Here is a 93126-nt window from a genome sequence, read left to right on the forward strand (position 1 = left end):
ACTTAAAAGAAAAAAGATAAATATTAGTATGACTGAAGAAAATCATTGTTACGAAAACGCAATGGCAGAGCGTGTAAACGGTATCTTAAAAGATGAATTTTATCTCGATCAAACCTTTGATAATGTAGCACACGCAAAGAGAGCTGCAAAAAATGCAATTAATTTGTACAATGAAGTAAGATTACATTTATCTTTAGATTATAAAACACCAAATATGGTATATAAATTATCAGCTTAATTCAATTTTAACCTGTAGCCATATTTCAGGACAAGACATTAACAATGAAATAGTGTTTTAGATTTGCGTAAAGTAGGGCACGTTCTTTAATCTCTGCAGTACGTGTAATATCGTTATTGCTTCCGCTAATCACACACACTACGTTTTTGTCTTTTATCTCTTCGGAAAACTGATCTAAAGCAGAAAGACTCAAGGCTCCTGCGGGTTCAACAACGATGGCGTCTTTATTATACAGGTCTAAAATAGTTTGACAAATTTTGCCTTCATCAACTTCAACTACACGATGCAGAGTTTCTTTACAAATGGCAAAGTTCAAATCGCCAACGCGTTTAACAGCAGCACCATCTACAAAGTTATCTATTGTTTTTAACTCTGTGTTTTTATTATTTCTAATGGACGTTAACATAGAAGCTGCGCCTTTTGGTTCGACACTAATAACTCTAGTTTGTGGTGATAAAATTTTAAAAACAGATGATAATCCTGCAGCAAGTCCGCCACCACCCACCGCTACAAATACATAGTCAATTGGATGGGTTTTAGCTTGTTCTATGATTTCTAAACCCACCGTTGCTTGACCTTCAATCACTTTTTTATCATTAAACGGATGAATAAAGGTTTTGTTTAATCTTTCAGATTGTGTCATTGCGGCGTGGTACGCATCATCAAACGTATCCCCAATTAAAATAACATCTATGTAGTCTTCGCCAAACATTTTTACCTGCTCAATTTTTTGATTAGGTGTTGGTGAAGGCATAAAAATAGTGCCTTTAATTTTTAATAACTTACAAGAGAGGGCAAAGCCTTGCGCGTGATTACCGGCACTTGCACAAACAATTTCATTCTCTATTTGAGACGTATTTAAAGATGATATTTTATTATAAGCACCACGTATTTTATAAGAACGAACTTCTTGTAAATCCTCTCTTTTGAAATATATGTTGGCTCCAAACTGCTTAGAGTAGCGTGCATTTTTTATTAAAGGTGTCACAGATGCGATACCTTTTAATTTTTTAGCAGCAGCTTCAATTGCTTCTAGAGTTGGTCTGTAGGTTGTTTTTGTTTCTTCCATAATTCCTGCGAAAGCAGGAATCTCTTTTTCCTGTCATCTTTTTTAATACCTGTCAGGTTTGAAAAACCTGACAGAATAAATATATTTCTATCTTAGCCCGTCGTCCCGATAATTATCGGGTGCGCTCAGTGTGATAGTATAACTTCATTTATGTTCTAAGCTAAAATTGAATCTTTAACTGTTGTCGTTTCAATCCCTTTCATTGCGGTCATAGCCGTTCTTAAACGTTGGCCAACTGCTTCAATCGGGTGACTTCTAATGGCATCATTTACTGCAATTAACTCACTATTATCTACTGAATTTGATGTCGAAAAGGATTGACCAATAATATCCGTTTTTACGGTTTTCATAAAATCGGCTAATAAGGGCTTACATGCATGGTCAAATAAGTAACAGCCATATTCTGCAGTATCAGAAATCACGCGATTCATCTCAAATAATTTTTTTCTAGCAATTGTATTTGCAATTAATGGTAATTCATGTAAGGATTCGTAATAGGCAGATTCTTCAACTATACCAGTACTTACCATCGTTTCGAATGCTAATTCTACACCAGATTTTACAAAGGCTACTAATAAAACGCCATGATCAAAATAGGCTTGTTCACTAATATGATTGGATGTTAGCTTTGTTTTTTCAAATGCAGTCTCGCCAGTTGCAGCTCTCCATTTTAATAGATTTAAATCAGCGTTAGCCCAATCTTCCATCATTGTTTTTGAAAAATGACCTGAGATAATATCATCCATATGCTTTTGAAAAAGCGGACGCATAATATCTTTTAATTCTTCGGAAAGTTGATGTGCCTTAATTTTTGACGGGTTAGATAACCGATCCATCATATTAGTTATTCCGCCATGTTTTAAAGCTTCAGTAATAGTTTCCCAACCGTATTGAATTAGTTTTGCAGCATAGCCAGCCTCTATTCCTTTTTCAATCATTTTGTCAAAGGATAAAATGGCTCCTGTTTGTAACAAACCACATAAAATAGTTTGTTCGCCCATTAAATCAGATTTTACTTCGGCAATAAAGGAGGATTCTAAAACACCCGCTTTATGGCCGCCAGTTGCGACAGCATATGCTTTTGCCTGAGCCCAACCTTTTCCTTCAGGATCGTTTTCTGGATGTACAGCAATTAAGGTTGGTACTCCAAAACCACGCTTGTATTCTTCACGAACTTCAGTTCCTGGGCATTTCGGTGCGACCATGATCACGGTTAAATCTTCACGTACTTGTGTGCCTTCTTCAACAATATTAAAACCATGAGAGTAGCTCAATGTTGCTCCTTTTTTCATTAGGGGCATCACCGTTTTTACAACATTAGAATGTTGCTTATCTGGTGTTAAATTTAATACCAAATCGGCACTAGGAATAAGCTCTTCATAGGTGCCAACAGTAAAATCATTTGATCTTGCATTTTTAAAGGAATCTCGTTTTTGGTCAATAGCTACTTGGCGTAAGGCATAAGAAATATCTAAGCCAGAGTCACGCATATTTAAACCTTGATTTAAACCTTGTGCACCGCAACCTATGATTACGATTTTCTTTCCTTTTAAAATGTTGACACTCTCTTCAAATTCTGAAGCGTCCATAAAGCGGCACTTTCCTAATTGTTCTAATTGATTTCTTAATGATAATGTGTTGAAATAATTTGACATTTTTTCGGTTGTTTTTAATGTTGCAAGGCCTTGAGCATTGTAGATATTTTCATTTCGTCTTTAGTCACTGCAATACGTCCAGAGCGGGTGAATTGCATGATTCCAAAAACGCTTAGTTCTCTGTGTAACAAGTCTATTTCTTCTTTTCTGCCAGATTTTTCAATCACAAAAAATTCTTTATTGACAGTGACGATTCTCGCGTAACTATCTTTTATTATGTTCTGAATTTGACGTTCATTGAACAATAAGTCAGATTTAATTTTAAATAAACATGTTTCTTGGTAAATCGTCTCTTCTTCGGTATGATAATACGCTTTAATGACTTCGACTTGCTTTTCAATTTGACCTATGATTTTTTTCATTTGGTCTTCAGAAAGTTTAACGACCATAATCCATTTAGTGACATTTTCAATTTCCGAAACTGAAGAATTAATACTTTCTATATTAATATGTCGTCTTTGAAAAATTGCCGAAATACGGTTTAACAATCCAATATTGTTTTCAGTGTAAATCGATACGGTATACAATTGATGTTCGTCCATTCTGCTTTTATGTTTAGCGCTCTAATATTCTGTCCATATGCTCTTTTTGTAGTTTACTCCAATCTCATCTCTGAAACACTCGCTCCTGTAGGAATCATAGGGAATACATTGCCCTCTTTTTCTACTCTTACTTCTAGAAAATAAGGGCCATCGCTAGCAATCATTTCTTTAATGGCATCTTTTAAGTCTGATCTGGTTGTTACTTTTCTAGCATCAATAAAATACCCCTTGGCAATCGCTACAAAATCGGGATTTAACATTTCCGTAGAAGCATAACGTTTATCGAAAAAGAGTTGTTGCCACTGACGAACCATACCGAGGAATTCATTATTTAACACCACAATTTTAACCGGTACTTTTTGCTGAAAAATGGTCCCTAACTCTTGAATGGTCATTTGGTAACCACCATCACCAATAATGGCAACTACTTCACGCTCTGGTGCAGCCATTTTTGCTCCAATTGCTGCTGGTAAGGCAAAGCCCATAGTGCCTAATCCACCAGAAGTAATGTTGCTTTTAGTGGTGTTAAATTGAGCATAGCGACAGGCAATCATTTGGTGCTGGCCAACATCACTCACAATAGCCGCGTGACCTTTGGTTTGTATATTAATTTCTTTGATGACTTCACCCATCGTTAAGCCTTCTTTGGTGGGATATAAATCGCCTTTAATGACTTTCTCGTATTCTATTTTATATAAATCCTTAAACTCCTGGTGCCACGCTTTGTGTGAATTCTCATTCAATAATGGTAATAACGCGTTTAAACTTGCTTTGGCATCTCCTAAAACAGCAACGTCTGTCTTTATAATTTTATCAATTTCTGCAGGGTCTATTTCAAAATGAATCACTTTTGCTTGCTTCGCATAGGTTGCTGTATTTCCTGTAACACGATCATCAAATCGCATTCCAATTGCAATTAAAACATCACATTGGTTGGTTAATACATTTGGAGCATAATTGCCATGCATCCCTAACATGCCAACGTTTAAATTGTGAGATGTCGGTAATGCTGAAGCTCCTAAAATAGTCCAAGCTGATGGAATTCCTGCTTTTTCAACTACGGCTTTAAATTCCGCTTCCGCTTCACTTAAAATCACACCTTGTCCCCAAACTATTAAAGGTTTTTTTGCGGTGTTTATTAATTTGGCAGCAGCTATTAATGAATTTTTATCTGTTTCAGGTATTGGAACATAACTGCGTATTCTTGTGCATTTTTCGTATTTAAAATCGAATTCTTCAAATTGTGCATCTTTCGTAATGTCAACTAAAACAGGTCCTGGTCTTCCGCTTTTAGCGATATAAAATGCTTTCGCCATCACTTCAGGAATCTGAGAGGCTTTAGTAATTTGACAATTCCATTTGGTCACAGGCGTAGAAATACCAATAATATCGGTTTCTTGAAAGGCGTCAGTTCCTAATAAATGTGAGCCTACTTGACCAGTGATGCACACCATTGCTGTTGAGTCTATTTGCGCGTCTGCAATTCCCGTGATTAAATTGGTAGCTCCCGGACCAGAAGTGGCTATAGCGACACCAACTTTACCAGAGATTCTTGCATAACCTTGAGCAGAATGTGTAGCGCCTTGTTCGTGTCGTGTTAATACGTGATGAATTTTATCCTGATACTTGTATAGTTCGTCATAAACTGGCATAATTGCACCTCCAGGATACCCATAAAGGATCTCTACACCTTCCGCTAACAAACACTTTATGATGGCTTCGCTACCAGAGATTCGCTCAGTAGTTTGGTTGTTTTTTGTTTGGGCATTTATAGTTTGTGTATTCATGTTTTTTATCCCTAAACCCTCCTAAAGAGGGAGCTGTTGTTTGATTACTCGTATTCTTGTGTTCTTACTGTTGTGCTTTACTTTTTTAACTTTTAGTTTTCTCTGGTCACTTTCCTGCCTGCTCAGGACGGTGTTAGAACTCGTCAGTAACGCAGCCCTTAGATGCTGATGATACTGTTTTTGCATATTTATAAAGGACACCACGCTCAAATTTCAGCGCTGGTGCTTTCCATGATTGTCTTCTTTTTTGTAATTCTTCTTCGGAAACTTCAACTGAAATAGAATTGGTTTCTGCATCTATAGTAATGATATCGCCATCTTTAACTAATGCTATTGTCCCTCCTTCTTGAGCTTCAGGAGTTATATGTCCAACGACGAAACCGTGCGTTCCTCCAGAAAACCGTCCATCGGTAATGAGTGCAACATCTTTACCTAAGCCTGCACCCATAATTGCGGCTGTTGGTTTTAGCATTTCTGGCATTCCTGGTCCACCTTTTGGTCCTTCGTATCGAATGACAATAACATCTCCTTTTTCTACTTTTCCATCTCTAATGCCATCATTCGCTGCGTATTCACCTTCGAATACTTTCGCTTTTCCTTTAAAACTTAAACCTTCTTTTCCTGTGATTTTAGCGACACTTCCTTCAGTTGCTAAATTTCCATAGAGCATACGTAAGTGACCAGAAACCTTGATTGGATCTTCAATGGGTTTGATAACGTCTTGTCCTTCTTTTAGGTCGTCAACATCTAATAAGTTCTCTGCAATCGTTTTTCCCGTGACGGTTAAACAATCCCCATGAAGCATACCTTTTGTTAGTAAATATTTCATCACTGCAGGAATTCCTCCAATAGCATGAACATCTTCCATTAGATATTTCCCACTTGGTTTTAAATCAGCTAAAAAGGGTGTATTATCACTTATATCTTGAAAATCTTTAAGCGTGAACTCTATTTGAGCTGCTCTTGCTATTGCTAGAAAGTGTAATACTGCATTTGTTGAGCCTCCTAAAATGGTCACTAATCGAACCGCATTTTCTAGCGATTTCTTAGTAATAATATCACTTGGTTTTATATCTTTCTCTAAAAGCAATCTTAAGGCCTCACCAGCTTTAACAGACTCTTCTTTTTTAGCATCGCTTAATGCTGGGTTAGAAGAATTGAAAGGTAGTGCCATGCCTAAAGCCTCAATTGCAGACGCCATTGTGTTAGCAGTGTACATGCCGCCACAAGCTCCTGCACCAGGACATGCTTTTTCAACGATACTCTGGTATTCGTTTTCATCCATTGTGCCCGCGACTTTAGAGCCCCAGGCTTCGAATGCAGAAACGATATCTAATTTTTGTCCGTTATGGCAACCAGAATCAATGGTTCCGCCATAGACTAGTATTGATGGGCGATCTAAGCGTATCATTGCCATTAATGCTCCCGGCATATTTTTATCACAACCCACAACAGTTATCAAACCGTCGTAACTCATGGCTTGAACTACAGTTTCCATAGAATCTGCAATGATATCTCGAGATGGTAATGAGTAACGCATTCCTGGTGTTCCCATAGAAATTCCGTCGCTTACACCAATGGTATTAAAAATTAATCCGATGATGTCTTCATTTTTCGTACCTTCCTTTACCAATTTTGCTAAATCATTGAGGTGCATATTACATGGGTTGCCTTCGTAACCTGTGCTTGCAATCCCAACAATAGGTTTAAAAAAATCTTCTTTAGTTAATCCAATGGCATGCAACATTGCTTGCGCTGCAGGTTGTGTAGGGTCTTGTGTTACGGCTCTACTGTATTTGTTTAATTGACTCATATTTCTATTTACTCAAACTAAAGTACTTGTTTGGTTTATGTTACCTTCTATTGTTATTCTGTAGAGGTTAAACTCAATAGTTTAAAATTGTAGTTAATTAATTGATTACCAATTTTTTAAATTTAAACTTCTATGATGTTCAATAGGATGTTTTTTTTGCACAAAAAAATCTCTAGAAAAAAGAAGATTAAAAATTAGTTTATTGTTCAGGTCATCATAGGACCACTTATCTAAATGAAACATTACTAATAGAAATGATTTAGCTGTAGGTTTTCAATTAGGTATTATTAATTATTTTTTGGTTGTTGTTAGAAGTAGAGTAGAATTTTGAACGAAATGCAGGAATAGCAGCTAACGTTTGTTATATGGAAGTCTACGTGCTTATAGCATCTAATTTACCAAACACAAACGGAATAGAGTCTTGATAGCTAGAGGGATCGAGGGTTTTCGAGAGTAGGCTGGAACGGGTGATTAATTAGATACTGTGATGTGCTTAGTTATTTATTCTCTTTTCAAATTTTATTTTTCTAATTCCGTGGTCGGTATCCCATTGTTTAACTTCTATAAAACCAAAGTTCTTGTATAATATACTTGCTGGGCCATTAGCAAGTCCAGTTTCAACTGCAAACAGATTCGAATTAAATGTGTTGAAAATAAATTCTATTAATTGTCTTGCTATACCTTGTCTAAAAAAAAAGAGGATTTACTACTAAACTTCTGATCAGTGTATGGTGACTATTATAATCAATTTCAATAACTCCAGCTAGTTCTCTGTTTTTTGAATATCCATAAAAGGATGTATTGCTTTTTATATAATCTTCAAGAGGTCTTTTTAAGGTAGGGAAATTAGTTGCATTTAATAATTTAGCTTCTATTTTATAGGATACTTGAAAAACTGAACGTATTTTTTTAGATATTTCTAACTCGCTATTTTCTAACCTTTCAATCATTTTCTAGTATTTTCTTTTAACTTATCAAGATGTGTGTATGGTTATTTGCACGTTTTAAGTATCTAAATTAGTAAATTCAAATTGAATATAATCCTGATAGCTACTAGGAGTAAGTGTTCTTGCAAGTAGTCGAGAACTAGCAATAAATTAAATGCGGTGTTGTGCACAGGTTTTTCTCGGTTTATCTTTTAACGAATAATATAATTCCGAAAATCAGATATTTTAAAATCGGAATAAAAGCGATATATCCTTGTAATTCGTAATTTTCTTTTCGAGCATTATGATATAATTCAAATTCCTCGAAATATTGATCTATAAAATAACTTGTTCCGTAAAACGTGAAAAGATATTGTAGTAATATAATTCCAAAGAATATTACTATAGATATAATTAGAGTTTTCCGAGTATTTATTTCTACAAGTTTGTTGAACTTATTAATAATCCAGATAAGAATTATAATAAAGATGATGAGACTTACTATTTCAGGTAGCCATAGAATTAGTGTGGACTGCGTTTTCGATATAATCAGAATGTTTCTAAATACATATTGTATGAAACTGCAAAATTCAAGAACCGAAAGAAATGCAAAAGCACCAATTCCCGAATTTTTTATAAAGTCAGTTTGATTTCTTTTCAAATTTGAGTGAGTTTAAATTGTTGCTAAAAATATAATATAAACAATTATCGATATCTTCATTGTAAAGCTAAGATAGCTAAACTTTTATTTTCGTTGCTCATCTGTCTGCGGCAGTGATAAACTTGTAGTGTCGATAATTATGAAGATCTATACAAATTTAAATAGTTTTAATAATCTAGTAGTTTTCAGAAACACTATAATTAAGTCTGTATGTAATTCACTTAAGGCGTGAAGTATACTGAATTTTAAAAGTCGACTGGCTATTAGATGAGGTGTTTTGTTGGTTTTGGAGCAGGTAAGAATTGAATTCGCAAGACCCTTTTTTAGTGATTTAGGATAAATCCCGATAGTTCTGTTTTTCAATAAAATTAATAGTTTTAATAAACTTGTCAATGATGTTGTCCCTTCTAAAAACCAAAAAAGTCCTAAATCATTTATTTCTAAACGTTTAAGACTTTTTAGTGGTGGTGCCTCCAGGAATCGAACCAGGGACACATGGATTTTCAGTCCATTGCTCTACCAACTGAGCTAAGGCACCAATGGCATAAAAATGCGAGTGCAAATATAGGCTCATTTTTATCATTCACAAAACTAAAATTCAAAAAAATAATTAATAATTTCATATGAGGTTTAAATCATTGATTTTAACCGAAATAATGTTATAATTTGGTTAATTACTATTCTGATTTGGAGCTGTATTTCGTAAGTTTAGAGCTTTTAAGGGATATATGAATTTAATTATTGACGTAGGAAACACATCTATCAAGTTGGCTGTTTTTGATTTAGGTAAGCTTATAGGTAAAGTTGTTGGCGACATTGGCGATTTTGATATGATGGTAGCGCAGGTGCTAAAATCATATCCTAAAATTGATCAAGCGATTGTGTCTTCCGTAGGAAAATTGAAAACTTCACATATTGAATCTCTTAAAAATAAAATTACAGTTTTAGAGCTTTCCCATAAACTAAAATTGCCATTTATGAACTTGTATGCTACACCAAAAACATTGGGAGTAGACCGCATAGCCTTAGTAAGCGCTTCTGTAAAACAGTTTCCAGATAACAATGTATTAATTATTGATGCAGGTACATGTATAACGTATGATTTTATAAACAAAAAGAACGAATATTTAGGAGGTGCTATTTCTCCGGGTATTAGGTTGCGATATAGAACACTAAATAATTTAACTGCTAATTTACCGTTATTGAATACGCAATTGCCCGAAGATATTTTGGGTAACTCTACTCAGAGTTCAATCCATTCAGGAGTTGTGTTTGGAGTTTTAAAAGAAATTGATGGTGTGATTGATGAATATGTAAAAAAATATTCGCATTTAACAGTTATTTTAACAGGAGGAGATACCAAATTCTTGTCAAACCAATTAAAAAATAGCATATTTGCCCATTCAAATTTTCTTTTAGAAGGTTTGAATTTTATTTTAGAATATAATTCACAATAATGATAAAAAAACTTGTAATAGTTTTAGTTGCTTTTTTTGCCATACAATCGTACGGTCAGCAAGGTACAGCATCTCCATATTCATTTTACGGAATAGGAACATTGAAATTCAAAGGAACTGTTGAAAACAGAAGTATGGGAGGGTTGAGTATTTATACAGATAGTATTCATGTCAACTTGAGAAACCCTGCAGCTTATGCTAGTCCAAATCTTACAGTTTGGAACAAAGAAAATAGGCCTATTAAGTTTTCTGTTGGAGCTAGTAATAACAGTACTACTTTAAATGCTAATTCTGGGGAGGCCGAAGTAAGCTCCACAACTTTTGATTATTTAGCGTTGTCTATGCCCTTAGGGAAATTTGGATTTGGATTTGGATTAGTCCCTTACTCGGCTGTTGGATATAAGTTAGAAGACACCAATGAAGATGTAATTACGAATAGATATAGTGGTGAAGGCGGAGTTAACAGAGCATTTCTAGGTTTAGGCTATAGTATTTCAGACAAGCTAAGCGTTGGTGTTGATATGAATTATAACTTCGGAAATATTCAAAACACCGCAATTGAGTTTGTTTATGATGACGAAGGTAATTTGGTACAGTATCAATCTAGAGAGAGTAATCGATCAGATTTAAGTGGTCTTAATTTTAATATTGGTTTGACTTATAGAACCATGATCAATGAAAAGTTAGAACTTCAAGCAGGATTAACCTATTCTCCAAAAAGTGATTTATCCTCAATAAATGAAAGATCTTTTTCTACAATTGTTATCAATGCAACTAGTGGTCAAGAGTTCCTAGTCAACGAAGTTGATGGGAATTTAGAGGCTGAAGGTTTAGCAGAAACTAACTTAACATTACCATCTAGATTTTCATTTGGTGCTGGGATTGGAAAACCTAGAGCATGGTTTGTAGGTGGAGAATATACGCGGCAAAATACAAGTGAATTTGCAAACCCAATAGTTTCTATACAAAATTCTAATTTTGAAAATGCTTCAAATGTCTCTTTCGGAGGGTTTTTTATTCCAGATTATAATTCTTTTGGAAGCTACTGGAAACGAATAACTTATAGGGCTGGTTTCTACTTTGAGAATACTGGTTTAGTTATTAATGATGAAACTATAAATGAGTTTGGCATATCTTTTGGAGTAGGGTTACCAGTTGGGAATGTGTTTTCAAATGCCAACCTTGGTGTTGAGTTTGGAAAAAGAGGAACAACAAACCAAAACCTCATCGAAGAAAACTTTTTAAGTCTAAAAATTAGTTTATCACTAAACGATAGGTGGTTTGAAAAAAGAAAATATAACTAACATAAATTACAAGAAGATGAAAATGAGAATTACTTTAATCGTAGCGGTGCTTTTAATGGTGACAAACTTTAGTTTTGCTCAGCAAGATGAGGAGTGTATGCTTAATTTAACATTGATGAATGATTATGTTAAGAGTAAGAACTATGACGAAGCTTACGAGCCTTGGATGAAAGTTAGAAATAAATGCCCAAAGTTTAATATCGCAATATATAAGTACGGAGAAAAGATTTTAGATCATAAAATCGACAATTCTACAGGTGCAGAAAAAACAGCATTCATTTCAGATTATATGGCTTTATTAGATGCTGCGGGAGAGAATTTTGCTAGTAAGTATCCAAAAGGTGAAATCGAAGAGGAAAAAGCACTTAAAAAATATGAGAACCAAAAGGATTTAGGTCTAACAGATTACCAAATATTTGAAGCATTTGATTTGGAGTTTAAAAACTATAGATCAGATTTCACAAGTACTAAAGGCCTGTATGTGTATTTTACTAAAACTGTAGATTTATTTAAAGCTGGAAAATTTGAGATTCAAAAGGTATTTGATAAATACGATGATGTTAATGATCAATTAGATGATCTAAATGAAAAGTATGCGATATCATTAAATAAATTAATTGAAAAAGAAGCAGCTGGTACTGCCTTAACAAGAACTGAAGGAAAGTATAAAGACTTTTATCAAAGAAAATTAGAAGCTAACGGTAAAATTTCAGGAAGCTTAGATGCTTACATTGGAGATTTAGCTAACTGTGAGAATTTAATTCCATTATATAAAAAGGATTTTGAGAATTACAAAAATGATGCGGCTTGGTTAAAAAGAGCAGTAAGTAAAATGTATAATAAAGATTGTACAGATGATCCTTTATATATTGAATTAGTAAAAGCTTACGATCAAGTAGATCCATCTGCAGAAACAAAGTATTTTGTGTCTACAGTGTTGAGAAAACAAGGTAAAAATAGCGAAGCAGATAAATATGTTAGAGAGTCTTATGATTTACAAGACGATCCAATCAAGAAAGCGAGAATGGCAAAGAAGATTGCAAATGATTTTAAAAAGCAAGGAAGTTACGGTTCTGCAAGAACGTACTATAGAGAGGCATTAAATTTAAATCCTTCTGATGGTACTCCTCACTTATATATTGCATCAATGTATGCTAAAAGTGCTAACAATTGTGGTAGTGATAGCTTTAATAAAAGAGCTGTATTCTGGTATGCCGCAGATGAGGCAGAAAGAGCAGGTCAAGTTGATCCAGGTTTAAGAAGTAATGCAGCACAAACAGCAACCGCTTATAGAGCAAATGCGCCAACTAAAGGTGAGATATTTTCTGATAATATGGCAGGAAAAACAATCACAATTGGATGTTGGATTGGTGGTAGTGTAAAAGTGCCTAATCTATAAATGAAAAAACAGTTATATATAAAATTAAGCATAGTCACAACCATCGTTGTGACTATGCTTTTTTCATGTGAAAGCAATCTTAATGACGTTCAACAAATTGGGATACTTCAAAATCAACCTATTGGTGAAGCTAAAAACATTAATTTAAAGTATACCGAAGCAGAAGACTCTATAGGAAAAGTTATTGCGAACTTAGAAAGCCCTAAGATGTTAGATTATTCTAATCGAGGCTTTTCATTTTCTGAGTTTCCTGATGGTGTGCGTTTGTCCTTGTATGATGAGAATAATCAAAAAAACGTGGTGCTTGCAGATTATGCTATTGTGTACAATGCTACAGATTTAATTGATCTACAAGGCAATGTTATTTTAATTACGCCTCAAAAAGACAGCCTGTTTGCAGAGCAGCTCTATTACGATCAAAAGCGAGAATGGTTATTTTCAAATTTACCAGTACGTTTAAAATCTGCAACAGCCAATAATGGTAATGGCGATATTTTTGACTCAGATACTAAATTCAAAAACTATACAATTCTAGAGGGCAAGGGAGATATGATACTAAAAGATTAAATAATTGTAAAACATCTTTATCTTTGTACTCTAATAGTCAAATAGTTTTATGAAACGAGCATGTTAAAAACGTTGTCATTCAAGAGAATGATGAATAGCGAACAACAGGCGACCGTTTAAAAATAATACATATAAACACATGAAAATCCTTCAGTTCTTTCAATATATATATCTGTTTTTTGCAGTATTATTTATTTATGATGGTTTTGTAAGTTGGGGAGAAGACGGTAATAAATCAATGATATCTTTCGTATTTGCCGCCTTAGCAATTTTTATGTTCTTCTTTAGAAAAAAATTCAAAAATAAATTTGGTAATCGTAAAGGTTCATAGCTATGGATTTAAGCATAGTGATCATTATTGTAATGTTATTGTTCTCGGCTTTTTTCTCAGGAATGGAAATTGCTTACGTGTCTTCCAATAAGATTCATATAGAAATCGAGAAAAAACAAGGTGATTTTCTCGCTAATATTTTAACACGACTTACAGCAAAACCTTCAAAATTTATAGCAACTATGCTTATTGGAAACAATATAGCGTTAGTTATTTATGGTTTTTTAATGGGAGACGTTTTGATGCGTTGGTTTGGAACTATGTCATCAAAATATCAAGTGGTTAACTATTTATTAGCAGACTTAAGCCTTTTGTCACAAACTATAATCTCAACAATTATTATTTTGTTTACTGCGGAATTTCTCCCAAAAGTCTTCTTTCAAATCTATGCCAATTCATTCCTAAAGATTTTTGCTTTCCCAGCCTATATCTTTTATGTGCTGTTTTGGTTTATATCTTCTTTTATTATTTCCATATCAGATATTATCCTCAAACGTTTTTTTAAAACTGAAGGTGACGATGTTCAATTAGCCATGACCAAAGTAGAGCTAGGGAACTACATTAGTGAACAAATGGAATCTTTAGAAGAGCATGATGAAGTCGATAGTGAAATACAGATTTTTAAGAAGGCGTTGGAGTTTTCCGAAGTAAAAGCTCGTGAAGTCATGATACCGCGTACAGAGATTGTGGCGGTGGCGGTGAAAGATTCTATTGCCAATATAAGTGCATTGTTCATCGAGTCTGGAATGTCTAAAATTTTAGTTTATAAGGAGAGTATTGACGATATTTTAGGATATGTCCATTCTTTTGAATTATTTAAAAAGCCTGAAACTATAAAGTCTATTGTTAAACCAGTGGTTTACGTGCCAGCAACTATGTTGGTCAAAGACGTACTCAGTATTTTGACTAAAAAACGTAAGAGTATGGCAGTTGTAATAGATGAATATGGAGGAACTGCTGGGATAATGACCATAGAAGATATTGTAGAAGAGCTTGTTGGAGAAATAGAAGATGAACACGATATGGTGGCTTTGATAGAAGAAAAAATAGACACCAATAATTATAAGTTTTCTGCACGTTTAGAAGTAGATTACATTAATGAGACTTATAAGCTCAATCTTCCTGATGGTGAGAATTATGAAACTCTAGGAGGTCTTATCGTAGATGAAACTGAAGAAATTCCTCAAATACATGATCAAATCACTATTGGAAGCTTTAAATTCACCATTTTAGAGGTGTCTTCTACTAAAATTGATTTGGTTACACTTCAAATTATTGATCACTATTAAAATAGCGATTTGTTCTGCGCCATGATGGTTCAATTATAACTTTAAATTCAAGATTTGATCAACATTCGATGAAACCTACTATAAATCGGTAATAAAAACAGACATCTATTTTTATTATTTGATAGAAAATGGTATTTTCGCCCACTTATAATTCGATAAATTTTACAAAAAAATGGCAGTTTTAAATAAAATTAGACAACGTTCACTGTTTTTGATATTAATCATAGCACTAGCGTTATTTTCATTTGTACTTGCAGATCTATTTAAAAATAGTGATGCATTATTGGGTACAGCTCAGGATGTTGTAGCGAGTGTTAATGGTAAAAACATTGATAGAATAGACTTCATGTCTAAGGTTGAAAATATGCAGAGACAATTAGGTCCTAATGCTACGTCTACCCAAGCAATGAATAGAGTTTATGACCAAGAAGTACGTCGTGCGGTAATGAATACGCAGTTTGAGGATTTAGGCATGACTGTTGAACAGGATCAAATGAAAGATTTGATTAAGCAAAATTTTGGAACGTATACAGAGTTTCAAAATGAAGTAGGTCTTTTTGATGAGAATAAATTAACAGAATTTGTCGCTAACCTTAAAGCGATATATCCAGAGCGTTCTGTTCTTGGAACCTTTCAGTTAAATTATGACGATTGGGTCAATAGTGAAAATTCTATTGCTATTGGTGCTCAAGAAAGAGCTTACTTTAATATGGTTAAGGCCGGAGTTAATGCAACATTAAATGAAGCTGAGGTAGAGTATCTTTTAGAGAACTCTACTAGAGACATTAGATATGTTCAAATACCTTACTCAACAATTAACGATAGCTTAATAGATATTACTAAAAGTGACATCAATGCTTATATCAATAATAACAAAGCGCAATTTGAAGTTGATGCATCTCGCGACATCGTTTTTGTCGAGTTTAAAGAGGCAGCTAGTTTAGATGATGAAAATAATTTAAAAAATGATCTTGAAGTTTTCGTAACTGGTAAAGCTGTTTTTGAAAATGGTAAGAATGATACGATTGTAGCTTTTAGAAATGTAAAGGAGGCAAATTTAGAAAGTTATGTTAACTACGTAGCAGCTTCAGATGACAACTATAACGATGCATTTGTTAAAAAATCTGCATTACCAGCAGTGGTTGCAGATACATTATTCAAGTTAAATGTAGGAGATGTTTATGGTCCTTACAAAGATGGTGCGATGATGAAGTTAACTAAGATGGTCGCAACAAAGCAAATGCCAGATTCAGCTAAAGTTCGTCATATTTTAATTCCGCATGTTGGAGCATCAAGTGCTACACCAGATGTGCTACAAACAGTCGAACAAGCAAAAATAACTGCAGATAGCGTATTAGCTATTGTAAAAGCAAACCGTTCTAAATTTCCGGAGTTAGTTACTGCATTGTCATCAGATCAAGGAAGTGTTGATAAAGGTGGTGTTTATGATTTTCACCCCAGCACACAAATGGTGAAACCCTTTAGTGACTTTGAATTTCAAAATAATGTTGGTGATATAGATGTTGTACAAACCCAATTTGGTTTTCATATTATTGAAATATTAGATCAAAAAGGAGCCTCTAAGGCTGTCAAGGTCGCTACAATTGTAAGAAATATTGAGCCGTCAACAGAAACTATTGATAATGTATTTACTGAAGCTTCAAAATTTGAGCTTTCAGTTCAAGGTGCTGTTTTTCAAGATATAGCAACAGAACGTAAACTTGCTGTGAAACCTGTGAGTGGTATTAAGGTTTTAGATGAACAAATACCAGGACTAGGAAGTCAAAGAGGTATGGTAAAATGGGCGTTTGAAAACGGAACTAAGGTAGGTGATTTTAAGCGTTTTACAATTCCTGGAGGTGGTTACGCAGTTGCACAAGTTACCAAAATAAGCAAGAAAGGTTTAATGGATCCAGAAACAGCTTCTGCATCTGTACTTGGTGATATTAGAAAAGAAAAGAAAGCCAAATTGATTCGTGATAAAGTTATTGGAACTACTGTAGATGAGGTTTCTAAAAATCAATCTAGGCCAACAAGTAATTCTGCTGCTGTGAATATGAAAAACCCAACAATTACGGGTGCTGGTTTAGAGCCTAAAGTTGTAGGTACAGCTTTTGGATTAAAAGATGGGGAAACTTCAGGTTTAATAGATGGAGATAGAGGTGTTTATATGGTCTCTGTTTCTAATATTCAAGAAGCAGCCAAACTAGAAAACTATCAATCGATGGCCAGTCGCTTAAGTGCCACAAGGTCAAGTGCAGTTCAGACTAAAGTATATAATGCTTTAAAAGAAACGGCAGATATTGAAGACAATAGAGCTTCGTTCTACTAGTCTTTTTAAAAATATATAAAAAAAAGCTCCACATATTGTAGAGCTTTTTTTTTGATATCATTTGGATAATAATAGGATGTGAATTTTAATTCGTTTTTAAAACCATTTCAGAATACGATAAAATTGTCGTGTACCCTTTAGATTTAAAATAAGCAGTTGGATTGTCTTCTGTAGCGACCATAACAAAGTCTCCTCCCCAAGCGCCTAAGCTTTTTATACTGCCTTTGAAATCGTTAAACAGACGTGTTTTGATTGGTGTTTCTTTTATGATTTCTGAAATGAGCTGTTCATGTTCGCTCATTAAGTTTTGAAACTCACTAAGTGTCTCGCACGCAATCATACTTTGGCTTATCACATTGACTCCTACAATTGAAGAGGATACGTCTGAGTTGTGCGCTCTGTATTGTTTAATCCCATCACGACTGTTCTGCTTTTGATTAAGATGAACAAAGTAAATGTGATTTTTAAAGCTAGGATTGAAATCAACAGCGGTAATTAATTGTTCGTTGTCATTTGGAGTAGAGCGAGAAATATCAACTTTATTTAACTGAAAGATTAAACTTCCAGTGGCCTTAGCACATGCAATGTCATAACCACTTCCTCCAAATGTTAATTCTAATAGAGCATAAGCATCTACCTCTGCCCAGCTAGCAATATTAGAAATTAATGTGGATGACGTTCCAAGTCCCCAGTTTTTAGGAAACCCTAACTCTGTTGTGATTTGATATCCTTCAGCGTCATTTAAAAACTCTGGGTTAAGTTGTTTTGCCGCATTCAATATCTGCAATAACCGATCTGATATGTCATCGAGAGGAGTTAGCGATGAAGTAATATTTTTATGATGTAGTCTAAATTCAGTTTTAAACCAAATAGTCCCATGTTCATCTAAACTAGTCCATTTAAGTAGTCCGTCTTTCCCTTTTTCTATATTTAAGGATTGACCGTAAATACTCGGAACAGCCAATGCAATTGCACCATCAAGAACTACATATTCTCCTGTTAGTAATAATTTTCCGTGACTGTAGAAGCTTTTCATTTATTTCCTTAGATTATTTATAGCTTCCATCGCAGCACTATACGTCACAGTATGAGTTGTAAAATGTTTAATAAGGATTATTTTTTCTTCAGAAGTCGCTTCAAATTGATTTAAGATATTCATTAAGTGCATTTTCATATGACCTTCTTGAATTCCAGTAGTCGTTAGTGAACGAAGTGCCGCAAAATTTTGAGCTAATCCGGCAACAGCAACAATTTGCATTAATTCTTTTGCAGAGGGTTCGCCAAGAAGTTCTAGCGCCCATTTTACTAAAGGATGAAGTTTCGTTAATCCGCCAACGGTTCCCAAGGCCAAAGGTATTTCCATCCAAAAGGTAAAAACACCATCTTCAATTTTTGCATGAGTTAAGCTGGAGTATTGTCCATTTCGAGAAGCGTAAGCATGAACACCTGCTTCTACAGCTCTAAAATCATTTCCCGTAGCTAAAACCACTGCATCAATGCCATTCATGATGCCTTTATTGTGAGTGACAGCGCGATAAGGCTCAATTTCTGCAATATTGACTGCTTGCACAAATTTTTCAGCAAATTCTTGAGAAGACCTATTAGAGTTTTCAGTCAGTTCTTCAACTTTACAACTCACTTCTGCTCTAACTAGGCAATGAGGAACATAATTTGAAAGAATAGACATAATGACTTGGATGTTCTTCTCTTCCAAAGAAAATAATTCAAATTTTTGAGCCTCTTCTCTAAGTGTTTTGGCAAATTGTTCTAAACAAGAGTTAATGAAGTTTGCTCCCATGGCATCCATTGTTTCAAAGGTGGCATGTAGTTGGTAATAATTATCAATATCTTGACTTTTATCTCTGAGTTGTATATCTAAAATACCACCACCGCGTTTCTCCATGTTTTGGGTAAGTGATTTAGAAGCTTCAATAAGTTTTGGTTTATTCGCTTTGAAAAATTGCTTAAGTTTAGAGCTATCGCCTTTAAATATGAAATGGACTTGACCAATTTTTTCAGTTGAAATAACGTTGGTTTTAAATCCACCACGATCAAACCAGAATTTTGCAGCTTTACTAGCTGCAGCAACAACAGAGCTTTCTTCTATAGCCATTGGTATGGCATATATTTTATCATTAATTAGAAAATTAGGAGCAACGCCTAACGGTAAATAGTAATTGGTTATCGTGTTTTCTATAAACTCGTCGTGACGCTGTTGTATCTTTTTATCTTCATTCCAGTACTGTTTTAAAAGTGATTTTGCGGACTCTACATCTTTAAAATAAGTATTAACAAGCCAATCAATTTTTTCTAATTTTGATAATTTGGAAAATCCAGTAATGGTTTTGTTCATCTGCTATAAGTTAATGTTTGATAACATGAAGTTGCTGTGAGATCAAATAAGTTTTAAAATGAACCATAAATAATTTGAACATTATTGAGTTTACATGAATAATAAAATCAAAGCATAGCGTTAGCTACAGTTTTGTTTTCTAGTGAAGTATAAGTTCAGTAGAAACAAATAATATAGTTTATTTTAATGTTTATTTAGTATTTAATTCAAAATGCAAAGATACTATTCTTGGTTTTAATATTGTGGTATTACCATATTATTGCCATTTAACACATCATAGTTACTGTTTTTTGCATTATTTTTAGTAAACTTGACATTACTTTGTCAAAAAAACACCTCTATGAATATATTCAAATCCCTAGCATTTCTTGTATTTTTTGTAACCACTTTATCTTCAGCACAAAATAAGGACATCACGCTTGAAGAAATATGGGACGGAACATTTAAAGCAGTGGGATTGGATGCCTTGCATTCTATGAATAATGGACAGCAATATTCGGTTTTGAATCATGAAAATAAGGCATCCAAAATTGATGTCTATGATTACAAAACACTAAGTAAAGTTAATACCCTTGTGAACTCGAGAGATATTAGTGCTATTGATAGTTTATCAAACTATACATTTAGTGAGGATGAAACTAAAGTATTATTAGCGACAAAGGTGGAATCGATCTTTAGACGTTCAACATTAGGTCAGTTTTATGTGTACGACACAAAAACGACATCGACCACACTAATTTCCGAAGAAAAAATACAAGAGCCTACATTTTCACCAGATGGTAATAAGGTTGCTTACGGATTAAATAATAATCTTTTCATAAAGGATTTAACATCGGGTAAAACCCAACAAATCACTTTAGATGGTGAGAAGAATAAGATCATCAACGGAATTACAGATTGGGTTTATGAGGAAGAGTTTGGTTTCGTTAGAGCCTTTGAGTGGAATGCAGAGGGCAATAAAATAGCATTTATTAGATTTGACGAAACTAATGTTCCAGAATTTTCTATGGATGTTTATGGCCAGCAATTATACCAAACTCAAACCGTTTTTAAATATCCGAAGGCAGGTGAAACAAATTCTGAGGTGTCACTTCATATCTTCGATTTAGCTAAAAATAACACACAAGAAGTTAAGCTAAATAGAACATATAGTGATTTTTATATCCCTAGAATTAAGTGGTCTAACGATGCTAATGTTTTAAGTGCTCAATACATAAATAGACATCAAAACGAGCTTGATTTATGGGTGATCAATGCGGAAACATTAAGTGGCGATCTAGTTTTGGCTGAAACTGATAAAGCATATATAGATGTTACTTCTAATTTAACCTTCTTAAAAGATAATAGCTTTATTTGGACAAGTGAAAAGGATGGGTGGAACCACATCTACCATTATGATAAAACCGGAAAACTTATAAATCAAGTGACATCTGGGGATTGGGAAGTGACCAATTATTATGGCTATAATCAAAAAACAAAACGAATTTTTTATCAATCAACAGAAGACGGTTCAATCAACAGGAGCATTTATTCAATTGGCCTCAATGGAAAAAAGAAACAACGCTTAACAAAAAGTACAGGAACAAATTCGGCTTCCTTTAGTGCAGACTTCACATACTTCATTAATACTTTTTCAAGTGCGACTAATCCGCCAGAGTACACGTTGAATAATTCTAAGACTGGAAACCTAGTAAAAAGTATCAAAGACAACCACAAACTCTCACAGAAGTTATCCCAGTACAAAATATCTGACAAGGAATTTAGTACCATTAGTATTAATGGTAATGACTTAAATATGTGGACGATTAAGCCTGCAAATTTTGATGAGACTAAAACCTATCCATTATTTATGTATCAGTATTCTGGTCCTGGTTCACAGCAAGTCGCTAACCGATGGAATGGCGCTAATGATTATTGGTATCAACACTTGGCACAACAAGGGTACATTGTTGTTTGTATTGATGGTAGAGGGACTGGTTTTAAAGGTGCAGATTTTAAGAAAGTCACACAAAATGAATTAGGGAAATACGAAGTTGAGGACCAAATACAAGCAGCAAAGCAATTGGGAAAATTAGCCTATATTGATGAACATAATATTGGCATTTGGGGCTGGAGTTATGGAGGCTTTATGAGTAGTAATGCCTTATTTAAAGGGAATGATACGTTTTCTATGGCAATTGCTGTAGCACCTGTAACGAGTTGGAGATATTATGATTCAATCTATACAGAGCGTTACATGACAACACCTCAAGAGAATGCTTCAGGATATGACGAAAACTCACCAATTAATCATGTAGATAAATTAAAAGGCGATTTCTTATTAATTCATGGCACAGGTGATGATAACGTGCATGTTCAAAATACAATGCGCATGGTAGACGCCTTAATTCAAGCAGATAAGCAATTTGAATGGATGATCTATCCAGACAATAATCACAGTATTAAAGGAGGGAATACGAGATTACACTTATATAAGAAAATGACAAACTTCATTCATGATCATTTAGGTGCCGATAGGGATATGAAGAAAGTATCTAAGGAAGAAGACGTCAAAATCAAAGAATAAAATAACTAACTAATAAATAATTTTATGTCAGCAACAACTTTAAAACCGCATCAAAAAGAACTATTTGGTCATCCAGTAGGTCTATATGTGTTATTCTTCACAGAAATGTGGGAACGTTTTTCATATTATGGAATGCGTGCAATATTGGTTATTTATATGATCGCAGAAGCATCTCATGAAGATGGACCAGGTTTAGGTTGGACAAATCTTGAAGCATATCAATTATACGGTTGGTATGTCATGTTGGTATATGTGATCTCAATTCCAGGAGGTATATTGGCTGATAAGGTATTAGGACAGAGAAAAACAGTTATGCTTGGAGCTGTTATATTAGTTTTAGGGCATGGAACCCTTGCAATAGAATCTGATTGGGCTTTCTTCGTAGGTCTAACCTTGATTATTATTGGTGTTGGATGTTTAAAACCTAATATTTCTACAATGGTTGGAGGTCTTTATAAAAAAGGAGATATTAGGCGCGATAAAGGGTTTAGTATATTTTATATAGGAATTAATTTAGGCTCACTTTTGGCGACTTCTATAATTGGTGTTGTAGTTGCGGAATGGGGTTGGCATGCAGGTTTTGGATTGGCAGGTTTTGCAATGCTTTTTGGTTTAGCGGTATACATTTACGGTCAAAAGTATATTGAACATGTAGGTAATAAACCTACAGCAGAAGAAAACAGTAATGATGTTTCTATCGTTAAATTATTCTCTAAGATATTTAAATCTCCAATACAATTAGTTATATTTATTGTGCTACTAGCACTTTCAATTTATGCAGGATTTACATTTGAAGGTGTTGATCATTGGGGATATGGAGCGTTGTTTATTTTTCTTTCTTTTGTGGTTGGATTATTGATGATGATTTATAAAAGTTTAGAAAGTAACATAATGAAAGATCGCTTTTTAGTGTTACTGCTTTCTTTTTTATTAGTGATTGTTTTTTGGGGTGCATTTGAACAGGCAGGAGGATTAATGAGTGTGTATACCGAAACAAAAACAGATAGAATGTTGTTCGGTTATTTGATCCCTACACCAATGTTTCAAGGGCTTAATGCAGGATTCATTATATTATTAGCTGTTTGGGTAGCCAATATTTGGGCGAAGAGAAAACTTAAAAACAAAGAAGCGTCATCATTATTTAAAATGGCAACAGGAACAATAATTATGGGACTTGGTTTTGTGTTTATGATTTTTGCTGTTAGAGAGTATGATGCTAATGGAAGTTCTGGAATGCAATGGTTAGTTTTAGCGTATTTATTTCATACCATTGGTGAATTATCTTCATCTCCAGTATCTTTATCATTCGTTACTAAATTAGCACCGATTAAATATGCATCCTTAATGATGGGATTATATTTTGCAGCTACTGGTCTTGGAGGAAAAGTAGCCGGTATTTTAGGCGAGAAATCTGTAAGTTTTGGAGAATATACTATTTTTTCAGGTATCGTAATATTTACAGTAGTCTTTGGTTTACTAGTGATTTTACTTTTAAAACCATTGAAACGCCTTACTCATGGGGCAGAAGACAATGAACGTATCATGCATAATGATGAAACCGAAGGTTTCGAATTAGCAGATCCAGACATTAATAACTAATATTTAATATATAAACCCTAGCAAAATTAGTATTGCTAGGGTTTTTCTTTTCTAACTTAATTTACTTTCTATGAATACGGATATTGAAAATCTATTTAACGACAAAGTCATTGGTCATCCAGCTGGACTGTTCGTTATATTTTTTACAGAAATGTGGGAACGCTTTTCTTTCTACGGAATGCGAATTCTGCTTATATTATTCTTAACAGCGCCATTAATCGATAGTAATGCAGGATGGGGATGGACTAGTGAAAATGCCTTATCTCTCATTGGTACTTATGGTTCGTTGCTATACCTCACGCCAATTCTTGGTGGATGGATTGCAGATAATTATACTGGATATAGAGTCGCAGTTGTTATAGGTTGTTTACTTATGACACTTGGCCATGCGGCTATGGCATTAGAAACGACAACCACTTTTTATTTAGGTTTAGGATTGTTGATTATTGGAACAGGATTTTTTAAGCCAAATATGACGTCAATGATATCTGACATGTATAAAGGTAAAGAATCTAAAAAAGATGGAGCCTATACTATTTATTATATGGGTGTTAATGCAGGCGCTTTTTTTGGTATGATGCTTTGTGGTTACTTAGCAGAAAATTATGGTTGGAGTTACGGATTTGGATTAGCTGGAATATTCATGCTATTGGGTTTGATTCAATTTTGGTTAGCAAAAGATCTTTTTGGAAGCATCGGTGGAAAACCAACTGGAGTTCATGAAGTGGAGCTGCCTCAAAATATAAATGAGAGAAGTCCAAAGGAACATGACACTTCTAGGGCTACTGAAGAAAAATTGAATTCATTTACGCTGTTTGATAAGGTTTTAATCCTTTTATCTTCTGTTGGAGGTTTATTATACCTGTTTAATGACCCATTAGAAAAGATTGAGAACACCAATTTACTGCCTTTTACGGTAGGTAATATGAGTGGTTCAAATGTGGTCGTCCTTACAGCATTAATTTTATTTTTAATTTTATTGGTTACTAGAATTTCGCGTTATATGCCCATTGTAAGAGATCGCATTATTGCTGTCTCTATTTTTGGTGTGTTTACAGTGTTCTTCTTTGCTTTTTTCGAGCAAGCGCTGGGATCAATGACTTTGTTTGCAAGAGATTATACAGATAGAAGTTTAGTAGGTAACTCTGCAATGATCTTTAAAATTGTAGATTTATTATTGACAACCGTTCCTTTGGTTATTATTACTTGGGTGCTTATACTTTTATCTAAGAAAACATATAAAAAAATAGGGATGTCTAATATCGTTCTTGCTATTGCATTTATTGGTTTATGGGTTTTAGTAATTTTTAGATTAATAGATAAATTTTCACAAGACGGAAATGAAGTTGACGCTTCTTGGTTTGGAATTTTGAATTCTTTCTTTATTATAACATTAGCCCCATTGTTTTCAAAATGGTGGGAAAGCAAATACAATCCGAGCGCAGCCATGAAATATGGTATTGGTTTAGTCTTATTAGGTTTAGGTTTTGCCTTCTTATCATATGGAACTGGAGATGTCCCTCAAGGTGCAAAAACAGCTTCTGTAAGTATGATATTTTTAATAATGGCTTTCTTGTTTCATACTATGGGAGAATTGTGTATTTCTCCAGTGGGTTTATCTTATTTGAGTAAGTTAGTTCCTGGTCGTATGATTGGTTTTATGTTCGGGATTTGGTATTTGGCTATCGCTATCGGTCAAAAAGCTGCAGGAAAAATGGGAGGAATGATTGATTCAATAAGTGAGCAATATTCTATAAGTCATTTCTTTTTAATTTTCACTTTGATTCCTATTGCTGTAGGTATTATTTCTGTAATACTTAATCCATTACTCAAAAAACTAATGCATGGCGTACGATAATCGAGTAAATCTGTTAAAACAACTTAAAATGCTCCACTTTTGGAGCATTTTTTGTAAGTTCGGAACAACTTTTGCATCAGAAAAAATTATGAAGAAATTACTATTAATATTTGCAATCGCCTTGATGTCTTCAAGTGGTGCAGTAGCGCAATCCCTAGAAATTAACTGGATGTCTCTTGAAGAAGCTTTAGCACTTCAGAAGAAAAACCCTAAAAAAATTATGATGGATGTCTATACCAATTGGTGTGGTCCATGTAAAATGCTCGATAAAAACACCTTTCATAATAAGGATGTCGTTGCCTATGTGAATAAAAATTTCTATGCTGTGAAGTTTAACGCCGAAGGTAATTCTGTCGTGAATTATAAAGACGCAGAATTTAAAAACCCAGGATATAAAGAAGAACTTAAAAATCGAAGAAATAGCGTGCATGAATTGTCACGTCACTTAGGCGTTAGAGCGTATCCTACCATCGTGTATTTTGATGAAGAAGGATCTGTTATACAGCCAATTAGTGGCTATATGAAACCGCAACAAATAGAATTATATTTGAAGTTATTTGTATCAAACGATTATAAGGATATTACAACTCAAGATCAGTTTAATGCCTACTTTAAAGCGTTTAAAGCAGAATTTACAGACTAGTATTATTTAATGATAAAAGCTCCCTTTTTACTTGTATGGTGAAAAGGGAGTTTTCTTTTTATACAAGTTTGTTCCCAACGATTCACGTAAGACGTATAATTGCTTCCATCTGCAATGATGTATTTTGGTTGGATAGAATCTATCATACGATCTATATTTATTCTAGGCGAATTGCGAAGTAATACATAGTCAGGCTTAAAGCTTTTCACTGCATAGACACCCAAACTATCAATGATTAAAATAGTTTTATCTTGAAATATATAAACAGATTTTAAGGTGTCTAAAGTGTTTGTAGTTATAAAATTTCCGACGTTAAAATTAGTGATAACCCTATCTTTAGACCACGAGATACTATCAAGATTGTGAGCGGTATGGAGTGTTGATTTTATTTTTTTAGCTATTAAGGTTTTCCTGCTTTTATGAAAGATGATAAATTCATTATTTGAGTTTTGATAGTCAGTAAACAGCCAAGCGCTTTGTAGGCATAGTATGGATATTAATGCAAATGCAAGTCTTTTGAAATTTGGTTTTTTATACCAAAATGCAAGTGTTATAATTAAAAGATAACACGCAAAGACTTGAAGCTCATTAATGGATATATTCTTAAATAAGAAAGCTTCTTGTTGGGATACCCAAGTAACAACAGTATTCATTCCACTTATAATAGAGCCATAGAGGTCTGCAAAAAATTGCGGAAGTGCATTTAAAACTGCCAGTATAATAATCAAAATACCCAATCCTAGAATCATTCCTAGAAATGGAATAATCGCCAAGTTAGAAATAAAGAACAAACTAGGGAACTGATGAAAGTAATACAAACTTAGAGGTACAACACCAAACTGTGCAGCAACTGTAACCGTAAGAATTTGCCAGAAATAATCTATTAGTTTCCATTTAGGTTTCCATAATTTATAGAGTAATGGTTGTAAGGAAACAATGGCTAAGACAGCGACATAACTCAGCTGAAAACCAACATCAAATAAAAACATAGGTTTTACCAAAAGCAGGACAAACATCGAAATGGCTAGTGTATTGAAAATATTTGTCGGTCGTTTCATGTGCATCGCAATAGCGACAATACTAAACATAGTGACGGCTCTTGTTACAGATGCAGACAAGCCAGCAACAATGGCAAACAACCATAATAAAATTAAAATAAGGACCACCTTAATAGTCTTACCATTTTTAATTCGCTCAATAGGTCGCAAACCAATAGTGAGTAATAATAAGATAAGACCAACATGTAGCCCAGAAACTGCTAGAATATGAATCGCGCCAGCACCTGTATAGCTATCATAAATGTCTTTGCTCATGTCTTGTCTTTGACCGAGGATTAGAGCGTTTATGATAGCGAGTTCTTCCGGTTTAAAGTTATAGTTTTCTAGCTTTTCATTGATATGAGTTCTAATAGCATCTGCATAGCCAAATATTGAAGAACGCTCTGATTTCAATGTTAGGACAGAGGTGTTTTCTGTAAATAATTGATGGTATACATATTGCTTTCCAAGATACTTACCATAATCAAATTGATTAGGATTTGTCGGTTTATTGACGACTCTAAATATTGCGTTCATCAGTAATACATCATCAATTTTATGAAGGCGATTTGCAGAATCTTTTTTTATATTCAGTAACGATTTCCCGTTTACCTTTTCCCCGTTCACTTTAAGAATGTCTATAATGTATTTGTCATTATAATTTCCAGATTTTAGTCGCTCTCTAATTTTGAATACAACAGGCGTTTCGTTTAGTTTTTCTTCGGAAATGTGCCAACTATAATGATTCTTGAAGTTGCTTTGGTCATGGGTATTATATATTAAAACACCCAAGCTTGTCATCGTTAAAATGGTGATGAGTCCGAACCAAATTGTCTTATGTAAGTTATTTCTAGATATGAGAAATAGGACTGCTAATAAGCAAACTAAAATTAGGGACGTATATATTGAAATAAGAAGCGGAACCCTTAAATACTCAGCAATTAAAATACCCATGATAACACAACAGGTAAGTTTGATAATTGTAAAATTGAGTAACTTCATGTTTAGAAGTTACAATATTAATTGGTTATAATACTCTTCTTGCTTGAACATAAGCAAGATACCAGTAGCTTTCTGCAAGATTTGATATCATGACGCCTCTACTTGTGGACGCATGAATAAACTCCACATGACCAGGTCTGCTAGAAGTTACAATCCCAACGTGGTTGACACGTCGGTTATTTTTTTTGGTTGCAAAGAATAGCAAATCGCCCTCTTTGACTTCTTTAACATCAATCCAATCACCACGTTTAGATAAATCGCTAGTAGTTCTTGGCAATAAGATATCTTCTTTTTTAAAAGCGGTGACTACCAATCCAGAACAATCCATACCTTTTTTTGTAGTCCCTCCATATTTATAGCGCGTGCCTTCAAACGTTTTGGCGTGCTCAATAATGTTTACGACTGTCTTTGGTGTTGCCGCAGATGGTGAAGAGTTACGTTTCTTTGTAGTCTTTGAAGTTCTTGTTTTTTTCGAAACGACGCGTTTAGATGAGTTACAACTCGCGAAAAATGCACTTAAAATAAGAATGAGAATGATTTTTTTCATGTATGCCTATAGATAGGGGCTAAAAATATAGAATTAAGAGGGCTTGTAAGACAAATAACGTTTGGGTTTTCAACAATTTTGTTTACAACCTATGATTTTGAGGTCTTCAGGTAGAGGTTCTTTTTAAGTCTGTTATAAGAAATTGCAACTATTTTTTGTAAGTTTAGTTTTAAATAAAAATAAATATGAGTTTTTTTGCTGCAAATGTACTTCCGCATTGGACTTGGGGTAGATTTGAATATTATCTCTGTAATAGGCGTTTTTGCAATGCTGAGTGTTGTTGTATTCTTTTTATTAATTAACAAAATTTTCAATACGCAACCTTTGAAATTCCCAGTAAACGAAAATTTAGAACTCGAGCAATATGCTTTTGGGTTTGAAGAAACACAGGTTAATGTACAAAAGAGGTCGTTACTAATAAGAATTATAGTTTATCTAATGGCTGTGTTATTAGTTTTCACACCTTTGAATACGCTTTTAAATATTGGTATTTAGTGTCTTATTTTTATGGTTTGTCTTGTATGTTTTCATAAATCAACTTCGCCGTCTTCTCACTAGCACCTTTACCACCTAATTTTTTCTCTAACTCATAATAATCACTAAAAAGCTTTTTGCGAATATCTTTATCTAAGATTTTTGTCAATTCCTTTTTAAGTTGTTTGGTATTTAAATCGCCTTGGATTAATTCAGTGACAACCTCGCGATCCATAATAAGATTGACGAGTGAGATATACTTTAAAGTAATAATGCGTTTTGCGATTTGGTAAGAAATAGCATTGGCTTTATAACACACCACTTGTGGTACTTTAAAAAGTGCAGTTTCTAAAGTTGCAGTCCCAGATGTCACTAAAGCTGCTGTAGAAACGCTTAATAAGTCATATGTTTTATTAGATATAAACGCAACGTTGTCTTGTTTGATGAACGGTTTGTAAAACTCGAAATCCTGACTTGGAGCACCTGCAATTACAAATTGATACTCAGGAAAATCATCAACTAGACTGAGCATAACACCTAGCATTTTTGTGATTTCTTGCTTTCGGCTTCCTGGAAGTAGAGCGATTATCGGTTTTTCAGATAAATCATGCTTATCTCTAAATTGAAATGGGTTGACTTGTATTCTATCTGCTATAGCATCAATTAATGGATGGCCAACAAAGTTCACATCATAGTTATACTTGGCATAAAATTCTTTTTCAAACGGAAGAATCACATACATAGCATCCACGTCCTGTTTGATTTTTTCAACACGACTTGCTCTAGAGGCCCAAACTTGTGGTGCAATATAATAATGCGTTTTAAAATGTAGTTCTTTTGCCCATTTGGCAATGCGCAAATTAAACCCTGAATTATCAATGAAAATAATAACATCTGGTTGAAATTTTTCAATATCAGACTTACAAAATTTTATGAGTCCGAGAATTTTCCGAAGGTTGAAAATAACTTCAGCAAAACCCATAAACTGGCGTTCTTTGTAGTGCTTAACTAAATTGCCTCCAACGGCTTGCATCAAGTCGCCTCCCCAAAATCTAATATCGGCATTAACGTCTTGTTGATATAATGCTTTCATTAAATTGGATGCATGAAGATCTCCAGAGGCTTCGCCAGCTATGATGTAATATTTCATGTGTATTTAATATTGTTTTTTAATGGTCACACGGTGTTTGCTAATAATCGTTTTCTTGAGGTATTTTCTTATAACACGCTCGTTTCATCTAAAAAAATCTAATAATTAAAGTTGTTATGGCTACAAGCACAGTTGCAATAAGTACACCTTGTGCTCTATGGTCTTGATTCTTGTTTATAAATAAGAAAAACGCGCCTAAATTTAAGATGGCTCCCATACTCATCAATTTAGCAAAAACACCTTGATTAAGTGCAATTTGAAGCGAATCGTTTAAAGAGTTCCCTTTTCCGAAGAACAATAGAACCAAAATAAGTCCAACAATACTGCATATCAAGCCTGTGACAATACCAATGGTTGTGTTTTTATTTTTCATTAAAATCCCATGTATTTAATTCTTGAATACTATGATGTGCAGTCAAATCAAATTGAACTGGAACTACAGAGACATAGCCATTTGCTAAAGCCCATTCGTCTGTGTCTTCACCTTTATCTAAATTTACAAATTTGCCAGTAAGCCAGTAGTAATCTTTGCCATTAGGGCTTTTACGCTGATCAAACACTTCTTCCCAATTTGCTTTTGCCTGTCTGCAAACTTTAATCCCTTTTAGTTCTGTAGTATCTAGTTTTGGGAAATTGACATTTAAAACAGTACCACTATCAAGGCCATGTTTTAATACGTTCTCTGCAATGGTTTTGATATAAGCTTTGCAATGATCAAAGTTGGCATTCCAATTATAGTCGCATAATGAAAATCCAATGGCAGGAATACCTTCAATACCAGCTTCTATTGCAGCACTCATCGTACCCGAATAAATAACATTAATTGAGGAGTTTGATCCATGATTTATGCCAGATACACATAAATCTGGTCGTCTATCTAAAATTTGCTTAACGCCAAGTTTCACACAATCTGCTGGAGTACCAGAGCTGCTATATTCTAATTGATTACCATTGCCTATCGTCACTTTTTCAATATGAAGTGTGGAGTTAATGGTAATAGCATGTCCCATTCCACTTTGCGGACTATCGGGAGCTACCACAACAACGTCTCCAATGGTATTCATAACTTCTATTAAAGTTCTAATTCCTGGAGCTGTGATTCCGTCATCGTTGGTGACCAAAATAAGTGGCTTTTTAGGCATATGTATCGATTGTGTTTTCTAAATTATTTGCTACTGCTAAAATACATAAAGACCCTTGAAATTCCTATAAATATAGGTTTAACAAAAATTTATAAGCGTCTCGTTTTATTGGCATGGTTTTTTCTGTTACTTTAGTAGAAATTATGTAAATAACCTACATGTTCTATTAACTTAAAAGATTTTATGTTAATATAATTTACATTAAAAATATGATTCATATGATGAAGAGGAATTATAAACTGTCGCTACTAGTATTACTTTTAGCCTTTGCTTCGTGCAGTTTTACGACCAAAAAATTTCAAGACCCTAATAAAGATAAACTGTTAATTCAGTTAGTTACTTACGTTTTAGAGCAAGGTCACTTTAGTCCGCAAGATATTAATGACAGTTTTTCAGAACAAGTGTTCACTGACTATTTAGAGCAGTTAGATCCATTTAAGCGTTATTTTTATGCATCAGACATTGAAGAGTTTGAAGTTTATAAAAATCAGCTAGATGATCAAATTAAAGCTTACGATTTATCGTTTTTTAATTTGACGCATGAGCGTTTGTTGAAGCGTATTTCAGAATCTAAGGACGTTTACAAAGAAGTCCTGTCTAGGCCTTTTGATTTTTCGGTTGCTGAGGATTTTTCAACAGACTATGAGAAACTGGAGTATGTAAATTCAAAGAAGGAAATGAAAGAGCGTTGGAGACAGCAACTTAAATTTTCTACAATTGCTAATTATGATGATTTGATCTCTGATCAAGAAATGGCGAGTAAAACTAGTGTGGCTTTGGGTGATATGAGTGATGTTGAAAGAAGAAAGCTTCAAGAAGATAACACAATTAGAAAGAAGGAAAAGAAGTCCGTAAAAAAAATAGAAGTAGAAGCTAGAGAAGTAACAAAAAGTTCTTTAGATGAGCTTTATGATTTTATAGATGACAGACAACGTAAAGATTGGTTTTCGGTCTATATTAATGCTATTGTAGAGGAGTTTGATCCCCATACATACTATTTTGCACCAGAAGATAAAGATCGTTTTGATGTTGCCATGTCTGGTAATTTTGAAGGTATTGGGGCAAGACTTCAGAAAAAAATGGATGCAACTATTGTGAATGAAATCATTAGTGGTGGTCCAGCTTGGAGACAAAACCAATTAGAAGTCGGTGATCAAATAATGAAAGTGCGCCAAGGAGACGAAACAGAAAGTATTACTATCGTTGGTATGCGTTTAGAGGATGCTATCAAATTCATTAAAGGACCAAAAGGAACAGATGTTGTACTAACACTTAAAAAAGTAGACGGTACTATAGAGGACGTTACAATTACAAGAGATGTTGTGGAGCTAGAAGAAACCTATGCTAAGTCATCTACAGTAATTAAAGACGATAAGAAATTTGGAGTGATAAACCTACCTAAGTTTTATGTAGATTTTGAAGACTATAAGAAGCGTAATGCAGCATCAGATATTAAATTAGAAATAGAACGATTAAAAGAAGAAGGAGTAGAAGGTATCGTACTTGATTTAAGAAATAATGGAGGTGGATCTTTACAGACTGTGGTTGATATGGGTGGGCTTTTTATAGAGGAAGGCCCAATCGTACAAGTTAAAACAGCTGGAGAGCCAAAAGAAATTTTAAATGATAGAGATAAATCTATTGTTTGGGATGGACCGCTAGTGATATTGGTAAATGAATTATCAGCTTCGGCTTCAGAGATCTTAGCTGCAGCAATGCAAGATTATAAAAGGGCTATTGTTATTGGTAGTGAGCAAACGTACGGCAAAGGAACAGTACAAAACGTCTTAGACTTAAACCGTATGGTAAGACAAAATAGTGAAGGCGATATGGGAGCCTTAAAGTTTACAACTCAAAAATTTTATAGAATTAATGGCGGTTCAACACAACTAGAAGGTGTTAAGAGTGACGTGGTTGTTCCAGATCGTTATAGTTATATTGATATAGGAGAAAAAGATCAGGAAAACCCGTTAGCGTGGGACAAGATTGAGCCCGCAGAGTTTAAAGTTTGGAGTAGTTACTACGATTTTGATACGACCATCGCGAACAGTAAAGAGCGTATGGCAACTAACGAGCAGTTAAAATTAATTGATGCTAATGCGCAATGGGTAAAGAGAATTAGAGATAGAGAAATGTACTCTCTAAATTATGACGATTATAAAAAAACCTTAGAGGTTAATCAAGAAGAGTCTAAGAGTTTTGAAAAAATATCAGATTATACAACAAACTTAACATTTCAATCTTTACCGTATGAAATGAAATTAATGGATAAAGATTCTGTTTTATTAGAGAAACGTGACCGCTGGCACACAAGTTTAAGCAAGGATGTTTACATTGAAGAGGCGCTTAATGTATTAAATGATCTCAAAATGACTTATGATATTAAAAAAGTTGCGACGTCTGTAAAAAATTAGAATGCATAAAACTAGCGACTCATTATCACAATTAGCGCTCCGAAAGTTCAAAAAGAACTTTTGGGGCGTTTTGAGTTTTTGGTTAATTGTGACAATTGGCCTACTGTCACTGTTCGCTTATGTGATTGCTCCAGACGATTCTCCAAACGCAAATGAAATGCACCTGTCAATCCATTCACAACGACCAGGTTTTGAAGTGCAAATGCTTAATATCCCTTCGGAAATTGAAAACCGTCAATCTCTGGTCTCAAAATTATTATTTGGAACACAGAGCAGCGATTTGGACATTCCGATTTCTAGTTATGAGGTAGAGAATAATGTGCTGTATTATACTGAATACGCTATGGATGGATTAGTAGGAGCAGATAAGTCAGTTAATTTAAGGGTCTTTCCTAACAACGATTATAAATCCTATATTCAAAATAAAACCTTTGTATTCGGTACAGACAAATATGGACGAGATCTTCTTAGTCGTGTTTTAATAGGCTCTAGGATATCATTTTCTATTGGATTTATCGCTGTTTTTATATCGTTAATAATTGGTATTTTCTTCGGAAGTATAGCAGGGTATTATGGAGGAAAAATAGATGCCTTTATTATGTGGATCATTAATGTTACCTGGTCTATCCCTACACTTTTATTAGTAATAGCTATAACTTTGGCTTTGGGCAAAGGGTTTTGGCAAGTCTTTATTGCCGTAGGTTTAACAATGTGGGTAGAGGTGGCAAGAGTGGTGAGAGGTCAAATTATTAGTGCTAAAGAAATGCAATATGTCACAGCAGCTCGAGCACTAGGTTTTAATGATGTTAGAATCATTACCAAACACATTCTGCCCAATATAATGGCGCCAATTATTGTGATTTCTGCTGCTAATTTTGCAGCCGCAATTCTTATTGAAAGCGGATTAAGTTTTCTTGGTATTGGAGCACAACCACCAATGGCAAGTTGGGGAGCCATGATAAAAGATCATTATAATTATATTATTCTCGGGAAACCATTTTTAGCCATCATACCTGGTATTTGTATTATGGTATTAGTGATGGCATTTATGCTAATTGGTAATGCGTTGCGAGATGCGTTAGATGTGAAAACCTAGAGCTTTAACCACTTAGAAAGATTTCTATTTGTGAGTTTTTCAATAGCCCTAATATCATCAGCAACGCTATTAATAATATGTTTTTTTGTTGCTTGAGTTAGTTGAGGTTTTGAATCTATAAAGTCTCTATTGAAGTAGTTCTTAATAATTAATCCAACTTTTTTAAACTTCTCCCAAATAGTTTTAGGATTGTCGTATGTGTAATGTAAGACGCGTCTATTAAAACTTTTATTACTATTTATTGATGATATATCAATATCTAATTGGTCAATGTCAAGAAATCTATAAACGGTATTCAGAACTTCTTGAGGCTTAGTAATAAAGTCTTCAAAAAATAAAAGTAGCACTCTATCTCTGCCAAATTGCTCAATATAAGGAGTTATTTGTGTGGCGTATTGAGACGTATTAATATAATGCTCGTTTTGAGAGATAGCCTCGTTTATATCTTGCAGTTGCTCATAGCCTCTGTTGTACGTGTGTGTGTAATGTGAAACAATACGATCAATGGGATGGCGCATAATGTAAATGAGTTTCATCTCAGGATTATACTCAAATATATCTGTGTATATGTTCTTATTGAAAGAAGGGTGTTTGGTGTAATTTGTAGAGCCTTCGCCATATAATTTTGCTTTGCTTGTAAATAAAGCGTGGTACTCTGAAATATGGTGTCTCCAATCTATTTTGCTAAAAAATTGAGGTTCTTTAGGGTTACTAAAGCAAATATCGGGATGTAGGGCGAGCCCGTTACTCAAACTAGTAGTAGCTGATTTTGCAGAACCTATAATAAGAAAATTAACTTTCAAGTTTTAGAATTTAGCGCAGGGCTTCAATTTCTGTATTAGTATCCTGTATATATTGTAAGACCTCGTCTCTTCCAATAGTTTTTGATGATGAGGTGACAAAATGATTTGGTACGGCTTCCCAAGTTTCGAGCAGTTTTTTACAATAGGCTTCAACATTACGCTCAATAGCCAATGGTTTGAGTTTATCTGCTTTTGTGAAAATGATAGAAAATGGTACCTGACTAACACCTAAATATTCCATAAACTCTAAGTCAATCTTTTGAGGTTCGTGTCTAATATCTACGAGTACAAAGGCAGAAACTAATTGAATGCGCTTCTCAAAATAATTAGTGATAAATTTTTGGAACTTTCGTTTAGCAGTTTTAGAAACTTTAGCATATCCATAACCAGGTAAATCTACTAAAAACCACTCTTTATTAATCAAGAAATGATTGATAAGTTGAGTCTTTCCTGGTCTACCTGATATTTTAGCTAAGTTTTTATGATTGGTAATCATGTTGATTAGTGACGATTTTCCAACATTACTTCGGCCAATAAAGGCGTATTCAGGTATCTGATCTTTTGGACATTTGTCCACTTCAGAATTACTTACAATAAATTCAGCTGTTTTAATTTTCATCTTGAGTTCCCATGATATTGGGAATCTATTTTGGTTATAGCATCAATTTTCAATGCTTTTCAGTTTTAGTTTTGAATGGAGCCTTAAAGGCCCTTTTTTTCTAGCCAATCATTTAGAATGCGATTGAACTCTTGAGGATGCTCCATCATAGCAGCATGGCCACATTTGTCAATCCAAAATAATTCAGAATTCGGCAAAAGTTCATTGAATTCCGTTCCTACTTCTGGAGGAGTAACGGTATCATTTTTTCCCCAAACAATGCAAACTGGTAATTTCATATTTGGTAAATCCTTAGACATATTGTGACGTATTGCACTTTTTGCTATGGCAACGGTTTTTATGAGTTTATTTCTATCATTTACAGTTTCAAATACTTCGTCAACAATGGCTTTAGTTGCCACTTTAGGGTCATAAAACACGTCTTGTGCTTTTTTCTTTATGACCTCATAGTCACCACGTTTTGTGTAGCCTCCACCCATAGCACTTTCATATAAACCAGAACTTCCGGTTATGATGAGTGCCTTAACTTTTTTTGGATATAATTTTGTGTGATAGAGACCAATGTGTCCACCAAGCGAATTTCCAAGTAAAATAACCTCTTCAAGTTCTAAGAATTCTATAAAATCATGCAAGTAGTTTGCGAAGCTTTTAACATTGGTTTTTAGCAATGACATGCCGTAAATTGGTAACTCGGGAATAATAACCTTGTAGCCTTTCTCACTAAAATAGTCTGTAACAGCATCAAAGTTACTTAAGCCGCCCATCAGTCCATGTAAAATGATCATTGGTTTGCCTTCTCCTACTTCAATATAGCTGTAATCTTTTTCCTTTCTTAAACGGTGTGCCATTAATAGTTAGTCATTTTGCTTTAAAACAAATATAGGTATTTCAATTAGAACATGGCACATTATTTATCGCTCCAAAGTTTCTTACAACTTAAGATATGAACAATTAGAAAAGGGTTTTAATTTGAGGAATTAGGGCTTTGGTAATAAGTGTTTTATGTTTATTTATTTGGAAATAAGTAACATCTATTTTAATGCTAATTACATATTTATTAACAAATGTGGAGTAGAGTGGTAAATAGTGGTAAAATTTTCAATATATTTGAATCTTAATCGTTACTCTAAGTAAATCAGTCATTTTGAACTCTTTAATAGGAACATACGAGTGTAAAGTTGATGCCAAAGGAAGGCTCATGTTGCCTGCTGCGATAAAAAAGCAGTTGCTGCCTGTATTGCAAAATGGTTTCGTACTAAAGCGCGCTGTATTTCAACCATGTTTGGAGTTGTATCCCATGACCGAATGGGAGATATTGATGCAAAAAGTGAATAAGCTTAATCGCTTCAAAAAGAAAAATAACGATTTTATTCGTCGTTTTACAGCAGGTTTGAAGCAGGTTGAGATAGATTCTGCAGGGCGATTATTAATCCCTAAAGACCTCGTGGCTTTTTCGGGTATCACAAAAGATATTGTGGTGTCATCTGCCATCAACATTATAGAAATTTGGGATAAAGACAAATACGAAAAAGCAATTGATGATGCTACAGGTGATTTTGCTGATTTAGCTGAAGAGGTAATGGGACAAGACGATGACGATGGACTATCATAACCCAGTATTACTCAAAAAAACTGTTGAAGGTTTAAATATTAAGCCTGATGGAGTCTATGTGGATGTCACCTTTGGAGGTGGTGGTCACAGTAAAGAAATATTAGAACATTTAGGTCCTGACGGGAAGCTATTTGCTTTTGATCAAGATAAAGACGCTCTTTTAAATGTAATTGATGATGATCGTTTCACATTAATTAATGAAAATTTTAGATACGTAAAACGTTTTCTTCGATTTCATGGTGCAAAACAAGTAGATGGAGTTCTAGCAGACTTTGGTGTGTCATCACATCAATTTGATGTTGCAGAACGCGGGTTCTCAACGCGCTTCGAGGCTGACTTAGATATGCGAATGAATCAAGAGGATAGTTTGTCGGCCTATAATGTGATTAATAATTACGATGAGGAGCAAATCAAGCAAGTGCTATTTCAATATGGAGAATTAAGGCAAGCTCCGGCCATGGCTAAAACAATAGTAGAATCTCGACGTGATGAAGAAATAAAAACGAGCGAGCAACTAAAGACGGCACTTAAACAATTTCTTAATCACCAAAAAGAGAATAAAGTGTTAGCACAAATATATCAAGCGATTCGTATTGAAGTGAATCAAGAAATTGAAGCGCTAAAGGCATTTTTGAAACAAACACCAGAGATTTTAGTTAAAGGAGGACGGTTAAGTATGATTTCATACCATTCTTTAGAAGATAGACTGGTAAAGCGATTTATTAGAAATGGCTTATTTGAAGGAGAGCCTGAGCGTGATGTATTTGGGTATTTTGAAGTGCCACTTAAAAAAGTGGGAGGTTTGATTATTCCATCGAGAGAGGAAATTAAAGAAAATAACAGAGCGAGAAGTGCAAAGCTTCGTATTGCTGAAAAACTATAGTGTAATCAATAGATTAATTACGTCCCTTTTAGGGAGGATGTCTGCAGAACAGATGGGATATGAGAAAAAATATTTACAGCATATTAAGAGGTAAATTTTTAGTGAGTGACGATTCCTTTAAAAATTGGAGGATGATTATTTTTATTTCGGTCTTAGCTATTATAATGATTGCTAGTGCTCATAGTGCAGATCAAAAGGTATATGAAATTGCAAGATTAAAAAATGAAGCAAAAGAATTAAGATCGGCATTTGTTGATGGACGTTCACAATTGATGAGACTTAAAATGGAATCATCAATTATAAAAAAAGTAGTAGAAAAAGGAATTATAATATCAGAGATTCCGCCTCAAAAAATAAAAGTTAAAACACAGAATTGATAACGTGGCAACAACCGAAACTAACATATTAAACAGATTATATTTCGTGGCTGGCAGTATGTTTGTCTTCGCACTTGCTGTGGTATTTAAGTTGTGCGTAATTCAGTTTGTTCAAGGAGACGTGTATAGGGAATTGGCAGAAGAGCGCACCATTCAAAATATGGATATTCCAGCAAATAGAGGTAACGTCTATTCGGTAGATGGGAGTTTATTAGCCACCTCAATCCCTAAATATGACATTAGAATTGATGCTATCCAGCCAAAACAAGAGCTTTTTAATACACTTGTAAAGCCTTTGGCAGATTCACTCTCAAGATATTCAGGAAAACCGTTGAGCTATCATTTAAATAAAATTAAAAAAGCGAGACTCGATAAAAACAGATACTTTCTATTAGCCCGAGATATTAGTTATTCAGATTATATTAGAATTCGCAATTTCCCAATGCTAAACCTTGGTGCTATTCGAGGTGGTCTTATCGTCACTCAAGAAGAAAAGCGCGATCATCCAATGGGTGGTATCGCAGAGCGCACTATTGGTTATGAGAAAATTGATGAAGACGGAAATGTAACCAGACCAGGAATTGACGGCTACTTCGGTAAAACATATCTACGAGGCACCAATGGTAAAAGACTTATGCAGAAAATAGGAAACCGAAAATGGAAACCTATCGTTGATTATGATCAAGTAGAACCACAAGATGGTTATGACGTGTATACGACTATAGATGTTAATATTCAAGATATCGCACATCATTCTCTTTTAGGGCAATTGGAAAAGTACGAAGCAGATCATGGTTGTGCAGTAGTCATGGATGTGAAGACAGGAGAGATTAAAGCAATCTCAAACTTGGGTAGAAACCAAAGTGGTAGCTATTATGAGCGCCTTAATTATGCTGTAGGAGAAAGTCACGAACCTGGATCTACATTTAAGGTCATGGCATTTATGGCAGCTTTAGAGGATAAAGTTATTGATACGTCTACTATTGTAGATACAAAGAATGGTAGTAAACGTTTTTATGGAAGAACGATCAGTGATTCTCGTGGTCATGGAAAAATTTCTGCAGCAAGAGCTTTAGAGGTTTCCTCAAATATTGGTCTAGCAACTATTATTGATGACCACTATTCAAAACAACCAAAAAAGTTTGTCAATCGCCTTAAGAGTTGGAAGCTCCATAATAAGCTCGGTGTGTCTTTAATAGGTGAAGGTAAGCCAGTGATTCCAGAACCAGGAGATGCAATTTGGAGTAAAAATGCTTTGCCATCTATGGCTTATGGTTATAATTTGAGGATGACACCTTTACAAACACTTACATTTTATAATGCTATAGCAAATGATGGTGAAATGGTAAGGCCAAGATTTATTAATGCAGTTAAAGAGTTTGATAGAGAGGTAAAAAGTTTTGATAAAGAGGTTATTAATCAAAAAATATGTTCTGATAAAACACTAGGAGAAATTAGAGAGATTTTAAAGAATGTAGTTGTTAGAGGTACAGGGCAACGTATGTATTCTGAAAACTTTTCAATGGCTGGAAAAACAGGAACAGCAAGAACAGATTATTACGACTTTGAAGAATGGAAAAAAGACAGAAAGTATGTGTCCTCTTTTGCGGGATATTTTCCGGCAGATAATCCAAAGTACTCTTGCATAGTTGTAATCCATAAACCAAGCACAAAAGTTGGATTCTATGGTGCAGACGTTTCTGGACCAGTATTTAAAAGAATAGCTCAAAAAATATATACCGAAACACCTTTAATTGATGAGGTGGAGTCTTTGGAAGTTGTCGATGTAAAAATAGAAGGGCAATATGAGTCTTTTTATAAAACCTCACAACTTCATAAAACGATTATGCCAGACGTTGTTGGTCTTCCAGCAATGGATGCTTTAGCATTATTAGAAAATATGGGGCTCAAAGTAAATATGAGAGGCACTGGGACCGTGAAGACACAATCCATTAATAAAGGAGTTAAAGTAAAACTAAATCAAATTATTGTTTTAGGAACCTAATGACACAATTAAAAGACATATTATACAAGGTTACCATAAATACAGTCGTAGGAAGTACGAGTATAGCTGTTAATAGTTTGCATTTTGATTCGCGTCAAGTTTCAAAAGGCGATATTTTTATTGCTATCAAAGGAACCCATGTTGATGGTCATCAATTTATAGATGCGGTAATTGAGCACGGTGCTATTGCGATTGTTTGTGAGACACTTCCAGATAATTTAATACAGGGAGTCACCTATATAGGGGTAGAAAACACCCATGAAGCTCTAGCTTTTATGGCGTCTAATATCTTCGGAAATCCTTCGGAAAATTTGCGACTAGTTGGAGTTACTGGAACAAATGGAAAAACAACTATTGCTACCCTTTTATATCAATTATTCAAAAAGGCAGGCTATAAGGTTGGTTTATTGTCTACGGTGAAAATTATGGTTGATAATACCGAATACAAAGCCACTCATACTACTCCAGATTCTTTGACAATAAATAGGTATCTAAAATTGATGAATGATGCCGGTGTTGAGTTTTGCTTTATGGAAGTGAGTTCTCATGGCATTCATCAAAAACGTACTGCAGGTTTATATTTTGAAGGTGGGATTTTTACGAACCTATCACATGATCACTTAGACTATCACAACACGTTTGCAGAGTATAGAGACGTTAAGAAATCATTTTTTGACAATCTTTCTAAAAGCGCATTTGCTTTAGTAAATGTGGATGATAAAAATGGATTGGTAATGCTTCAAAACTCAAAAGCAAAAACATACACCTATGCGTTAAAAACGTATGCAGATTATAAAGCACAGGTTTTAGAAAATCAGTTTAGTGGCTTATTACTAAAACTTAATGACAGTGAATTATGGACAAGATTAATCGGTGATTTTAATGCTTACAACATTAGTGCTATTTATGGTACAGCAGAATTACTAGGTCTTGAGAAAGATGAGATTTTAAGGTTGATTAGCGAATTAGAAAGTGTAAGCGGTCGCTTTGAATATCTCATTTCCGAAGAAAAAATCACTGCCATTGTTGATTATGCGCACACACCAGATGCTCTAAAAAATGTATTAGAAACCATAAATAATATTCGTACAAAGAATGAGCAGCTTATTACAGTTGTTGGTTGTGGAGGAGATCGAGATACATCAAAACGTCCAAAAATGGGACATATCGCTTCTGCACTAAGTACTAAGGTGATTTTTACGAGTGATAATCCTAGAAGTGAAGTGCCAGAAACTATTATTGAGGATATTGAAAAAGGAGTAGAACCTCAAAATTTTAAAAAAACAATGTCTATTGTGGATAGAAAGCAAGCGATAAAAACAGCTTGTCAATTAGCAAACCCTTATGACATCATTTTAATTGCAGGAAAAGGGCATGAGACCTATCAAGAAATAAAAGGAGAGCGTTTTGATTTTGATGACTTTAAAACGGTAAAAGAATTTTTAAAACAATTACAGAAATAAGAAGCCAATGTTATACTACTTATTCGATTATTTAGAACAACAGTTTCAGTTTCCTGGAGCATCTCTTTTTGGTTTTTTAACTTTTAGAGCTGCTATTGCTATTATTTTATCCTTATTAATTTCTACGATTTTTGGGAAGCGTATTATTGGCTTTCTTCAAAAGCAACAAGTTGGAGAAACCATTCGGGATCTCGGACTTGAAGGCCAAGTTGAAAAAGCTGGAACACCTACAATGGGTGGAATCATCATCATTTTAGCAACTTTAATTCCGGTATTATTATTAGCGAAACTTGAAAATATTTATATCATCCTTCTAATTGTAACAACAATTTGGATGGGTACAATTGGATTTATTGATGATTATATCAAAAAATTCAAGAACAATAAAGAAGGATTAAAAGGACGTTTCAAGGTTCTAGGTCAAGTAGGTTTGGGGATTATTGTCGGTGCTACAATGTACTTTCATGAGGATGTCACTGTGAAAGAAAAACTACCTCAAGAACAGCAAAATGCGCTGTTGGCTGAGAACCCAAATATATCACCTTCAAAGTTATTTGAAGAAGAAGCTAAATCAACAAAGACAACGATTCCGTTTTTAAAAGGGAATGAGTTTGACTATGCAGATTTAATTACTTGGATGAGTCCAGGTTTATCAAAATATGCTTGGATCATTTTTATTCTAGCGTCCATATTTATTATTACGGCGGTTTCAAATGGTGCTAATCTCACTGATGGAATAGATGGGTTGGCAGCTGGGACTTCTGCCATTATTGTGTTCACTTTAGGGATTTTTGCTTGGGTTTCTGGTAACATCATTTTCTCTGATTACTTGGATATTATGTACATACCTAGAGTTGAAGAAATCACTATTTATATTGCTGCTTTCGTAGGAGCTTTGATTGGATTTTTGTGGTATAATGCTTATCCAGCTCAAGTTTTTATGGGAGATACAGGAAGTTTAACTATCGGAGGAATCATAGCGGTTATCGCTATTGCAGTTCGAAAAGAATGGCTTATTCCAGTACTGTGTGGCATATTTTTAGCTGAAAACTTATCCGTAGTGATGCAGGTGAGTTATTTCAAATACACAAGAAAAAAACATGGAGAAGGGAAACGCATTTTTAAAATGTCGCCTTTACACCATCATTATCAAAAGTCGGGATATCACGAAAGTAAAATAGTTACTCGATTTTGGATTGTTGGAATCTTACTAGCCATTATATCAATTGTGACATTGAAAATTAGATAGATGAAACGTTTGGTAGTTCTAGGAGGAGGAGAAAGTGGAGTCGGAACTGCACTTTTAGGGAAAGCAAAAGGATGCGATGTTTTTGTTTCAGATAAGGGAATTATAAAAGACAAGTACAAACAAGTTCTTATACATAATGAGATTGAATTTGAGGATGGAGTGCATTCTGAAGACCGTATTCTAAATGCAGATATTGTCATGAAAAGCCCAGGCATTCCCAATCAAGTTGATTTAATTCAACGGCTTATAAAAAAAGGAGTACCTGTGGTATCTGAAATTGAATTTGCAGCAAAATTCACTAATGCAACCCTTGTGGGAATCACAGGAAGTAATGGTAAAACAACAACTGCAACGCTAACTCATCACTTATTAAAACAAGAGTTGAATGTTGGATTAGCAGGAAATATTGGAGATAGTTTTGCTAAGCAAATTTTAGAACATGATTACAAAAACTATGTTTTAGAGATTAGTAGTTTTCAATTGGATGATATTATTGACTTTAAACCACATATAGCGGTTTTAACGAATATCACACCAGACCATTTAGATAGATATGAATATCAGTTTGAGAAATATATCGCCTCAAAATTTAGGATTGTAGAAAATCAAACAAAGGAGGATTACTTCATTTATGATGGTGATGATGAGGTCATTTTAGATTGGTTAGAAAAGCATCCTGTTCAAGCAATATTATTACCATTTTCATTGACAAAGACTTTTGGAAATGGCGCGTATTTAGATAACGAGAATATAAAAATAACAATAGATAACAACCAGATAATTATGCCAACAAAAAATTTAGCATTAGAAGGTAAACACAATATTAAAAATGCAATGGCTGCGTCAACAGTAGCACATTTATTAAAAATTAGAAAGCAAACCATACGTGAGAGTTTAGAAAACTTTCAAGGTGTTGAGCACCGTTTGGAAAATGTACTTAAAATTAATAAAGTACAGTATATCAATGACTCAAAAGCGACTAATGTTAACGCTACGTATTTTGCATTAGAGACAATGGATGCTCCTACGGTTTGGATTGTTGGAGGTGTTGATAAGGGCAATAATTACCAAGAGCTGTTTCAGTTTGTAAATGAAAAAGTTAAGGCGATTATTTGTTTAGGTACAGATAATAAAAAATTGATGGATAATTTTGGTGGTATGGTCGATATCATTATTGAAACCGAGTTTATGAGTGAAGCCGTTAAAATAGCTTATAAAGTGGCTGAAGCGGGAGATAGTGTATTGTTATCGCCGGCATGTGCTAGTTTTGATTTATTCGAAAACTATGAAGATAGAGGTCGTCAATTTAAAGATGCTGTTAGGAATTTATAAAATGTCATTGAGAACGAGTTCCGATAACTATCGGAACAACGGAAGACTCTAATTGAATTTTAAAAATATGAGATCCTTCGCTTCTCTATAAATAATAGAATAACGATTAAAACCAAGTGTGAAAACGTGCAAACACTATTCAATAACATAAAAGGAGATCGATTAATTTGGGCAATTGCTGCCTTGTTGGCGATTTTCTCATTCCTTCCTGTGTACAGTGCTGCCAGTAATTTGGCTTATGTTGGAGGTGTTGGGAGTACTTTTAGTTTTTTTGTAAAGCACTTAATGCATCTGGTGTTAGGGTTTGCGATTATATATGGCGTACATAAAATTCCATATCGATATTTTAGAGGGTTGTCAATGGTGATGATTCCAATAGTTATTGTCTTATTAGTTGTCACGATGCTTCAAGGAACCACAATTGATGGTGCAAATGCGAGTCGTTGGATTCAAATTCCGTTTGTTGGGATGTCGTTTCAAACATCCACGTTGGCAGCCGTTGTTTTGATGGTTTATGTAGCGCGATATTTATCAAAAATACAAGATAAGAAAGTCACGTTTGTTGAGACATTATTGCCATTATGGGCTCCTGTGTTTTTTGTGTTAATCTTAATTTTACCAGCTAATTTTTCTACGACAGCCATTGTGTTTTTTATGGTCATGATGTTGACCTTTATAGGTGGTTATCCTATTAAATATCTAGCTATTATTGTGGGTATTGGAATCTTGGCACTAGCTTTATTTATTCTTATAGCAAAGGCATTTCCAGATGCGATGGATAACCGTGTAGATACATGGACTAGTAGAATTGAAAATTTCGTAAATGGAGAAGATACCGAAGCAGACTATCAAATTGAAAACGCTAAAATAGCTATTGCTTCGGGAGAAATAACAGGCAAAGGACCAGGGAAAAGCACACAAAAAAATATATTACCACAATCATCATCAGATTTTATTTTTGCAATTATTATTGAAGAGTATGGTCTAATTGGAGGCTTGTTCTTGTTACTATTATATTCTTGGTTGTTATTTAGGATTGTGATTGTATCACAAAAAGCAGATACTGTTTTTGGGAAATTATTAGTGTTAGGTGTTGGTTTACCTATTATATTTCAAGCTTTAATAAATATGGCAGTTGCTGTGGAGTTGTTCCCTGTTACTGGTCAAACGTTACCACTTATAAGTAGCGGAGGAACATCTATTTGGATGACTTGTTTGGCTATTGGAATCATCTTAAGTGTGAGTGCAAAACGAGAGCAAATAAAAGGTCAAGAAATTAACGAGGATAATCCGTTAGAAATTTTAAGTGAAACTATCTAATGAGTAACTATAAAATCATATTATCAGGAGGAGGAACAGGAGGACATATTTATCCTGCGATTGCTATTGCAGACGAATTGAAATCGCGCTTTCCCGATGCGGAATTTTTATTTGTTGGTGCTTCAGATCGAATGGAAATGGAAAAAGTGCCTCAAGCAGGTTATGAAATTGAGGGCCTTTGGATTTCGGGAATTCAACGAAAGCTAACGTTGAGAAACTTAGCGTTTCCGTTTAAGTTGATGTCAAGTTTACTTAAATCCCGTAAAATTCTTAATACGTTTCAGCCAGATGTGGTTATTGGAACTGGTGGCTTTGCGAGCGGTCCATTATTGAAATCTGCGATATCGAAAGGAATTCCTAGTTTAATTCAAGAGCAAAATTCTTATCCAGGAATCACAAATAAGTTGTTATCTAGTCAAGTGGATAAAATTTGTGTTGCTTATGAAGGTTTAGAGGCTTTTTTTCCAAAGGAAAAAATCATTTTAACGGGTAATCCAATTCGTAAAGATTTATTAGATATGGCCCATAAACATATTGAAGGTAAGGATGCGTTTACCTTAATTCATAGTAAGCATACGCTTCTAGTTTTAGGCGGAAGTTTAGGAGCTAGACGTGTGAATCAATTGATAGAAGAAAAACTAGAGTATTTTGAGTCGCAAAATATACAAGTGATTTGGCAATGTGGAAAGCTTTATTATCAACAATATAAGCAGTACAATGCGCTAGAAAACATACAAGTTCACGCTTTTTTAAATAACATGGATATGGCTTATGCAGCAGCAGATATTATTATATCGAGAGCTGGAGCGAGTTCGGTTTCAGAACTATGTGTGGTTGGAAAGCCGGTGGTGTTTATTCCGTCACCAAATGTGGCAGAAGATCATCAAACTAAGAATGCGAGAGCTATTTCAGATAAAAATGCAGCTATTTTAATTAAAGAAAGTGAATTAGATGTCCAATTTGAAGTTGAGTTTGATGCGTTGATGTCTTCTTTAGAAAAAAGAGTGGAATTGAGTAAAAATATAAAACAATTAGCATTAGTAAATGCAACAAAAGACATCGCAGACCAAGTTGAAAAATTATTAAAGCAATAAATGAATTTAGAGGAAGCAAATAGCATTTATTTTATAGGTATAGGAGGTATCGGTATGTCTGCCTTAGCTCGCTATTTCGTCGCTAAAGGATTAACTGTGGGAGGTTATGATAAAACCAAAACTGAAATTACAGATGCCTTAGAAGATTTAGGTGTTTGTATTCATTTTGAAGATGATATTAAAGAGATTGACGCTAGGTTTTTAGACATAAAAACGACGCAAGTTATTTATACGCCTGCAATACCGAAATCACATAGTGAACTACATTACTTTAATTCTAATGGTTTTCATGTGATGAAGCGTTCTCAGGTATTAGGAGAAATTACAAGACAAACGTTTTGTATGGCGGTTGCTGGTACCCACGGAAAAACAACAACAACAAGTATTTTGGGCCATTTATTAAATGAATGTAATGTTGAGGTTACTGCCTTTTTAGGCGGGATTAGTGAGAATTATAACTCTAATTTAATCCTCAACGGAACAGATGTTACCGTTGTGGAAGCTGATGAGTTTGATCGGTCCTTCTTAACCTTGTCCCCAGATTTTGCTTGTATTACGTCTATGGATGCAGATCATTTAGATATTTATGGAGATGCTTCGGAGCTAGCAAAATCTTTTGAAGATTTTTCAAAAAAAATAAAACCAAACGGAAAACTGTTCGTCAAAAACGGATTGCCAATCACAGGCATTACTTATGGGATAGAAGATGATTCAGATTATTCCGCAGAAAATATAAAAATAGTAAATGGTAGCTATGAGTTTGATGTGAAAACGCCAAATGTGCTACTAGAAAATTTCAAATTTAACCTACCTGGTAGACATAATCTGTCTAATGCATTAATAGCCTTGGCGATGTCTGTAGAATATGGCCTCCCTCAGCCTCAGCTCGCCAAAGCTTTAGCATCTTATAAAGGTGTGAAACGCAGATTTACGTACCAGATTAAAACAGATCAGTTAGTTTATATTGATGATTATGCACATCATCCAGAAGAAATTAATGCGGTACATCAAGCTGTAAGAGAAATGTATCCAGATAAAAAAGTGTTAGCTGTTTTTCAGCCACATTTATTTAGTAGAACAAAGGATTTTATAGATGATTTTGCTAAAAGTTTATCGAATTTTGATGAAGTACTACTCTTGGATATTTATCCAGCGAGAGAATTGCCAATTGAAGGTGTGACATCTCAGTGGTTATTAGAAAAAATTGAAAATAAAAACAAAAAATTAGTTCAAAAAACAGAATTAGTTAGCACTATAAAAAATAGCGATGCTACGGTAATTTTGACTATTGGAGCAGGCGATATTGGTGAAGAAGTTAAGCATATTAAAAAAGCATTGAGTTATGCGAGTTAATTATGGTTATATAAAAGTGGTATTACTACTAGTGTTAGTGGTGTTTTTATATGCGTTTTCTTCAGTGAGAAATGCAACGAGAACAGTGAAAACCCCAGAGATAAAATTTGTTGGAGACGACAATCTTTTTGTGACTCATGAGACTGTTAGTAAATTGTTAATACAAAATCAAGAGAGTGTTACCAACAAGCCTAAAGATATTATAGATTTGAATCGATTGGAGTCTGCCCTAAACTCTAATCCAATGATTAAGCAAGCACAAGTGTTTATGAGTGTTGATGGTGCGATCACTGCTGAAATTGAACAAAAAAAACCTATAGCAAGAGTAAGCACAAATGCTTCGTATTACATTGATGAAACAGGTGGTTTTATGCCTTTATCAACAAATTATACTGCACGCGTGCCGCTCATTACTGGATTAATTGAAAAAAATGATTTAGCAAATGTTCATGCTGTTGCTAGAAAAATTCAAGGTGATGACTTTTTGACGAAACACGTTGTAGTGATTCATCAAAATCGGGATAAAACTATTGATTTGAAATTTAGAAGCCATGATTTTAATATCCATTTAGGGACATTGAAATTATTAGATAAGAAGATTAATAATTTAAAAGCTTTCTATAAGAAGGCAATGAAAGATAACACACTAGAAAATTATAAGCTAGTGAATTTAAAGTTTGATAAGCAAGTGATTTGCACCAAAAAGTAAGATGATGGAGAATAATAAAATTTCAGTAGGACTTGATATCGGAACCACAAAAATAGTGGCTATGATTGGTCGTAAGAATGAATATGGCAAAGCCGAAATTTTAGGGATTGGTAAATCCAAGAGTTTGGGTGTGCATCGAGGTGTGGTTAATAATATTACGCAAACTATTCAATCTATTCAGCAGGCTGTTCAAGAAGCAGAAGCAGAAGCAGGACTTAAAATTGAAGACGTAACTGTCGGTATCGCAGGTCAGCATATTAGAAGTTTACAGCATAGTGATTACATCACCAGAGCAAATTCTGAGGTGGTTATTGATGAAGAGGATATTGATCGTTTAATTAATCAGGTTCACAAATTAGTAATGCTTCCAGGCGAAGAAATAATTCACGTTTTACCACAAGAATATAAAATTGATGGTCAAGGTGAAATCAAAGAGCCCATTGGAATGTATGGTGGACGATTGGAAGCTAATTTTCATGTCGTTGTTGGTCAAGTATCCTCCATAAGGAATATTGGTCGCTGTGTAAAAAGTTCTGGTTTAGAACTAGAAGGGATTACATTAGAGCCTTTGGCATCTGCAAATGCAGTGTTAAGCCAAGAAGAAAAAGAAGCAGGTGTCGCTTTGATTGATATAGGAGGTGGTACAACAGATTTAGCAGTATTTAAAGATGGTATTATTCGTCATACAGCTGTGATTCCTTTTGGAGGGAATGTTGTTACAGAAGACATCAAAGAAGGTTGCTCAATCATTGAAAAGCAAGCGGAATTATTGAAAATAAAATTTGGTTCTGCATGGCCAGGAGAAAATAAAGATAATGAGATTGTCTCTATCCCTGGATTGCGTGGTCGTGAACCAAAAGAGATTACCTTAAAAAATCTCTCTAAAATCATTCATGCTCGTGTCGTAGAAATTGTTGAGCAAGTTTACGTAGAAATAAAAAATTACGGTCACGAGGAGCAAAAGAAAAAGTTAATTGCTGGTATTGTATTAACAGGTGGTGGTGCTCAATTAAAACATTTAAAACAGTTAGTGGAATACATTACAGGAATGGATACCAGAATTGGGTATCCCAATGAGCATTTGGCAGGAGGCAGTGATGATGATATTGCAAGTCCGTTGTATGCCACTGCAGTTGGATTAGTAATGGACGGATTAAAACGTCAAGAGCGCAGACGTATTGAGAAAGAGGTAGAGGAAATGTCTAATGTGGCAGTTGAACATTCCGAAGAAAATATATCACAAGAAGAAGAGGTTATAGAACCGCCAAGAAAAGAACGAAAATCATTTTTAGACAAGTTAACAGAGCGTGTTAAAGATTTTTTAGATAACGCAGAATAACATGGTGTGGGGATAAGTCGAGACTTATCCGTTATATAGAGTTGAGAGATAAAAAGAAAAACATAGGATAAGTCGCGACTTGTCCATGCAAATATAAAAAAGTAGGTTTATGAGCAACAACAATGAGTTAGGCAACATAGCATTTGATTTACCAAAAAACCAATCTAACGTGATCAAAGTGATTGGAGTAGGAGGCGGAGGAAGCAACGCCATTAATCACATGTTTTTACAAGGGATTAAAGGAGTTGACTTCGTGATATGTAATACAGATGCACAAGCACTGCATAATAGCGGTGTTCCAAACAAAATCCAATTAGGAGTCAATTTAACTGAAGGTTTAGGAGCAGGAGCAAATCCAGAAGTAGGAGAACAAGCAGCAGTAGAGAGTATAGAAGATTTACGTCGCATGCTAGGTGCTAATACAAAGATGGTATTTATCACTGCAGGAATGGGTGGAGGAACTGGAACAGGAGCTGCGCCAGTTATCGCTAAACTAGCTAAAGAATTAGATATTTTAACTGTTGGTATTGTAACGATGCCATTTCTGTTTGAAGGAAAAACAAGAAACGAACAAGCTGCCAAAGGTATTGATATACTGCGTTCACATGTTGATTCTTTGGTCGTAATTAATAATAATAAACTGCGTGAAGTTTATGGAAATCTAGGTTTTAAAGCTGGGTTTTCTAAAGCTGATGAAGTATTAGCTACGGCATCTCGAGGGATAGCCGAGGTTATTACCCATCACTATACACAAAACATTGATTTACGCGATGCTAAGACTGTATTGAGTAATAGTGGCACCGCAATTATGGGGTCGTCAACGTCGTCTGGTAAATCCAGAGCACAAGAAGCGATTATGCAGGCTTTAGATTCACCATTATTAAATGATAATAAAATTACTGGAGCTAAAAACGTGTTGTTGCTTATCGTTTCTGGTTCTCAAGAAATTACTATTGATGAGATTGGAGAAATCAATGACCATATTCAAAATGAAGCAGGTCATGGCGCTAATATTATCATGGGTGTTGGTGAAGATGAATCTTTACAAGAATCAATTTCTGTAACTATAATTGCTACTGGTTTTGATTTAGATCAACAGCATGAAATTTCTAATACCGAACAAAAGAAAGTTATTCATGCTTTAGAGGAGGATAGACATGATGATGTTCATGTTAAAGAAAGTAGTCCTGCAATTATAACACCAGATATCATTCTTGAAAAAGAAGCGATTAAAACTCCCGAGGTTGTCATACATACCTTGGTTGATGATGAAGATGTTAGTAATGTTGTCGTGAATAACTTAGAAACAGATTTAATCAAAACAACAGACATCATTAAAAATATCAATATTGTTTATGACGAAGTTTTAGATCATAAAGTGAGAGAAGAAGAGTTTATTATAACGTCTATACAAGAGGTTAAAGAAGCGATTGTTGAGGAGGTAGAAGAAGAACAAATCACACTCACTTTTGATTTACCTTTATCTTTTGGTGCTTCGGAAGGCGAGGTAGAAGAAGAAATAGAAGAGGATAAAACTATTTTTACTCTAGAAGATGACGTAAGAGATTTAGAAGTAAAAGAACATATTGAAGTAATTCCTGTTACAGAGGCTAACGAAGAAGGAGAGAAGCGCTATGCTTTAGATGATTTTATGACTTATGAATCTGCAATGAATAAAACGAAAATTAAAACGCAGCCAGAGGTTGAAGAGGAAGTCGTTTTTGAAAAGAAGACGATTGAATCTAAAGTTAAAGATGCGCAAGTAGTTGACGAGATTGACCCTATGAATAGTCCAATTTCAGAATTATTAAAAGATAGAGCAGACGAGAGACGTCGTAAGATGAAAGATTTCAATTACAAGTTTAATACTGCCAAGATTGATGAAATTGAAAAAGAACCTGCATATAAAAGGCAAGGTGTGAATTTAGATGATGCTCAGCATTCATCAGAAACCAACGCTTCTAGAACATCTGTTTCCAGTGATGAAAACGATGATATTCAATTAAGAAGTAATAATTCATTTTTACACGACAACGTAGATTAGTAGCAAATTTAGTGTAGTGTGTCACACTTTGTTAGACCCGAAAAATTGAAATATATTTTTCGGGTTTTTTATCTTTTCTTCGGAAATATTAGCATAATATTATATGGTCAATTTTAGTATCTTCGCTTTTCAATTAAATAGAATATATTATGAGTTTACAAATTGAAATAATGGCTGCTATGAAGACAGCGATGAAAGCGAAGGATCAAACAGCTTTAGCTGCATTACGCGCAGTAAAATCTGAGATATTACTCATTCAAACATCTGGTGAAGCAGGAGAATTAACAGAAGAGCAAGAAATTAATATTTTATCAAAGTTGGTTAAGCAACGTAAGGATAGTGCCGCGATATATTTAGAACAGGATCGAAAAGATTTAGCATTGCCAGAAATTGATCAAGCAGAAGTTATCAGTCAGTTTTTACCAGAAGCTCTTAGTGAGGAGGAGATTGAAAAAGTAGTTGTAATGACTATTGATCAATTAGGTGCAGTAGGTATGAAAGATATGGGTAAAGTGATGGGAATCGTAAATAAGGAACTTGCAGGACAAGCAGATGGTAAAACGATTTCTAATATTGTGAAAGCAAAGCTGTCTTAGATAGTGAGATGCTTATTCGAATAAGTATAAATTTGAGTAGTGAAATAAAATTAGTAATGTTGAATTGGCCACGTGGCGCAACTGAATAGCGCATCAGATTTCGGCTCTGACGGTTGGGGGTTTGAGTCCCTTCGTGGTCACGAATTAATTAGAAACCTAAGTGTTAAATCGAGCTTGCTTGAATTTATAAACTTAGGTTTTTTGATTATTAAAGCAGAGCATTGAGGAGGCTTTACTAATTGCAGCACTATAAAATGTTTGTAATAATAAATCAACTAATTGAGACCAATAGAGTGGGTTTGAAATTTCCGAAGAAAAATAAAAACAAATTTTAAAGCAATTTAATGTCCGTAGGTTTTCAAATACTTTTATTAATTCAAAGTGACAAATTCGCAGAAAGAGAGGACGTGATTGCCAATTATTTTTTAATATTTGGTGCTTTTTTAATGCTCATTTTTTTTATATGGCGCTTGTTGTATTTTTTTGAAATGGCCTATGTAGAGTATTTCAACAAAAAGTTATTTGTAAATCATGTGTATTTTAGAAAAAGAAAACTCACAAAAAGTCAGAAAGCTATATTAAGACAGAATTTTAAATTCTATCAAAAACTATCGCTAAAGTATCAATCTTATTTTGAGCATCGCGTACATCAATTTATAAATAGAAGAGAGTTTCTAGGCAATAATGTTGAGGTTACTGAGGAGATGAGAGTTATAATATCGGCTACATTGGTGAAATTAACTTTTGGACTGAGAGATTATAATATTAAGTCTGTTGAGCGCATTATCTTTTATCCAAAAGAATTTTATTCGCGAACTAATGAAGCGTATCATAAAGGAGAATTTAACTTAGGCTTAAAAGCGTTGGTGTTTTCGTGGGAAGATGTTTTACATGGCTATGAAATACAGGATGATAATTTGAATTTAGCAATACATGAGTTGACACATGCCATTCATTTTTATTATATGGGTGTGAGACGTCGCAGTACAAGTGCTGCTATATTTTTAGATACTTTTGTAGAACTAACTAATATGCTTGATAATAAGCCAGAATTGAAGACTAAATTAGTTCAGTCTAACTTTTTAAGGGCATATGCTTTTACAAATCAGTTTGAATTTTTATCTGTCATTATTGAGACCTTTATCGAGTCTCCTCAGCTTTTTAAAACAGAATTCCCAAGTATTTATAGTAAAGTTAAAACCATGTTAGGTTTTAATTTTTCGGGTTATTAGTGCTTAGTAATTGTTGAGCCAATTAAAATGCGTTTCTGTGATTTTTGCTTTTGATTCATTAATGTGCTCTACAAAGTGTTTTGCAATGGAAGATAGGTTTTTTGATTTTAACCAGATTAAATTCCAATTCGTAATCAGAGGCAGACCTTTCATTGGGATGATCTGTAAGTCGCCATTATTGAGTTCGTTTTTAATTCCGATGAGTGGCATAATTGAAAACCCTAAACCAGCAATTACGGCTTGTTTTAATGCTTCATTAGATTCTAACTCCATTTTTTTATAGGTAGATATTTTGTGTGAGGTTATGAAATTTTCCATTTGTTCTCGTGTCGCAGACCCTTGTTCTCTATATATAAGGGGGATTTCTTCAAAGACTGCTTGAGACACTTTTTCTCCAGTATGTTCATATTGTTTTCCAACAACAAGATAGAGTTTGTTTTCCATAAGAGGAATACTTACTATTTTTAGGTGTTTTGGCAATACAGAGACCATAGCGAGATCAACTAAGTTGTTTTCTAATGATTTTACAACTTCAGATTTATTGGTAACATCCATACTTAAATCTACACCTTTGTGGTTGTTTATAAAATCGGTTAATAAGTATGGCATTACATATTTAGCGGTTGAAACGATCGCTATTTTTAGTTTTCCCGCCAACTCACCTTGAAATGATAATGCTTTATAATTGATAGCATTTACTTCGCTTAGAATATTCTCGGCAGCGAGTGCTATTTCTTCTCCAAACTCAGTGATGTATATTTTTCGTCCAACAACTTCAAATAGTGGAATATCAAACTGATCTTGAAATTTTTTTAACTGTATGGATACAGCGGGTTGAGTGAGGAATAATTCTTCTGAAGCTTTAGTAACGCTTTTGAGCTTGGCTACTTTATAAAAAATATCTAATTGATGTAATGTGTAATGCATTATTTATATTTATGAATGATTAAATAAATATAAATAAAAATATATGATTTTGAGTTTAGTTTATGTAAAAAAACAAACCCAAATACTAATTTGGTATTTGGGTTTTATAATTATTAATGACTTTTTTGCTTACAGTTTAAAAACTGCATAAAGCATATATTGAAAGTGATTGTTACCATACCTTTCATCTTTATGATTGAATGCAAATTTACCGACACCTTGTAAGCTAACACCTATGTCCGAATTTATCCAATAGATACCTCCCAAAACAAAATTAGCAGATCCATTGAGCTCGTCTACAGTGAAAATCCCTAAACCACTACCTACATAAAGGTCTAACCAAGGCGCATTTCGAAAAATCTCCTCATCAAAGTAATATTTGAAATACGTATTTGTAGAGAAATAAGTAAATTCTTGTGGTAATACACCATCATCAATTCTTGATGAGGTATTAAACTTGTTTAAAGTAATGTCTTGTTCTATAGCAAAATATCTACTCCATCTATACTGAGCAGCCAAAGCAAGAGGTTGGCTAAATTCAAACTGATCTACTCTTTTGAAAGGATTTTGAGTTCCTAAACTACCTACAGCATTGACACCAACACTTACAGTCCAAGAGGCAATATCTCTAAATTGTGATTTTGATAACCTTTGAGAATAACTATCAAAACTAAAAAGCGAGACTAATACTATAATTAAAACTATCTTTTTCATATTGTTATTATGCTTTCGCCCAAAGATATACTTTTGGTTAATTATATTACAAATATAACGTCAAAGTTATCGTTTTTATACTAAAATTTTGACTTTAAAAGAGATAAAATCCGTCTGTAGTCTTTTATTATATCTATTCTATAATTTTTATTCTTGACAAAAAAGAAGGATCGATGACATATCAATTTGATGAGCATTGATTTTTTTAACAGAATATCAGTTATTTTTTTTAAAAATTTATTATTCATTCTTTTCAAAAAAAGTTGAGACCTAAATGTGTTTGATGATACGTCGTTAAAATCACTAAAGAAAAGATGACCAATGGCTATATAGCTTTTAACAAAAGGAAGCTTAAGAAACCCCGTGTCAGTTGTCGTTAAAGTTTTCATAATTATCATAGTGTCATACAGCGAACGTAGGCTCATTGAATTATAAAAGTACCCAAAATCGTTTACCTGAAAATTTAAAATAGAATGCTCTAGAAGATGTTGTCGATTAGGAATAGATATGTTTTTTACATTCTTTTTGCTATTTAAAATTTCTTCTGCGTTCAATATACCTTTATATGGCTGTATTAATACTTTTCTATGAACTTCAACTGCTCCAATAAATTTTAGAGGAATTAATCGTGGTAAGTGTTTATGCTCAAAATATTTTGAACCTAAGGTTTGTTCTATATCAGTATATCCTTCTTTCAAAAGAATACCATAAGACTTGTTGACCTCATTGAGCTCTACCAAAATATCAATATCTCCAACCATACGTTCTCCTGGATCTTCAAAATAGTTTCCAGCTAACAAAGCGGTTCCTTTTAATAGCGTGTAATTAATATTATTTTTGTTAAAAATATCGGTTATGTGAGTTACTTGCGTCATCAAACTATGATTCCGGTTTCTGTTAATATGAGTAATCTCTTTGAGGTATATGACTAAGTCTTTGGGAAGATATATGAGTAATTCCTTTTGAGACAACCTGCAATAACATGCAGGCAATACTAAATGGTTACTAGCGATAGTTACAAACTGGTCCCAATCTATTGTGGAAGACGATAATTTAAGTTTTAACCCTTCTATAGAATTTTTAAAACTTAAAATATCAGCGATAAGCCGCAGTGTCTCTTTATATGTGTTTTTTATTGATGGCAAATGTTTAGTTTAAATACGATGTCTATTGAATCAAATAGTAAGTTAGTGATCAAATAGTTCTTTAAATTTACGAATAGCAAAATTATTATTACTGTAAGATAACTCATAGCATGTTATATCACTAAGCCAATTCATAAATTTAAGCGCATGTTTTTCATTTGGAGAAATCCATGAGTCTGGAATCAAGGTTTGTAATATGTTTTCTACGGAAATTGGATTTAATTCAGACCTTTTGTTCTCGTCAAACTTTACATAAACAATCGTCTTACAATCGAAATTAGAGGTCTTATGATCTAATCTTTGATTTTGAGGGACATACTTGAGGTTCACTTTTTTAGGACCATTAGTATGTGTTCTTAAGGAATGAAAACCCGGTATTTTTGATTCTAAAAGGCTAAAGGCACCTGTCTTAATTGAGATTGCACTAGGATATCGATATAAATTCATATCCTCATACATAGGTGTGAAATCGTCTGCTAATAAATCGAAACCATCGGCCATCAATAGAGCGGATAATGTGCTTTTTCCATTGCCAGAATCTCCAATAATCATAATTGATTCTTTGCTATTGGCTATGGTTGAAGCATGAAAAGTAGCAACCCAATTATCAATGATTGTTTTATGAATAGCATTGGTTAATTCTAAAGCAAAACGGCCTTGTAGGAGATGTAAATCTTTAGTTTTATAATGATTTAAATAGGTGTTATTCCTAAATAAATAGAGGTAATCTTTGTTTTTAAAGATATGAAACTCTTTAAAGGTGTTGGGCGTGACAGCTGTTTGATGATGCGCTATCTGAGGATGAATGATACTCTGTATTAAGGGCGTTTCAAAATTCACTTTTATTACCGTAGTTTTAAATTTATAAAACGTTACACAATTTACTTTGGGTATAATAATACGGTTGAGAGGTTCTGTTTTTGTGTGTGTATGTGTGTTTGAATCTATAAGGAAACTCGAAATGTCATCAAAAAGATCTTGACATTTTGAATCTTCAATTTGCAGAGAGGTCTTTAACTCATCAACAAATGAATTTTGGGTGTCTTCTTTAATATAGATACCAATTAGTGTCCATACACTACTAGACACTATAACATATCTATTAGAGGCTTTAAACCAAAGGAGAAAAGTGTCGTTAATATTACGAACGTGCTTAGGCGCTAAATTCGTTTTCAAAATAAAAGATGTGATTAATCAAATGGATTTCCTCCTGGATCAACAGGTGAAGTAGCTTGTGCTTTCTGTGGGTTTAGAATAAGAAACGTACCCATTGCAGTAAGTGCAGCGTACTTACCCATCTTTTTCATGGCTTCTTTACGAGTGATTTGATCTTGAGGACTATTTCTTTTCATTATATAAAAATATAGGGTTCAAAAGTAAGTAAAAATTTAGAATTTAAAAATGTTATCTGTTTAATTTTGATTAGAAATCTTGTAATAATTGGCTATGGAGCTAATTATTAGCTATTATTCGAAAATTTAATTATATACCTAACTACTTAGGTGAGACATGGTTGCCAGTTTTTTTTAATAATACCATTAAAATAGAAGTTAAAAGTTAATTTATTTGGACTGGTAATAACCTTATGCTTTGAATTTTTGATGAGTATTCGTGCTGTATTTACAATGTATAAATAGGCTATTAACTGTGTTCTTTTAAGTCAATAATAAAAAAACGTATTCTGTAAAGAATACGTTTTTAAATAATTTGTAATACGGTATTGTTATTTGATAATCACTTTTTTAGATTTTTGTTGCAGTCCATTATTTAATTTAACAACATAAATACCAGATGTAAATCCTGAGATATCAATTTGATTAGAATTGCGTGAAGTATCTAATTTAGAGTTTAAGATCATTCGACCTTGAATATCATAAATTTCAACTGTGGTATTGTTCTCAAGTGCTCCTTTTATAAATAAGATCTTAGGCGTTTTCGTTGTGTAAATTTGAATAGTTTCAAAGTTGTTTTCTGAAGTTGATAAAGCATCTGCAGTAAACCTTAAGAAGAAACGTCCTGTTCCTAATAAGTTCGTACTTGGAGTGAAAACATATTCCGAAGTATTTAATAATGTAAACGTATTCGTTAACGTGTCTTCCAAATACACCTCAATACCTTCTGGTATATCCATTTCTAAAATACCTATTGTTAGTTGTTCGCCTTGATTAGCATTAACTCCTAAAGGAATAACGACAGTGTTTAAAGCAGTGTAATTAACAGATTGAACTGCTAAATCTAAGCCTGAGTTATCAGTGACTAAGTGCGAAAATATGGCAAACTCTGGTGCTTGACCTTGGAACATTCCAGAGTCGTAACCAGCATCCATACTCAATGTTGCATTATTATTGAAATAAATATCGGTTCTAAATGCATCAGTATCACTAGTCATTTCAAGTTTCACATGTGCCAGATCGACCTCGCTAACTCGTCCTACAACAAAGTCATCTGTAGTTCCGATAGAACGGGATGCAGCATCAAAAATAATGGTACCGCCCCCAACTTTGGAAGTTACCAAAAATCCTTGGCCTGGTGCAATCAATGCTGATGGATTAGCATCAGAATAGGCTTGATTCCAAATTGTAAATCCGTCTGTTGCTGAGCCATCATAGCCATAAACGCCAGAATTTGAAGCGCTAAATTCACTGTTATTATCTGATAAGAAGTCTGAAAGCTTAATATAGGAAGGGTAAGGATTACCAATTAAATTGAAATCAGTTCCAGTGCCTACCGCTATTGGGACTAATTTGGTTGTGGTTTCTACATTACCAACAAATCTAAATGCAGATCCTGTTGCTGCCGTAGAGGCTGTTCTATATCCAATTCCTGCTTCAATAAGAGAACCGTCGTCTGCGGTTGTGTAATTGATATAATCATTGGTGTCTTTATCAAAAGGGCCAAACAAGAACGAAGATACACCATCAATTGTTCCTGATGGTACATCTGGATTAGCAGTTCTAAATTCTAAAAATGTTTGATTGGTATTTGTAACAGGTGCTGCAATTAAATCGTTCTTACCTGTAGAAGAACCTGTATCGGCTAATTGGTTGACATGGCGATTATAAATGACTTCACCTCTTACGTTATTAGAAATCAAACTAGAGTAACTTGTAGACGCTGAGTTTAATTCAATGACACCAAAATTGACGATACCTGTGTTAGCTTTTATAGACTGTCCAAATGAGACTATTGTTGTCGCAGCTTCATCAACATATAAATTATTGACTTGAATGTTGGTGCCTATATTATAGGTGCCATCAAGAACATACGCATTGTCGCTTCCTGTTGTGTTAGACGGAGCATTTGGAGACCAACCGTTATCTACATAGAGTAAGCCGTCAAACGCGCTTGTTAATTTGAAGTTATCAAATCCAGAGAAGTGTGTAACACCGTTATCCCTTATACTTAACTGTAACCCAACAGTGGTAGTTCCATCCGGGATGTCTAAGCGAACAATGCCTTCATCAGACTCTACAGGACCATTACCATCAAATAAAAGGATGCTAGCTTGAGGTATTCCATCTAGTACTAAATTATAACGTACATCATCACTGTTATTAGTGAAATTTTCGACATCCCATTCGAAACTAACTCCAACATTTTCAAAGCTGCTTACGTCAACGTTAACAAATGTTATGGTTGCAAAACCACTTGTTCCGTTTCCTTCGTCATTCAAATCATTTTCACCTAAAATATTATTTGAGAATAAATTATTATCAAGTGGTGAAGCGTTTACGATGTCAATAACACCAAAATAACCATCTATTCCCCAACCATTATCAAATGTCGGTACATCGGTTGCATAAGTCCATTCTGGTAAAGAGCCATCAAAATCTTGGATTGCAATGGTGATTAATGGACCATCAATATCAAATGGATTACTTATGGCTGATATTAGACCTCCTCCAAACGTTAAAAGTGTTGTTTCGGTTTCCTGTTCAGAAAATATAATGGTATTCAATGTTGCAAAACCGTTAATCATTGTATATTCAATTATGGATGGCTCTAAAGAACCAGCTGCTATAACAGAGAAATCACTGTTATAATCTAAATCGTGGCTACCATTATCATCAACAGCCAAAACTGTTGGAAAAGGGGTCATGATTTCAAATTGAAATGAATTCGTGGGCTGTTGGTCAAACGTTAATGCACTGACGATAACTTCAATTCTGTTATCATCACCAAATATTGGTGTTGATGCACCACCGGCATCGAATGCAGTAAAAGTAGAGCCAGAAACTGCATCAGCAACAGCGGTATTAATAATGAGCTCGATTTGTTGATTATCATTTACAATATTTTTGAATGTTGCATAGACCGCAAAAGCTTTAGAATTATCATCTAGTGCAATCAATCCACTACCTGAATTTATAGCACTAAAATCTATATTACCCGAAACAGAGTTAATCTCACCTATATTTGTTGTACCATCAAATAGGGCTAATGCAGCAATATATTCAAAATTATTAACGGTAAATGATAAGTCTGTAAGTGCTGTACCTAAAGCATCTGAATCTAATAAGTCATTTCCACCATCTTGAATAAGAAATTCACCTATTTGTATTGAATTAGACGTAGTTAGTCCTGATGTTGCATTGTTCTCGATATAGTTGATGTTATCCGTAGGGTCAAAATTACTAGAGACTATATTTGATTCTGTGCTGTTAGGAGTTGTAGTGGTAATATTTCCGAGTAATCGAATGCCAGGATTGCTAATCCCAAAATCAGACCAAGCAGTTTCGCCTATTACTCGAAACCATCCTGAACTAGTTGTTGATCCCCAAGCATAAATTCTAAAAGTGATTGTTCCGGAAATACCGGAATTTATGTTAAGACTGTTAAAGTTATAAATAGTCGTAGTTGTTGAAGCGCTTTGTAAAGCATTAACGGCTATGCCAGTAGTAGCAAAATTATCTAAACTGTAAAATAACTGCCAATTGACTGGCCCTGAAGTGCTTCTTCTTAATTTAAGGTCTAATTCTGTAATTTCTATATCATTACTGGCATTAGAGGTAACTGACCATTGTAAATATTCATTATTGGCCTCAGCATTAGCTAGACTTGCCTCATCCCAGTTTCTGGTTGAAAAATTTGAGCTTCCTGTATGTTGTATTACTCCTGCACCTCTAATAATTCCTACCGATGAAATTGAAGGATCGTTTCCTGTTGCTGTTGGTCCAATAACATTAGCTCTATCAATTGTAACAAGGGTGGATTGACTGAATCCAATAGCAAAAAAGAAAAATGCTAATAATACTAAGTAGTTGTTTTTCATAACTTTAATAATTTTAGTTCTACTATGCTTTTATTTAATCTTTAAACCAGTTATTCAGTAGATTGAGGAAAACGTTCAAAGATAGTAAAAGATATGTGTGGGAAAAATTAATTATTTGTTTTTGTAGAGGAATTCACTTAGAAGAAGTTTTTTTCTTACATATTATAATTAATATCCGTATAATTTGAGCGCCAAATAGTTCTATTTTCGTTAGAAACTCAATTATATTTGGAATATATTTGCCTCAAGATTAACACGATTACTTAACAAAAAAAGCACATTGTAATCAATGTCCTATTGATGAATAAAGAGACTCTTAAAATAAGTAAATCCCAACTTAATGGGCAAGTAAGATTAAGTGGTGCAAAAAACAGTGCGCTTAAACTCTTGACAGCTTCAGTTCTTACCAATGGAGCGGTTGAGATTTTAAATTCGCCTAATGGACTTTTAGATATGCAGGTGCATATTAAAATGCTTAATCAAATGGGTAAGACCTGTGTTGAAGGTGAGAGATATTTAAAAATCACCGAAAGCAAATTAAATCCGGAGTTACTATGGGATGAGCGCTCTATTAGAAATTCACTTTTAATTTTAGGGTCGTTAACTACACGATTTGGAAATGGTAAAGTGCCGCTTCCTGGTGGATGTCCCTTAGGTGATAGAAAGTATGATCTACATATTATGCTTTTAGAAAAATTTGGAGCAAAAGTTTGGGAGGAAGATGGTTATTTGTGCACTAAAAGTGAAGGTAGATTAACAGGATGTGAGATTCATTTACCTATGAGGTCTACAGGAGCAACAGAAAATGCTATTTTATGTGCTTCATTAGCTATTGGTACTTCAATAATTTGGAATCCACATATCAGGCCAGAGATTATTGACCTAGTTACTATGCTCAATAAAATGGGAGCTAATATTAAAGTCTATGGTCAAAAATGTATTATTGTTGAAGGCGTTGAGTCTTTAGGAGGTGTTAAGCATCAAGTTATTTCGGATAATATGGAAGCGTTAACTTGGGCGATTGGTGCTGTTGTAACTCAAGGCGATGTTGAGATTTTAGATTTTCCTTTTGAACATTTAGAAGTTCCTTTAGTACATTTAAGAGAGAGTGGAATGCAATTTTATAGAGGTGAAAACTCCCTTATTGTTAGAGGAGGTGAAGCATATCCAATTGATATAAGTACTGGGCCTTATCCGGGAATTAATTCAGATATGCAACCCTTGTTTGCCGTTTACGGAGCAACATCAAAAGGTGAATCTCGTATTATCGATTTAAGATTTCCTGGACGCTATGGTTATGCTGAAGAATTAGCAAAAATGGGTGTGAAGTATGAAATTGCTGGTGGACTTTTAAAAATTCACGGCGGAAATTCGCTTAAAGGAGCTAAAGTAAAAGCCTTAGATCTAAGAGCAGGAATCGCGCTGTTGTTAGCTGGTATGACCGCTGATGGTGTCACCGAAATTGAAGACTCATGGCAAATCGGGCGTGGTTACGAAAATTTACATGGTAAATTGAAAGGCTTAGGAGTTGAGATTTAATGTTATTATATGAAAGTTTACTTACACTTAGGGGTACATAAAACAGGATCTTCTTTTCTGCAAAAAGAATTTTTTTCAGAATACAAAAATCAAATATTGTTTATTGATAGATCTAATTTGTTAGAATTTAAAAGTTATATTTTACATACTGATGATTTTGCTTTTCAATCTGAAAAGGCTCTTGATATTTTTAATTCTATTGTAAGTAACTCTGAGTCACGTGATCGTGTTATCTTGTCCGATGAAGAATTCTACGGTAATCCGTTTATGGGAGTGTTAGATAGAAAACGGAATATCGATAGATTGATTAATGTATTTGGGGATTCTCTTCATGTACTGATGTTTATTAGAAATCAACAATCGTTACTCCATAGTTTGTATAAGCAATATGTTAAAACAGGTGGCATAGCTAATTTTAGTAGCTTTATTAGTTATAAGCGGTATCCTCTATTTTTTAATATAGATTACCTAAAATATGACAAGTATCTCAATTATCTTAAATTTAAATTAGGGCAAAGCAGAATTAAGGTTTTGCTATATGAAGAGTTTATAAATAATAAGCAAGGAATATTACAGGAAATAGATTCTTTTGTTAAAAATGAGGTGTCGAATTATGAGTTTTTACCAAAAAAAGATATTAGAGTTAATTCATCTCTTAAAAGTGGTAATGTTCCTATTATGAGGTTTTTCAATAAGCTAACTAAAAGTCCTAAAGAACCGTTTTTGCTTTTTCATATAATATTTCACAAGGCCATTAGGAAATTTCTTGTAAAACTGAATTTTGAGTTTTTAAGAAAAAGAAAATTCTTTTTAACTGATGAATTGAGTATAGAAGACATTAAAGAATCTAACTACAATTTAAAAAAGCAATTTAAAGAGCTTAAGATTGAAGAAAATAATTATTTAATTCGAAAAGCGACCTAAACAATGATAGGTTTTATTAAAGATGTTTTTAGTGTTGGTGTTTCAAAATTTGCTATTATAATTTTTGGGCTTATAACCTCTATAATTATAGCTAGGGTTTTAGGTCCTGAAAAAAATGGTATAATAGCTGCGTTAATGGTCTATCCTTCTTTATTCATGGCAATTGGGTCTCTAGGAGTAAGACAATCTACCACCTATTTTTTGGGTAAAGAAATTTTTAGTGAAAATCAAATTAAAAAGGCAATTACTCAAATATGGTTCTTCACTACTATATTTAGTGTTTTAGTTTGTTATTTTTTAATGACTGAATTAAGTAAATCTAGTGAAAACAAAACACTAGTTTATTTAGCTCTAATTCCAATACCATTTGCATTATTTAACACCTATAACTCAGGTGTCTTTTTAGGTAAAAATCAAATAAAGGAATTCAATAAAGTCAATTGGATTCCTCCTCTCATCGTCTTAGTCTTAACTATTGTTTTTGTATCACTATATACTCTTGATGTTAAAGGGTACCTTATAGCATTGATAGGAGGTCCAATGTTTATCTCATTGTTATTGCTTTTCAAAAATAAGTTTATTAATTCATTTAGCTTAAAATTCAATTGGAAGGTTATAATCCCAATGATAAAGCTAGGAAGTGTATATGCAGTTGCACTTTTGTTTATTAGTTTAAATGCTAAATTAGATGTGATTATTTTAGATTGGTTAAGCACAGATTATGAAACAGGAATTTATTCAAAAGGTTATTCTGTAGGTAATTATTTATTACAAATCCCTTGGATGTTAAATACTATTGTGTTTACCAGAAGCGCAATTGCTAAAAACGATATTGAATTTTCAAAAAAGGTATGTCAACTTTTGAGAGTAGCTTCTGTAGTAATACTATTTTTGGCTCTAATTTTATTTTTGCTTTCAGATTTTATAATTGTACTTATGTTTGGTGAAGAATATAGGGAGAGTTCTTCAGTTCTAAAATTTTTACTTTTTGGTGTCTTGTTTCTTTCTCTTTTCAAAATCTTAAATCAAGATTTAGCAGGTAAAGGAAAACCTTGGATTTCTATGAAAGCCATGATACCAGGACTAATCGTTAACATTACTCTTAATATATTTCTTATTCCAAAATATGGAGCTATTGGTGCCGCTTTTGCATCCTCCGTTAGTTATTGTGTAGCAATCCTTCTCTTTTTTCATTTTTATAGTTTAGTGACAAATATGAAAATTAAAGATATGTTTAGGTACAAAAAAACCGATTTTCAACCCATTGTTCAACTCCTTAAAAAATTAAAATCTTAACATGAGAGTTTACAAGGACTTTGACCTTACGAATTACAATTCATATAGACTTAAATCTAAATGTAAAACAGCTTATTTTCCAGAAAACGAGGAGGATGTTGTAGAATTATATAAGTCAAAGAAAACCTTTATTCTACTCGGAAGTGGACACAATCTTATTTTATCTGAAACTTACTATGATGCCTGTTTCTTGATTTTCAATGGAAATTTCGATACTATTGAAGTTAATAAAGCAACAAATATTATCAATGCAGAAGCTGGAGCAACAATTTTTAAGGTTAGTGAAACTGCAGAAGAACATAGCTTAACAGGAGTCGAATTTTTTTATGATATTCCAAGTTCTGTTGGAGGTGCGGTAGTAATGAATGCTGGCACTAAGGAAGGTGAAACTAAAAACATCCTTAATAAAGTACGTTATCTAGACCTTAGCGATATGTTGGTTAAGGAAAAGTATAATGAAGATCTCGAATTTGAATATCGCAATAGCTTATTCCAAAAACAAAAGGATAAAATTATTTTGAAGGCTTGGTTTCAGTTAACTACGGGTAATCCGGTAACCATTAGAAAAATAATGGATGAGTCTAAAGAAAGGCGTTGGTCTAAACAGCCAAGAGAACACCCAAATAGTGGTAGTGTTTTTAAGAGGCCTCCAGGGAAATTTGTGGGCCCAATGTTAGATGAACTCGGTTTAAAAGGACACACTATTGGTGGTGCACAAGTTTCTGAAAAACATAGTGGCTTTATTGTTAATATCAATAAAGCTACCGGAGATGACATCTTATCATTAATTAAGCATATTCAAAAGAAAGTAAAAGAACGATTTGATATTAACCTAGAAGTAGAACAACGTATTATATGAGAATCATTTACGTTATAACCACTGTTGGACACGGAAAAGGAGGTCATTTTCATAGTTTAAATACGATTGCAAATGCTATTGGAGCCACTCAAAAGGTGCATGTTATTAATATTGGTTTTAAGCCTTCAGATGTTTTAGATAAAGTTAATTATGATTATTCTTTCGTAGGGTTTAATGGTTATAATTTCATTATAACATTCACCAAGATTAAAAAACTAATCAAACAGCTAGAGCCAGATGCTATTCATGCGTTTGATGTTGAGTCGTTTGCATTTAGCAGATTGTTTTCAAAGGGAAGAAAGCAATCGTCTTTTCTAAATAAATGTGGTGGTCCAAATCCTAAAAAATATTTTCCTATACCAAGTCAACTCGTCTTATTCAGCAAAGAAAATAAAGCATATTTTGAAATGAATACACAATATGAGACTACAAATTTGGCTTTGATTCCAAATAGGGTAAAGCCAGTTAACATAGATAAGTCTAGAGTAGAATCGTTTTATAATACCTACGGAAAAACAGAAACGTCTTTATTGCGAATTGCTAGAATAGGAAAGCATTATCATAAATCAATCATTCAAGCAATTAACCTAGTTGGTTGGTTGAAATCTAAAGGCCTAAATGTTAGACTTATTGTTATTGGAACCATTCAAAGTGATGATATTTATAACTCAATTTTAGATGATATTAAATCTAAACAATTAAAAAATGATGTGATTATTGACACATCTGACGCTTTTACTCATAACGCAAGTGAATTATTAGAAATTGGAGATGTTATTATTGGAACAGGTCGTAACTTTATGGAAGCTTCTAGTCTTAATAAAATGTTATTGGTTCCCTATAGAGGTTCTGATTATCCATTGCTAGTTACAGACAATAATTTTGATGCTATTTTCTCAACAAATTTTTCGCCTAGAACTCAAGTCGCTAATTTTGACGAAGTAAATAACTTAGAAGCTATTTACTATCACCTTAAAAACAATAAACATATCGCATCTAAACCATGGTTTGAATCGTGTTTTAATATTGAAAAAGGAGCTGATGTTTATAAAAGTTTATATTTAAATCAAGACGTGCCTAAAAACTCAAATCTAATAGATACTTTCGTAAATATATTATACGCTATTAAAACATTTGTTTTAAAATAGTTACAGCCAATGAAGTTTACTTACTATAAATATAGAGCCAAGTTAAATATTATTAAAAAGGATTTGAGAGATAGATTTCCACTATCTTTTTTTAAGAAAATTAGCTTGTGGAGAAAAGGATTTTTAGCTGAAAAACATGTGCTTTATCAATTGGATAAAAATAATCACAAACACTATTTAAGCGATTATCACACTTCAATGGCGAGATGGATTAATGAACCTTTCAATGAGATGTTAACCAATAAATTGATTTTCTCTGATTGTGTTGGTAAATACATCAAAGTACCTGAAACCTATGGCATTTTTGTAGGTGGTCACTTCTCCTCTAATAGCGATAAAACATTAGAAATCTTACTTAACGTTTTTGATGTTTTTGTCGTGAAAACAGTATCGGGTGGAGGCGGAAAAGGTGTTTATATTATCAAAAAGGAAAACGATAATCAGTTTCTTTTAAATAATATAGCAACATACAACTCTATAGAATTACTTGAATTCTTTAAAACTTTAAACAATTATATATTTACTGAATTTATAGAACCAAGCGCTTTTTCGAAATCTTTAAATGAAACGTCTGTCAACACTATGCGAGTTATAACTTTAATAGACCCAAAAACAAACAAAGCTTATATAGCAAGGGCAGTGCAACGTATTGGAGTTGCAGACTCTGCACCACAAGATAATTTTACAAAAGGCGGTCTGAGTGCGTCAATAGATTTGAAAACTGGGCAATTAAGCGATTGCACTAGACATCCTAAAACTAAAGAACACAAACGCTATACGCATCATCCAGATACTAATATAAAAATTGAAGGTACAGTTATACCTGATTGGAGATCTATTGCTACAGAAATAGTACATGCAGCTAATAGCTTACCAATGCTAAAATGTATAGGCTGGGATTTTGTAATTAGTAACAAAGGTCTTGTTGCTATAGAAGGTAATCATCATCCTGATCCAGATGTACTTCAAGGTCATGAACCATTATTAACAGACGAGCGTATTAAAGCGTTCTATAAATTTCATAAAATCATATAATATATGTGTGGCTTTACTGGCTTTATAAATTTAAATAACCAACCATTAAACAGTCGCGTGCTTAAGCAAATGACAGATATACAGGTGCACAGGGGTCCCGATGATCAAGGAATGGTTGGTTTTTCGTTGTTTAAGGACCCTAAAGTGAATGTTATTGATGGTGAAACTTCAGAGTTTAGCCACCTTCACGCAGGAATAGGTTTTAATAGACTATCCATTTTAGATCTTTCTAAAAAAGGGCATCAACCAATGATATCTGCTTGCGGCAATTATATTTTGGCTTACAACGGCGAAACGTATAATGCATTATCATTTAGAGATGATTTGATAGCTAAAGGCCACCCTATACAAAGTAAAACAGATTCTGAAGTGATACTTTATCTTTATATAGAATACGGTATTAATAAAACACTAGAACTTCTTAACGGAATGTTCGCATTTATCATTGTTGATTTAAAACAAAGGAAAAGTTTTATTGTTAGAGATCAACTTGGAATTAAACCAATTTACATATACAAGACACCAAGTGTTTTGATGTTTTCTTCGGAAATAAAATCGTTCACAGAGCATCCCGAATTTAAAGCAGAGCTCAATACAAATCATCTCGATGAATATATGTTGTTTAGATATTGCGCTCATGATCGAACATTGTATAAAGATGTCAAGCAAGTTCCGCCAGGGCATTATTATGAGATTACTGAAGGAGATGTAAAGGTCAAAGAATATTGGTCTTATAAGATGGTTGATGAAAGGGATATCAATTTAAATGACGCTTTAGAGTTGCTTGATAATACATTTAAAGACAGTATCAAATCTCAGTTAATGAGTGATGTTCTCGTTGGTTGTCAATTGTCAGGAGGTATTGATTCTTCATTAGTAACAAGCTATGCTCGTGAATTCTTTAATGCTAATATGGACACGTTTTCTATCGTGTTTTCAGATAAAAAATATTCAGAAGAAGAATTTGTAAATTACGTTACGAATCATACTAATTCAGATTCTCATAGATATCAGTATTCTAACGAATATGCTTTTGAAAATTTTTTTAAAGCGACTTGGCATTTAGATCAACCTATAAGTATTCCAAACACATTAGGAATTAAACGCCTTGCTGAAAGAGCTAAAGAAAATGTGACTGTTTTATTGAGTGGAGAAGGGGCAGATGAATTATTTGGAGGTTACTCTAGATATCATGATTTGTCTTGTCGATACAACATGAATCTCAAAAGGTATTCTAAAGTTCCAATTATTGGAAGTAAAATTCAAAACAAATATGATTTAGGTCAAACGCCTGAAGACTTCTTTGTGATGAGTAGTTCTGCCCTAAGTTTAAAGGATTTTAACACGTTTAGTGTTGGTAAAGATATAGAGCGCGTGATTGGGCAACGAAAAGAGTTGTTTCCAAAGGAGGGTAATTTAATTAAAAGAGCATCTGCCTACGACTTGAAAACATACATGGTCGATTTGTTAAATAGACAAGATAAAATGACTATGGCGCATTCTGTAGAAAACAGGGTGCCGTTTTTAGATAAAAACATGGTGGAATTAGTGGCGAGTTTACCCAGCGAATTATTAGTTAAAAAATGCACTGATATAAGACATTTGAACAAGTCTAACGCCTATACAAAGCATATCTTAAAAGAACTTGCAGTGAAACGTTTTAATAACGATTTCGTTTACCGAAAGAAAAGTGGATTCCCATTGCCTGTAAAAGACTTATTTTTGAAAACGAAAATGAATGAACTCATTGAGGATCAACTAATGCCTGGAATAAAAACTAGAGGCGTATTTGATTATAATGAGGTTTCTAAAATTTGGAACAAAAAGGATAACGGATTTTCTAAAAGTGATTTAAAAAACTTATGGATGTTTTTTGCTTTCGAAACTTGGGCACAATTATTTTTAGATAGGAAATAACATGAAAATAGGATTATTAATATCATCAAATAAGGTTTCAATTCATCAATACAATTTAATAAAAAGCCTTCTAGAAAACGACATTGAAATATCTTTAATCAACATAAATGCAAAGGGTATTGAGTTTTCATCTACTGAAAAACTTAAGCGTCAAATAAAATATAATGGTGTCTATGGCTTAATAAGTAAGCTATATTTTACTTTTCAATCTCGGATAGAATCAAAATTATTGAAACGCTTAGTAAATGATGATGATTATTTTAAAAGTTTTCAATTAGGTGATTTTACTTTTGAGTCTGTCATTAATGTTCACGGAAATTATTCTAAAAGTGGTTTAGTCGTTAGATTGAGCAACGATGATATTGAGAAAATAAAGGAGACAAATCTAGATGCTTTATTAAGAGTCAATACACCTGGTATATTTAAAGGAGGAATTTTATCATCTTCTAGGTTAGGCGTTTTTTCTTTTCATCACGGGGACAATAGATGGAACAGAGGAGGTCCACCAGGGTTTTGGGAGCTTTATTTAAAAAAACCGTCAACAGGTTTTGTTATCCAAATATTGAATGAAAGATTAGATGGTGGCGATGTTTGCTTTAGAGGAAACACAATAACTAACGCATTGTTTTGGCAGTATAATTATTATAATATTAAGAATGAGAGTTATTCTTATATGTTATCTCTAGTTTTGAAAATTAAGGATGGCCATCAAATAAAAACAGAAACTTCTCAAGTTTTTGATAATAAACTCTACTTAATACCTGAGTTTCATCAAACGCTCAAGTATCAATATTTGCTACTAAAAAACGTAGCAAAGAAAACAGTAAATTTAATTACAGGATTAAAAGACGAATGGTCAGTACATTATATCAAAGGAAACTATAGTGATATTAGTATGCGAAAGGCAACAAGAATTATAAATCCGAAAGGAAGATTTTTTGCCGACCCATTTGTAGTTTCATACAATAATAGAGATGTGATTTTTTTAGAAGATTATTCCTATAAAGAAAAAAAAGCAATCATAAGTGCAGTAGAAATTATTTCGAACAAAGAATACAAAATTATCGGCACTGTGATAAAAGAAGATTTTCATTTATCTTACCCATTTATCTTTGAGTTTGAAAATGAATTATTTATGATACCCGAAAGTTCAAGTGATAAGTCAATAAGACTATATAAATGTGTTAATTTCCCCTTAGAATGGGAATATCAATATAATTTGATTTCAAATATTGATGCTGTAGATACAACAATGCATTATATTAATGGTAAATATTGGCTGTTTACAAATAGCAATTATAATTCTAGTGAGCACAATTCAATTTTAGAATGTTTCTATGCAGATACGCCATTGACACAAGTTTGGGAGCCTCATACCGAAAACCCAATCATGTTTCAGAATGGAGGCAGAAATGGAGGGTATGTTTCAGATGGAGATAAGAATCTTTTAATTTCTCAAAAGTTCGGTTATGATCGATATGGCAAATCTTTAGAAGTCAAAGAAATAGAGAACATTACAGAGGAGACTTTTACGTTCAATAAAGTTATGGATGTTCATCCTAACTTCGATCGTAAAATGATAGGATTACATCATTTAAGTTCAAATCAGATTTATACCTGTTTTGATACCCTAAAACGTATTTTTTAAGGATATGAGAATATTAATCGGTGGTGACATAAAACCAACAGAAAGAGACGTAGATTTTTTTACAGAAGGGAAAGAGAATATAATATGGGGAGATTTAGCACATGATTTTAAAAGTGCAGATTTTACCATAGCCAATCTTGAAACTCCTTTAATTGAAAAAGAAACTCCAATTCAGAAAAGTGGCGCTGTATTTGGTTCACCAAAAGAAATTCTCAATGCTGTAAAGAATGTGAATGTTTCTTTTTTGAATTTAGCCAATAACCATATTTTAGATCATGGAATAGAAGGTTTGAACTCAACGACTAAAGCGTTAAATGACTATGAAATTGATTTTGGTGGTGCTGGTGGTTCTCTAGATTCTGCAAGTACACCTTATCGTCAAAAAATTAAAAACAAAGTTGTTTCAATTTTATCATATTCTGAACATGAATTCAATGTGGCAACTCGCAGTTCAGGGGGCGCGAATCCATTGGATATTATTGATTTTGTTAAAAAAATTAGAGAGATAAATAAGACAAGTGATTTTATCATTTTGTTATATCATGGAGGAAAAGAAAACTATAGATTACCAACACCTAAACAGCAAAAGTTGTGTAAGTTTTTTTTAGAAGAAGGTGTCAATATGGTCGTTTGCCAACATTCTCACATTGGCGGTGCTTATGAGGAGCATGCTGATGGCGTTGTTTTTTATGGTCAAGGTAATTTTGTTTTCGACCCATGGCCAATCAAAAGAAATTGGTTGTATAAAGGTTTTTTAATCGATATTCAAATCAATGAAAACAATGCTTTTGAATATAAACTTATACCTTATGTCCATAATAGTTTAAACAGTAATGGAGTTGGTATAAGAAAAATGACTTCTCAAGAATCCGAAACGTATTTAAATTCTATTTCAAGTTTAAGTAAAAAAATGTCAAGTAGCCCTAATTTTGTTACTGATGAATGGGGAAAACTGTCTGCTTCTCTCGAAGATACTTATTTAAGTGTATTGAATGGAAATGGTAGGTTGCTCAGAAAAATCAATGAAAAAACAGGTTTTTTGAAAACTATATATAATAATAAGAGAAAACTAGTTTTAAAAAACTATTTAACATGCGAAACACATCAAGAAATTCTTCAAACAATACTAAAACGTAAACATCTTGAAAAGTAAAATTATATTAATTCTTAAGAAGTTCTTGTATTATAATTTTAATCTTTTTTACAAAAGAGAAGGGCAAGTATACAAAGAATTAGGTCATTTTGATGATTGTAAAGAAGAGTGCTTTGAGTCTTCAAAAATTGTTATCGGCATAGTGAAAGAGAGATGGTTCCTACATAGGTTCTATATTAATGCATGCAAAGAACTTAAGATATCTTATAAATTAATTGATTTGTTTTCTAGTGATTGGTTAGAGAGCATCAAAGAATCCAATTTAGATTTTTTAGTGGTAAGACCTTCTGTTCAGTACGCGCCTTGGAAAGACATGTTTGATAATCGTATAAGATTAATTGAAAATATGAATCTTGTAAAAATTTTTCCAAATACAAATTCTCTTTGGATATGGGAAAGTAAATTACGAACCACAGAATGGTTAAAAGTCAATCAAATTCCACATCCAAAAACCGAAATCTTTTATGATTTTAATGAATTGCAAAGTTTTTCTAATAACTGTTCTTTCCCAAAAGTGTATAAATCGAGTATAGGTTCTGGTTCTTCCGGAGTTAAGTTGATTTATAACAAAAACCAAATGAGAAAAATATCAAATCGAGTTTTTAATCAGGGAATACGAACATATAGAAAACACAAATTAGATAAAGAACACGGTTTTGTTATTCTACAAGATTATTTAGAAGATGTTAAAGAATGGCGGATTATAAGAATAGGCGATTATTATTTTGGTTTTGAAAAGCTTAAATCAGGAGAATTTCACAGTGGGTCGCAAAATTTCGGATATGGAATGCCTCCTGAGCAATGTCTTAACCTTGTTAAAGAAGTTACTGATAAATATGATTTTAAGTATGTAGATATTGATGTCTTTATAACTAAAGAAGGAGAATGTTTAATCAATGAAATTCAACCTTATTTCGGTCAAAAAGATGATAGGGAATTGTTGAACATTGATGGTGAATCAGGACGGTTAACTTTTGATGAGAATACCAAAGCTTGGGTTTTTGAAAAAGGGGAATTTTGCAAAAACAACCTCTGTAACCTTAGGCTTATTGAAATGATTAAAGGCAATAACAATTGAAACTACTAATATTTCTCATAAAATGGGGATTTCCTCTGTTGCTTATCACCGACTTGAGTTCGGAATTACTTGATAGTGCTTTAGTTTTAAATATATCAAGAACGTTAAGGTTGGTAATGTTGGTGCTTATTGTGAAGGAGAATATCCTTCATTATAATATCATAAAAAAGTTCAAATTTTTTAAATATTTCTTGCTCTTTGCGTTCGTTTTATTCTTGTATTTATTTACGGATAGAAACTTTTTTGAAGGCTTTTGGATCTATTCTAAAATGCTATTCTGGATTTTAGGAATCAATGTGTTGTATGTTTACGGTTATTTAAATGTCTTCACATTAATTGATTTCATAGATGTTATAAAAAAGGTGGTCCTCGTTGCTTTTGTATTTACTATCATGTTCTTTATAACAGGTTATATTAAAACAGATTATAATGTGGCTTCATATCTGGTGTTGTTCATGTATCCATTAGTATTATTGAGTACAGAAGGCTATAAGAGAAATAAATTTTTTGTAGTTCTTTCAGCTTTAGCGATACTTATAACGCTTAAAAGAGGAGCCATGATCGCTTTTGCTTTAGGGAATTTGGTATATTATCTCGGGAATTTGAAAAATGATTTTAGTTTTAAAAAATTAGCGACAGGGTTGATTATCTTTTTGGCTTTAGGTTTCACGGGATTATATATTATTGAAAATCAAAAGGATACAACAGAAGAGCGTTTTAGTGAAGAACAATTTGATCCTGATAATGAAAAAGCTGGTTCTGGACGCGTAGGAATGTACACAAGATTATACGAGGCTTGGTATTATTCTGATAGACATTTTATTGGTTTTGGAAATCAAGAAGATTCACACCGACATATTGGACGTAGAACACATGCACATAGTGATATATTTGGGTTTCTCTATAATCATGGAATTATTGGTATTGCTTTGATTTTAATTTTTTACATCAAAGTGATAAAATTCTATTTTTCATTTCGAAAATATGATAAGAAGAATTCATCTATTATTTTGTCTTTATTCGTTATACTCGTATTAGTAAATTTTTATTCAGGTATGTTTAAAACTCAAGATGCAATTTATTTTTTTGCTTTACTGCCATACTTACAATTAAGAAGAGATGCCATCAAACAAAGTACTTATATTGACGAATCCGCTTAATCACGAAGGCGGAGTAGTTAATTATTATAATTTAGTCTTCAAGCATTTTGAATCCGATGTCATTTCATTAAAACACGGTTCAATTGGCTCAAGAGCTTATTTGTTTTATTATCCTGTTTTAAAGCGGCTATTATATCCATTGTACTATGTGTTCGATGTGATTATATTTGTGTTAAGACTCATATTTGATCGCAAAATCAAAATTGTTCAAGTAAGTCCGTCACTAATTCCAGTGCCATTAATTAGAGATGGCCTTTTAGTTGTATTCGCAAAATTTTTAGGAAAAAAGGTAGTGGTATTTTACAGAGGCTGGAAATTACCAACGTATAATACGTTGTATGAAAAACCAAATCTTAGAGGCTTGTTTAATTGGGTATTTCAGAAAAACACTTTGCAAGTTGTTTTAGCCTCATCTTTTAAAAATGATTTGTTGCAACTCAATCCAAACAAGTCGAGTCATGTTATGGTAACAACAACAGCTATTGATATAACTGAAATTGCTAAACCTAAAAGCAACTCAAATTCTAAAACGATTAATGTGTTGTTTCTTGGGAGAATTCAAAATTTAAAAGGGATTGAAGAATTAATACACGCGATTACCTTGCTTCATCAAAATGAGGAATTAGATCGTTTTAATTTTACAATTGTAGGTCATGAAAACAAAACGGGATATACAGATGCTTTAAAAGAAATATTGAAACACAATAACGTTCCATTGAAAAACGTCTCTTTTTTAGGTAGAATTACGGGGAAAGATAAGTTTGAACTTTATGCCAATCATGATATTTATGCACTGCCTTCTTATACCGAAGGTTGCCCAAACAGTTTATTAGAAGCATTAGCTTCTGGTTTGTTTTGTATTACAACGCGAGTTGGAGCTCTTTCAGATTTAATCATTCCAAAAGAAAATGGTTTATTTGTCAATGTAAAGGATAGTAACGATTTGTTGAACGCTTTGCGGTATTGTGCAGATAATGAATCTTTTAATAAAAATAGAGTTGCAAATGCAGAACGCTATTCTGAGGAATTTGATATCAATAAAACAACAAAGCTTTTTGAAGCTAAATACATAGAGTTAATTGAAAAAACCTAAGCTATACTTAATAGGGCCAACAGAATCTGTACTCACAAAACGAGGAAATAGGTTTCCCAATATGGCCAAATTTTTTGTTGAAGAAGGCGAAGAGGTCATCTATTACACATCAAATTTTTATCATGCTGAAAAAAGGTTTTTTTCAAAGTACGAAGTTGATGAAGCTACTCAAAACTTAGGTTACAAACTTAAAGTCCTGAATGTTTTAGGATATTACACCAACGTCTCACCAAGACGCGTCTTGTCAAATTTTCTATTTTCAGTTCGGTTATTTGTTATGTTACTTTTTAAGGTCTCCAAACAGGATAAAATACTACTTCCTTCACGACCAGTGGAGCTTATTTTTTTCATGGCGCTGTTAAAAAAAATAAAAGGTGTCAAAATTTATTTAGATATTCAAGATATTTGGCCAGATGCCTTACAAATTAAAAATAAAAGAAAGAAAAGAGTCTTTGAAATCTATTGCAATACATATTTAAAACCGTCACTTAAGCACTATACAGGAGCATTACACGTTGCACCTTCGTTTAGATTGTGGCTTAGACGATATGCGAAAAAAACACCATCTAGTTTTGTGCCTTTAGGATGGGAAAATGAAAGATGGTCTGATGTTACATTAAAAGCGTATAAAGAAAGTAGTGTTGTGAAAATGGTTTGTGTCGCACAGTTACAGCATCAAATTGATATTATGCCTATACTAGAAGTATTAAAAAACAATGACAAACTGCATTTAACAATACTTGGTGAAGACGGAACAGGAGAACGATACCATGAAGTTATTAATTACATAAATGCACACCTAATTACTAATATTGAAATTATAGGGAAAATAGAAAGAAAGGCGATGATGTATTATTTAGAGAATAAAGATATTGGAGTTTTACCAATGATTACATCGTCAATACCAAATAAAATATTTGATTACATGGCAGCAATGCTCCCTATTATTGTTCTTGGAGATAACGATAGTTCAAATTTCGTGGTTGAAAATAAAATTGGTTGGCAATGTAATTTTAATTCAAAAGATTTGGATGTACTTTTACAGCGTCTGAATACCTCAGATATTCAGACAAAAAAGAATCAAGTTGTTTCAATAAGAGACAATTTTTCAAGAGATATTTTACATAAAAAAATTAAAGAGATGATAGCATAATGCAACAACTCACACAAAAGCTAGGGTCTGGCGATATGGTTATACAAGATGTTCCTTATCCACAATTAGGTAAAGGGATGGTGATCGTTAAAAACCACTATTCTATAATTAGTGCAGGAACCGAAGGTTCTACAGTTGTAGCTGCTAGAAAAAGCTTAATTGGTAAAGCCAAAGAACGTCCGCAGCAAGTAAAGCAAGTGATTGATACGCTTAAAAAGCAAGGGCCAATTCAAACCTATAGAGCAGTCATAAAAAAACTAGATGCCTATTCTCCTTTGGGTTATAGTTGTGCTGGAGAAGTTATAGAAGTTGGCGCAGGAGTTACAGAATTTGAAGTTGGAGATAAGGTCGCATGTGCTGGAGCAGGATATGCTAATCATGCAGAAATCGTATCAGTACCCATCAACCTTTGCGTTAAATTAGAGAACAGTGCCAATCTAAAAGAGGCTGCCTATAATACTTTAGGTGCCATTTCTATGCAAGGTGTTCGTCAAGCAGATCTTCGTTTAGGGGAATCTTGTGTGGTTATTGGTTTAGGCTTGCTAGGTCAATTAGCCGCATTAATATTAAAAGCATCAGGCGTTACCGTTATAGGCGTTGATATTTCCGAAGCCGCAGTAAAACAAGCCATTGCTAATAAGGTAGTAGATTTAGGATTGACCCGAAATGCCGTTGGAATCGAAGAACAAATCCAAAGCGCAACCCACGGTTATGGTGCAGATACAGTGATTATTGCAGCAGCAACCTCTAGTTTAGATCCTATAAATTTTGCAGGAGCTATAGTGCGTAAAAAAGGAAAGGTTATCGTTTTAGGCGCTGTACCCACAGGCTTTGATCGTGATCCGTTTTGGTATCGTAAAGAATTAGAATTGAAGATGGCCTGTTCTTATGGTCCTGGGCGTTACGATTTAAACTACGAAGAAAAAGGAATTGATTATCCATTGCCATATGTGCGTTGGACCGAAAAGCGAAACATGGAAGCGTTTCAAAATTTAATCGCTACCAACCGCATCAATATTGAGTATTTAACCACACATGAGTTTGAGTTTGAAGATGCAAAATCAGCTTTTGATTTAGTCGTTTCTAAAACGGAACCTTTTACTGGAATCGCTTTAAGATATGATACTCAAAAAACGGCTTTAAAAACTAAGATTTCTACTTCGGAAATCGATACACTAGGAAAAATCAACATTTCATTTATAGGAGCAGGAAGTTATGCGCAAGGAAATTTATTGCCAAATATACCTGACACAGATGAGGTTGGCCGCGTAGGTGTGTTGACCAATACAGGAACGACTTCGAAGCGAGTGGCTGAGAAATTTAACTTTCAGTTTTGCGCTACAGAAGAAGCAGATGTGTTAGATGATAAAACCAATACGGTATTTGTGGCGACACGTCACGACTCTCACGGACCTTATGTTTTAAAAAGTTTAGAAGCTAATAAAAATGTATTTGTAGAAAAACCATTATGTCTTTTAGAATCTGAATTAGAAGCTATAATTGAAGCACAATCCAAAGCCAATAAAGCGGTTATGGTAGGGTTTAATAGACGTTTTTCTCCACTAACTGAGAAATTAAAAAAAGCGATTGGAGAGCATCCAATGACCATGTTATATCGTATTAATGCAGGTGTTATTCCGGGAGATAATTGGATTCAGGATTTAGAAATAGGAGGTGGACGCGTGTTAGGCGAGGTGTGTCACTTTATTGATTACCTAACCTATCTTAACGGAAGCCTACCAACTAAAGTTTCTGCTACGGCATTACCAGATGCGCATCAATTAAATGATACGTTAAATATTTTGATTCAGTTTGAAAACGGATCCTCTGGTGTTGTGGCTTATTATGCTAACGGATCAAAATCTATGACTAAGGAGTATGTTGAGGTGTTCTCTGCAGGACTATCTGCAACACTTAATGATTTTAAAGAGTTGAAAATCTACGGAAAAGGGAAGCCTAAAAAAGAGAAACTTTTCAATCAAAATAAAGGCCAAAAAGAAATGGTGGTTGCTTTCGTCAACGGATTATTATCTGATGGAAAAGCACCAATCTCTTTTGAGGAGGTCGTTGCAGTGACTAAAACATCTTTTAAAGTATTAGAATCTATAAAACGTGGAGGAGCGCAAGTTGAAATCTAAAATAGACAATAGTTTTTTAAAACTCAAATCGTATTGCGAAGCCGAAAACTATAAAGGTTGGGATCCTTATGATGGGATGAACTCAAAGGTTTTTCAAGCATTGCCTTTCAAGCATTGGGATTTAGCAAGATTGGCTTGGATTCAAGGGTTTAAGCGAAGTCCGATAAATTTCAGGAAACTGTTATTAGTGCCTAAAGAGCATAATGCTAAAGGGGTAGCCTTATTTTTATTAGGCTATTGTAAATTATATCAATTAGCTCAAAGTGGCTGCGAGGATTTTGGTACAAAAGAAGCGTTGCTTAATAAAGTAAAAGAAGTCACTTCGTTGTTGTTAAGTTTGAGGTCAAAAGGATATTCTGGTTCTTGTTGGGGTTATAACTTTGATTGGCAAGCAAGACGTTTGTTTTTGTTTGAAAAACACACACCAACCGTTGTAGCGACTTGTTTTAGTGTTGAGGCTTTGTTAGAAAGCTATGAGATTACAAAAGATAATTCGGTTTTAAAAGAAACATTATCAGCAGCAGATTTCGTGACTCGGGATTTGTCAAGAACACAACATGACAAAGGGATTATCTTTTCTTATAGTATCAAAGATGGGAATAATACGGTAATTAATGCGTCATTATTAGGTGCTAAGATTTTAAGTTACGCCTATAAGTACACAAAAAATCAGGAGCATGCAGATTTGGCTAAGCAAGCCATTATAGCAGCTTGTGATTTACAGGATGCAGATGGTTCTTGGGTGTACGGTTTATTGGCAGTGCAGTCTTGGAAAGACAGTTTTCATACGGGGTTTAATCTCGATGCCATTGAAACGTATCAGCAAAATACCGGAGATTTTACATTTCAGAGTTATATAAAAAAAGGTACAGATTATTATCTAGAGCATTTTTTTGAAGCCAATGGGATGCCGAAATATTATCATAATCAAACTTATCCAATAGACATTCATTGTCCTGCTCAAGTTATTGTGACGTTGTCAAAATTAAATGTGTTTAAAGACAATGAAGATTTATTGACTCAAGTCTTGGATTGGACAGTTGCTAATATGCAACATAAAAAGGGCTATTTTTACTATCAGTTAAAAAAAGGGATGAGTTCAAAAATAGCGTATATGAGGTGGAGTAATGCATTCATGTTTAATGCGATGGCTCATTTTTTATTAGAAACAAAACCAACAATTCATGGAAGCTAAATCACTTAATGGAGTGATGACTTTTGCTCCAACATCTAGAAAAGAATTGATGCAGTATGCTTTTGATAACCATAAGATTATGGTTGCCGTAAATGCTGAAAAAATATTACATGCTACAGACGACAGTCGATCCCTTATCAATAGAAATCTTGGCTACCCAGACGGTATTGGAGCCGTTTGGGCACTGCAAAAAAAAGGGGCTACTAAGGTGGTCAAAATTCCGGGTTGTGAGCTTTGGCTGGATGTGGTTTCAAATTACTATACGACAAAATCATTTTATTTAGTAGGTGGACAACAAGAAATCATTGAAGCGACGATTGATCAACTAAAATCTCAATTTGAAGGGATTAACATTTGCAACTATAGAAACGGTTATATCAAAACTGAAGCTGAAGAATTAACTTTAATTGCCGATATTAAAAAACATAGTCCAGAGGTCGTTTTCATTGCCATGGGTTCCCCAAAACAGGAGGATTTAATGGAGCGCATTCAAAAATCCCATCAAGCAGTTTATCTAGGTTTGGGTGGAAGCTTTGATGTCTATACAGGTCATGTAAAACGGGCACCAAAATGGTGGGTGACTCATAATATGGAATGGACGTATAGATTACTCAGTCAGCCATCAAGAATAAAGCGTCAAATACACTTAGTAAGATTTTTCGTTAACTTGCATTTAAATCGGTATTAATCCGTTTTTCAATTTAATTTCAATATGTATAAAGTAACAATAATTGCAGGAGCTCGTCCAAATTTCATGAAGATAGCACCAATCATTCATGCGATTCAAAAATCAAAAGAAGCAGGCATGCTTATAGATTATAGATTGGTTCATACAGGACAGCATTATGATAAAAACATGTCTGGAAGCTTTTTTGAGCAATTGGAAATACCAGAACCACATGTGAATTTAGAATGTAGTGGAGGTACTCAAGCGGAGCAGACGGCAAATATTATGATTAATTTTGAAAAAGAATTGATGGCTAATCCAGCAGATTTATTATTAGTCGTCGGGGATGTAACATCTACGATGGCTAGTGCTTTGGTAGCTCAAAAATTACATACGAAAGTTGCACATGTTGAAGGCGGAATTAGATCTGATGATTGGACAATGCCAGAAGAAATTAATAGATTGGTGACCGATAGTATTACCAATTACTTTTTTACAACTTCGGAAACTGCAAATGAGAACCTAAGAAAAAGCGGGGTTAAGGAAGAGCATGTTTTTTTCGTCGGAAATACAATGATCGATACCTTGTTAAAACAACGACCAAATTTCAAACAACCTCAAGTTTGGGGAGATCTTAAACTTTCCGAAGGGAATTATATCGTAATGACTTTACACAGACCTGCAAATGTAGATGAGGAGTCTCAATTGAAGGAGATGATTGATGAGATTGCTGCACATACAGAAGATGTGCCATTAGTATTTCCTGTACATCCTAGAACTGCTAAAATTTTAGAACGACTTGATGTGAGTCATTCAAGGCTTCACATGGTTGAACCTCTTAGTTATTTAGAATTTAATTATTTGGTAGAGCGGTCTAAAGCTGTCATTACAGATTCTGGTGGGATTACTGAAGAAGCATCCATAATGAGAGTTCCTTGCTTGACGCTTAGAGACAATACGGAAAGACCAGAAACGATCACACTTGGAACTAATGAATTGGTTGGTACTAATCCTAAAAATATCAAATTATATTTAGAGCGCTTGTTTGCTGGTGATTGGAAGAAAGGTCAAGATATTCCATTATGGGATGGGCATACGGCAACTAGAATTGTTGAGGTTATGAACTCAACACTGTCGAGGAGTTAGTCATTAGTTGTTACTTGATTTAGTTCACCAATTTTGTATATAAAATAATCTGTTTCTATTTATTTCGTACCTTTCGACCGTTATTAACAAGGCGCTATTAACCTACATTGACTCTTCATGATCAAAAATTTACTTGAGAATTTTAGTCCAGAAAATAATTCTATTTTGTGGTTAACTAGTGCGTTTATACTCGCTTTTTTTATTGCTTTTCGAACGTTTCCTACCATTATTTATATATCGAATAGAAAGCACCTTATGGATGAGCCAGATAGCAGGAGTATGCACTCCAAGCGAACACCTACATTAGGAGGCATTGGTATTTTCTTTAGCCTGGTAGTTGTGATGACCATTACAGGCGCCATGTTGAACACAAAAGTGATGTTGTTAGTCATGGGAGGAATAACGATTTTGTTTTTTCTTGGCTTAAAAGATGATTTGACGGTATTGTCTCCAAGAAGTAAATTTTTAGGTCAAATTTTTGCGGCATTGTTATTAATCGTTTTTACAGATACAAGAATTATAGGGCTTTCAAGTATATTAGATGTATATACACTTCCATATTGGGTGTCAATTGGTTTTACTCTTTTTGTTTATATTTTAATAATCAATGCTTACAATTTAATAGATGGTGTTGATGGACTGGCAGGAAGTATTGCTCTATTAATTAGCATTGTATTCAGTGTGCTTTTTTATAATACTGGAGCACTTAGTCTGGCTACAATATCTGTGGCTTTAATTGGAGCCCTAGTCGCTTTTTTGAGATTTAATTTTTCGTCTAAGAATAAAATTTTTATGGGAGATACGGGCTCTATGATATTAGGGTTTTTGATAGCCTTTTTTACCATAAGTTTTATTTCTGAATCTCAACTTGACGCTAATTCTAGTTTTTACAGAGCTTCTCCAGCATTGGCATTATCTATGTTATTTTATCCGTTAATGGATACGTTTAGAATATTTTTTATTAGGATCTTTGTATTAAAGAAAAGTCCGTTTGAGGCAGATAGAAACCATATTCATCATCGGTTTATTCAAAGTGGATATACTCATGTTCAAACTACTTTAACAATTGTCTTGATAAACTTAATTATAATCATTATCGCTTTTAATATGTTACACTTAAACCTGAACACTCAAATAGGTGTATTATTTCTTTATGGATCTTTGTTGTACTATTTGCCATTCTTGCTAAAAAGAAGAATTAATAAAACCCCTTAAAAATATTCAAGACATAGATAACAACACATAGAGTACGCCTTTGTGATTGCTTTAAATAGGTTATATTTGCGCCTTGATTAATTAATTAAACATGAAAATTAAGTTTTTACTAGTAGTATTACTTTTTGTGGTCTCGTCATGTGCCTCAAAAAAAGATATATTGTATCTACAAGATGCTAAGAGTGCAGATACATCTGAAATTATTTATCAGAGTGCTACAATACAACCTAATGATATTTTAAAAGTCTATATAGAAACTTTAATACCCCAAGCATCTGCTCCTTATAACAGAAGTCTTTTTGGTGATATTCCAGTAAATAATATTCAATTATTACAATTGGAAGGTTATTTAGTGTCTAATAAAGGGTATATTAATTTCCCTATTCTTGGTGAAATTCAAGTGTCTAATCTTACAACTCTAGAAATTGAAGAAAAAATAAAAGGAATACTAGAAGACGGTGGGCACCTCAATAATCCTACTATTGATGTGAGATTAATTAATGCAAAAATTACAGTATTAGGAGAAGTTAATGCTCCGGGAACATATAACTTTACTGAGCAAAATATTACAATACTCCAGGCTTTAGGCTATGCAGGTGATTTAACTATTAATGGAAAGAGAGATGATATTATAATGACAAGAGATGTTGATGGTATTCGAAAAATAACACACATCGATTTAACATCTGTAGAGTTTATGAATAGTCAGTATTATTATGTTAAGCCTAATGATGTTATTATTGTAAACCAAAATAATCCTAGAGTTAAGAATGCTGGTTTTGTTACAAATATAGGTACTGTGCTTACTATAGCCTCTTTAGTTTTAAGTTCAATTATTTTATTATCTCGTTAAATATGGAACCTTCAATTAATAAATCAACTACCTTTTCAAATGAGGATAATTTAGATTTAAAGCAAGAGTTAAATAAATACGTGCGCTATTGGCCATGGTTTCTTTTAACGTTGTTGATGGCATTTATTGGTGCTTATATATATCTTAGATATGCTCCCAGAATTTATCAAACCACAGCTAAAATGAAAATTTTAGATGAATCTGATGGTCTAGAGTTGCCTACATCTGCTTTTGTTTTTAAAAGAACTAATATTAATTTAGAGAATGAAATTGAAATACTTACATCGTATCTTATTTTAGAAAAAGTAGCGAAAGAGCTAAAACTGAACTCTCGTTTTTATGAAGAAGGAACTATTCAAACGACACAAATAGGCGCACTTCCCTTTTATTATGAGCAAATAATTCAGCCAGATAGTATTTTTAATTCATTAACCTACGTCATTGAAGTAACAGATAAAGGCTTTGATATTACCAATGCTAAAACCGAAAAAAGTTTTAATTTTCCTAATCATAACTCATTTAAGGTTAATAATAATTTGCCATTTCAAATTAAGACTGAAAATCAACAATCATTAAGAGATTTAATAGGTAAGAGATTTGTTATTAAGTTTGGAACTCTTAGAAGTGCAGTATTGGGTTTGAAATCTAGTATTAAGGTAGAATCTATTGGGGAGCAGAGTGATTTGTTAAAAATGACAATAAAGGGCGAAAGTAAAGAGCGCTCAGAATGGGTTTTAAATACCTTAATGGATGTTTTTAATAGGGATGGAATAAATGACAGGCAATTAGTTTCTAAACGAACTTTGGAGTTTATTGATGCCCGATTTGAATTTCTGGCAGAGGAGTTAGATTCTATTGAAATTGATAGAAAAGAGTTTAAACAGAATAACAATCTTGTTAACCTTGCTGCTGATGTAGAGTTAGGTTTGCTGCAACGTTCAAAGTCTGACGAAGAAGTATTTCAAATTGAAAGCCAATTAGCGGTTGCTGAGTCGCTGCAAGGTGTTATAAACTCTAATAAAGAGGGACTTCTGCCAACTAATATAGGAATTGAAAGCGGTAGCATTAACTCTCTAATTAATGAATACAATGCAGCAATTCTTGTCCGAGATAAACTGGCAAGTAGTGGTGGTGCAAATAACCCAACAGTTCAATTAGCGCAAATTAGAATAGATGATTTACAATCTAATATTACAAAATCTCTTAGCTCATATAATCAACAACTTATAGTGTCTCGAAGCCAATTACGAGGTAGAAATAGAAAGTTTGTTGGTCAAGTCTCTCAAATACCAAGAAAAGAAAAATTGTTAAGAGCAATTGAACGTCAACAAAAAATTAAAGAAAGCTTATACCTTTTATTATTGCAGAAGCGTGAAGAAGCAGCTATCAATTTAGCTATAACTGAACCCTCTATTAAAGTGGTTGACTATGCACTTTCAAGTACAAATCCAATTTCACCAAAATCAAATATTATTTATGCTGGTGGTATTCTTGTTGGATTTTTGATTCCATTTGGTTTTCTATATCTTATTTTTATATTGGACACTAAGGTGCATGGTAAAGAAGACATGGCTAAATTGAATTCTAAAATCCCTTTAATTGGGGAGATTCCTGATACGAAGAAAAAAGAAAGTCTCCTATTTATTAATCCTAATGATAGATCTATTCTAGCAGAGTCCTTTAGAATTTTAAGTTCAAATGTGAATTATATGCTTCCGCTTTCCGAGGATCATAAAGGTAAGGTCATTTATTGTACGTCAACTATTAAAGGAGAAGGAAAGACATACATCAGTCTTAATTTGTCATTGGCCTTGTCTAGTCTCAATAAAAAAGTATTACTTATTGGTGCCGATTTGAGAAACCCTCAGATACATTCTCAAATTAAAATTGATAAAAATAGCGCAGGCTTGTCAAACTATTTGCACGAGGCTTCTTTTGATTGGAGAAAGAATATCGTTAAAGGGTTTGATAAACATCCAAATCATGATATACTCTTATCTGGAAGTATTCCTCCTAATCCCTCAAGTTTATTGACCAACGGAAGATTTAAAGAGCTCATTAAAGAGGCTAAAGAGATTTATGATTATATTGTTGTGGATACTGCACCAACGATTTTGGTAACAGACACGATGTTAATTTCAAGCCTTGCTGATGTTACTGTTTATATAGCAAGAGCAAGTTTTACAGATAAAAAGCTACTAGCGTTCTCCAAGGATTTATCAGAATCTGGCAAGCTTAAAAATATGGCTTATGTCATCAATGGCGTTGGTCATAATAAATCTTATGGTTACAACTATGGTTACAACTATGGTTATGGCACTAAGAATTAACTATTAGCTAACTCTTTTAACTGTTTTATAGTTTCTGTTTGCTGGTCACTTTTAAAAACATGACTGCCTGCAACAAACACATCGGCACCAGCGTCTACTAATCGTTTGATGTTTTTATCTGTAACACCACCATCTATTTCTATGCGTGTCTCTAAGCCTCGCTCATCGATCATAGCACGTAATTTTTTTACGCGATTATAAGTAATGTCTTCAAATTTCTGGCCACCAAAACCAGGGTTAATAGACATTAATAGAATCATATAGCACTCCGGTAGGATATCTTCAAGTACCGAAACTGGTGTTGTTAGGTTCAGTACGATACCAGCTTTGCAGCCTGCCTCTTTAATTTGTCTTAAGGTTCTGTGTAAATGGACTGTTGATTCGTGATGTACAGTAATAATATCGGCACCTACTTTTGCGAATTCTTCAATATAACGCTCAGGCTTTTCTATCATTAAATGCACGTCTAAAGGTTTCGTTGCATGTTTTTTAATGGCTTGTATTACTGGCATACCATAAGATATGTTTGGTACGAAATGTCCATCCATGACATCAATATGAAACCAATCTGCGTCACTGTTATTTACCATTTCTACGTCACGTTGAAGGTTGCCAAAATCGGCAGCTAGCATTGAAGGTGCAATTAATTTTTGAGCCATGTTATTATCTTAAATTATGAGATTCAAAGATAATTAAAAAAAGATGCTTTTTATAAATGTCTAATAATAAGATATAGAATTTTAGAAAGTAAGGTTTCCGAAGACAAGATAAAAAAGGATGGATAACGTTTTAAAGGATCTTATTAGAAAAAGTGAACCCAGAGTAATCAGCTCTGGGTTCTTTCATCAATCAAAAAACGAACAGTTATATTATGTAACTGTTGTTGTTGCAATTTAGTCCTTATAGATCATTATTACTAGCCTAAATATGTTTTTAATATTTTACTTCGAGATGTGTGTTTTAATCTACGAATCGCTTTTTCTTTAATTTGTCTCACACGCTCACGAGTTAGATCAAACGTTTCTCCTATTTCTTCTAGTGTCATGGGATGTTGATTACCAAGACCAAAATACAATCTAATTACATCAGCCTCACGAGGTGTTAAGGTTTCTAACGCACGTTCAATTTCTGTACGCAAAGATTCATGTAACAAATCTCTATCTGGATTTGGAGATTCACTACTACGCAAAACATCGTATAGGTTAGAGTCTTCTCCTTGAACCAACGGTGCATCCATAGATACGTGACGGCCAGAATTTTTAAGGGACTCTTTAACATCGTTAATGGTCATGTCTAATTCTTTGGCAATCTCTTCTGCACTTGGCGGACGTTCATGACTTTGCTCTAAAAAAGCAAAGGTCTTATTGATTTTATTAATAGATCCAATCTTATTTAATGGTAAACGAACAATACGTGATTGCTCAGCAAGTGCTTGAAGAATCGATTGACGAATCCACCATACAGCATAAGAAATGAATTTAAAACCACGAGTTTCATCAAAACGTTGGGCAGCTTTAATTAAACCTAAATTACCTTCATTAATTAAATCTGGTAAGGTTAAACCTTGATTTTGATACTGTTTTGCAACAGAAACTACGAAACGTAAATTAGCTTTAGTTAATTTCTCTAATGCTAATTGATCTCCTGCTTTGATACGTTGAGCCAATTCAACTTCTTCATCTGCAGTAATTAAATCAACCTTTCCAATTTCTTGTAAATATTTATCTAAAGACGCGGTTTCCCTGTTCGTAACCTGCTTTGTAATCTTAAGTTGTCTCATTTAATTATGTGCTTTAAATTTGGGTAAATATAAATACTACTTAGTTATACGTAATAAGCACACAAAATGTTACAAGAAAACTAAAATAATTTAAATTTTGATTAATTTTTTGTTGTTAAGGTTAATATCATCAAGCATTTCGGCGGTAAATTTATAATGACCTCTGGTCGTTATTAATCTAAAATGTGAAGATTTTAAAGCAGTCAACGTGTTAAGAAATAGCCATTTAGATTTTAATAGTTTTGGTTTTTCGCTTTTAAGGCTAATATCAAAATAATGCTTTTTTCCCTCTTTAATCGCCACTATATCTGGAGTAATAGAAATATTACTCCCTTTTTTAATATAAGATTTTGGCCTTTCATAGCCTTCGGTATCTGCTTTGATATTTTCAAAACCGCGTTGCTCTAAGTACTCCACTGAGTGGTCTAAAATGTCTTTGTATTTCTCTTTGTCTGCTTGTATCATAACTATTATAATAGGGAAAATTTGCGACATACGCAAGTGTTTGGGGCGTGATTATGTTTAAAACCTATAATCAATCCCAGTACTTATTGAGAAAATATAAGGTGTATAATCAATAGTTGTGGTTACCGGTTCTATTTGATAACTGAAGTTTGATTCTATATTAATATAAAGCCTGTCAATCAATTTATGCTCTAGTCTTAGGCCAAAATTTAAGGAGACATTATCACCATACTCTAGACTAATTGAGTTTTCAGAATGACTGTTTTCATACTTAAAATAACTTAGACCCCCGGTGATATAGGGATTGAGTTTTTTGTTTCTAAAAAAGTATTTTACTTCCAAAGGGAACTCCAAATAACGAATATTATTAGAGATACTATCGACGGTTTACATGAGATCCAATTTTCTAACACCAAATCTTAAAAAGCTGTTATTGGTTATTGTTAATCCTAATAAAAGCCCATAATTAGTAGAGGCGTTATCGCTAGTTTTAGCATTAAAAGCACCGTAATTTGAAACGATTAATTGTGGATTGATACTCCATCTCGTTTCTTTTTTAGTCAAGCTATCTTTACTTTTTTTGGTCTCTTTTAGAGCGTCTTTAATTTTTTCTTCGGAAATATCTAAAACAACATCTTCAATTTTTGTTCGAGCATCTGATACTTTCTCTTTATTTCTATTGGACAATCTACTTCTTTCCTCCTTTTTAGTTGTTGTCTGTACTGATTTTGAATTATGGTTATCTGCAATGTTTGAATTTTTAGTGTCAGTATTAAATAAATCATTAGATGTTATTCCTTGATCTCTTTTTTTCTGCTTTAGATTAGAGTTGTCGCGTTTTTGCTTTTCTGAAGAAACAATAGAAGTGAGTGAATTTTTAGCATTGGTTGTCTTTATACTTGATGACTTTTTTGTAGTCAATGAGTCTTCAATTGATGAAAAGTGATCATTTGATAAGTCCTTTTTAGTAGGTGTTATTTTGTCGTCCAAATGACTACTATCGTTATTTTTAATAGAATATCCATCGCTAAAGTTCGCATCAGTTACGCTGTTTAAAGCCTCTTCTTGCGTAACTATTTGTATGTTTTGTTCTTAATGTTTTAAACCATTTATAGCGTTGCTATTAAACGTACGATATACAAAGGAGGCAGTACCAATAGAGCAAGGCCAAAAGTGAAATACCAAAATAGTAAGCGTCTTCTTTTCTTCTTAAGTTTTTCTTCTATAGCATTCCAAACGAAATCATCAGGACTACTCTGTAAGTCTTCAAGTTTGCTTCTTAAGGCAGATCCTAAATTTTGAATATGTTTCATTTGTTAATGTTTGTTTTAGATAGTAAAGGGGGTATGTCTAGTCTCTTTTGTTTTAATAGTCGTTTTGCCCTATGAAGGTTTGACTTTGATGTATTGATACTAATATGTAATAGCTCAGCAATATCTTTATGCGCATATTGGTCAAGTTCATAGAGGCTAAAAACCATACGTTACCTTGTTGGTAATTCTTGTATTTGATTTAATATGTCATCTAAAGAGATAGATTCTAGAATTTCATTATTAATAGTTATATCCTCTAAAATAACATCATTGATTTCTATATTGACGGTCTTTTATTTGTTATACTTATCTATGGCTTTGTGTATCGTAATGCGTTTCATCCATCCTTCAAATGAGCCAGTGCCTTTATATGATTTCATCTTATCAAAAATCTCAAGAAAAGAATCTTGAAGATTGTCTTGTGCTTCTTCTTTGTTTTTACAATATTTTAAACATAAAAGATACAGGTCATCCTTATAGCATTTGTATAATTGACTTTGTGCCTTCAAGTTATCACGTTTGCAGGCTTTTATTATCGTTTGTAAATCCAAATAGATTTTTTGTTCTAAATTATTTGATACCGTTAAGTGCTGAGTTCAACCCATAAGTGCAACACACTTATTATTTAGGACTTCAATAGGGTTATTATAATTAAACTTTCTAATTGGTCTGTAATTTAGTA

At 33.6% G+C, this 93126-nt stretch carries 78 protein-coding genes, 2 tRNA genes and 1 pseudogene; 51 read left to right on the forward strand and 30 right to left on the reverse strand.

Features of this window, described 5'->3' with window-relative positions:
- On the forward strand, nucleotides 1-238 hold a 238-nt coding region (locus H593_RS0110325), incomplete at its 5' end, for an integrase core domain-containing protein (RefSeq protein ID WP_028872382.1).
- Nucleotides 239-278: 40 nt separating this feature from the next.
- Here the strand turns inward: H593_RS0110325 and ilvA are convergent.
- From ilvA to H593_RS0110365, 7 genes and pseudogenes are all read right to left on the reverse strand, one after another.
- Nucleotides 279-1307 (reverse strand): annotated as a pseudogene (ilvA, locus tag H593_RS18940) (threonine ammonia-lyase IlvA); the annotation flags it as partial.
- 155 nt (nucleotides 1308-1462) lie between these two features.
- Entirely contained in the window at nucleotides 1463-2962 is a 1500-nt protein-coding gene (gene ilvC, locus H593_RS0110335) for a ketol-acid reductoisomerase (RefSeq protein ID WP_028872383.1), read from the reverse strand.
- A 14-nt stretch (nucleotides 2963-2976) separates the two neighbouring features.
- The gene (gene ilvN / locus H593_RS0110340; protein ID WP_028872384.1) at nucleotides 2977-3504 is read right to left on the reverse strand and encodes an acetolactate synthase small subunit; all 528 of its coding nucleotides are present in this window, start codon (nucleotides 3502-3504) and stop codon (nucleotides 2977-2979) included.
- A gap of 53 nt (nucleotides 3505-3557) precedes the next feature.
- Entirely contained in the window at nucleotides 3558-5291 is a 1734-nt protein-coding gene (gene ilvB, locus H593_RS0110345) for a biosynthetic-type acetolactate synthase large subunit (RefSeq protein WP_028872385.1), read from the reverse strand.
- Between the two features lie 133 nt (nucleotides 5292-5424).
- On the reverse strand, nucleotides 5425-7104 hold the full coding sequence (ilvD, locus tag H593_RS0110350; RefSeq protein ID WP_028872386.1) for a dihydroxy-acid dehydratase: 1680 nt from the start codon (nucleotides 7102-7104) through the stop codon (nucleotides 5425-5427).
- Nucleotides 7105-7790: 686 nt separating this feature from the next.
- Nucleotides 7791-8054: a hypothetical protein gene (locus H593_RS21255; protein WP_245585036.1), complete on the reverse strand. Its 264-nt coding sequence runs from the start codon at nucleotides 8052-8054 to the stop codon at nucleotides 7791-7793.
- Nucleotides 8055-9153: 1099 nt separating this feature from the next.
- Nucleotides 9154-9229: transfer RNA gene (locus H593_RS0110365), tRNA-Phe, on the reverse strand.
- A gap of 190 nt (nucleotides 9230-9419) precedes the next feature.
- On the opposite strand from H593_RS0110365, the gene H593_RS0110370 reads away from it, so the two are divergent.
- From H593_RS0110370 to H593_RS0110400, 7 genes are all read left to right on the forward strand, one after another.
- Nucleotides 9420-10148, forward strand: a complete 729-nt coding sequence (locus H593_RS0110370) for a type III pantothenate kinase (protein ID WP_028872388.1) — start codon at nucleotides 9420-9422, stop codon at nucleotides 10146-10148.
- Nucleotides 10148-11452, forward strand: a complete 1305-nt coding sequence (gene bamG, locus H593_RS0110375; protein ID WP_028872389.1) for a BamG family beta-barrel-assembly machinery protein — start codon at nucleotides 10148-10150, stop codon at nucleotides 11450-11452. The genes H593_RS0110370 and bamG overlap by 1 nt, the downstream gene beginning before the upstream one ends.
- Nucleotides 11453-11474: 22 nt before the next feature.
- The gene (locus tag H593_RS0110380; RefSeq protein WP_245585037.1) at nucleotides 11475-12851 is read left to right on the forward strand and encodes a tetratricopeptide repeat protein; all 1377 of its coding nucleotides are present in this window, start codon (nucleotides 11475-11477) and stop codon (nucleotides 12849-12851) included.
- Nucleotides 12852-13418 (forward strand): LPS export ABC transporter periplasmic protein LptC, encoded by a 567-nt coding sequence (gene lptC / locus H593_RS0110385; protein ID WP_028872391.1) that lies wholly within the window; start codon nucleotides 12852-12854, stop codon nucleotides 13416-13418.
- Between the two features lie 139 nt (nucleotides 13419-13557).
- Nucleotides 13558-13749, forward strand: coding sequence for a hypothetical protein (locus tag H593_RS0110390; protein ID WP_028872392.1), 192 nt, complete (start codon nucleotides 13558-13560; stop codon nucleotides 13747-13749).
- A gap of 2 nt (nucleotides 13750-13751) precedes the next feature.
- Complete coding sequence (locus H593_RS0110395) at nucleotides 13752-15038, forward strand: hemolysin family protein (protein WP_028872393.1); 1287 nt, start codon at nucleotides 13752-13754, stop codon at nucleotides 15036-15038.
- A 172-nt stretch (nucleotides 15039-15210) separates the two neighbouring features.
- On the forward strand, nucleotides 15211-17370 hold the full coding sequence (locus tag H593_RS0110400) for a peptidylprolyl isomerase (RefSeq protein ID WP_028872394.1): 2160 nt from the start codon (nucleotides 15211-15213) through the stop codon (nucleotides 17368-17370).
- Between the two features lie 85 nt (nucleotides 17371-17455).
- Here H593_RS0110400 and H593_RS0110405 read toward each other — a convergent pair whose 3' ends face one another.
- The gene (locus H593_RS0110405; RefSeq protein WP_028872395.1) at nucleotides 17456-18406 is read right to left on the reverse strand and encodes a GYDIA family GHMP kinase; all 951 of its coding nucleotides are present in this window, start codon (nucleotides 18404-18406) and stop codon (nucleotides 17456-17458) included.
- The gene (locus H593_RS0110410; RefSeq protein ID WP_028872396.1) at nucleotides 18407-19723 is read right to left on the reverse strand and encodes a hydroxymethylglutaryl-CoA reductase, degradative; all 1317 of its coding nucleotides are present in this window, start codon (nucleotides 19721-19723) and stop codon (nucleotides 18407-18409) included. It abuts the gene before it with no gap.
- 340 nt (nucleotides 19724-20063) lie between these two features.
- Between H593_RS0110410 and H593_RS0110415 the strand changes: the two genes are divergently transcribed.
- From H593_RS0110415 to H593_RS0110430, 4 genes are all read left to right on the forward strand, one after another.
- Nucleotides 20064-22289, forward strand: coding sequence for a S9 family peptidase (locus H593_RS0110415; RefSeq protein ID WP_028872397.1), 2226 nt, complete (start codon nucleotides 20064-20066; stop codon nucleotides 22287-22289).
- A 24-nt stretch (nucleotides 22290-22313) separates the two neighbouring features.
- Complete coding sequence (locus tag H593_RS0110420) at nucleotides 22314-23888, forward strand: peptide MFS transporter (RefSeq protein WP_028872398.1); 1575 nt, start codon at nucleotides 22314-22316, stop codon at nucleotides 23886-23888.
- Between the two features lie 70 nt (nucleotides 23889-23958).
- Nucleotides 23959-25746 (forward strand): peptide MFS transporter, encoded by a 1788-nt coding sequence (locus H593_RS0110425; protein WP_028872399.1) that lies wholly within the window; start codon nucleotides 23959-23961, stop codon nucleotides 25744-25746.
- Nucleotides 25747-25834: 88 nt separating this feature from the next.
- Entirely contained in the window at nucleotides 25835-26389 is a 555-nt protein-coding gene (locus H593_RS0110430; RefSeq protein WP_186826694.1) for a thioredoxin family protein, read from the forward strand.
- A gap of 2 nt (nucleotides 26390-26391) precedes the next feature.
- Here the strand turns inward: H593_RS0110430 and H593_RS0110435 are convergent, their stop codons facing one another.
- A complete protein-coding gene (locus tag H593_RS0110435; RefSeq protein ID WP_028872401.1) occupies nucleotides 26392-28428 on the reverse strand; it encodes a ComEC/Rec2 family competence protein in 2037 nt (678 codons plus the stop codon).
- 25 nt (nucleotides 28429-28453) lie between these two features.
- Nucleotides 28454-28975: a C40 family peptidase gene (locus tag H593_RS0110440; RefSeq protein WP_028872402.1), complete on the reverse strand. Its 522-nt coding sequence runs from the start codon at nucleotides 28973-28975 to the stop codon at nucleotides 28454-28456.
- Between the two features lie 204 nt (nucleotides 28976-29179).
- On the opposite strand from H593_RS0110440, the gene H593_RS0110445 reads away from it, so the two are divergent.
- Nucleotides 29180-29470 (forward strand): hypothetical protein, encoded by a 291-nt coding sequence (locus tag H593_RS0110445; protein WP_028872403.1) that lies wholly within the window; start codon nucleotides 29180-29182, stop codon nucleotides 29468-29470.
- Between the two features lie 10 nt (nucleotides 29471-29480).
- On the opposite strand, the gene lpxB is transcribed toward H593_RS0110445, so the two are convergent.
- From lpxB to surE, 3 genes are all read right to left on the reverse strand, one after another.
- The gene (gene lpxB / locus H593_RS0110450) at nucleotides 29481-30599 is read right to left on the reverse strand and encodes a lipid-A-disaccharide synthase (protein ID WP_028872404.1); all 1119 of its coding nucleotides are present in this window, start codon (nucleotides 30597-30599) and stop codon (nucleotides 29481-29483) included.
- A gap of 88 nt (nucleotides 30600-30687) precedes the next feature.
- The gene (locus tag H593_RS0110455) at nucleotides 30688-30972 is read right to left on the reverse strand and encodes a hypothetical protein (RefSeq protein WP_028872405.1); all 285 of its coding nucleotides are present in this window, start codon (nucleotides 30970-30972) and stop codon (nucleotides 30688-30690) included.
- Nucleotides 30962-31741 carry a 5'/3'-nucleotidase SurE gene (surE, locus tag H593_RS0110460; protein WP_028872406.1) on the reverse strand — a complete coding sequence of 260 codons (780 nt, stop codon included), beginning with the start codon at nucleotides 31739-31741 and terminating at the stop codon, nucleotides 30962-30964. Before surE ends, H593_RS0110455 begins: the two co-directional genes overlap by 11 nt.
- Nucleotides 31742-31962: 221 nt before the next feature.
- On the opposite strand from surE, the gene H593_RS0110465 reads away from it, so the two are divergent.
- A complete protein-coding gene (locus H593_RS0110465) occupies nucleotides 31963-34155 on the forward strand; it encodes a carboxy terminal-processing peptidase (RefSeq protein WP_028872407.1) in 2193 nt (730 codons plus the stop codon).
- Nucleotide 34156: 1 nt separating this feature from the next.
- Nucleotides 34157-35251: an ABC transporter permease gene (locus H593_RS0110470; protein ID WP_028872408.1), complete on the forward strand. Its 1095-nt coding sequence runs from the start codon at nucleotides 34157-34159 to the stop codon at nucleotides 35249-35251.
- Here the strand turns inward: H593_RS0110470 and H593_RS18955 are convergent.
- From H593_RS18955 to H593_RS0110485, 3 genes are all read right to left on the reverse strand, one after another.
- Nucleotides 35248-36054 (reverse strand): sulfotransferase family protein, encoded by an 807-nt coding sequence (locus tag H593_RS18955; RefSeq protein ID WP_051229699.1) that lies wholly within the window; start codon nucleotides 36052-36054, stop codon nucleotides 35248-35250. The genes H593_RS0110470 and H593_RS18955 overlap by 4 nt on opposite strands.
- Nucleotides 36055-36064: 10 nt before the next feature.
- The gene (yihA, locus tag H593_RS0110480) at nucleotides 36065-36673 is read right to left on the reverse strand and encodes a ribosome biogenesis GTP-binding protein YihA/YsxC (protein ID WP_028872409.1); all 609 of its coding nucleotides are present in this window, start codon (nucleotides 36671-36673) and stop codon (nucleotides 36065-36067) included.
- 83 nt (nucleotides 36674-36756) lie between these two features.
- A complete protein-coding gene (locus tag H593_RS0110485) occupies nucleotides 36757-37521 on the reverse strand; it encodes an alpha/beta fold hydrolase (RefSeq protein WP_028872410.1) in 765 nt (254 codons plus the stop codon).
- Between the two features lie 296 nt (nucleotides 37522-37817).
- Here H593_RS0110485 and mraZ point away from each other — a divergent pair, with 296 nt between their 5' ends.
- The 16 genes from mraZ to H593_RS0110565 all read left to right on the forward strand — a co-directional run bounded on the left by mraZ (nucleotide 37818) and on the right by H593_RS0110565 (nucleotide 55281).
- Nucleotides 37818-38285 carry a division/cell wall cluster transcriptional repressor MraZ gene (gene mraZ / locus H593_RS0110490; RefSeq protein ID WP_028872411.1) on the forward strand — a complete coding sequence of 156 codons (468 nt, stop codon included), beginning with the start codon at nucleotides 37818-37820 and terminating at the stop codon, nucleotides 38283-38285.
- Entirely contained in the window at nucleotides 38272-39168 is an 897-nt protein-coding gene (gene rsmH / locus H593_RS0110495) for a 16S rRNA (cytosine(1402)-N(4))-methyltransferase RsmH (protein WP_028872412.1), read from the forward strand. Before mraZ ends, rsmH begins: the two co-directional genes overlap by 14 nt.
- Before the next feature lie 59 nt (nucleotides 39169-39227).
- Entirely contained in the window at nucleotides 39228-39545 is a 318-nt protein-coding gene (locus H593_RS0110500) for an FtsL-like putative cell division protein (protein WP_028872413.1), read from the forward strand.
- Nucleotides 39546-39603: 58 nt separating this feature from the next.
- The gene (locus tag H593_RS0110505) at nucleotides 39604-41550 is read left to right on the forward strand and encodes a penicillin-binding protein (RefSeq protein WP_051229700.1); all 1947 of its coding nucleotides are present in this window, start codon (nucleotides 39604-39606) and stop codon (nucleotides 41548-41550) included.
- The gene (locus H593_RS0110510) at nucleotides 41550-43013 is read left to right on the forward strand and encodes a UDP-N-acetylmuramoyl-L-alanyl-D-glutamate--2,6-diaminopimelate ligase (RefSeq protein ID WP_028872415.1); all 1464 of its coding nucleotides are present in this window, start codon (nucleotides 41550-41552) and stop codon (nucleotides 43011-43013) included. The genes H593_RS0110505 and H593_RS0110510 overlap by 1 nt, the downstream gene beginning before the upstream one ends.
- Nucleotides 43014-43020: 7 nt before the next feature.
- Nucleotides 43021-44262 (forward strand): phospho-N-acetylmuramoyl-pentapeptide-transferase, encoded by a 1242-nt coding sequence (gene mraY, locus H593_RS0110515; RefSeq protein ID WP_028872416.1) that lies wholly within the window; start codon nucleotides 43021-43023, stop codon nucleotides 44260-44262.
- Nucleotides 44263-45594, forward strand: coding sequence for a UDP-N-acetylmuramoyl-L-alanine--D-glutamate ligase (murD, locus tag H593_RS0110520; protein ID WP_028872417.1), 1332 nt, complete (start codon nucleotides 44263-44265; stop codon nucleotides 45592-45594).
- 126 nt (nucleotides 45595-45720) lie between these two features.
- The gene (locus H593_RS0110525) at nucleotides 45721-46914 is read left to right on the forward strand and encodes an FtsW/RodA/SpoVE family cell cycle protein (protein ID WP_028872418.1); all 1194 of its coding nucleotides are present in this window, start codon (nucleotides 45721-45723) and stop codon (nucleotides 46912-46914) included.
- Nucleotides 46914-48008, forward strand: coding sequence for an undecaprenyldiphospho-muramoylpentapeptide beta-N-acetylglucosaminyltransferase (gene murG, locus H593_RS0110530; protein WP_028872419.1), 1095 nt, complete (start codon nucleotides 46914-46916; stop codon nucleotides 48006-48008). The genes H593_RS0110525 and murG overlap by 1 nt, the downstream gene beginning before the upstream one ends.
- A complete protein-coding gene (gene murC / locus H593_RS0110535; protein WP_028872420.1) occupies nucleotides 48009-49361 on the forward strand; it encodes a UDP-N-acetylmuramate--L-alanine ligase in 1353 nt (450 codons plus the stop codon).
- Entirely contained in the window at nucleotides 49351-50070 is a 720-nt protein-coding gene (locus H593_RS0110540; RefSeq protein WP_028872421.1) for a cell division protein FtsQ/DivIB, read from the forward strand. Before murC ends, H593_RS0110540 begins: the two co-directional genes overlap by 11 nt.
- 4 nt (nucleotides 50071-50074) lie before the next feature.
- Entirely contained in the window at nucleotides 50075-51409 is a 1335-nt protein-coding gene (gene ftsA / locus H593_RS0110545) for a cell division protein FtsA (RefSeq protein ID WP_028872422.1), read from the forward strand.
- A 109-nt stretch (nucleotides 51410-51518) separates the two neighbouring features.
- A complete protein-coding gene (gene ftsZ, locus H593_RS0110550; protein ID WP_028872423.1) occupies nucleotides 51519-53453 on the forward strand; it encodes a cell division protein FtsZ in 1935 nt (644 codons plus the stop codon).
- 149 nt (nucleotides 53454-53602) lie between these two features.
- Complete coding sequence (locus H593_RS0110555) at nucleotides 53603-54049, forward strand: GatB/YqeY domain-containing protein (protein ID WP_028872424.1); 447 nt, start codon at nucleotides 53603-53605, stop codon at nucleotides 54047-54049.
- Between the two features lie 66 nt (nucleotides 54050-54115).
- Nucleotides 54116-54189: transfer RNA gene (locus tag H593_RS0110560), tRNA-Arg, on the forward strand.
- 204 nt (nucleotides 54190-54393) lie between these two features.
- Nucleotides 54394-55281 carry a zinc-dependent peptidase gene (locus H593_RS0110565; protein WP_051229701.1) on the forward strand — a complete coding sequence of 296 codons (888 nt, stop codon included), beginning with the start codon at nucleotides 54394-54396 and terminating at the stop codon, nucleotides 55279-55281.
- A gap of 3 nt (nucleotides 55282-55284) precedes the next feature.
- On the opposite strand, the gene H593_RS0110570 is transcribed toward H593_RS0110565, so the two are convergent.
- The 6 genes from H593_RS0110570 to H593_RS0110595 all read right to left on the reverse strand — a co-directional run bounded on the left by H593_RS0110570 (nucleotide 55285) and on the right by H593_RS0110595 (nucleotide 63339).
- Nucleotides 55285-56208, reverse strand: a complete 924-nt coding sequence (locus H593_RS0110570) for a LysR family transcriptional regulator (RefSeq protein WP_028872426.1) — start codon at nucleotides 56206-56208, stop codon at nucleotides 55285-55287.
- A 129-nt stretch (nucleotides 56209-56337) separates the two neighbouring features.
- Nucleotides 56338-56922: a hypothetical protein gene (locus tag H593_RS0110575; RefSeq protein ID WP_028872427.1), complete on the reverse strand. Its 585-nt coding sequence runs from the start codon at nucleotides 56920-56922 to the stop codon at nucleotides 56338-56340.
- Between the two features lie 80 nt (nucleotides 56923-57002).
- Nucleotides 57003-58067: a nucleotidyltransferase family protein gene (locus tag H593_RS0110580; RefSeq protein WP_084142308.1), complete on the reverse strand. Its 1065-nt coding sequence runs from the start codon at nucleotides 58065-58067 to the stop codon at nucleotides 57003-57005.
- 42 nt (nucleotides 58068-58109) lie between these two features.
- Nucleotides 58110-59243: a phosphoenolpyruvate carboxykinase (ATP) gene (locus tag H593_RS0110585; protein WP_028872429.1), complete on the reverse strand. Its 1134-nt coding sequence runs from the start codon at nucleotides 59241-59243 to the stop codon at nucleotides 58110-58112.
- A 14-nt stretch (nucleotides 59244-59257) separates the two neighbouring features.
- Nucleotides 59258-59419: a hypothetical protein gene (locus H593_RS20990; protein WP_169338358.1), complete on the reverse strand. Its 162-nt coding sequence runs from the start codon at nucleotides 59417-59419 to the stop codon at nucleotides 59258-59260.
- Between the two features lie 371 nt (nucleotides 59420-59790).
- Nucleotides 59791-63339: a T9SS type A sorting domain-containing protein gene (locus tag H593_RS0110595; RefSeq protein ID WP_028872430.1), complete on the reverse strand. Its 3549-nt coding sequence runs from the start codon at nucleotides 63337-63339 to the stop codon at nucleotides 59791-59793.
- 300 nt (nucleotides 63340-63639) lie between these two features.
- On the opposite strand from H593_RS0110595, the gene H593_RS0110600 reads away from it, so the two are divergent.
- The 20 genes from H593_RS0110600 (at nucleotide 63640) to H593_RS0110695 (ending at nucleotide 88886) form a co-directional block, all read left to right on the forward strand.
- Nucleotides 63640-64878: a UDP-N-acetylglucosamine 1-carboxyvinyltransferase gene (locus H593_RS0110600; RefSeq protein WP_028872431.1), complete on the forward strand. Its 1239-nt coding sequence runs from the start codon at nucleotides 63640-63642 to the stop codon at nucleotides 64876-64878.
- 9 nt (nucleotides 64879-64887) lie between these two features.
- Nucleotides 64888-65802: a hypothetical protein gene (locus H593_RS0110605; protein ID WP_028872432.1), complete on the forward strand. Its 915-nt coding sequence runs from the start codon at nucleotides 64888-64890 to the stop codon at nucleotides 65800-65802.
- Nucleotides 65803-65805: 3 nt separating this feature from the next.
- Nucleotides 65806-67098 (forward strand): flippase, encoded by a 1293-nt coding sequence (locus H593_RS0110610; protein ID WP_028872433.1) that lies wholly within the window; start codon nucleotides 65806-65808, stop codon nucleotides 67096-67098.
- 1 nt (nucleotide 67099) lies between these two features.
- On the forward strand, nucleotides 67100-67957 hold the full coding sequence (murB, locus tag H593_RS0110615) for a UDP-N-acetylmuramate dehydrogenase (RefSeq protein ID WP_028872434.1): 858 nt from the start codon (nucleotides 67100-67102) through the stop codon (nucleotides 67955-67957).
- The gene (locus H593_RS0110620) at nucleotides 67954-69105 is read left to right on the forward strand and encodes a glycosyltransferase family protein (protein ID WP_028872435.1); all 1152 of its coding nucleotides are present in this window, start codon (nucleotides 67954-67956) and stop codon (nucleotides 69103-69105) included. The genes murB and H593_RS0110620 overlap by 4 nt, the downstream gene beginning before the upstream one ends.
- A 9-nt stretch (nucleotides 69106-69114) precedes the next feature.
- Complete coding sequence (locus H593_RS0110625) at nucleotides 69115-70140, forward strand: sugar-transfer associated ATP-grasp domain-containing protein (protein WP_028872436.1); 1026 nt, start codon at nucleotides 69115-69117, stop codon at nucleotides 70138-70140.
- Nucleotides 70141-70143: 3 nt separating this feature from the next.
- Complete coding sequence (gene asnB / locus H593_RS0110630; RefSeq protein ID WP_028872437.1) at nucleotides 70144-72057, forward strand: asparagine synthase (glutamine-hydrolyzing); 1914 nt, start codon at nucleotides 70144-70146, stop codon at nucleotides 72055-72057.
- Nucleotide 72058: 1 nt separating this feature from the next.
- Nucleotides 72059-73705 (forward strand): glucosamine inositolphosphorylceramide transferase family protein, encoded by a 1647-nt coding sequence (locus H593_RS0110635; RefSeq protein ID WP_028872438.1) that lies wholly within the window; start codon nucleotides 72059-72061, stop codon nucleotides 73703-73705.
- 4 nt (nucleotides 73706-73709) lie between these two features.
- On the forward strand, nucleotides 73710-74858 hold the full coding sequence (locus tag H593_RS0110640) for a CapA family protein (RefSeq protein WP_028872439.1): 1149 nt from the start codon (nucleotides 73710-73712) through the stop codon (nucleotides 74856-74858).
- Nucleotides 74848-75936: an ATP-grasp domain-containing protein gene (locus H593_RS0110645; RefSeq protein WP_157588824.1), complete on the forward strand. Its 1089-nt coding sequence runs from the start codon at nucleotides 74848-74850 to the stop codon at nucleotides 75934-75936. Before H593_RS0110640 ends, H593_RS0110645 begins: the two co-directional genes overlap by 11 nt.
- On the forward strand, nucleotides 75933-77096 hold the full coding sequence (locus tag H593_RS0110650; protein ID WP_147231297.1) for an O-antigen ligase family protein: 1164 nt from the start codon (nucleotides 75933-75935) through the stop codon (nucleotides 77094-77096). Before H593_RS0110645 ends, H593_RS0110650 begins: the two co-directional genes overlap by 4 nt.
- Entirely contained in the window at nucleotides 77056-78189 is a 1134-nt protein-coding gene (locus H593_RS0110655; RefSeq protein ID WP_028872442.1) for a glycosyltransferase family 4 protein, read from the forward strand. Before H593_RS0110650 ends, H593_RS0110655 begins: the two co-directional genes overlap by 41 nt.
- A complete protein-coding gene (locus tag H593_RS0110660) occupies nucleotides 78176-79342 on the forward strand; it encodes a glycosyltransferase (protein WP_028872443.1) in 1167 nt (388 codons plus the stop codon). Before H593_RS0110655 ends, H593_RS0110660 begins: the two co-directional genes overlap by 14 nt.
- Nucleotides 79342-81480 (forward strand): bi-domain-containing oxidoreductase, encoded by a 2139-nt coding sequence (locus H593_RS0110665; RefSeq protein ID WP_028872444.1) that lies wholly within the window; start codon nucleotides 79342-79344, stop codon nucleotides 81478-81480. Before H593_RS0110660 ends, H593_RS0110665 begins: the two co-directional genes overlap by 1 nt.
- Nucleotides 81455-82675: a delta-aminolevulinic acid dehydratase gene (locus H593_RS0110670; RefSeq protein ID WP_245585038.1), complete on the forward strand. Its 1221-nt coding sequence runs from the start codon at nucleotides 81455-81457 to the stop codon at nucleotides 82673-82675. The genes H593_RS0110665 and H593_RS0110670 overlap by 26 nt, the downstream gene beginning before the upstream one ends.
- Complete coding sequence (locus tag H593_RS0110675; protein WP_028872446.1) at nucleotides 82665-83363, forward strand: WecB/TagA/CpsF family glycosyltransferase; 699 nt, start codon at nucleotides 82665-82667, stop codon at nucleotides 83361-83363. The genes H593_RS0110670 and H593_RS0110675 overlap by 11 nt, the downstream gene beginning before the upstream one ends.
- Nucleotides 83364-83387: 24 nt before the next feature.
- Nucleotides 83388-84488 carry a non-hydrolyzing UDP-N-acetylglucosamine 2-epimerase gene (gene wecB, locus H593_RS0110680; protein ID WP_028872447.1) on the forward strand — a complete coding sequence of 367 codons (1101 nt, stop codon included), beginning with the start codon at nucleotides 83388-83390 and terminating at the stop codon, nucleotides 84486-84488.
- Between the two features lie 117 nt (nucleotides 84489-84605).
- Complete coding sequence (locus H593_RS18960) at nucleotides 84606-85703, forward strand: MraY family glycosyltransferase (RefSeq protein WP_051229702.1); 1098 nt, start codon at nucleotides 84606-84608, stop codon at nucleotides 85701-85703.
- 91 nt (nucleotides 85704-85794) lie between these two features.
- Nucleotides 85795-86556 (forward strand): polysaccharide biosynthesis/export family protein, encoded by a 762-nt coding sequence (locus H593_RS0110690; protein WP_028872448.1) that lies wholly within the window; start codon nucleotides 85795-85797, stop codon nucleotides 86554-86556.
- A gap of 2 nt (nucleotides 86557-86558) precedes the next feature.
- The gene (locus H593_RS0110695; protein WP_028872449.1) at nucleotides 86559-88886 is read left to right on the forward strand and encodes a GumC family protein; all 2328 of its coding nucleotides are present in this window, start codon (nucleotides 86559-86561) and stop codon (nucleotides 88884-88886) included.
- On the opposite strand, the gene rpe is transcribed toward H593_RS0110695, so the two are convergent.
- From rpe to H593_RS21540, 7 genes are all read right to left on the reverse strand, one after another.
- Nucleotides 88883-89545 carry a ribulose-phosphate 3-epimerase gene (gene rpe / locus H593_RS0110700; protein WP_028872450.1) on the reverse strand — a complete coding sequence of 221 codons (663 nt, stop codon included), beginning with the start codon at nucleotides 89543-89545 and terminating at the stop codon, nucleotides 88883-88885. The two genes, H593_RS0110695 and rpe, sit on opposite strands and share 4 nt — an antisense overlap.
- A gap of 257 nt (nucleotides 89546-89802) precedes the next feature.
- Nucleotides 89803-90666 (reverse strand): sigma-70 family RNA polymerase sigma factor, encoded by an 864-nt coding sequence (locus H593_RS0110705; protein ID WP_028872451.1) that lies wholly within the window; start codon nucleotides 90664-90666, stop codon nucleotides 89803-89805.
- Between the two features lie 90 nt (nucleotides 90667-90756).
- On the reverse strand, nucleotides 90757-91131 hold the full coding sequence (locus H593_RS0110710) for a hypothetical protein (RefSeq protein WP_028872452.1): 375 nt from the start codon (nucleotides 91129-91131) through the stop codon (nucleotides 90757-90759).
- Nucleotides 91132-91518: 387 nt separating this feature from the next.
- Nucleotides 91519-92121 (reverse strand): hypothetical protein, encoded by a 603-nt coding sequence (locus H593_RS0110715; RefSeq protein WP_037052073.1) that lies wholly within the window; start codon nucleotides 92119-92121, stop codon nucleotides 91519-91521.
- 119 nt (nucleotides 92122-92240) lie between these two features.
- Nucleotides 92241-92444, reverse strand: a complete 204-nt coding sequence (locus H593_RS0110720) for a hypothetical protein (RefSeq protein ID WP_028872454.1) — start codon at nucleotides 92442-92444, stop codon at nucleotides 92241-92243.
- Nucleotides 92441-92611, reverse strand: coding sequence for an RNA polymerase sigma factor (locus H593_RS21535; protein ID WP_342663084.1), 171 nt, complete (start codon nucleotides 92609-92611; stop codon nucleotides 92441-92443). Before H593_RS21535 ends, H593_RS0110720 begins: the two co-directional genes overlap by 4 nt.
- A gap of 126 nt (nucleotides 92612-92737) precedes the next feature.
- The gene (locus tag H593_RS21540) at nucleotides 92738-92995 is read right to left on the reverse strand and encodes an RNA polymerase sigma factor (protein WP_342663085.1); all 258 of its coding nucleotides are present in this window, start codon (nucleotides 92993-92995) and stop codon (nucleotides 92738-92740) included.
- Nucleotides 92996-93126 lie beyond the last annotated feature (131 nt).

It is taken from the genome of Psychroserpens burtonensis DSM 12212, from assembly GCF_000425305.1.
Lineage (GTDB): Bacteria > Bacteroidota > Bacteroidia > Flavobacteriales > Flavobacteriaceae > Psychroserpens > Psychroserpens burtonensis.

Coding starts and splice junctions, on each gene's coding strand:
- H593_RS0110625 (WP_028872436.1), top strand. CDS start 69,115: ATGAAGTTTACTTACTATAAATATAGAGCCAAGTTAAATATTATTAAA.
- H593_RS0110425 (WP_028872399.1), top strand. CDS start 23,959: ATGAATACGGATATTGAAAATCTATTTAACGACAAAGTCATTGGTCAT.
- lptC (WP_028872391.1), top strand. CDS start 12,852: ATGAAAAAACAGTTATATATAAAATTAAGCATAGTCACAACCATCGTT.
- H593_RS0110510 (WP_028872415.1), top strand. CDS start 41,550: ATGACACAATTAAAAGACATATTATACAAGGTTACCATAAATACAGTC.
- wecB (WP_028872447.1), top strand. CDS start 83,388: ATGTATAAAGTAACAATAATTGCAGGAGCTCGTCCAAATTTCATGAAG.
- H593_RS0110575 (WP_028872427.1), bottom strand. CDS start 56,922: ATGAAAAAGATAGTTTTAATTATAGTATTAGTCTCGCTTTTTAGTTTT.
- H593_RS0110435 (WP_028872401.1), bottom strand. CDS start 28,428: ATGAAGTTACTCAATTTTACAATTATCAAACTTACCTGTTGTGTTATC.
- H593_RS0110655 (WP_028872442.1), top strand. CDS start 77,056: ATGCCATCAAACAAAGTACTTATATTGACGAATCCGCTTAATCACGAA.
- rsmH (WP_028872412.1), top strand. CDS start 38,272: ATGGACTATCATAACCCAGTATTACTCAAAAAAACTGTTGAAGGTTTA.
- H593_RS0110600 (WP_028872431.1), top strand. CDS start 63,640: ATGAATAAAGAGACTCTTAAAATAAGTAAATCCCAACTTAATGGGCAA.
- murD (WP_028872417.1), top strand. CDS start 44,263: ATGAAACGTTTGGTAGTTCTAGGAGGAGGAGAAAGTGGAGTCGGAACT.
- H593_RS0110500 (WP_028872413.1), top strand. CDS start 39,228: ATGAGAAAAAATATTTACAGCATATTAAGAGGTAAATTTTTAGTGAGT.
- H593_RS0110405 (WP_028872395.1), bottom strand. CDS start 18,406: ATGAAAAGCTTCTACAGTCACGGAAAATTATTACTAACAGGAGAATAT.
- H593_RS0110710 (WP_028872452.1), bottom strand. CDS start 91,131: ATGATACAAGCAGACAAAGAGAAATACAAAGACATTTTAGACCACTCA.
- H593_RS0110635 (WP_028872438.1), top strand. CDS start 72,059: ATGAAAATAGGATTATTAATATCATCAAATAAGGTTTCAATTCATCAA.
- H593_RS0110620 (WP_028872435.1), top strand. CDS start 67,954: ATGAGAATCATTTACGTTATAACCACTGTTGGACACGGAAAAGGAGGT.
- murG (WP_028872419.1), top strand. CDS start 46,914: ATGAGTAACTATAAAATCATATTATCAGGAGGAGGAACAGGAGGACAT.
- H593_RS0110440 (WP_028872402.1), bottom strand. CDS start 28,975: ATGAAAAAAATCATTCTCATTCTTATTTTAAGTGCATTTTTCGCGAGT.
- H593_RS0110410 (WP_028872396.1), bottom strand. CDS start 19,723: ATGAACAAAACCATTACTGGATTTTCCAAATTATCAAAATTAGAAAAA.
- H593_RS0110400 (WP_028872394.1), top strand. CDS start 15,211: ATGGCAGTTTTAAATAAAATTAGACAACGTTCACTGTTTTTGATATTA.
- H593_RS0110695 (WP_028872449.1), top strand. CDS start 86,559: ATGGAACCTTCAATTAATAAATCAACTACCTTTTCAAATGAGGATAAT.
- H593_RS0110565 (WP_051229701.1), top strand. CDS start 54,394: ATGTCCGTAGGTTTTCAAATACTTTTATTAATTCAAAGTGACAAATTC.
- ftsZ (WP_028872423.1), top strand. CDS start 51,519: ATGAGCAACAACAATGAGTTAGGCAACATAGCATTTGATTTACCAAAA.
- ilvC (WP_028872383.1), bottom strand. CDS start 2,962: ATGTCAAATTATTTCAACACATTATCATTAAGAAATCAATTAGAACAA.
- H593_RS0110505 (WP_051229700.1), top strand. CDS start 39,604: ATGTTTGTCTTCGCACTTGCTGTGGTATTTAAGTTGTGCGTAATTCAG.
- H593_RS0110485 (WP_028872410.1), bottom strand. CDS start 37,521: ATGGCACACCGTTTAAGAAAGGAAAAAGATTACAGCTATATTGAAGTA.
- H593_RS0110380 (WP_245585037.1), top strand. CDS start 11,475: ATGAGAATTACTTTAATCGTAGCGGTGCTTTTAATGGTGACAAACTTT.
- H593_RS0110665 (WP_028872444.1), top strand. CDS start 79,342: ATGCAACAACTCACACAAAAGCTAGGGTCTGGCGATATGGTTATACAA.
- H593_RS0110610 (WP_028872433.1), top strand. CDS start 65,806: ATGATAGGTTTTATTAAAGATGTTTTTAGTGTTGGTGTTTCAAAATTT.
- bamG (WP_028872389.1), top strand. CDS start 10,148: ATGATAAAAAAACTTGTAATAGTTTTAGTTGCTTTTTTTGCCATACAA.
- ilvB (WP_028872385.1), bottom strand. CDS start 5,291: ATGAATACACAAACTATAAATGCCCAAACAAAAAACAACCAAACTACT.
- lpxB (WP_028872404.1), bottom strand. CDS start 30,599: ATGAAATATTACATCATAGCTGGCGAAGCCTCTGGAGATCTTCATGCA.
- H593_RS0110675 (WP_028872446.1), top strand. CDS start 82,665: ATGGAAGCTAAATCACTTAATGGAGTGATGACTTTTGCTCCAACATCT.
- H593_RS0110640 (WP_028872439.1), top strand. CDS start 73,710: ATGAGAATATTAATCGGTGGTGACATAAAACCAACAGAAAGAGACGTA.
- H593_RS21255 (WP_245585036.1), bottom strand. CDS start 8,054: ATGATTGAAAGGTTAGAAAATAGCGAGTTAGAAATATCTAAAAAAATA.
- H593_RS0110470 (WP_028872408.1), top strand. CDS start 34,157: ATGCATAAAACTAGCGACTCATTATCACAATTAGCGCTCCGAAAGTTC.
- H593_RS0110465 (WP_028872407.1), top strand. CDS start 31,963: ATGAAGAGGAATTATAAACTGTCGCTACTAGTATTACTTTTAGCCTTT.
- H593_RS20990 (WP_169338358.1), bottom strand. CDS start 59,419: ATGAAAAGAAATAGTCCTCAAGATCAAATCACTCGTAAAGAAGCCATG.
- H593_RS0110555 (WP_028872424.1), top strand. CDS start 53,603: ATGAGTTTACAAATTGAAATAATGGCTGCTATGAAGACAGCGATGAAA.
- H593_RS0110595 (WP_028872430.1), bottom strand. CDS start 63,339: ATGAAAAACAACTACTTAGTATTATTAGCATTTTTCTTTTTTGCTATT.
- H593_RS0110705 (WP_028872451.1), bottom strand. CDS start 90,666: ATGAGACAACTTAAGATTACAAAGCAGGTTACGAACAGGGAAACCGCG.
- H593_RS0110455 (WP_028872405.1), bottom strand. CDS start 30,972: ATGAAAAATAAAAACACAACCATTGGTATTGTCACAGGCTTGATATGC.
- mraY (WP_028872416.1), top strand. CDS start 43,021: ATGTTATACTACTTATTCGATTATTTAGAACAACAGTTTCAGTTTCCT.
- ftsA (WP_028872422.1), top strand. CDS start 50,075: ATGGAGAATAATAAAATTTCAGTAGGACTTGATATCGGAACCACAAAA.
- H593_RS0110445 (WP_028872403.1), top strand. CDS start 29,180: ATGTACTTCCGCATTGGACTTGGGGTAGATTTGAATATTATCTCTGTA.
- H593_RS0110720 (WP_028872454.1), bottom strand. CDS start 92,444: ATGAAACATATTCAAAATTTAGGATCTGCCTTAAGAAGCAAACTTGAA.
- H593_RS0110415 (WP_028872397.1), top strand. CDS start 20,064: ATGAATATATTCAAATCCCTAGCATTTCTTGTATTTTTTGTAACCACT.
- H593_RS18960 (WP_051229702.1), top strand. CDS start 84,606: ATGATCAAAAATTTACTTGAGAATTTTAGTCCAGAAAATAATTCTATT.
- H593_RS0110570 (WP_028872426.1), bottom strand. CDS start 56,208: ATGCATTACACATTACATCAATTAGATATTTTTTATAAAGTAGCCAAG.
- H593_RS0110395 (WP_028872393.1), top strand. CDS start 13,752: ATGGATTTAAGCATAGTGATCATTATTGTAATGTTATTGTTCTCGGCT.
- surE (WP_028872406.1), bottom strand. CDS start 31,741: ATGCCTAAAAAGCCACTTATTTTGGTCACCAACGATGACGGAATCACA.
- H593_RS0110420 (WP_028872398.1), top strand. CDS start 22,314: ATGTCAGCAACAACTTTAAAACCGCATCAAAAAGAACTATTTGGTCAT.
- rpe (WP_028872450.1), bottom strand. CDS start 89,545: ATGGCTCAAAAATTAATTGCACCTTCAATGCTAGCTGCCGATTTTGGC.
- murB (WP_028872434.1), top strand. CDS start 67,100: ATGAGAGTTTACAAGGACTTTGACCTTACGAATTACAATTCATATAGA.
- asnB (WP_028872437.1), top strand. CDS start 70,144: ATGTGTGGCTTTACTGGCTTTATAAATTTAAATAACCAACCATTAAAC.
- H593_RS0110390 (WP_028872392.1), top strand. CDS start 13,558: ATGAAAATCCTTCAGTTCTTTCAATATATATATCTGTTTTTTGCAGTA.
- yihA (WP_028872409.1), bottom strand. CDS start 36,673: ATGAAAATTAAAACAGCTGAATTTATTGTAAGTAATTCTGAAGTGGAC.
- H593_RS0110690 (WP_028872448.1), top strand. CDS start 85,795: ATGAAAATTAAGTTTTTACTAGTAGTATTACTTTTTGTGGTCTCGTCA.
- murC (WP_028872420.1), top strand. CDS start 48,009: ATGAATTTAGAGGAAGCAAATAGCATTTATTTTATAGGTATAGGAGGT.
- H593_RS0110430 (WP_186826694.1), top strand. CDS start 25,835: ATGAAGAAATTACTATTAATATTTGCAATCGCCTTGATGTCTTCAAGT.
- H593_RS0110540 (WP_028872421.1), top strand. CDS start 49,351: ATGCGAGTTAATTATGGTTATATAAAAGTGGTATTACTACTAGTGTTA.
- H593_RS21535 (WP_342663084.1), bottom strand. CDS start 92,611: ATGGTTTTTAGCCTCTATGAACTTGACCAATATGCGCATAAAGATATT.
- H593_RS0110605 (WP_028872432.1), top strand. CDS start 64,888: ATGAAAGTTTACTTACACTTAGGGGTACATAAAACAGGATCTTCTTTT.
- ilvD (WP_028872386.1), bottom strand. CDS start 7,104: ATGAGTCAATTAAACAAATACAGTAGAGCCGTAACACAAGACCCTACA.
- H593_RS0110370 (WP_028872388.1), top strand. CDS start 9,420: ATGAATTTAATTATTGACGTAGGAAACACATCTATCAAGTTGGCTGTT.
- ilvN (WP_028872384.1), bottom strand. CDS start 3,504: ATGGACGAACATCAATTGTATACCGTATCGATTTACACTGAAAACAAT.